Source organism: Ruegeria sp. HKCCD7303 (genome assembly GCF_013111185.1).
Lineage (GTDB): Bacteria > Pseudomonadota > Alphaproteobacteria > Rhodobacterales > Rhodobacteraceae > Ruegeria.
The window spans coordinates 518,787-634,129 of sequence record NZ_WVRE01000001.1; the positions used below are offsets into that span (position 1 = coordinate 518,787).

The 115,343-nt window shown below is 57.0% G+C and carries 99 protein-coding genes and 1 pseudogene (2 of these 100 cut by a window edge); 54 read left to right on the forward strand and 46 right to left on the reverse strand.

Translation table 11 applies throughout. The features are described 5' to 3' along the window. Window positions 1-237, forward strand: the 3' portion of a protein-coding gene (locus GS630_RS02165) for an HlyD family type I secretion periplasmic adaptor subunit (RefSeq protein ID WP_253282821.1). Its footprint begins 1,038 nt before the window's first position; 237 of the gene's 1,275 nt are visible here — the last part of the coding sequence; its start codon lies off the left edge, out of view; it ends in the stop codon at window positions 235-237. 11 nt (window positions 238-248) lie between these two features. On the opposite strand, the gene GS630_RS02170 is transcribed toward GS630_RS02165, so the two are convergent. Genes GS630_RS02170 through GS630_RS02180 form a run of 3 tightly spaced genes read right to left on the reverse strand, consistent with a single transcriptional unit; the run spans window position 249 to window position 3,260 of the window. Further along, window positions 249-1,256 (reverse strand): ABC transporter substrate-binding protein, encoded by a 1,008-nt coding sequence (locus tag GS630_RS02170; protein WP_171177053.1) that lies wholly within the window; start codon window positions 1,254-1,256, stop codon window positions 249-251. Further along, window positions 1,235-2,602 carry a sensor histidine kinase gene (locus GS630_RS02175; protein WP_171177057.1) on the reverse strand — a complete coding sequence of 456 codons (1,368 nt, stop codon included), beginning with the start codon at window positions 2,600-2,602 and terminating at the stop codon, window positions 1,235-1,237. Before GS630_RS02175 ends, GS630_RS02170 begins: the two co-directional genes overlap by 22 nt. Next, window positions 2,592-3,260 (reverse strand): response regulator transcription factor, encoded by a 669-nt coding sequence (locus GS630_RS02180; protein WP_171177058.1) that lies wholly within the window; start codon window positions 3,258-3,260, stop codon window positions 2,592-2,594. The genes GS630_RS02175 and GS630_RS02180 overlap by 11 nt, the downstream gene beginning before the upstream one ends. Window positions 3,261-3,368: 108 nt before the next feature. On the opposite strand from GS630_RS02180, the gene GS630_RS02185 reads away from it, so the two are divergent. The 5 genes from GS630_RS02185 to GS630_RS02205 all read left to right on the forward strand — a co-directional run bounded on the left by GS630_RS02185 (window position 3,369) and on the right by GS630_RS02205 (window position 8,353). Then, window positions 3,369-4,352 carry a tripartite tricarboxylate transporter substrate binding protein gene (locus tag GS630_RS02185; RefSeq protein WP_171177060.1) on the forward strand — a complete coding sequence of 328 codons (984 nt, stop codon included), beginning with the start codon at window positions 3,369-3,371 and terminating at the stop codon, window positions 4,350-4,352. 64 nt (window positions 4,353-4,416) lie between these two features. Continuing rightward, a complete protein-coding gene (locus GS630_RS02190; protein ID WP_171621062.1) occupies window positions 4,417-4,899 on the forward strand; it encodes a tripartite tricarboxylate transporter TctB family protein in 483 nt (160 codons plus the stop codon). A 1-nt stretch (window position 4,900) separates the two neighbouring features. Beyond that, window positions 4,901-6,412: a tripartite tricarboxylate transporter permease gene (locus GS630_RS02195; RefSeq protein WP_171177064.1), complete on the forward strand. Its 1,512-nt coding sequence runs from the start codon at window positions 4,901-4,903 to the stop codon at window positions 6,410-6,412. Continuing rightward, window positions 6,405-7,589, forward strand: a complete 1,185-nt coding sequence (locus tag GS630_RS02200) for a CoA transferase (RefSeq protein ID WP_171621063.1) — start codon at window positions 6,405-6,407, stop codon at window positions 7,587-7,589. Before GS630_RS02195 ends, GS630_RS02200 begins: the two co-directional genes overlap by 8 nt. After that, window positions 7,586-8,353, forward strand: a complete 768-nt coding sequence (locus tag GS630_RS02205; RefSeq protein ID WP_171621064.1) for a citryl-CoA lyase — start codon at window positions 7,586-7,588, stop codon at window positions 8,351-8,353. The genes GS630_RS02200 and GS630_RS02205 overlap by 4 nt, the downstream gene beginning before the upstream one ends. A 7-nt stretch (window positions 8,354-8,360) precedes the next feature. Here the strand turns inward: GS630_RS02205 and GS630_RS02210 are convergent, their stop codons facing one another. The 6 genes from GS630_RS02210 to GS630_RS02235 form a co-directional block, all read right to left on the reverse strand. After that, window positions 8,361-9,557: an acetate/propionate family kinase gene (locus GS630_RS02210; RefSeq protein ID WP_171177070.1), complete on the reverse strand. Its 1,197-nt coding sequence runs from the start codon at window positions 9,555-9,557 to the stop codon at window positions 8,361-8,363. Continuing rightward, window positions 9,554-10,951 (reverse strand): bifunctional enoyl-CoA hydratase/phosphate acetyltransferase, encoded by a 1,398-nt coding sequence (locus tag GS630_RS02215; RefSeq protein ID WP_171177073.1) that lies wholly within the window; start codon window positions 10,949-10,951, stop codon window positions 9,554-9,556. The genes GS630_RS02210 and GS630_RS02215 overlap by 4 nt, the downstream gene beginning before the upstream one ends. 172 nt (window positions 10,952-11,123) lie before the next feature. After that, window positions 11,124-13,301: a Tex family protein gene (locus GS630_RS02220; protein WP_171621065.1), complete on the reverse strand. Its 2,178-nt coding sequence runs from the start codon at window positions 13,299-13,301 to the stop codon at window positions 11,124-11,126. 97 nt (window positions 13,302-13,398) lie between these two features. Next, window positions 13,399-15,612, reverse strand: coding sequence for a PAS-domain containing protein (locus GS630_RS02225; RefSeq protein WP_171177077.1), 2,214 nt, complete (start codon window positions 15,610-15,612; stop codon window positions 13,399-13,401). A 3-nt stretch (window positions 15,613-15,615) separates the two neighbouring features. After that, window positions 15,616-16,785 (reverse strand): FIST N-terminal domain-containing protein, encoded by a 1,170-nt coding sequence (locus GS630_RS02230; RefSeq protein WP_171177079.1) that lies wholly within the window; start codon window positions 16,783-16,785, stop codon window positions 15,616-15,618. Window positions 16,786-16,831: 46 nt separating this feature from the next. After that, window positions 16,832-17,515 (reverse strand): response regulator transcription factor, encoded by a 684-nt coding sequence (locus GS630_RS02235; RefSeq protein WP_171177081.1) that lies wholly within the window; start codon window positions 17,513-17,515, stop codon window positions 16,832-16,834. A gap of 230 nt (window positions 17,516-17,745) precedes the next feature. On the opposite strand from GS630_RS02235, the gene GS630_RS02240 reads away from it, so the two are divergent. The 4 genes from GS630_RS02240 to GS630_RS02255 all read left to right on the forward strand — a co-directional run bounded on the left by GS630_RS02240 (window position 17,746) and on the right by GS630_RS02255 (window position 22,079). Then, window positions 17,746-18,270, forward strand: coding sequence for a CoxG family protein (locus GS630_RS02240; protein WP_171235120.1), 525 nt, complete (start codon window positions 17,746-17,748; stop codon window positions 18,268-18,270). Window positions 18,271-18,298: 28 nt separating this feature from the next. Further along, entirely contained in the window at window positions 18,299-18,781 is a 483-nt protein-coding gene (locus tag GS630_RS02245) for a (2Fe-2S)-binding protein (RefSeq protein ID WP_171177085.1), read from the forward strand. A 51-nt stretch (window positions 18,782-18,832) separates the two neighbouring features. After that, a complete protein-coding gene (locus tag GS630_RS02250) occupies window positions 18,833-21,193 on the forward strand; it encodes a xanthine dehydrogenase family protein molybdopterin-binding subunit (protein ID WP_171621066.1) in 2,361 nt (786 codons plus the stop codon). A 94-nt stretch (window positions 21,194-21,287) separates the two neighbouring features. Beyond that, window positions 21,288-22,079: a xanthine dehydrogenase family protein subunit M gene (locus GS630_RS02255; RefSeq protein ID WP_171621067.1), complete on the forward strand. Its 792-nt coding sequence runs from the start codon at window positions 21,288-21,290 to the stop codon at window positions 22,077-22,079. A 142-nt stretch (window positions 22,080-22,221) separates the two neighbouring features. On the opposite strand, the gene GS630_RS02260 is transcribed toward GS630_RS02255, so the two are convergent. From GS630_RS02260 to GS630_RS02340, 17 genes are all read right to left on the reverse strand, one after another. Further along, window positions 22,222-24,048 carry a BCCT family transporter gene (locus GS630_RS02260; RefSeq protein WP_171621068.1) on the reverse strand — a complete coding sequence of 609 codons (1,827 nt, stop codon included), beginning with the start codon at window positions 24,046-24,048 and terminating at the stop codon, window positions 22,222-22,224. A 696-nt stretch (window positions 24,049-24,744) separates the two neighbouring features. Continuing rightward, complete coding sequence (locus GS630_RS02265) at window positions 24,745-25,308, reverse strand: sarcosine oxidase subunit gamma (protein WP_171177093.1); 564 nt, start codon at window positions 25,306-25,308, stop codon at window positions 24,745-24,747. Then, on the reverse strand, window positions 25,301-28,255 hold the full coding sequence (locus GS630_RS02270) for a sarcosine oxidase subunit alpha family protein (protein ID WP_171621069.1): 2,955 nt from the start codon (window positions 28,253-28,255) through the stop codon (window positions 25,301-25,303). Before GS630_RS02270 ends, GS630_RS02265 begins: the two co-directional genes overlap by 8 nt. Continuing rightward, entirely contained in the window at window positions 28,252-28,539 is a 288-nt protein-coding gene (locus GS630_RS02275) for a sarcosine oxidase subunit delta (protein WP_171177097.1), read from the reverse strand. Before GS630_RS02275 ends, GS630_RS02270 begins: the two co-directional genes overlap by 4 nt. A gap of 12 nt (window positions 28,540-28,551) precedes the next feature. Then, entirely contained in the window at window positions 28,552-29,802 is a 1,251-nt protein-coding gene (locus tag GS630_RS02280; RefSeq protein ID WP_171177099.1) for a sarcosine oxidase subunit beta family protein, read from the reverse strand. 238 nt (window positions 29,803-30,040) lie between these two features. Further along, window positions 30,041-30,772, reverse strand: coding sequence for a response regulator (locus GS630_RS02285; RefSeq protein ID WP_171621070.1), 732 nt, complete (start codon window positions 30,770-30,772; stop codon window positions 30,041-30,043). A 107-nt stretch (window positions 30,773-30,879) separates the two neighbouring features. Further along, on the reverse strand, window positions 30,880-32,124 hold the full coding sequence (glp, locus tag GS630_RS02290; RefSeq protein ID WP_171177103.1) for a gephyrin-like molybdotransferase Glp: 1,245 nt from the start codon (window positions 32,122-32,124) through the stop codon (window positions 30,880-30,882). After that, entirely contained in the window at window positions 32,117-32,602 is a 486-nt protein-coding gene (locus tag GS630_RS02295; RefSeq protein WP_171238294.1) for a hypothetical protein, read from the reverse strand. Before GS630_RS02295 ends, glp begins: the two co-directional genes overlap by 8 nt. Before the next feature lie 14 nt (window positions 32,603-32,616). Continuing rightward, entirely contained in the window at window positions 32,617-34,827 is a 2,211-nt protein-coding gene (locus tag GS630_RS02300; protein ID WP_171621071.1) for a HEAT repeat domain-containing protein, read from the reverse strand. Between the two features lie 141 nt (window positions 34,828-34,968). Beyond that, on the reverse strand, window positions 34,969-37,650 hold the full coding sequence (locus tag GS630_RS02305; protein WP_171621072.1) for an arsenate reductase (azurin) large subunit: 2,682 nt from the start codon (window positions 37,648-37,650) through the stop codon (window positions 34,969-34,971). 14 nt (window positions 37,651-37,664) lie between these two features. Then, complete coding sequence (locus GS630_RS02310) at window positions 37,665-38,234, reverse strand: arsenate reductase (azurin) small subunit (RefSeq protein ID WP_171621073.1); 570 nt, start codon at window positions 38,232-38,234, stop codon at window positions 37,665-37,667. 5 nt (window positions 38,235-38,239) lie between these two features. Then, a complete protein-coding gene (locus tag GS630_RS02315; protein WP_171621074.1) occupies window positions 38,240-39,427 on the reverse strand; it encodes a cytochrome-c peroxidase in 1,188 nt (395 codons plus the stop codon). A gap of 11 nt (window positions 39,428-39,438) precedes the next feature. After that, on the reverse strand, window positions 39,439-40,545 hold the full coding sequence (locus tag GS630_RS02320; RefSeq protein ID WP_253285927.1) for a cytochrome-c peroxidase: 1,107 nt from the start codon (window positions 40,543-40,545) through the stop codon (window positions 39,439-39,441). 136 nt (window positions 40,546-40,681) lie between these two features. After that, a complete protein-coding gene (locus GS630_RS02325; RefSeq protein ID WP_171621075.1) occupies window positions 40,682-42,919 on the reverse strand; it encodes a PAS domain S-box protein in 2,238 nt (745 codons plus the stop codon). A gap of 115 nt (window positions 42,920-43,034) precedes the next feature. Beyond that, the gene (locus GS630_RS02330) at window positions 43,035-44,465 is read right to left on the reverse strand and encodes an NAD-dependent succinate-semialdehyde dehydrogenase (protein ID WP_171621076.1); all 1,431 of its coding nucleotides are present in this window, start codon (window positions 44,463-44,465) and stop codon (window positions 43,035-43,037) included. An 81-nt stretch (window positions 44,466-44,546) separates the two neighbouring features. After that, a complete protein-coding gene (locus GS630_RS02335; RefSeq protein ID WP_171621077.1) occupies window positions 44,547-45,512 on the reverse strand; it encodes a LysR substrate-binding domain-containing protein in 966 nt (321 codons plus the stop codon). Between the two features lie 2 nt (window positions 45,513-45,514). Beyond that, window positions 45,515-46,288: an aspartate dehydrogenase gene (locus tag GS630_RS02340; protein ID WP_171621078.1), complete on the reverse strand. Its 774-nt coding sequence runs from the start codon at window positions 46,286-46,288 to the stop codon at window positions 45,515-45,517. Between the two features lie 145 nt (window positions 46,289-46,433). Between GS630_RS02340 and GS630_RS02345 the strand changes: the two genes are divergently transcribed. From GS630_RS02345 to GS630_RS02375, 7 genes are all read left to right on the forward strand, one after another. Next, window positions 46,434-47,387 (forward strand): dihydrodipicolinate synthase family protein, encoded by a 954-nt coding sequence (locus GS630_RS02345; protein WP_171621079.1) that lies wholly within the window; start codon window positions 46,434-46,436, stop codon window positions 47,385-47,387. A gap of 106 nt (window positions 47,388-47,493) precedes the next feature. After that, window positions 47,494-48,036 (forward strand): 3-hydroxyanthranilate 3,4-dioxygenase, encoded by a 543-nt coding sequence (locus GS630_RS02350; RefSeq protein WP_171177126.1) that lies wholly within the window; start codon window positions 47,494-47,496, stop codon window positions 48,034-48,036. Between the two features lie 24 nt (window positions 48,037-48,060). Beyond that, window positions 48,061-49,035, forward strand: a complete 975-nt coding sequence (locus tag GS630_RS02355) for a TRAP transporter substrate-binding protein (RefSeq protein WP_171177128.1) — start codon at window positions 48,061-48,063, stop codon at window positions 49,033-49,035. Window positions 49,036-49,098: 63 nt separating this feature from the next. Then, window positions 49,099-49,632, forward strand: a complete 534-nt coding sequence (locus GS630_RS02360) for a TRAP transporter small permease (RefSeq protein ID WP_171177131.1) — start codon at window positions 49,099-49,101, stop codon at window positions 49,630-49,632. Further along, window positions 49,629-50,888 (forward strand): TRAP transporter large permease, encoded by a 1,260-nt coding sequence (locus GS630_RS02365; RefSeq protein WP_171621080.1) that lies wholly within the window; start codon window positions 49,629-49,631, stop codon window positions 50,886-50,888. Before GS630_RS02360 ends, GS630_RS02365 begins: the two co-directional genes overlap by 4 nt. A gap of 109 nt (window positions 50,889-50,997) precedes the next feature. Beyond that, window positions 50,998-51,552, forward strand: coding sequence for a thioredoxin family protein (locus GS630_RS02370; protein ID WP_171238289.1), 555 nt, complete (start codon window positions 50,998-51,000; stop codon window positions 51,550-51,552). 173 nt (window positions 51,553-51,725) lie between these two features. Next, window positions 51,726-55,031: an adenylate/guanylate cyclase domain-containing protein gene (locus GS630_RS02375; protein WP_171238288.1), complete on the forward strand. Its 3,306-nt coding sequence runs from the start codon at window positions 51,726-51,728 to the stop codon at window positions 55,029-55,031. Between the two features lie 175 nt (window positions 55,032-55,206). Here the strand turns inward: GS630_RS02375 and GS630_RS02380 are convergent, their stop codons facing one another. Further along, a complete protein-coding gene (locus tag GS630_RS02380; RefSeq protein WP_171177140.1) occupies window positions 55,207-55,899 on the reverse strand; it encodes a Crp/Fnr family transcriptional regulator in 693 nt (230 codons plus the stop codon). Window positions 55,900-56,083: 184 nt separating this feature from the next. Between GS630_RS02380 and hemA the strand changes: the two genes are divergently transcribed. Beyond that, entirely contained in the window at window positions 56,084-57,307 is a 1,224-nt protein-coding gene (gene hemA / locus GS630_RS02385; RefSeq protein ID WP_171621081.1) for a 5-aminolevulinate synthase, read from the forward strand. 56 nt (window positions 57,308-57,363) lie between these two features. Here the strand turns inward: hemA and GS630_RS02390 are convergent, their stop codons facing one another. The 6 genes from GS630_RS02390 to GS630_RS02415 form a co-directional block, all read right to left on the reverse strand. Continuing rightward, window positions 57,364-57,573, reverse strand: a complete 210-nt coding sequence (locus GS630_RS02390; RefSeq protein WP_245223281.1) for a nitric oxide reductase F protein — start codon at window positions 57,571-57,573, stop codon at window positions 57,364-57,366. An 83-nt stretch (window positions 57,574-57,656) separates the two neighbouring features. Continuing rightward, window positions 57,657-58,205, reverse strand: a complete 549-nt coding sequence (locus GS630_RS02395; RefSeq protein WP_171177146.1) for a cytochrome c oxidase subunit 3 — start codon at window positions 58,203-58,205, stop codon at window positions 57,657-57,659. Next, on the reverse strand, window positions 58,202-60,127 hold the full coding sequence (locus GS630_RS02400) for a nitric oxide reductase activation protein NorD (RefSeq protein WP_171177148.1): 1,926 nt from the start codon (window positions 60,125-60,127) through the stop codon (window positions 58,202-58,204). The genes GS630_RS02395 and GS630_RS02400 overlap by 4 nt, the downstream gene beginning before the upstream one ends. Window positions 60,128-60,136: 9 nt before the next feature. Beyond that, window positions 60,137-60,952: a CbbQ/NirQ/NorQ/GpvN family protein gene (locus GS630_RS02405; protein ID WP_171094613.1), complete on the reverse strand. Its 816-nt coding sequence runs from the start codon at window positions 60,950-60,952 to the stop codon at window positions 60,137-60,139. After that, the gene (locus GS630_RS02410; protein ID WP_171177150.1) at window positions 60,952-62,319 is read right to left on the reverse strand and encodes a cbb3-type cytochrome c oxidase subunit I; all 1,368 of its coding nucleotides are present in this window, start codon (window positions 62,317-62,319) and stop codon (window positions 60,952-60,954) included. Before GS630_RS02410 ends, GS630_RS02405 begins: the two co-directional genes overlap by 1 nt. A gap of 16 nt (window positions 62,320-62,335) precedes the next feature. Beyond that, complete coding sequence (locus tag GS630_RS02415; protein WP_171094608.1) at window positions 62,336-62,785, reverse strand: cytochrome c; 450 nt, start codon at window positions 62,783-62,785, stop codon at window positions 62,336-62,338. Between the two features lie 239 nt (window positions 62,786-63,024). On the opposite strand from GS630_RS02415, the gene GS630_RS22355 reads away from it, so the two are divergent. Both GS630_RS22355 and GS630_RS22360 read left to right on the forward strand, forming a co-directional pair. Then, the gene (locus tag GS630_RS22355) at window positions 63,025-63,639 is read left to right on the forward strand and encodes a Hint domain-containing protein (RefSeq protein ID WP_253285928.1); all 615 of its coding nucleotides are present in this window, start codon (window positions 63,025-63,027) and stop codon (window positions 63,637-63,639) included. Between the two features lies 1 nt (window position 63,640). Further along, window positions 63,641-64,132, forward strand: coding sequence for a Hint domain-containing protein (locus GS630_RS22360; protein ID WP_253282814.1), 492 nt, complete (start codon window positions 63,641-63,643; stop codon window positions 64,130-64,132). Window positions 64,133-64,152: 20 nt separating this feature from the next. On the opposite strand, the gene GS630_RS02425 is transcribed toward GS630_RS22360, so the two are convergent. Further along, window positions 64,153-65,349 carry an NnrS family protein gene (locus GS630_RS02425; RefSeq protein WP_171621082.1) on the reverse strand — a complete coding sequence of 399 codons (1,197 nt, stop codon included), beginning with the start codon at window positions 65,347-65,349 and terminating at the stop codon, window positions 64,153-64,155. Window positions 65,350-65,593: 244 nt separating this feature from the next. Between GS630_RS02425 and GS630_RS02430 the strand changes: the two genes are divergently transcribed. The 28 genes and pseudogenes from GS630_RS02430 (at window position 65,594) to GS630_RS02565 (ending at window position 92,696) form a co-directional block, all read left to right on the forward strand. Beyond that, window positions 65,594-67,270: a cytochrome D1 domain-containing protein gene (locus tag GS630_RS02430; protein WP_171177154.1), complete on the forward strand. Its 1,677-nt coding sequence runs from the start codon at window positions 65,594-65,596 to the stop codon at window positions 67,268-67,270. Window positions 67,271-67,393: 123 nt separating this feature from the next. Next, window positions 67,394-69,178, forward strand: a complete 1,785-nt coding sequence (locus GS630_RS02435) for a NapC/NirT family cytochrome c (RefSeq protein ID WP_171621083.1) — start codon at window positions 67,394-67,396, stop codon at window positions 69,176-69,178. Between the two features lie 54 nt (window positions 69,179-69,232). After that, window positions 69,233-69,634 (forward strand): plastocyanin/azurin family copper-binding protein, encoded by a 402-nt coding sequence (locus GS630_RS02440; RefSeq protein WP_171177158.1) that lies wholly within the window; start codon window positions 69,233-69,235, stop codon window positions 69,632-69,634. 188 nt (window positions 69,635-69,822) lie between these two features. Then, window positions 69,823-70,584: a uroporphyrinogen-III C-methyltransferase gene (gene cobA / locus GS630_RS02445; RefSeq protein ID WP_171177160.1), complete on the forward strand. Its 762-nt coding sequence runs from the start codon at window positions 69,823-69,825 to the stop codon at window positions 70,582-70,584. Then, entirely contained in the window at window positions 70,577-70,957 is a 381-nt protein-coding gene (locus GS630_RS02450) for a cytochrome c (protein ID WP_253286411.1), read from the forward strand. The genes cobA and GS630_RS02450 overlap by 8 nt, the downstream gene beginning before the upstream one ends. Beyond that, window positions 70,954-72,099 carry a cytochrome D1 domain-containing protein gene (locus GS630_RS02455; RefSeq protein WP_171621084.1) on the forward strand — a complete coding sequence of 382 codons (1,146 nt, stop codon included), beginning with the start codon at window positions 70,954-70,956 and terminating at the stop codon, window positions 72,097-72,099. Before GS630_RS02450 ends, GS630_RS02455 begins: the two co-directional genes overlap by 4 nt. 3 nt (window positions 72,100-72,102) lie before the next feature. Beyond that, entirely contained in the window at window positions 72,103-73,092 is a 990-nt protein-coding gene (locus GS630_RS02460; protein WP_171177165.1) for an AsnC family transcriptional regulator, read from the forward strand. After that, window positions 73,089-73,538, forward strand: a complete 450-nt coding sequence (locus GS630_RS02465; protein ID WP_171177167.1) for an Lrp/AsnC family transcriptional regulator — start codon at window positions 73,089-73,091, stop codon at window positions 73,536-73,538. The genes GS630_RS02460 and GS630_RS02465 overlap by 4 nt, the downstream gene beginning before the upstream one ends. Further along, window positions 73,535-74,017, forward strand: a complete 483-nt coding sequence (locus tag GS630_RS02470) for an AsnC family transcriptional regulator (RefSeq protein WP_171621085.1) — start codon at window positions 73,535-73,537, stop codon at window positions 74,015-74,017. The genes GS630_RS02465 and GS630_RS02470 overlap by 4 nt, the downstream gene beginning before the upstream one ends. A 3-nt stretch (window positions 74,018-74,020) precedes the next feature. After that, window positions 74,021-75,238: a heme d1 biosynthesis radical SAM protein NirJ gene (gene nirJ / locus GS630_RS02475; protein ID WP_171621086.1), complete on the forward strand. Its 1,218-nt coding sequence runs from the start codon at window positions 74,021-74,023 to the stop codon at window positions 75,236-75,238. Between the two features lie 73 nt (window positions 75,239-75,311). Beyond that, window positions 75,312-76,835: a nitrite reductase gene (locus GS630_RS02480; RefSeq protein ID WP_171177173.1), complete on the forward strand. Its 1,524-nt coding sequence runs from the start codon at window positions 75,312-75,314 to the stop codon at window positions 76,833-76,835. After that, on the forward strand, window positions 76,792-77,055 hold the full coding sequence (locus GS630_RS02485) for a hypothetical protein (RefSeq protein ID WP_171177174.1): 264 nt from the start codon (window positions 76,792-76,794) through the stop codon (window positions 77,053-77,055). The genes GS630_RS02480 and GS630_RS02485 overlap by 44 nt, the downstream gene beginning before the upstream one ends. 88 nt (window positions 77,056-77,143) lie before the next feature. After that, window positions 77,144-77,608, forward strand: a complete 465-nt coding sequence (locus GS630_RS02490; RefSeq protein WP_171177177.1) for a DUF2946 family protein — start codon at window positions 77,144-77,146, stop codon at window positions 77,606-77,608. A gap of 44 nt (window positions 77,609-77,652) precedes the next feature. Beyond that, a pseudogene (locus GS630_RS02495) lies at window positions 77,653-79,479 on the forward strand (4Fe-4S binding protein); the annotation flags it as partial. A 312-nt stretch (window positions 79,480-79,791) separates the two neighbouring features. After that, window positions 79,792-81,699 (forward strand): TAT-dependent nitrous-oxide reductase, encoded by a 1,908-nt coding sequence (gene nosZ / locus GS630_RS02500; RefSeq protein WP_171621110.1) that lies wholly within the window; start codon window positions 79,792-79,794, stop codon window positions 81,697-81,699. Window positions 81,700-81,702: 3 nt separating this feature from the next. After that, window positions 81,703-82,959, forward strand: coding sequence for a nitrous oxide reductase family maturation protein NosD (locus GS630_RS02505; protein WP_171621087.1), 1,257 nt, complete (start codon window positions 81,703-81,705; stop codon window positions 82,957-82,959). Further along, on the forward strand, window positions 82,949-83,842 hold the full coding sequence (locus GS630_RS02510; RefSeq protein WP_171621088.1) for an ABC transporter ATP-binding protein: 894 nt from the start codon (window positions 82,949-82,951) through the stop codon (window positions 83,840-83,842). Before GS630_RS02505 ends, GS630_RS02510 begins: the two co-directional genes overlap by 11 nt. Next, the gene (locus GS630_RS02515) at window positions 83,839-84,660 is read left to right on the forward strand and encodes an ABC transporter permease (RefSeq protein ID WP_171621089.1); all 822 of its coding nucleotides are present in this window, start codon (window positions 83,839-83,841) and stop codon (window positions 84,658-84,660) included. The genes GS630_RS02510 and GS630_RS02515 overlap by 4 nt, the downstream gene beginning before the upstream one ends. Beyond that, window positions 84,657-85,172, forward strand: coding sequence for a nitrous oxide reductase accessory protein NosL (locus GS630_RS02520; RefSeq protein ID WP_171177189.1), 516 nt, complete (start codon window positions 84,657-84,659; stop codon window positions 85,170-85,172). Before GS630_RS02515 ends, GS630_RS02520 begins: the two co-directional genes overlap by 4 nt. Next, on the forward strand, window positions 85,169-86,065 hold the full coding sequence (locus tag GS630_RS02525; protein WP_171235081.1) for an FAD:protein FMN transferase: 897 nt from the start codon (window positions 85,169-85,171) through the stop codon (window positions 86,063-86,065). Before GS630_RS02520 ends, GS630_RS02525 begins: the two co-directional genes overlap by 4 nt. A 133-nt stretch (window positions 86,066-86,198) precedes the next feature. Beyond that, on the forward strand, window positions 86,199-86,711 hold the full coding sequence (napF, locus tag GS630_RS02530; protein WP_171177307.1) for a ferredoxin-type protein NapF: 513 nt from the start codon (window positions 86,199-86,201) through the stop codon (window positions 86,709-86,711). Beyond that, window positions 86,711-87,004 carry a chaperone NapD gene (locus GS630_RS02535; RefSeq protein ID WP_171177194.1) on the forward strand — a complete coding sequence of 98 codons (294 nt, stop codon included), beginning with the start codon at window positions 86,711-86,713 and terminating at the stop codon, window positions 87,002-87,004. Before napF ends, GS630_RS02535 begins: the two co-directional genes overlap by 1 nt. Continuing rightward, entirely contained in the window at window positions 87,001-89,493 is a 2,493-nt protein-coding gene (gene napA / locus GS630_RS02540; protein WP_171621090.1) for a nitrate reductase catalytic subunit NapA, read from the forward strand. Before GS630_RS02535 ends, napA begins: the two co-directional genes overlap by 4 nt. A 27-nt stretch (window positions 89,494-89,520) precedes the next feature. Next, entirely contained in the window at window positions 89,521-90,339 is an 819-nt protein-coding gene (gene napG, locus GS630_RS02545) for a ferredoxin-type protein NapG (protein ID WP_171177198.1), read from the forward strand. After that, window positions 90,336-91,253: a quinol dehydrogenase ferredoxin subunit NapH gene (gene napH, locus GS630_RS02550; RefSeq protein WP_171177200.1), complete on the forward strand. Its 918-nt coding sequence runs from the start codon at window positions 90,336-90,338 to the stop codon at window positions 91,251-91,253. Before napG ends, napH begins: the two co-directional genes overlap by 4 nt. Before the next feature lie 12 nt (window positions 91,254-91,265). Further along, window positions 91,266-91,703, forward strand: a complete 438-nt coding sequence (locus GS630_RS02555) for a nitrate reductase cytochrome c-type subunit (RefSeq protein WP_171235076.1) — start codon at window positions 91,266-91,268, stop codon at window positions 91,701-91,703. Window positions 91,704-91,732: 29 nt separating this feature from the next. Continuing rightward, complete coding sequence (locus tag GS630_RS02560; RefSeq protein ID WP_171177204.1) at window positions 91,733-92,425, forward strand: NapC/NirT family cytochrome c; 693 nt, start codon at window positions 91,733-91,735, stop codon at window positions 92,423-92,425. Between the two features lie 13 nt (window positions 92,426-92,438). Continuing rightward, complete coding sequence (locus GS630_RS02565; RefSeq protein WP_171177206.1) at window positions 92,439-92,696, forward strand: hypothetical protein; 258 nt, start codon at window positions 92,439-92,441, stop codon at window positions 92,694-92,696. A 57-nt stretch (window positions 92,697-92,753) separates the two neighbouring features. Here the strand turns inward: GS630_RS02565 and GS630_RS02570 are convergent, their stop codons facing one another. Continuing rightward, entirely contained in the window at window positions 92,754-93,800 is a 1,047-nt protein-coding gene (locus GS630_RS02570; RefSeq protein ID WP_171621091.1) for a glycosyltransferase, read from the reverse strand. A 69-nt stretch (window positions 93,801-93,869) separates the two neighbouring features. Continuing rightward, a complete protein-coding gene (locus tag GS630_RS02575) occupies window positions 93,870-94,568 on the reverse strand; it encodes a class I SAM-dependent methyltransferase (RefSeq protein ID WP_171177210.1) in 699 nt (232 codons plus the stop codon). Between the two features lie 461 nt (window positions 94,569-95,029). On the opposite strand from GS630_RS02575, the gene GS630_RS02580 reads away from it, so the two are divergent. The 5 genes from GS630_RS02580 to GS630_RS02600 are packed head-to-tail and all read left to right on the forward strand — an operon-like array spanning window position 95,030 to window position 103,193. Then, entirely contained in the window at window positions 95,030-98,227 is a 3,198-nt protein-coding gene (locus GS630_RS02580) for an adenylate/guanylate cyclase domain-containing protein (protein WP_171621092.1), read from the forward strand. Window positions 98,228-98,279: 52 nt separating this feature from the next. Then, on the forward strand, window positions 98,280-99,164 hold the full coding sequence (locus tag GS630_RS02585; RefSeq protein WP_171177214.1) for an encapsulin: 885 nt from the start codon (window positions 98,280-98,282) through the stop codon (window positions 99,162-99,164). A gap of 14 nt (window positions 99,165-99,178) precedes the next feature. Then, on the forward strand, window positions 99,179-100,003 hold the full coding sequence (locus GS630_RS02590) for a DUF3237 domain-containing protein (protein ID WP_171177216.1): 825 nt from the start codon (window positions 99,179-99,181) through the stop codon (window positions 100,001-100,003). After that, window positions 99,996-102,119 carry an FAD-dependent oxidoreductase gene (locus GS630_RS02595; protein ID WP_171621093.1) on the forward strand — a complete coding sequence of 708 codons (2,124 nt, stop codon included), beginning with the start codon at window positions 99,996-99,998 and terminating at the stop codon, window positions 102,117-102,119. Before GS630_RS02590 ends, GS630_RS02595 begins: the two co-directional genes overlap by 8 nt. Window positions 102,120-102,122: 3 nt before the next feature. Further along, window positions 102,123-103,193, forward strand: a complete 1,071-nt coding sequence (locus GS630_RS02600; RefSeq protein ID WP_216599825.1) for a polyprenyl synthetase family protein — start codon at window positions 102,123-102,125, stop codon at window positions 103,191-103,193. Here GS630_RS02600 and GS630_RS02605 read toward each other — a convergent pair. The 4 genes from GS630_RS02605 to GS630_RS02620 form a co-directional block, all read right to left on the reverse strand. Beyond that, on the reverse strand, window positions 103,184-103,654 hold the full coding sequence (locus GS630_RS02605) for a hypothetical protein (RefSeq protein ID WP_171621094.1): 471 nt from the start codon (window positions 103,652-103,654) through the stop codon (window positions 103,184-103,186). The two genes, GS630_RS02600 and GS630_RS02605, sit on opposite strands and share 10 nt — an antisense overlap. A 66-nt stretch (window positions 103,655-103,720) precedes the next feature. Further along, complete coding sequence (locus GS630_RS02610) at window positions 103,721-104,500, reverse strand: carnitinyl-CoA dehydratase (protein ID WP_171621095.1); 780 nt, start codon at window positions 104,498-104,500, stop codon at window positions 103,721-103,723. 3 nt (window positions 104,501-104,503) lie between these two features. After that, window positions 104,504-106,519, reverse strand: a complete 2,016-nt coding sequence (locus tag GS630_RS02615) for an acetate--CoA ligase family protein (RefSeq protein WP_171177224.1) — start codon at window positions 106,517-106,519, stop codon at window positions 104,504-104,506. 2 nt (window positions 106,520-106,521) lie between these two features. After that, window positions 106,522-107,682 (reverse strand): acyl-CoA dehydrogenase family protein, encoded by a 1,161-nt coding sequence (locus GS630_RS02620; RefSeq protein ID WP_171621096.1) that lies wholly within the window; start codon window positions 107,680-107,682, stop codon window positions 106,522-106,524. An 80-nt stretch (window positions 107,683-107,762) separates the two neighbouring features. Here GS630_RS02620 and GS630_RS02625 point away from each other — a divergent pair, with 80 nt between their 5' ends. Further along, window positions 107,763-108,701 carry a GlxA family transcriptional regulator gene (locus GS630_RS02625; RefSeq protein WP_171727710.1) on the forward strand — a complete coding sequence of 313 codons (939 nt, stop codon included), beginning with the start codon at window positions 107,763-107,765 and terminating at the stop codon, window positions 108,699-108,701. Window positions 108,702-108,861: 160 nt separating this feature from the next. On the opposite strand, the gene crcB is transcribed toward GS630_RS02625, so the two are convergent. From crcB to GS630_RS02655, 6 genes are all read right to left on the reverse strand, one after another. Continuing rightward, a complete protein-coding gene (gene crcB, locus GS630_RS02630; RefSeq protein ID WP_171621098.1) occupies window positions 108,862-109,224 on the reverse strand; it encodes a fluoride efflux transporter CrcB in 363 nt (120 codons plus the stop codon). Further along, window positions 109,217-109,603: a CrcB family protein gene (locus GS630_RS02635; protein WP_253285929.1), complete on the reverse strand. Its 387-nt coding sequence runs from the start codon at window positions 109,601-109,603 to the stop codon at window positions 109,217-109,219. Before GS630_RS02635 ends, crcB begins: the two co-directional genes overlap by 8 nt. A 90-nt stretch (window positions 109,604-109,693) precedes the next feature. Further along, window positions 109,694-111,274, reverse strand: a complete 1,581-nt coding sequence (locus GS630_RS02640) for an FMN-binding glutamate synthase family protein (RefSeq protein ID WP_171177235.1) — start codon at window positions 111,272-111,274, stop codon at window positions 109,694-109,696. A gap of 40 nt (window positions 111,275-111,314) precedes the next feature. After that, window positions 111,315-113,057: a thiamine pyrophosphate-dependent enzyme gene (locus GS630_RS02645; protein ID WP_171621099.1), complete on the reverse strand. Its 1,743-nt coding sequence runs from the start codon at window positions 113,055-113,057 to the stop codon at window positions 111,315-111,317. A gap of 322 nt (window positions 113,058-113,379) precedes the next feature. Continuing rightward, window positions 113,380-114,435, reverse strand: a complete 1,056-nt coding sequence (locus GS630_RS02650; RefSeq protein ID WP_171177238.1) for an ABC transporter ATP-binding protein — start codon at window positions 114,433-114,435, stop codon at window positions 113,380-113,382. Beyond that, on the reverse strand, window positions 114,435-115,343 hold the 3' portion of the coding sequence (locus GS630_RS02655; protein ID WP_371809091.1) for a hypothetical protein. 339 nt of this gene lie beyond the right edge of the window; only the last 909 of its 1,248 coding nucleotides appear in the window; its start codon lies beyond the right edge, outside the window — the gene reads right to left on this strand; the stop codon is at window positions 114,435-114,437. Before GS630_RS02655 ends, GS630_RS02650 begins: the two co-directional genes overlap by 1 nt.

Consider the following 115,343-nt stretch of genomic DNA (forward strand, 5'->3'; position numbering starts at 1 on the left):
GAACTGGACGGGCAAGTATACAACGTCTCTGCTGATACGTTCACCGACGAACAATCAGGGTTTACGTTCTATCGCGCCGAAGTTGAGCTGAACGACGGGCAGATTGACCGGTTGAACGGGCAAGAGCTTTTGCCCGGCATGCCGGTAGAAGCGCTGATTAAAACCGACGAGCGTACACCGCTGTCTTATCTGGTCAAACCAATGGCTGACTATTTCAATCGCGCCTTCCGCGAATAAGGCAGGCGCCGCTAATTCTGGATCACTGCGCTTTCCCATTCCGCCAAAAATCTGCGGCGCTTCAATCTGTCCAAAAAAGTAAGCAGAGCGGGGTCCAAGCCAATCGTTTCACGCTCGGTCTCTGTATCATACGGTGCCAGAGGCGGCAGTGAAAAAGCGCCACGGCCTCTGTCTGACTGGCTTTCCACGAGGTGACGAACAAAAGACGAAGCCGCCTCGACCTCAGGCGTGCCTTTTAGAATCAACGCAGTTCGCATCATGGTGGTTTGGAAATCTGACGGTCGGATGATTTCCAGAACATCCTTGCTGCCCGCCCGTGCTGAAGCGTAACTGCCGAGTACGTTGTACGCTACAGCAATCTCTCCGCTGACAAGATCGTCAATCATATCGGCTGAACAACAATACAAGCGAACATCCAACCCGCCCATGACCTCCATCAGGCGCCAATAGGTCTCGGACGCGCGCGCATCCTGAGTTGCAAACAAATAACCCAGGCCGGATTGCCGGATATCATAGGTCCCTACCCTTCCCAGAAAATCGTCGGGATGCGCACGAAGTATTTCGATAAGCTGTTGGCGGGTTTCCGGAATGGGACCACCCGCAAAAGCCGCGCTATTTATCACAATCGTTGCCGGTTCGAACGTAAAGGCAAACAGACTTTGATGCCATTGCGCCCAAGCCGGTAGTTGGATGTTGTCAATCGCCTGCCCATATCCGTCATTTGCCAGTTTCAGTTGCAGGTCCATTGCACTGGAAATGACGATATCAAAATCGTCAGGGGCCGCGCGGACGACACGGTCGATATCTGCCGTGCCCGTCACCATGTAATCAATCGAGATACCTGGGTTTTCCTTGAGAAACGCGGCGATTAGCGGCTCGAAAAGAAAAGTGTCGGTGCTAGAAATCACCCGCAGGGATGTATGGCCGGCCTCTGCATTGAAAACCTGCCTGTCTTCCCAGACTTGCGCCAACCCAACCACAGGAAAGATAACCAGAATCAGAGCGATAATGTAACGCACGCGCCGCCCCCTTGCCGATTTGCCAATTCCAGCTCGCCGCCGTGGGCTGTTGCAACATCCTGCACGATGGTCAGACCCAAGCCGGAGCCGATGGTTCCGCTTGCGTTTTTGCCGCGTTCGAACCGGCGCGTCAGCGTGTCAATTTCGTTGGGCGGAAAACCGGGCCCGCGGTCTTTGACACGGATCTGAGCCGTGGGTGCCGACGTCACTTCAATGCGAACAGAACTGTCAGGCGGTGCATATTTCAAAGCATTGTCGATCATGTTTCGCACCGCATTCTGAATGAGGATCGGGTCCCCCGAATAATGAACCGTAGGGTCACCGCCCAGAGACAGCGAAAGGTCTTTCATTTCAGCAATGGGTGTCAAACGCTGAACCAAATCCCGGATCAATGTGACCAGATCGATCTCTTCCCGTTCAAGGTGATCCGCGCGGAACGTAATCATCGCGTGATCCAACAACTGTCCTGCCGCCCGCGAGCTTTCGTCAATGGCGCGCACCATCGAACGCAATGCTTCACGGTTTTCTTCCTTTTCTACCCTTTGCAATGTCGCATCGGCATAAGACCTGACTGTTGCCAATGGGGTTCGTACGCGGTGCGCCGCCTCGGCAATAAAGTCTTCGGATTGGCTCAGGGACTGATCGAGGCGCCCCATCAATGAGTTCAGCGAAGCCACCAATGGTGCCATTTCACGGGGCACGGGTTTCCTGAATGGGCTCAGATCCTGCGGACCTCGTCGGGTGACAGAGGTTGTCAGCCGGTTCAACTGCCCAATGGTCGACGATGTCGCCCAAAAGGACAAAGCGGCGGCAAGGCCAAAGAACCCTATCCCCAAGATTGCCGCATTGCGTGAGATTTGATCCAGGGTTTCCGCCAGCGCATCCTGTGTTTGCCCCAACACAATTTCGATGACGGTTTGCTTGTCCAACCCCACCAACGTTCGGTTGGCACTGACCTGACGGATGGTCTCGCCTCGAACCTGGCTTGATTCAAAGCGCCACCGGCCGTCATACTGCTCTGAGGACGGTAAAAGGTCTTCGTATCCAGACAGAAATTCTCCGTCTTGATAAATCGCATAAAAGACCCGGTCGTCGGACGGGGTACTCAGCATTGCGAAGGCGGCGTATGGAATATCAACCTCAAGCTCACCTTCGCGCAGGGCTACTGCATCAAGTATGGAGGTCACGGAGGCGCTCAGAATATTATCCTGCCCCTGTTGTGCAACCTGCGCGGCATAGTTTCGGACCGCGACAAAAAGCAGAAACGCAAGAAGTGCAGCACCCCCGATGAGTGTCAAAACCAATCGGTTCCGCAGCGACCCTGATACATTCGGGTCAAGAGGCATGATCCAGCCTGTATCCCAGACCACGAAGTGTTGTGATCTTCAATTCAGACGGCTCCAAATGCTTGCGCAAGCGACCCACATAGACCTCAATCGCGTTGTCCGAGACAGTGTCGTCATAAGAAAACAACCGATCCGTAAGTTTTTGCTTGGAAAACACCTGTCCGGGCGCGTTGATGAACAACTCCAGCAAGCGCAGTTCGCGGTTTCGCAGGGAAACGGTCTGTTCCCCGACAGTCAGGTGGCCAGCCAGTGGATCGAATACGATACCGCCCACTTCGATCCTTGTCTTCGCGTTCCCGGATTTGCGACGCAGAACGGCACGGCAACGCGCCTCAAGCTCGGCATGATCGAAGGGTTTGGTGACATAATCGTCTGCCCCCAGATCCAGCGAACCGATTCGATCCGACACCTGACTGCGGGCCGTCAGCACAATGACGGGCGTGTCCCGATTGCCTGCGCGATGCTGTTTTAAGAAGTCGCGTCCATCCCCGTCAGGCAGCATGATGTCCAGCAGGATCAGGTCATAATCCTGAGTTTCCACAAACCCCGTCGCATCATCCAAATTTGCCGCGTGATCAATTACATGCCCGTCTAACCTCATGCGGGAACAAATCGCACGTGCAAGGTCGGGACTGTCTTCAACAAGCAGGAACTTCATGGGGCTTTTGCACTATTTTTGACGCATGACAGGTTGATGTCAGGTTGATGTGTTTTTGTTCCGCCAATCTGAGCCGCGACGCGGCCGGTTGTCAAATGGGAGGACATCATGACGACATTCACACTGGGCCGCCGCGCCCTGATCGCAGCTGTGGCCGCAATTGGCCTGACAGGACCGGCTTTAGCAGATGGCCATCAGGTTGTGGACAGCATCCACTTTCTGATCCCCGGTGGCGCCGGCGGCGGCTGGGACGGCACTGCCCGTGGCACTGGCGAAGCACTGACCAATGCTGGCCTGGTCGGGACGGCATCTTACGAGAACATGTCCGGTGGCGGCGGCGGTAAAGCCATTGGCTATCTGATCGAAAACGCCGACAGTAATCACGGCACGCTGATGGTGAACTCAACTCCGATCGTAATCCGTTCACTGACCGGCGTATTTCCGCATAACTTCCGCGACCTGACTCTGGTCTCGGGCACCATCGGTGACTATGCCGCGATCGTTGTGGGCAAAGACAGCCCCATCAACTCCATGGATGACCTGCTTGCCGCTTTTGACGCCGATCCGGGCGGAACTGCGATTGGTGGCGGTTCGGTTCCCGGCGGTATGGACCATCTGGTGGCCGCGATGGTGATGGAAGCTGCGGGTAAGGACGCACTTGGGGTGAAATACATCCCTTACGATGCAGGCGGTAAAGCCATGGCGGCACTGCTGTCGGGCGAGATCGCGGCGCTGTCCACCGGTTTTTCAGAAGCCGTTGATCTGGCGAACGCGGGAGAAGTCAAAATCATCGGCGTGACGTCGGAAGAACGCGTCGATGCGGCGCCTGATGCGATGACCATGAAGGAACAAGGCATCGACACCACCTTCGTAAATTGGCGTGGCTTCTTTGCAGCCCCTGGACTGCCCGAAGACAAGCTGGCCGCCTATCAGGCCGCGATTGCCAAGATGTACGACACCCCGGAATGGGAAGAGGTTCGTGCGCGTAACGGTTGGGTGAACATCCACAACTCTGGCGACGACTTCCAGTCATTCCTGGAGCAGCAGGAACAGCAGATCGGCGATCTGATGAAAAAGCTGGGCTTCCTCTGAAACCACTACCGGCAGAGCGGGCCGCCGCTCTGCCATCCCCAACGACAAGAAAGGAGGGGGCCTCATGGCGCTGGATCGCTGGATCGCGCTCATTCTTCTGGGTGTGTGTTTAACATATGGCTACGCCGCTTGGTTCACGATGGATGGCGGCCTTCCCCCTTTCATGCAGAGAAACCCAATCTGGCCCAGCACCTTCCCAAAAGTGCTGTCGATTCTGGGTATCATCACCACCACGATCATTCTCTTGGGTTTCGAGAAGGCTGAACCAAAAGAAGCCGATATCGATTATCGGCGGTTGGGTGACTACCATCTTGATCAGGCGCTGATGCTCCTCGCTCTGATGGTGATCTACGCCCTCTGCCTGCGCCCTGTTGGGTTTCTGATCTCGACCTCGGCTTTCCTGATCCTGGGATCGTTCATTCTGGGTGAACGTAAGTGGCATATCATGCTTCCCGTCGCTTTCATCGCGACAGGTGCCGTCTGGTATCTGGTGCAGGAAGTTCTTGGCATCTACATGCGCCCCCTGCCGGGCATTTTCGGAGGCTGACATGCTTGAAGGACTTCTGATCGGCCTGCAAACGGCATTTTCACTTCAAAACCTGCTGATGGTCATCGCAGGATGTCTGATCGGTACATTCATCGGCATGCTTCCGGGCCTAGGCCCGATGTCGATTATCGCGATCATGATCCCGGTTGCGATTTCCATGGGTGACCCTTCAGCGGCGCTGATCCTGTTGGCCGGTGTCTACTATGGCGCCATCTTCGGCGGCTCAACTTCTTCGATCCTGCTCAATGCGCCGGGGGTCGCAGGCACGGTGGCCTCCAGCTTTGACGGCTATCCAATGGCCCGACAGGGCAAAGCGGGCAAAGCCCTGACCATCGCGGCCATCGCAAGTTTCGCGGGCGGCACTTTGGGCGCGGTCCTTTTGATGGTCTTCGCCCCTGCCCTGTCCTCCGTGGCCTTGCTGTTCCACTCCGCCGAGTATTTCGCGCTTATGGTGGTTGGCTTGTCGGCTATTGCAGCCTTTGCAGGTACAGGTCAGGTGGCGAAAGCTGTCATCATGACGGTTTTGGGCCTGATCATGGCCACTGTCGGCGAAGGTGCGTTGTTCAACCTACCGCGTTTCACCATGGGCATTATGGATCTGCAATCAGGCTTTGGCTTCATCACGCTTGCTATGGCCATGTTCGCTTTGCCCGAAGCACTTTTTCTAGTCCTCAAACCAAAGGACCTGAAAGGCGACGATGGTGAAATCAAGGACCTGCGGATCACCAAGGCCGAGGCCAAGGCCATAGCGCCAGTGGTCGGTCGTCAATCGGTTCAAGGGTTCTTCATCGGCGTTCTGCCCGGCGCAGGCGCAACCATTGCCAGCTTTCTGGGTTATGCGGTCGAGCGCAACATCGCGCCGAAAGAGGAGCAGGAAGAATTCGGCAAAGGGTCAATCAAAGGGCTGGCCGCACCCGAAACAGCGAACAACGCCGCGTGTACCGGTTCATTCGTGCCCCTACTGACGCTGGGCATTCCCGGCTCTGGTACGACGGCGATCCTGCTTGGCGCTTTGATCGCCTTGAACGTCACGCCCGGCCCGCGTCTGATGCTGGACGAGCCGCAGATTTTCTGGGCCGTGATCATGTCGATGTTCATCGGCAACCTCGTTCTGCTGGTGCTGAACCTGCCGCTGATCCCTTACATCGCCAAAGTTCTCTCGGTTCCACGCAACTATCTGATCCCCTTCATTTTGTTCTTCACTCTGATGGGGGCCTATATTGGCCAGAACAATGCGACTGAGCTTTTGATACTTGTTGGCTTCGGTGTCTGCGCCACAGCGTTGAAATTCGCCGATTACCCGCTGGCTCCATTGCTGATCGGTTTCATTCTCGGTGGGATGATGGAAGACAACTTTGCCCGTTCGATGCAGCTCTATGACGGCATTGCATTTATCTGGGAGCGTCCGATGACGCTGGGTCTGCTGGTTATCGCAGTGCTGCTGGTGCTTCTGCCAAGCTACCGTGCACGTCGCGCACGGGCACGGGCCGCGGGGGTCGCCGAAGGTGACTGAACCGCTGGAAGGAATACGGGTTCTAGATCTGACAAATGTCCTTGCGGGTCCGTATTGCTGCTATCAACTGGCGCTGATGGGTGCTGAAGTGATCAAGGTCGAACGCCCCGGTGGCGGCGACCTTGCCCGCGTTCTGGGCGCTGACCCCGACAGAAACAAAGCCGGCATGGGGATCAGTTTTCTGGCGCAAAACGCCGATAAGAAATCGGTAACGCTCGACATGAAATCGTCAAAAGGCAAGGCGTTGCTTAAACGGCTTGTAAAAACTGCTGATGTGCTGGTCGAAAACTTCCGGCCCGGTGTGATGGATCGGCTTGGTCTGGGCTACGACGTCTTGCGTAAGGTCAATCCAAACCTGATCTACTGCGCCATCACCGGGTTCGGTCAGGACGGCCCGCGACGGGACGATCCGGCCTATGATCAGATCGTTCAGGGCATCAGTGGCGTGATGTCCATCACCGGGGCACCGGACACTGCACCCTACCGCGTTGGCTACCCTTTGGCAGATACGGTCGGCGGGATGACGGCCGCCTTTGCCGTGTCTGCGGCGTTGAACGCGAAACCGCGTGGAACCTTTCTGGATGTTGCGATGTCCGAAGCCGTTGTTTCCACAATGGGTTGGGTCGTGTCGAATTTTTTAGTCGGCGGCGTCACACCCGCAGCGCATGGAAATGAAAACACAACGTCTGCCCCATCGGGGACGTTTGCGACGCTCGACAGCCCAATAAACATCGCTGCAAACCGAGATGAACAGTGGCAGGCCCTTACAAGACATCTGGGGCGGGACGATCTGCTAAACAACCCCGACTACGCAACCCGCGAAGACCGCAAACAAAACCGTCACGCCTTGCGCGACGCGCTGGAACAAACTCTGCGGACCAGAGCCGCAACCGACTGGGTTCGAGAACTTAATGCCATCGGCGTACCAACCGGGCAGGTTCTGACAGTGGCCGAAGCTCTTGCAGACGAACAACTTTCTGGGCGTGGCCTGATCGGGTCTGTGCGGGTTCAACGCGAAGATATGAAGCTTGCGGGCAGTCCCGTTGTCATGGACGGCGCGCGGCGCATGCCACAAAACGCACCACCTGAACTTGGAGCTGACAACAATGCGATCTGGTCTGAAATCGGATTGTCCGACGCAGAAATTGATGCGTTGAACAAGGAGGGGGTCATATGAGCGATGTTTCCGATTGGTGGACGACATCCATCATCGACATGGAGCCCGGCCGGATCGATATGCGCGGTGAGCCGATCCAGGACCTGATCGGAAATGTCAGTTTCTCGGAGATGATCTGGTTCATGGTGCGCGGGGATCGCCCCTCGGACGCGCAGGCCCGATTGTTCGAAGCAGCTTTGGTCGCGGCGGTGGACCACGGCCCTCAGGCACCATCGATTGCAACTGCACGCATGGCCGTGACTTGTGGCTCACCTCTCAACAACGCGATTGCAAGCGCCGTAAATATGTTGGGCGACATTCACGGCGGGGCTGGTGAGCAAGCCGTAACTCTCTACCATTTCGTTGCGGAACATCCCGGTCGCTTGGAACAGGCATTGGACGACTGGATTGAAAGCGAAGGAACGATACTGCCTGGTTTTGGCCACCGGTTTCACACCCCAACGGATCCGCGCGCTCCGCGTCTGATGACAATGGCTTCTCAAGCCGTAAAGGATCAAGCGTGTGATGGACGGTTTATGCGGATTGGCCAAGCGATCGAGGCAGAATTGGCACGGCGCAAAGGCAAGCCCGTTCCAATGAACATAGATGGCGCAACCGCGGTTATCTACGCCGAACTTGGTTTTGCGCCCCCGCTTGCGCGCGGTCTGTTCTGCCTATCCCGATCCGTCGGTATATTGGCCCATGCATGGGAACAGATGCAACAAGGGGGCAGGAACAAGGGACCGACACCACCCACCTATCGCTGGACCTATAAGCCGAAATGAACCGCCGCTACGCGGTTTTCAGATGTGGGCGACCGGCCAACAGGTCCGCTGCGGCGCGGGCAATCATCAGTTCTTCATTCGTCGGGATCGCCATGACCACAACGCGGGACAGATCCGTTGAGATGATCCGATCATTGTCCGCATTCGCATCCGGGTTCAGCTCGATCCCCAACCATCCCATTCCGGAACACACCCGGTCGCGCACCAGTCGCGAGTTTTCTCCGATCCCGCCGGTGAATACCAAGGCGTCTATACCGCCCAGAATGGCCGCCATCGCCCCGAGCTCCCGCCGAATACGGAATGTGAAGTAACTGATCGCCTGACGGCTTTCGGGCGTGTCCGCCTTTTCCAAGGTACGCATGTCGTTCGATAACCCCGAAAGGCCCAGCAAGCCTGACTTGCGGAACAGAAGGTCCGAGATTTCGTCGGCGCTTAACCCCTCCTGATCCATCAAGTACAGCACCACACCGGGATCAAGCTGTCCGCAACGCGACCCCATTGGCAGCCCATCCAAAGCCGAAAAACCCATGGTCGAGCCAACAGATCGCCCTCCGATCATTGCACACATTGATGCACCGTTGCCCAGATGGGCAACAACCACGCGACCTTCGTGCAACAACGGGGCCGTCTTGGCCATGTGGTCCGAGATGTATTCATAGCTCAGGCCATGAAAACCGTATCGACGAACGCCCTTCTCATAATACTCGCGTGGCAGGGCAAAAACGTCGTTCTCCCACGGGTGGTTACGGTGAAAGGCCGTGTCGAAACAGGCGATCTGGGCAGCGTTCGGAAACCGTTTCATCGCCGCCTTTGCCCCGGCCAGATTGTGCGGTTGGTGCAATGGCGCGAAGGGCGAAAGCTTGTCCAGCGCTTCAATGGAGGCTTCGGTCAGCGGCAGCGGTGCATCGATATTCGGACCACCGTGGACAACACGATGTCCAAATGCGGTCACCTCGCTGTTTGGAAATGAACGCGCCAGCAGATTCAACACCCAATCCAGGGCCGCGGCATGGTCATGGATTTCGCCCGCCGTGCCACTGGCCAAAACACTGCCATCAGATGACTTGGCTTTGACCAAAGGCTCCCCCTCGCCAATCCGCTCAACCGCCCCGGTGCAAACCATTATCGGATCGTCATTGGTCAACTCGAACAGACCAAATTTCATCGAAGACGATCCAGCGTTCAATGTCACGACATGTGTCATGCGTGTGCTCCGGTTTGCGACATAGTAAATGCATCGTGCAGCGCGGCTACAGCGCAGGACGCCAGCCGCGCCTTGTCGTCATCAGCTCGGCTGGTCAGAATGATGGGCGCTTTGGCCCCCATCACCACCCCTGCCCCTTCTGCATTCGCGATATAGGTCAGTTGCTTGGCCATCATGTTTCCGGCATCCAGATTGGGCACCACCAGAATATCTGTTTTGCCCGCAACGTCCGAGACTATTCCTTTAGATCGCGCAGCAGCGAGGCTGACGGCATTGTCCATGGCAAGGGGGCCATCAACCAACCCTCCTGTGATCTGACCGCGTTCCGCCATTTTCGACAGCAAGGCCGCATCCACCGAAGATCGAATAGCCGGATTGACAGTCTCGATAGCGGAAAGGATGCCCGCCCTGGGTTGTTCGATCCCCAGAGACAAGGCCAGATCGATCGCGTTTTGGACAATGTCTATCTTGGTTTCCAGGTCCGGTTCGATATTTATCGCCGCGTCTGTCACCAATAGCGGTCTGGGTTGCCCTGGCACGTCCATAACAAACACATGGGTAAACCGGCGTCCCGCGCGCAGGCCATTCTCGCGTCGCAGCGCGGCCTTCAACAGTTCATCCGTGTGCAGATGCCCTTTCATCAACGCCTTGGCCCGACCTGCAGCAACAAGATCAACCGCCGTATTGGCTGCGCTGAAATGGTCGCTCTGCGGTATGATCTCAAACTTATCGAGCGTAGCGCCTATTTCGGCGGCCGCGCTGGCGATTTTCTTGGGATCACCGATCAAAATAGGGGCAATGATCGTCTCGTGCGCGGCCAGCAGGGCACCACCCAAAGAATTCGGGTCCTCAGGGGCCACGACCGCCGTCGGCATGGGCGGCAGAGGGCGCACCTTATCCAACATGGCGTCAAAGTGCCGATGCCGTTTGACCACAAGCCCGGGCAATTCCAGTTCGGCAAACGCCAGCTCTTTGTCCGGTGCAACGACAACAGCTTGCCCAGTAACGATCACTGCGCTGTCGGATGGGCGTGTCACAGCTGTATCGAAAACAACTTCTCGGTTCGGTCGCTTTTCTGCAACCGTGACCCTGGACACAAGCTCATCACCCGCATGTGCCCGTTCAATAAAGTTAAAGTTCTGCGACTTGTAGAGCGTCCCTGCGCCCGGCAGAACGTTTCCCAGGACGGCAGAGATCAGAGCCCCCACAAACATGGCAGGCGCAACCGCTTCGTTGGTATGATCACCGTCGCCATCTTCACTTGCCAGATGGAGCGGATTGTGATTGCCGGAATTGTTCGCGAATACATAGAAGTCGTCGACAGAGCAGGTACGAACCAGCTCGGCAGTATCGCCGACCTGAAGCTTGTCATAAGGCTTGTTGTGATACTGCATGAACTTTCGATTCCGTTTCGGTCCGTGTCGCGGCGCTGTGAACTCTCTTGCTGATACTCAGTTTGGCGTTCAATGAAAACGATGCAACAACGCCGCCCGGTTTGGACGCCACTCTACCTTCAGAATGCAACGACTTGATGTCTGTGCGTCCTGAAACTAGGCACATCGAAGACTAAGAGCGCCTCATTCCACCGCCGCCCTGTTTTCGCATCGTCAGGCCGATCCGTTTTCGGGGCACATCCACCTCGACAACGCGGACTTTCACAACCTGCCCGGTTTTGACAACCTCATGCGGGTCTTTGACGAATCGATCTGCCAACTGGCTGACATGAACCAGCCCATCTTGATGAACACCAACATCCACAAATGCCCCGAAGGCGGCCACGTTTGTCACGGTGCCTTCCAGAACCATCCCGGGCTTCAGGTCAGTGATCTCTTCGATGCCATCCGCAAAGGAGGCCGTGACGAAACTTGGGCGAGGATCGCGTCCAGGCTTTTCCAACTCGGCAAAGATGTCCCGAACCGTCGGCAGACCGAAATCTTCTGTCACGAACTGTTCGGCCCTCATTCCTTTCAAAGCTCCGTCATGGCCCATGATGCGTCGAATATCGCGTCCGCAAGCGGCCACAACACGTCGGGCGATGTCATATGCTTCGGGGTGAACCGAAGAGGCGTCCAGCGGCTCTGCGCCATCCCGGATGCGCAGGAAGCCGGCGCATTGTTCAAATGCACGCGGGCCCAGCCGAGCAACGGACAACAGATCTTTACGCGATTGAAACGGCCCATTCAGATCACGATGGGTAACGATGGCCTCTGCCTGTGCCGGACCCAGACCCGACACACGCGACAGCAACGGGGCAGAAGCGGTATTCAGATCGACGCCAACTGCATTCACCACATCTTCAATCGCGGAATCCAGAGACTGGGAAAGCCGGTGTTGATCCACGTCATGCTGATACTGACCGACGCCAATGGATTTGGGCTCGATTTTAACCAGCTCCGCCAACGGGTCCTGCAACCGCCGGGCAATGGACACTGCCCCGCGCAGCGAAACATCCAGATCAGGAAACTCGCGCGCAGCCAGTTCAGAGGCGGAGTAGACCGAAGCCCCCGCCTCGGACACCACCACCTTTGTCGGCGCTTTCACCGTCTTCGGCAGCAGGGAAAGTGTGTCTGCAACCAACCGTTCAGTTTCGCGGCTGGCGGTCCCGTTACCGATGGCGATCAGTTCGATCTGGTGGGCCGAGATCAGATCGAGGATGGTCGCCTGCGCCCCGCGCACGTCCTTCTTAGGCTGAAATGGATAAAGCGTGTCGGTCGCCACCACCTTGCCGGTTGCATCAACAACGGCCGCCTTCACACCGGTGCGGATGCCCGGGTCAAGACCCAAAGTGGCCTTGGCCCCTGCTGGCGCTGCAAAGAGCAAATCCTTCAAATTGCGCGAAAAGACCTGAATGGCTTCGCCCTGCGCTCGGCTGCGCAGATCCGCCATGAGATCAACCATCATCGATAACGACAGTTTTACACGCCACGTCCAGCCCGCAACCTTGCGCAGCCATGCATCTCCTGGCCCCTTCCCGCGCGTTTGTAGATGTGCGGCGACAATCGTCTCGGCCCGCGCCGCGCCAAATTCGGGTTCGGGCGCGATATCCAACGTAACAATGCCTTCTTTCGAGGCGCGCAGCATCGCCAGCGCACGATGCGACGGCACATCGGCCCAAAGCTCGGAATGGTCAAAGTAATCACTAAATTTCGCGCCTTCCTTTTCCTTTCCATCGATGACCTTTGCAGTCAGTATTGCCTCGCGCTGCATGAAGGTCCGCAGTTCGCCCAAAAGTTCAGCGTTTTCCGTCAACCGTTCGGTCAAAATATCCCGCGCCCCGTTTAGCGCGTCGCGCTGGGTCGGTACCGCCTCGGAAAGATAAGCCTTGGCCAGTGTTTCCGGTTCCGCATCACGGTCGGCCAAAATGGCATCGGCCAACGACTCAAGCCCATTTTCCCGCGCAATCATCGCCTTGGTGCGCCGTTTGGGCTTGTACGGCAGGTAAATATCTTCCAGTTGCGCCTTGGTCTCGGCCCGGGCAATTGATTTGCTCAGGTCTTCGGTTAGCTTCCCCTGGTCCCGGATCGAGTTCAGGATGGTTTCACGTCGCGCTTCAAGCTCTCGTAGATAGGTCAGCCGCTCGGACAACAGACGCAACTGGCCATCGTCCAAACCGCCTGTTGCTTCTTTCCGGTAGCGGGCGACAAATGGCACGGTTGCCCCATCATCCAGCAATTTGATCGCGGCTCCGACCTGATTGGAGCCTGCATTGATCTCGGTGGCAATGGTGCGGGCGATACGGTCCAAAGGAGCCTCCTGAAACAACTGTGGAAGGGTGTCTTACCCAGCCGTTTCAACAAGTAAAAGACCCCAGCCCTGAAGCGGTCGCAAAAAATCGGGGCGGTTAATCACGCCCAGCGACAGATGTTTCCAAAGTTGCCCGCAACACTTGGGCGTCAATAGGTTTATAGAGCAACGGAAGATCAGCACGCGCACAGTAGTCAGCAAGGTCAGCGGACCGATTGGCCGAAATAATACACCCAGGCAAAGGGCCAAACGCGTGGAACAGTGCGTTTATTGCATCAATCCCGGTTTCATCGTTATTTAGCTGGTAATCGGCAACAATGACATCTGGCAGTATACCTATTTCTCGTAGTAGACGGGTTGCGTCTTCTCCGCCTTCCGCTTCCAGAACCTCAACACCCCAAGACTCGATGGTCATGCGCAACGCATTGCGCAGGTTCTCATCGTTTTCGATCAGCAAAGTGACAGTGTTGCACGGCAATACAGAGTTTGATTTTTGACGCGCCGAGGGATCGCGCACCACCGGCAGTCTTGTCTTTGCCAGAGGAATTTCAACCGAGAACCCCGAACCTTTGCCAACCTCGGACCGCAAATGGATCGGGTGCCTCAACAACCCGCAGGCCCGTTCAACAATCGCAAGCCCCAACCCCATACCTTCTGCGGCGCTAGCGTCTGAGTGCAAACGCTGAAACTCCTGAAAAACAGTATCTCTGTGATGTGGTGCGATGCCGATGCCAGTATCCCAAACCTCTAGCGACACGGTTTTCTTGCGCCGCCTGACGCCCACCAGCACCTTGCCTGCCTCGGTGTATCGGATCGCATTCGACAACAGGTTTTGTAGAATGCGCCGCAGATAACTTGCATCACTGGTGACAACCGAGCTCGTGCCCACAAAGCGCAAATCCAATCCCTTAGCCTGTGCAACCGGGCGAAATGCGTCCTCAATCTGAGAAAACAGCTGTCCAAGAGGAACTGGGGACAAGTGTACACGAGCGCGCCCTGAATCCAGTTTTGATATGTCCAGTAAAGCCTCGAGAATGTGTTCAACACTGTTCAACGCACTTTCCGCTTTTGCAGCAACAGCCTGGGCATCTTCGCCTTGTAACCCGCTGCCCAGCGACGCCACATACAGCTTTGCGGCTGACAATGGCTGAAGAAGATCGTGACTGGCGGCGGCCACAAAACGCGACTTCGACGCGTTGGCACGCTCGGCCTCATTCAGCGCGTCGGCAAGTTCCACCGTGCGTGACGCCACGCGCTGTTCCAGCAGTTCTTTTGCTTCATATAAGGCCTCGGCTGATTTGCGTTCCGCCGTCACATCCGTAAAAGAGATCACAAAACCCCGATCCGGCATTTCCTGAGCAAAAACAGACAGAATCTTTGAGCGCCCGCGATGCATTTGAAATTGCAGCGGTCGTCGCGAGGTCCTGCGACGCACCCAATTTAACAAGTCCTGTTCGGTGATCCCCTTTTGGAAAGAAATGTTTGCGCTGAGGCGGTTGGACAGAGTGTCGAAACGTGTACCCATCTGAAATTGGGTGATTGGCACAGCCAACAATTCGCTGGCACGATTGTTCCAGCCAATCAGGCGGTGTTTGTTGTCAAATATGCAGACACCCTGTTCGATATGTTCCAAAGTTGCGCGGATCAAGCGGGCTTTGTCATCGAGAATGCGGTCTCTCTCCTGCCGCTCGATACGCATAATGTCGGTTACATCCGTCTGTAGGATCACAGTGCCGCCATCTGGTGTGCGGTGCTCGGACACCTGCATCCAACGATTTCCAACAAGCCGGACATTAAAGACCACGCGATCTTCGCTGTGCCGGTCCAGGCGAGTTTGGCCCCAATCATGCGGGGTCATCCCTTCGGGTAGTGACAGGAACTTGGACTGGCTAAGTAATTCGACATAATCCGAAAACCCGAGCCCGGGGTTCATCCGGTCTTGAATGTCGGGCATATGTGAACCGAAACGGCTGTTGCACAGCACAAGTTGATCATCCCGATTGAACAGAGCAAAGCCTTCCTGAACCGTTTCGATTGCGTTGGCGAGGTCGGCCCGCGCCGCCTCGGTTTCCTGATTGGCCTGCGCCAGCCTTGCGTTTGACTCGTTCAGCAGCTCAAGTGCGCGTTCCAAATCGTCTGTTCTGGCTCGAACCTCTTGCTCCAAAACAGCTGCACGCTGGAACTGCGCATATGCAGCTCCTGAAGCATCTGTCGACTCTTCGACCCGCCGCATAAGAGCTTCGACAATTTTGCGTAGCTTCTCGTTTTGACGCTCTATCGTGTCGGAGGGGTCCGTCAGGTGCTCGATCATGAGTTACTCATCCTCCGGCTGATAAATCGCAACACCGGTGAGCGTCTGGTTCACATGGATTGAATTGTATTGTTCGCCATAGGTCGAAAACCCATACACATGATTGCGCGCCAGAATATCCGAGATGTCGCGCGTCTTCTGCTTTTCCTGCGCCTCTAACCGGCGCAGGATGCAGTCACAGCCCAAAATGGTATCCGGTTGGTGCTTTTCGTTCAGCGCACTAATTTCTGTTTGCAGATGTTCGACCATGTCACGAGGTTCAGCCAGCGTCAGAACCAAACCTTCATCAATGGCCGAGAAAAAAACCAGATCCCCATTGCCAGCCACCTGTTGGATCGCGCGGACGTGATGCTGCCCGCCAATTTGCACGACCACTGGATGGGCGGCAAAGGTGAATGTTGTCAGTTGCTCGGGGTCTTTTCCAAGAATGCGCGCATATTCGCGCGCGGCTGGTTCTGCGTTGATCTCCTGTACAATCCGCTTTGCCGGATCAGCCTTGGTGACAACCATGCGCCGTTGGGCCGGCACTAGGTGATCGGTTTTGAACACTTTGATCGGACAGCGGGTACGAACCTGAGCCAGAATGGCCGCATTGCTGAGCGCACGACCTTCATGCAACACAAAAGTTTGCCCAAATCGCGTTCCATCCCCGGCCGAGCCGCCAAACAAAGGCACCGGCCCCAAGCCAACTGCAAGTTCAGAGGTCAGTGCATCTTCTTTGGTCGACAACCCGTCGATCATCAGGAATGTGAATTCATGCGCCCAGTCAGGCGATGACTCCATCATGGCATGACGATTATTAATCATCTCGTTAATAATGCTCTGCGCATCAATGTTGTTCAGATCGGAAATAAGGACAGTGCGGGCTTCAAAGTGGCTTTGCGGCATGGCAATCGCGACGATTTTGCCTTCACAATAGCCATCATTCGCCAACTCTCCGGCGGTGGTGCAGCCGACAACAGGTGTTGGCGCAAAAATACGCTGAGCTTCGGAAATGACGGCAGACGCATTTGACTTGGAGCTTACGAAAAGAATGACAAGCGCAAAAGGCCCATCACCCAAATCGCGTTCAAGTGATTTGACCGCCTGGGTGCTGTCATAATGTACAAATGCCGTTTTAACGATGCCTGGCGCACGGGCCTGAGCTGTCGCACACCCGACTGCTTGGTCCATCGTGCGTCCTCCCTCAAAGCGCGACGGTTGAATGAGACTATGCCGCTTAGCCCTGCTCTTGCAAGACGCTGGCAAACGACGCTTTCTTGGCGATCAAAACCGCCTGCGTGCGGCTTTGCACACCCAATTTCCGCATGATTGCAGTAACATGCGCCTTTACCGTGGTCTCGGCAATTGAAAGGTCATAGGCGATTTGCTTATTCAATTTGCCTTCGCAGATCAGTTGCAGTATTCGCGATTGCTGATTTGTCAGCGTCGCCAGCCGGTTTACTGCATCGCTGTGTTCGTCGTCTTCTTCCGCCTCGATCAACACGCAGCCTTCGGGCACAAAAATGTCACCTGCTTGCACCGCTTCTATTGCTGTTCGAAACACATCCCGCTGACTGTGCTTGGGCACATAACCAGACGCTCCGGCTTGAATAACTTGATTGACAACACGGCTGTCCGTCAGGGAAGACACCACAATGACCGGCACATTGGCAGCAGCTTTAAGACGCACAAGCCCGTCCAACCCGTCCACATCCGGCAGGTTCAGATCCAGCATGACCGCATCCGGTTTTAATCCTTGCGCCAGTAGATCCATGGCACCTTCCAGCCTGTCCACGGTGTGGATGTCGCCAATCTTCGCCACCGTCTGTAAGGTCATCGACAGAGCGTCGCAAAACAAAGGATGGTCATCAACAATCAGCACATTCTTGAAATCTGTCCGTCGGGCGGAATCGGCAAGCATTTGGTATCGCCTTTTGTAATCCATTTGGTCCCACCCTAACCAATCCTAACACTCAATGAAAACCGTCCCTACTGGCCGATGGTCGTAGACGACAAATGGTTTGCTTACAGGGAAATGCAGCGTCACAGTGGTCTATATTGGCTGCGCGCAGGGCGGCGACTACACCCAAGGTCTTATAGGCAGGGCAGCCAACACCGCGTAGCGTAACAAAAAATGGTTGGAGACATTGAATGGAACTGAGTGACAGCCGCGTCATAGCTGCGCCACGATCCAAGGTCTGGGATGCGCTCTTGTCGGCGGAGGTTCTGAAAGACTGCGTTCCGGGGTGTCAGGAGATGACAGGCTCGGTTGAAGACGGGTTCGAAGCAACGGTTGTGCAAAAAGTTGGGCCTGTCAAAGCGACCTTCAAAGGGGCCGTCACTCTTTCCGATCTCGTGGCGCTTGAAAGCGTGAAGCTCTCGGGTGAAGGTAAGGGCGGAGCAGCAGGGTTCGCCAAAGGGTCTGCAGATGTGAGTCTGGCAGACGCCCCCGAAGGTACTTTGCTGACATACAGCGTCGACGCTCGTGTTGGCGGCAAGCTGGCCCAGTTGGGAGGACGGGTCATCGACGGCGTTGCCAGAAAACTGGCTGATCAGTTCTTTGAGAATTTTCAGAACGCGGTCGAACCGCAACCAGCGCCCGAGGCGGAAACTTCGGATGACGGTGAGGAAAAGGAAGAAAAGAAAGGCTGGTTCAAACGCGTATTGGGCGATTGAACCAAGGGAATTCAGGGAGGAGAAATTCATGAAGATTTCAATGACCGTGAACGGCAAGGCCGTAAGCGGAGACGTTGAGGGCCGGACATTGCTGTCCGGTTTTCTGCGTGAGCATCTGTCTTTGACGGGCACCCATGTCGGTTGTGACACTGCGCAGTGTGGCGCCTGCGTCGTGCATGTGAACGGTGAGGCGGTGAAGTCGTGCAACATGCTGGCGGCTGAGGCTGACGGGGCCGACGTTGGTACAATCGAAGGCCAGGCCAATGCGGATGGATCGCTGAACGTGATCCAACAGGCGTTTCAGGACCACCATGGCCTTCAGTGCGGCTTTTGCACGCCAGGCATGGTGATGAGTGCGGCAGCACTGCTGAAAGAGAACCCGCGCCCAACCGAGGCTGAAATCCGGAAATATCTGGAAGGCAACCTGTGCCGATGCACCGGGTATCACAACATCGTCAAAGCGATCATGGCCGCATCTGGCCAAGACGTTTCCAGCATCGCCGCCGAGTGAGGCGCACAAGAATTTTCGCCGAAAATTCTTTTCCAGGGAGGAGAACAAGCAATGCCCAAAGACAGTGGCATCGGAGCCAGTTCCAAGCGGCGCGAGGACGTGCGCTTTCTGACCGGAGCAGGTAATTACACCGACGACATAAACGTACATGGCCAAGCTTATGTGCATTTTCTGAGATCTGACATTGCGCATGGTCGGATCAAATCAATAGACACCTCTACCGCCGAAGCCATGCCCGGCGTGGTCAAGGTGTTCACCGGCAAGGATTTTGAAGGCGTCGGCGGGATGCCTTGCGGATGGGAAGTGACCGACAAGCATGGCGCTCCGATGCAGGAACCTCCGCATCCTATTCTGGCGCAGGGCAAAGTGCGCCATGTGGGCGATCCGATTGCCGCAGTTGTGGCCGACAGCCTTGAGCAGGCGCGTGACGCTGCCGAAGCCATCGATCTGGACATCGAAGAGCTGCCCGCTGTAATCGACATGAAGGCTGCAGCGCAGGATGGCGCAACGCTGGTTCATGACGATCTAAAGAACAACATCTGTTACGATTGGCAGTTGGGTGAAACTGACGACGCCAAGGTCGATGAAGTCTTTGCCAATGCCGCGCATGTGACGACGCTTGATCTGGTCAACAACCGTCTGGTCGCGAACCCAATGGAACCGCGTGTCGCCGTTGGCGAATACAAGCGTGGAACGGACGAGTATACGCTTTATACCACGTCGCAAAACCCGCACGTGATCCGCCTGTTGATGTGCGCTTTTGTTCTGGGCTTACCCGAACACAAGGTGCGCGTTGTGGCCCCAGACGTTGGCGGTGGCTTCGGCACCAAAATCTTCCACTATGCGGAAGAGGCATTCTGTACCTTCGCTGCCAAAGCTTGTGGCCGTCCGGTCAAGTGGACTTCAAGCCGGTCCGAGGCGTTCATGTCAGATGCCCATGGCCGTGACCATGTCAGCAAGATCGAACTGGCGCTGGATGCAGATAACAATTTCATCGGTCTGCGTACCAACACCTTTGCCAATCTGGGTGCGTATCTGTCGACCTTCTCAAGCTCGGTTCCAACCTGGCTGCATGGGACTCTGATGGCAGGCAACTACAAGACGCCGGTCATTCAGGTGAATGTGAAAGCGATGTTCACCAACACGGTTCCGGTGGATGCCTATCGCGGTGCGGGTCGTCCCGAAGCGACGTTCCAGTTGGAGCGCGTAGTGGATAAGGCAGCGCGCGAGTTGGGCGTCGACCCGATAGCGCTGCGCCGTCAGAACTTTGTCACTCAGTTCCCCTATGACACACCAGTAGCGCTGACCTATGACACCGGGGATTACAACGGAACGATGGACAAGCTTGAGGCCGCTGCTGATCTGGCAGGCTTTGCCGCGCGTCGTACGCAAAGCGAAGCCAAAGGCAAGCTGCGGGGCTTGGGCATCAACTGCTACATCGAAGCGTGTGGCATTGCGCCATCCAACATTGTTGGGATGCTTGGGGCCCGCGCGGGTCTTTATGATGCAGCCACTGTTCGCGTGAACGCCACCGGTTCAATCAGCGTCATGGTCGGCGCACACAGCCACGGACAAGGGCACGAGACCGCCTTCCCACAGGTTGTGGCCGACATGATCGGCATTGATGAGTCGTTGGTCGAAATCGTACATGGCGATACTTCGAAGATTCCGTTTGGAATGGGCACATACGGCTCTCGTTCGTTGGCTGTCTGCGGCTCGGCTATGGTCAAGGCAACTGAGAAGGTGATCGAAAAAGCCAAAAAGATCGCCGCGCACCTGTTGGAAGCGTCCGAGGCCGATATCGAGTTGAAAGACGGTCAGTTTAGTGTAGCAGGAACCGACAAATCGGTGGCCTGGGGCGATGTAACCCTGACGGCCTATGTTCCACACAACTTCCCGCTAGAAGTGGAGCCAGGGCTGGAAGAGACTGCGTTCTATGACCCGGCCAATTTTACCTTCCCGGCTGGTGCCTACGCCTGTGAGGTTGAGGTCGATCCGGATACCGGCCAGGTCAGCATCGAAAAGTTCACGGCGGCGGACGACTTTGGCAACATCATCAACCCGATGATCGTCGACGGTCAGGTGCATGGCGGTATTGGCCAGGGCATCGGCCAGGCTCTGCTTGAGAACTGTGCCTATGATGCGAACGGCCAATTGCTCAGCGCCTCGTACATGGACTACGCGATGCCACGCGCAGATGACGTACCGTTTTATGGTGTCGACCATTCCAGCCAGACGCCTTGTACGCACAATCCGTTGGGCGTGAAAGGCTGTGGCGAGGCCGGAGCGATCGGCTCGCCGCCTGCAGTGGTCAACGCGGTTCTGGACGCGCTGAATTCGGGTGGCAAGGCGGTGGATCACATCGACATGCCAATGAGCCCGTCTCGCGTTTGGTCTGCGATGAACAGTTGAGGTGTTGGGGTGCGAGGGGCCAGCCCCTCGCGCTCCCCGAGATATTTATAGCCAGATGAAGGGCGGATCCGCGCCTTTCGGAAAGGAAGACGAAATGTACAGTTTCGATTTTGAAAAACCCTCGACCATCGCCGATGCGGTTGCTGCGTTGGGGGCTGAGGATGCGCAGGCTCTGGGAGGCGGGCAGACACTGATCCCGACACTGAAGCAGCGACTTGCCGCACCATCCAAGCTGGTGTCGATGAGTGGGATAGCCGAGATGCAGGGCGTTTGCGCTGAGGATGACGGGTCCGTCTCGATCGGTGGCGCGACAACGCATGCCACTGTGGCGCTTGACACTGCCGCAACGTATCCAGCCCTGGCGGCGCTTGCCGGTCAGATCGGTGACCCTGCAGTGCGCAATCGGGGCACCATAGGTGGTTCTGTGGCCAACAATGATCCGGCAGCTTGCTATCCAGCGGGGGTTCTGGGGTCCGGGGCAACCATCGTGACAAATGCGCGTCAGATCGCTGCGGATGCGTTCTTTGAGGGCATGTTTACAACTGCGCTTGACGAAGGTGAAATCATCACCTCGATCCGTTTCCCCGTACCGCAGGCAGCGAGCTATCAAAAGTTCCTGCAGCCCGCGTCACGGTTTGCGTTGGTCGGCGTCTACCTGGCCCGTTTTGCGGATGGCGTGCGCGTTGCTGTGACGGGTGCAAGCGAAGATGGTGTCTTCCGTTGGTCCGAGGCCGAAGAAGCCCTGGACAAGGAATTCCGCCCAGATGCTTTGATGGGTCTTCGGATCAATCCGGCGAATATGATCGCCGATTTGCATGGCAGCAAAGAATACCGCGCGCACCTTGTATCGGTCATGACAAAGCGCGCAATTGAAGCCTGCATGTAAGCATTGTTGAAACGAGAGTCCGCTAAGCCCCGGTTCGCCCCGGGGCTTTTTGTGGAAACTCAAAGCTGGCGCAGGAACTTACGTAAAAAGTCAGGCCGCCCGTGACAGAGCGGCCTGACCAAACGATCTACAAATCGTGGGCTTACTCAGCAGCCTGTGTGCTTACAGTGCCGTGTTTGTCGCGCTGGCTGTCGCGGAACAATGCCTTGCCCAGCGAAACGCACATCAGACCCATCACCATTGTGAACGGCAGCGCGCCAATGATCATGGCATTGCGCAATGCATCCATCGGGTTGTTTTCACCCGCTGCCAGGATCAGCGCACCGATCACTGCCGTCAGGATCACGCCCCAGATAATGCGGTGCTTGACACCCGTTTCCTGGCTGCCACCGGACATAATGGTGTTCATCACCAAAATACCCGAGTCAGCAGACGTGACCAGAAAGGTCATGATCAGGATCACGCACATGACGTTCAGCATAGACAGCAAACCACCGTCGATCATGTAGGACAGCGTCACGAACAGCTTGTTGGTGTTCGATGCCCCGATGATCGCACCTTCAGCGGCGCCTGCCAGTTCCAAATCAATCGCAGTACCGCCCAATACGGTCATCCATGCAAAGCAGACCAGTGCCGGTGCGAACACGCAGCCCAGGATGAACTCACGGACAGTGCGACCTTTGGAGATACGCGCCAGGAACAGGCCCACAAAGGGCGAGAACGCGATCCACCAGGCCCAGTAGAAGGTAGTCCAACCAGCCTGCCAACCGAACTGACGGCCTTGCTCACCGGCTGCATAAGCTGCGGCCAAGGTCGCTTCGTCCAACTCGGCTGCTGCGCCTTCCAGCCCGCCCTTGAAGCCGTCAAAGCTACCCCAGGCGTTGGTTGCACCACCCATCAGGTCTGCTGCGTGAGCTTGCGCCTCGGCGGGTAGAGCCGCAGCAAATGCTTCGGCCGACAGGGGGCCGTAGGCATTAAAGCTAAGCGACAGGAAGTGAAGGATGTAGTCGATCATCGCTGAGCCATATGTGGTCATGGCAAAGACAAACGAACCGAATACGATAAATGTGCCCAGCAGGATTATCGACAGGACGAGGTTCAGGTTCGACAGGTATTTCACACCCCGGCCAACACCCGATACAGCCGAGATGATCGACAACGTCATGATGACGATCAGACCGGTGATCAGGCCAACTTTGCTGGGAGTCGGAACTTCTCCGCCCAGATCCATGACCCAGCCCATACCGGTGATGGCGTAGACGCCGTCAATAAACTGGCTGACCCCGTAACCGATAGTAACGGACACACCTAGGATCGTTGCAACAACGCCCAAAACATCGACCACATGGCCGAAAAAGCCGTTGACGAAACGACCAAACAGCGGTGTCAACGCCGAGCGGATCGTGAGCGGCATGTCGCGCGTGTATGCGTAGTAGGCCAGCGACAGACCAGTCACGACGTAGATCGCCCACGCATGGAAGCCATAGTGCAAGTAGGTGAAGCGGTAAGCCGATTGCAGGGCTTCAGGCGTGTTGCCTTCAACCGCTCCAGACACGACCACGGGGTTTGATCCCCAAAGGCCCAGCGGTTCTGCTGTGGCGAACACCATCAAGCCTACACCCAGACCGGCTCCAAACATCATGGAAAACCATGAGAAATTCGAGAATTCAGGTTTTTCTCCAGGAGTACCCATAACCCGGCGACCCGTTGCCGGAAGGATGGCCACGATGGCAAGGAAAAAGAAAAACAGGCCTACAATTACGACATAGAAACTGTTGAAAACTTCGAGCAACTGTCCGTTCAGGCTGCCCAGCGTGCTATTCGCATTTGCGGGGAAAACCAGAGCCCACAAAACCAAGCCAACCATGATCGCCTTACTGATAAGGGCAATCGGGACGCTGTAGTTTTCATAGAAACCGGCATCCGCCGTTTCTATTTCAACGTCCGTAAAAGGTTCAGGTATCGACATGTTGGGTGCTCCTCCTTGCGTATGCCGTTTTGGATTATGTAACTGAGCAGGTTGATTTCCCGGGTCACTAAGCGAAACGCTCTGCTCCACAGGCCAGATCAACTGAGAACCTTGCACAGTTCAGATTTGAGCTACGGTCAATTGACCACGCTTGGCTGCATGGCTTACCGTTTATCTTCTCCCGGTTTTTTAACCACTTGCATACGCCTCTGGATTTTCCGGCATACGTTGAAGCCGCTTGACCAAAGCGCGCAAGCACAAATATTTTTGCGTTTTTCAACTTGGAATAAATATATGCTAGGTGAGGGTAGCTCAGTCAAAAAGGCGACACTTACACCTCAGTATACGACTAACACATTCGCTCATTTTAGTGTTAGCGACACCATCAAGCGCTGCAACGCGTCACTGAGGTTTTAGACAGTTGTTGTTGGGCTCTCAGTGGCGCCTGGTATTCCTTGAAGAGCATGAGAACACTTGGACACCGGGCCTTCTTGTTTTCGCGACATAGGTTTTCAGGGTGAAATTCCTGTTTAACCCCGCATGCACAGTTATGAATTGGTATTACAGGCCGCGCGCAATGAGGCGAGTACAGCGCTGGCATGGAAACGCCTGGTTCAGTCTGATCGGGCGCAGGCGCGTTTAGGCGCGACCCAAATCCGTTTCACGCCCTTGCGAGCAAGCATCCCAGCACGCCGCCTACAAAGCCTTGGATACTTCAACCAACGCGTGGTGAACTGAGATCGCATAGCTGCGCGGCGCGTACACCGAAAAGGCCATCCCAGCCTCATTGCAACGCAGCAAGCATCCCACGTGGTGAATGGCGGTACGACTGAAAGCCCCGGCGAGCATCTGTTCAACATCCAGGACGGTCAGGCGTTGTAACAGATCGACTACGCCTTGACCCGATACGTCCATCCGCACAAAGGCATCCGTCTGATCAGTGACCGAGGCGACACCTGCCAATTCATCCACGAGCCGACGGGCCAAGACCAACGGGCCGGAAAGCGCTTCTTCACACAGGTATTGATCAGCACCCAACCAATGCAAGCTTCTGTTTTCGCCTTGTTCGCTGCGCCCCGGCTTTGGAGCGACAACGGAACACACGGTCTCTAGCCTGGCTTTTAGCGCTTCTTCCTGACCCAAACGGGCAGAGATTGAAGCCAGGGCGATATCATCTCGTTCCTGAAGGGTAAGCGATCCAATCACATCTTTGCGGGGCTCAATGCCGCCTAAGGCAGTCTTGGCAACAAAATCACGCACGGAGCCTGTCTCCTTCAGGGTCAACGAAATGGGCACTGACAAGGGTTGCTTTGATGTTCGAATTGTCTACCGGGCTCACAACCTGAACAACTTCACCCAGACGTTGCGATCCGCGTTCCACAAAGGCAAGACCGATACTGCTGGACAAGTGTGGAGAGTATCCTGCTGAAGTGACATAGCCCTGATCGTTCTGCCGCAAATGCGGTGCACCCTCGGCAAAGACATGCGCCCCTGCCAACACAGTGTCAGAGTTCTCAACGGGTTGAATGCCAACCAGCGCCAGACCCTCGGGATCAACCAAAGCCGCGCGCGCGCTGAGCGGCGCGCCGATACTGTCTTTTTTGGTCGAAACCATGCGCCCCATACCCAGATTATGGGCGCTGATGGTTCCGTTCAGTTCATTCCCCGTGACATGGCCTTTTTCGATCCGCAATACGCCCAAGGCTTCCATCCCGTATGGGGTTACACCCAAGGGTTTGCCAAGTTCCATCAGATGCCGGATCAATGCGTCGCCGTACCGGGTGGGAACCGCCAGCTCAAACGCCAACTCGCCGGAAAACGAGATGCGGAACAGTCGGGCGGGGACACCGCCTGCAATGGTGATTTCTGCACAACCCATAAATGGGAATGCCTCATTGCTGATGTCAAATGTGTCATCAACAACTTGCTGCAACAGCTCTCGAGATTTCGGGCCCGCCACGGCAAACTGAGCCCAGGCGTCTGTGGTCGAGATCAGCTGCACGTCCATGTCCGGGAACAGGCATTGATGCACAAATTCCATATGGCGATAAACACCAACGGCATTGGCCGTCGTCGTAGTCACCACAAAATGGTCCTCGGCCAAACGCGCGGCGGTACCGTCATCCATAACAAGACCATCTTCGCGTAACATCAGCCCATATCGGGTCTTGCCCACGGGCAGCTTGGCAAACCCGTTGCAATAGACCTTGTTCAGAAACGCCGCTGCATCGGTGCCCTGTACGTCGATTTTACCCAGCGTGGTCACGTCACAAACACCGACGCCGCTGCGCACGGCCAGAACCTCGCGGTCTACCGATTGACGCCAATGGGTTTCACCGGACTGCGGGAACCATTGTGCGCGCAGCCAGGGGCCAACTTCGACAAACACCGCGCCCTGTTCTTCAGCCCATTGGTGGCTGGGCGTCAGACGGGTGGGCCTGAATTCCTTGCCGACCGAGCGCCCGGCCCAAGCTCCCAGCGACACCGGAGAATACGGCGGGCGGAATATGGTAGTACCGGTTTCTGGAATACTCTTGCCGGTGATCTCGGCCATCACGGCCAAAGCACCCACATTAGCCGTCTTGCCCTGATCGGTCGCCATTCCAAGCGTGGTGTACCGTTTCAGGTGTTCAACGCTGCGAAACCCTTCCTGTTCGGCAAGTCTAACGTCCTTAACAGTCACGTCGTTCTGGAAATCCAGCCAGGCGCGGCCTTTGCCAGGCACATGCCATAGCGGCGTGATCCGAACCGCCTCGTCATTGCTCTTTGGCAGATCGATTGCGCTGGCTTTAAGCCCCAGCCCCTCCAGCGCCGTAAGCGCTGCGTTGCAGCCCGAAACTAACGCGCCAGCTGTGGTAAGATCACCGGCTGCTGCCCCTGCCACGTTCATGCCCTGTGGCAGATCAGCAGAAGGCACGAAAGCCGCAAGTTCCTCGGACCATTGGGGACGACCGCGCTGGTGGCATGTCAGCTGTACATTTGGGTTCCACCCGCCCGAGACGCCCAATCCACTTACTTCAATCGGCCGGGTTTTACCATCAGACAGCTGCACGGTGATCATTTTCAGGCCCAGTCGGCCCTGCGTATCCGTGACCTGTGCACCCGCCAGCAACTCGCATTCTGCAATGCGCGTGACATCGCGACGGGGATCAATCACGGCGACAACCTTAACACCGGCGCGGATCAGGTCTTGCGCAACAAAGTGGCCTTCGTCGTTATTTGTGAAGATTGCAACGCGCTGACCCGGCGTCACTGCCCAGCGGTTTGCGTATTCACGCATCGCGCCTGCCAGCATAATGCCCGGACGATCGTTATTCGCAAACGCGATGGGCCGCTCGGTCGCACCGGCGCACAGCAACGACCTTTTTGAGTAGATCCGCCACAGGATCTGACGCGGCTTGCCCACCTCGGGCGTAGCAAGGTGATCCGACACGCGCTCGAGCGCGCCAAAGATGCCATGGTCATACACACCAAACACGGTGGTACGCGTCAGCAGGCGGACATTGTCCATCGACGCCAGCTCGCCCAGAACCTGCGCGACCCAATCGGAATTCGAAACATCCTCGAACCTGTCGCTATCGGCTAGCAAGCGACCGCCCATCTGACTGTCTTCATCAGCCAGAATGACCCTTGCTCCAGCACGAGCCGCCGTCAAAGCGGCGATCAAGCCCGAAGGTCCCGCCCCGATCACCAGCACGTCACAATGCAGATACCCTTTATCGTAAATATCCGGGTCATCCTTTTGCGACAGGCTGCCCAGACCAGCGGCCCGGCGGATCATCGGTTCGTAGAGCTTTTCCCAGAACGCTTTGGGCCACATGAACGTTTTGTAGTAGAACCCCGCCGTCAGAAAAGGAGACAACCGGTCATTGATAGAGAGTACGTCAAACGCCAAAGAGGGCCAACGGTTTTGCGAGCGCGCCTCAAGCCCGTCAAACAACTCAACGGTCGTTGCCCGCGTATTGGGTTCCTGTCGGTCGCCCGTGCGCAATTCGACCAGCGCGTTGGGTTCTTCAGAACCCGACGCCAGAACACCCCGCGGTCGGTGATATTTGAAAGATCGGCCAACCAACCGCACATCATTGGCCAAAAGGGCCGAGGCAAGCGTGTCGCCCTGATACCCTTCGTATGACTTCCCATCGAAGGTAAAACACAGCTTTTTCGAGCGGTCGACCAAGCCCCCTTGCAAGCGATTTTTCTGAGTCATTTCCCGCGCCCCATCTTGCGGGCAACATCCCGCGCCAGTTCCGTTGCCAGAATTTCATGCGTCATTGTATTGCGGGTAACCACCAGCCAGGACCGGTCCCCCTGCTCATGAAACCAAAGCTCGCGATGCGTCCCCGCAGGGTTGTCTCGCAAGTAGACATAGTCGTGAAATTCGTCTTGCGCCGTTTCTGACTGCCAATCTGGCCGTTCGATCAACGCGGCATCGCCCAGATAGGTGAACTCGGATGCATCACGCGGGCCAAGCAGTGGGTGATTAATGATCATGTCCTGGCTTCCTCAGTGCAGATTCGGTTGCGCGCCCGCGCCTCTTTCGTCGATCATTCGACCCGTTCTGAAGCGGTCGAGACGATACGCGGTGGCGACTTCATGCGGGCGATCTGTGGCCATCAAATGCGCAAAGCAAAAGCCCGAGGCCGGCGTTGCCTTGAAGCCGCCATAGCACCAACCGCCGTTGAAATAGAGACCGTCTACACCGGTGTGGTCAATAAACGGCGACCCGTCCATCGACATGTCCATCACTCCGCCCCACATGCGCAGCAGGCGTGTTCGGCCGATCATCGGCATAAGGGACATACCCCCTTCAACGACATCTTCGACCACCGGCAGGTTGCCGCGTTGTGCATAGGTGTTGTAGCCATCGATATCGCCACCAAACACCAACCCCCCTTTGTCAGACTGGCTGATATAGAAATGCCCGGCCCCATAGGTGATCACACCGTCCAAAACTGGTTTCAGCCCCTCGGACACAAAGGCCTGCAGCACATGGCTTTCGATCGGCAGACGCAGTCCCGCATGGGCCATCACCCGGCCGGACGAACCCGCAACTGCAACGCCCACTTTCTTGGCGCCGATGTAACCCCGCGTGGTTTCAACACCCAGAACCTTGCCGTTCTCGATGCGAAATCCAGTGACCTCGCAGTTCTGAATAATATCGACACCGCGTTGGTCCGCTGCACGGGCATAGCCCCAGGCCACTCCGTCATGCCGCGCTGTACCACCGCGGCGGTGCAGCAGTCCGCCGAGGATCGGGAAACGTGCATCATCAAAATTCAGGAACGGATACATCGCACGCACACCGTCGGTGTCCAGCAATTCGGCCCCCGAGTCGGTGAACATCATCGCATTGCCCCGACGGCGATACGCATCGCGCTGTGAATCCGTGTGGCACAGGTTCAGAATGCCACGCTGACTGACCATCGCGTTGTAGTTAAGGTCCTGCTCAAGGTTCTCCCAGAGTTTCAGCGACAACTCATAGAACGGCTGATTGCCGTCCAGCAAGTAATTGGCTCGAATGATCGTGGTATTCCGGCCCACATTGCCACCACCGATCCAGCCCTTCTCCAACACTGCAACGCGGGCTGCATTATGTTCCTTCGCCAAATAGTAAGCCGTTGCCAGACCGTGACCGCCGCCACCGATGACGATAAAATCATAGTCCGATTGCGGCTCGGGATCCCGCCACGCGGGGCCCCAGCCCCTGTGTCCGTTCAGAACCTGTCGCAAAATAGCGAGCGCCGAATACCGCATGTGGAAGTGTTCCTAACTTTCTGTGCACCAACGCATCGTGACGCACTCCAATCGCCTCTGTCAGTGCATATTCCGTCATGCACTTTAACAACAGCGACAAATTTAGGATGTTCAGGGAACGTTCGCCGCAGAAATTAAAACGCAAGTCCTTCTTTTCGCCAAATAGTTCATTAGCTCAAAGAAAGAAGCAGAAGAGCTGGTGTCTTAGCACCACCTGACGCCCGGAAAGCCCTGCGCTTCACGCCCCGGACTTTTGCACATTCGCCGCAAAGCAATATCCGATACCGTGAACCGTCTTGATATATGTGGGGTCGGTCGGGTCGGGCTCGATCTTCTTGCGAAGACGCAAAACATGAACGTCTATTGTTCGGTCGCCTACGACAGTGTCCCGGCCCCGCGCCTTGTCCAGCAACTGATCACGGGAAAACACAATATGCGGGCTTAGGACAAACGCCTGCAAAACATCAAATTCCGTTGTGGTCAAAGGCGTTTGCTGACCACTGTCTTTGGATGTCAACGTCCGTTCATAAGGGTTCAGAACCCAGTCGCCGAACATGATCAGTGGAGACCCAGACCCATTTGCAGAGCTCACGTCCTCGTCCCCGCGGCTTCGACGCAACACAGTCCGGATGCGTGCCAGCACTTCACGCGCTTCGAAGGGCTTGGTGATATAATCGTCAGCACCAAATTCCAATCCTACAACGCGGTCAAAAATGTCGTCGCGGCCCGACAAAACGATGATCGGAATATTCGATTCGACCCGTAACTGGCGGGTAATGTCAAAACCACTGCGTCCCGGCAGGCCAATGTCCAACAGGATCAAATCCACGCCACCTTGCGCCAGGATCGCATCCATCGCATCGCCGTCCGCCGCACAGGTGGCCTGACAACCCTGCTTCTCCAGATACCTCTGCAAGAACGAGGTGATCTGGGGATCATCATCAACTACAAGAATATGTTCTTTGACCATAATGGCTTTCTAGCGTTTTTTACAGGCTGGCGCTGATCCGTTGTACCGGCGGCCACCTGGGTCGTGCAAGCCGCGAACGGTAACAGAATTCCTCGCAACAAACGGCATCAGAACCGCAAAAAATGCAGCCCCTGCCCCTCGGGCATGGCTTCGATCTCTGCCGGAATTATGGCTAAACCGTCGGCTTGCGCCAACAGTGCGACGCGCCCGCTGTAGGATGGGGCCATTAACCGAAGGCGGGGCGCACCTTCTACGGACACGCCTTCGATCTGGACCGGGCGATACTCCTGACGACCCGCGCGGCGCTGAAGCGGCTCGGCCAGAACCGCCTGCTCTGGCATTTGAGGCGTGCGATGCAGCCCGGCCCGCCGCGCCATCATCTGCGATCCAATGATCTGCCAGGTCACATAGGCAGACACCGGGTTACCCGGCAGCCCGATATATAAAGCACCCTCTCGCCGTCCGAACATGATCGGTTTTCCGGGTTTCATCGCAACCTTCATCACATCAGTCTGGCCGCCTATTTCCGCGAATAGGCGTGGCATATGATCTTCATCCCCGACAGATACACCACCCGTGGTAATAATCAGATCAGAGGTTTCACAGGCTTCACGCAAGACCTGTTCCAGCAAGACCGGGTTGTCTTCAACCGGGCCCTTGTCGGTCAGCTCGATCCACGGCTTGTCCAACAATGCCAACAGCATATAGCGGTTCGAATTGTAAATCTGGCCGGGGCCCAATTCTTCGCCCGGCTGCTTCAACTCGCTTCCTGTCGAGAAGATTGTAACTTTCAGTTTGCGGACCACTTTCACCGCTCCGTACCCGGCCGAGGCCAAAGCGGCTGCTTCACGCGCCGTGATCTCGCATCCCCGGCGCAAGATCGGGGCACCTGCTTTCAGGTCCTCGCCCACGCGGCGGATATGCTGCCCTGGTTTCGGGCGGCGGGTGAACCGGATGCCGGTTTCGGTCGTCTCGCAGTCCTCCTGCATCAGCACCGCGTCGAAATCATCAGGAACCGGAGCACCAGTGAAGATGCGCAGTGCACTGCCTGCCGGGGCCGAATGCGCGCCGCTGTCGCCAGCTGCAATACGTCCAGCGACGGGCAAATCGAACAGTGGGCCATCGCTCAGATCCTGAGTCCGAACCGCATAGCCGTCCATCGCCGAATTATCAAAGGCTGGCATGTCGACCTTGCTGACACAGTCCTCTGCCAGAACCCGTCCAATCGCTTGAATCAACGGCAATGTTTCCGTGTCGGTCAACGGATCAGAAACGGCCAAACCGCGGTTCTGTGCCTGATCGACAGATAGGTACATGTGAGCGTGGCGGTCACAGGCGCATCCATCAGCCATTTTTGTTCTCCAATTGTTCGAACAGCGCTTCAAATCCAGCCTGCTCAGCCTCGCCGAGTTTGGGCAGATAGGCGCGCGCTTCTTCCAGGTTCGAGTTGGGATCGCCGACAACCAGCAGCATGACCATGCCATGGCGGCCATGCACGCGGCAGCGGATGCCATACACACCCTCTTTCTCGAAGGTCAAGTCCATCTCGGGCTTGCCTCTGATCTCGAAACTACGGGCTCTGACGGGGATCATTCGGATAATCGACGTTACCGTGTGACGCCCAGTAGACCCTTTGAAACGCACGGTTGCCCCAGCGGGGACACGCAACAGGTTCGGTTCAAACCGAAAGGTATGCGCCGGGGTATCGGCGTTCAAATCGATGATCTGATGCACAACGGCAACCTCGGGAACATCCGAGGCCTTCGCGACAGGAGCAAATGCCAATACCCCTGCCAAAATCGCTGCACATGGTTTCAGCGAAAATACCATCTGTCCCTCCGGGTTCAGGCCGCCCGTGAAGGTTCCCCCAACAAATCGGCCAGCGCGCTTATCATTACCGGCCATTCGGCGCGGTGGTCTTCGTCGCGCAACTCGGTCAGCAATTGGCGACCAATGGACATCACTGCAGGGGCGTCGTCTTTGACATAGGTCAGGATTCGTTGCTCGGGGTTGGCCAGAAGGAACGGCACAATAGCAGCGCCTGCCTGATCCGGAGCAGTTACCGACAAAAGACGCATCGCTGCTTGCCGCACCGGGGCCGAAATGTCATCCAGCAGGCTACGCGCCACGTCGGGGGTGCCATCCCATTGGGTCAGGACGTGCATGGCATCGATGCGAAAGGCGGTGTCTCCGGTTTTTACCATCGCTCGCAACTTACCTCTCAGCGCGTCTTGCGGTGGCAGATCGGCCTTTTGCAGCAATTTCAATGCTTGCGGCGAAAGTGTTGAATCTGTGTGCGAAAGCCCCTGAGTGATCAGATCGATCAGTTGCGCTTCGCCCAGCTCTAGCCCGTTGCGCACAATTGAAACGCCAAGCGCTGCAAAGGCTTGTTGTGCTATATCGCTTTCGGGGTCCTTGGCGATCTGAGCAAGCATGATCTGCATCCCGCGAATTTCGCCCAACAGGCGGATGGCGGACATGCGGGTCTCTCTGTCCAGCGCTTCGGCGTCGTCGTCCAGCGCGACGCGACGGCGCTTGGGATGACGGGTTGCCTTGGCCAACAGCGCCTGCTCGCGCGGTGTCAGGGGTTGAACCGTGTCTTCCTCGGCCTCTTGTGTCATCTCAGCGGCGATAGCGTCATGGCCGAGGATTGCACCGAGGCTTGATGTTGGACCATTCTCGCCCCCTTCTGAGACGTCCAGCCCAGCATCTTCCAGCGCGGCGATATCGTTCTGCGGGGCGTCTTCCTCGGTCTCCTCTTTTTCCGAGGCCACTGGCATCGGGGCCAACGCAAAGGACAGCAGCAACTCTCGGCCCTGTTGTTGGTTCACATGCGGGCGATCCACATCAGTAACAATCAAGGCAAGTGACGCCACAGCCTTGAGCCGAACGGACCGGAAGGGTGAGCGACATGCACGCTGCAACCATTCAGCCGCTTCGCGCAGGGGAGAAGTTGCAAGAGCATCTACGATAGCCCATTGCAGGCGCTCAGCCTTGAGGTCATCGCTTTCAACAGAAAAAAGCGCATTCAGGCGATCCGCCACCAAAGTCGGCGCCAAAGCTGACAACAGGCCCAACGCCTGCGCCGATACCTCGGGCTGTTGACCGGTGGCAAGGAAGTCCAGCACTTGCCAGCGCAAGTCTTCCTGATCCGCGATAGGCTGGCTACGATCCAGTCGATCGATCAGCGCCATTTGAACCTTGGCGCCGGGGTCACGCATCATACGGTCCAGCAGTTCGGGTTCTGAAAAACCGGACTGATTGAGCGCGGCAATCCGAATTTCTTCCACTGAGTCCGTCAATGCTTGCTCGACCAAAACCGGATCGTTGGGCATCAGTGCCTCATGGGCAATCAAACGAACAGCTCCATCCTTATCATTCAAAGCCTTGCGCAGAAGACCTTCGGCTTCGGCACCACCAATCGTTGCCAGGGTACGTAGGGCGCGGTGGCGCAGGCGGCGGTTTGAAGACTGTGTGAAAACGCCCAGAGTTGGCACGGCTGGTACGCCAATCCGTCCCAAAGCCTCGCAGGCAACATCGCCCAACTCCTGCCCGTCTTCGTCCATCAAAGCAATGACAATGGGCTCAATCGCAGTCGCATCCGCCATCTGCCCCAGCGCCCTGATCGCAGCGATCTGGGTGTCGAGCCAGTCATCCCATTCGTCCTGGTGCAACTCGTCTTCATCCCATGTAATCTCATCCCCGCGTCCGGTGACGAGGGTGCGCAGGTAAGGCGCGGCATCTTCGGCCTTAAGCTCGGCCAGGGCCGTCACGCAGGCCAGTTTGACCTCGCCACAGGGATCGTGAATCAGATTCTCAAGTAGCTGCGGGGCTGCTTCTTTCACACCCAATGCCCCCAGAGCTTGGGCGGCATCCTGCCGGACGTCCTCATCGTCGTCCAGCAGCGCTTCGATCAGGGCCGGGCTGTTGCTGGCGCCTATGGTGGTCAGGGCCTGAATCGCTCGCAGACGAATGACGTCATATTCGGATTTTGCATATTCGGAAAACAGGCCGGCGGCCTCATCTCGCAGGGCGGTATTGGTCTGAATGTTCATATCAAGCTGCCATGTTTGTGTTGGGAGGGTTGGGAAGTGGAAGGCAGGTTTCCCAACCGATACCTGCCTTCCAGGTGGTCCCTTCTGCAGTGGGACCGAACCAGAGGGGCGGCATGGCGTCCGCCCCCCGGCATGCTTTCATCAGGCGATATCGCGCGGCGCAAAGGACATCGTGCGGAACGAGGTCTTGTAGGGGCTCGGCCCCAGTTTGCGCAGCTTGGCAACGCCCATCTTGTAATTGTAGTTGCCGCTGATCCAGTCGACGATCCGGCCCTCAAGCGCGTTCGCAGGCTGCTGCATGTGCAGGAAGTCCATGTAGACCACGCTTTTCTTGATGGCGGGCGTGACCATGGCCACGGCGGTGATCGCCGCTTTGGTCAACTCGATATGCCCGTTCTCCATTAGTTTCGAGAACTGAAAGTCATCGCCCTCCACACCCAGCAGCGTGTGTTTGTTGCCCGGAACGCGTTCCGAATACACCATCACATAGTCGCCGCTTTCGATGCCGCGTTCAGCCGCATCGTCGGGATGGATTTCGACCCAGTTTTCCGGCCAGCGCTGCACGATATACGGGCGGCGACGGTCGTCGAAGCCGGACTGCCAGCGTTCGTTAATACGACCCGAAGTGGCCCAAAGCTCGCCTTCGTCCTTGTTGGGTTTCAGCCATTCCCAATAATCCGAGAACAGGCCCCACGGCGATTTCTGAATGTTGCACTTGCCGGTTTGGCTGTTGAAATGCGTCAGCTTCTTGTTGAACACATCCGCGCCGGCTGCACCGGTATCGGGCAGCGTGCGGGTTGTGTCGTGCAGACGCTTGGTTTCAATCAGCGTTACGCCATCGGCATCCAGCATGACCGGGCATTGCACACCATCAGTGCCAAACTCACGGACCTTCTGGTGCAGGCCTTTGCCCTCTTTCTTGGCCAAACGATAGACAGCGTGGAAGTCCTTGCGCGACCCGCGGGTAAAGCGCACGGCTTCTTCGGCGACTTCGTTCGAGCTCTGCCAGTCGAACCCGTCAAAACCCATCCGCTGTGCCAGTTGCGCGATGATCCACCAGTCGGGTTTTGCCGCACCGGGAGCATCATAGAACTTCTGATAGAGACGCAGACGGCGTTCACCATTGGCGCGCAAGAAGTCCTCTTCACCCCAGGTCGCTGCGGGGAACACGATGTCGGCGTAGCGGTTGCCGATCGGGTCCTGCAGATAGATGTCCTGGTTGATCACCACCATGCCACCGCTGTCGGCGCGGGCCTTCAACGTGTCGATCATCTCTTGCTTGTCGAAAGAGGCGATCTGGTGCGGGTTGCGAACGGTTAGTTCCTCGAACTTGTCGGCCAGCTGTTGGCTGCCGCACATGGCCTGGATCCATGTGGTGCCGATCACGTGGGCCATACGGGTATGACCTGCGATCAGGTACCGGTCGGTATCCATGGCGCGGCGACGGCGACCCGGCAGCTTCTCGGGCGATTTGTTGCGCGGATATTTCCCGCCCTTCACGCCGCCACGCTGGTGTCCACCGGCCCGGCCAATGACCTGACCCGGACGACCACCACAGCCACAGATGATGCCTAGCGCGGAAATCGCCTGTGTGTTGCCGGTGTTGTTGGACCAGTAGAACCCTTTCTCGATCATGACCGAGGTTTTGGGCCGCGTGCCATCCGCCTTGGGTTTGGCAAGCCATTCGGCGGCAGTATAGATTTTCTGCACATCGATTTCGGCCATGGCGGCTGCGTTCTCGGGCGAGAACTCGTCTTGCGACAGCAGCCACTCTTTCCAGTCTTCAAAGCCTTTGGTCTGGAACTTGCCCCAGGTCGTGCGCCACTGCCATGGCGTGTTCCGGGTGCCCTGACCAAAGCCGGAGGAGCTTTCCCATTTGTTGTTGACCCATTTCTTGATCCAGTCGCTGTCTTCCCAGCCATTTTCCACGATGACGCGGGCGATGGCGTTGACGACCAGCAAGTCTGTACCGGGCAGAACATCGATATGCAGACCACCCATCTTGACTGCATGGGCCACACCGGCCGAGCTACGCGGGATCAGATAGATCTCTTTCTGGCCGTTCTGCATCCCCTTCATCATCCACTGGGTATAGAGGATAGTCTTGGTCTCATATGGATCAGTGCCGCAGACCAGCAGGGTTTCCGCGTCACGCCAGTCCTCATAGGAGGGGCCAAAGTTGTCAAAGCCCGCATCCCTGAAACCGGGGGTCGAGGTCACATCGGACGGCGTGTCGTGGAAAGTGAAGTTGGCGGTGTTGATATGGCGCAGCGCGTATTTCGAGATCGCATAGGTGTTCTCGATATACTGATAGCTGAAGGTTTTCACGCCATAAGCGTTGGTGCCGTGCTTGGCGATGACGTGGTTGCCCACCTCGGCCGCCACATCCAGCGCCAGATCCCACGGAACTGGCATCAATGTGCCGTAGATCCGCATCAGCGGTGTCTTCAGACGGTCGCGTGTCGGTGTCTGCGGGTTATAGCATTTCTGCGCGATACACCCGCCCCGCAAGGAACTGTCGCCGTCAGTGTTGACGTATTGCGTGTCCTTGTCAGGAATGATCACCACATGGTGCGGCTGGCCTTTGTGCAGCACGATATTGTGCTGGTTCGGCGCGACCCAGGCACCCAGAGGTGCAACAGGGAAATCCTCGCCAAACGCGTTTTCGTCCGCAGTTGGGCCACCGGGTTTGGCCGTCACGGGCCAGCGGTAGACTTTGTAACCACAGGCCACGATGCAGTAATCACAGGCGGTCGAGATGACCTCGGCGCCTTTGGGCGGCAGCGGGACGTTTGTTTCGGGTACGTAATACGGGGTTGCCATGATACCGTCTCCCCTTATGCAATCAGGTTGTCGTAACGGCCATAGATCAGGCCGAACATGCCAACGGCGTAGATGTCATCACCGTCCAGTTCCAAAAGAACCTGCGGTAAAGACTGGTAGGCTTGCCCCGAAACGAGGATGCCGTGCCGTGTCACGTCATAGGTGGACAGGTGCAGCGGGCACGGGCCCAGCACCTTATGTTCGGGCTTGTAGCTGTCATACATCGACCCGCCCTGGTGGGTGCAGGTGAGGTTGAAGGCCACAACGTCCTTTTGCGGACCGATGCCACCGCCGCTTTCCACGCCGGTCTTGACCAGGATCGAGTCCGAATAATCGCCCTCATCCGGGTAGTAAAACTCGACCGGCTCATCCTGTTTCAGTTCGGACAGTTTGCCGATCAGCTTGCGCGGATAGGTGGATACAAGGGCGGGAACCTGTTCGGCCTGGCCGTGACGGGTGGGCATGGCCACCATCACGGCAAAGGTCGTGGCACCCGAGGCGAACAGGAACTGGCGGCGGTTCACGGTGCAGGCCTTCTTGGCCTCACCCGTACAACTGCATCCGGTTGCGTTATGATCTTTCATGACGCTTACTCCTCTGCTGCAACCGCAGGAAGCGGCTGATAATCCGGCAGATCGGGTTCTTCGACCAAGATCTCGTCACCGGACAGGGATTTCAGGAAGGCCACCAGATCCGCCTTTTCCTGCTCATTCAGGCCAAGGGGTTGGATCAGCTGGGTTTTGTTGGCTGAGAACTCATTCTCGCCGCCGCCCTGGTTGTAGAATTCGACCACATCCTCAAGCGTCTCCAACATGCCATTGTGCATGTAGGGTTCGGTATAGAGTGTGTAGCGCAGGGACGGCGTGCGGAACTTGCCTTTGTCGGCCTTTTCCTTGGTGCGGAAATAGAACCCGGGATCGTCCTTGGTGTGGCGATACATCTCTTCGGTCGAACCTTTGGCATAAAGCTCATACCGGAAGGTGACTTGGGCCAAACCATCATCCTGCCAACCATCATAGGCGGGCACGCCGGTGTTGTAGTATTTCTCATCCGACAGCAGCGCACCGTTATGGCATTCGGAACATTGTGCCTTGCCGGTAAACAGCTCCAGCCCGCGTTTCTGTTCGTCGGTCAACGCCGCATCATCCCCGCGCAGATAGTTGTCGAAGGGGGTATCGGTCTGAACAATGGTCCGTTCAAACGCGGCAATCGCGCGCCATGCGTTGCTGATGCGCGGCCATTGATCACCGAAGACATCGTTAAAGCGTTCGACATATTCGGGAACAAAGGCCAGACGCGCCTCCATCATGTCGGCCTCGCCGTTGCCTGCTACCGCACCGCCTGCGGCGGATTTGGCCTGGCTTTCAAGGCTTTTGCTTGAGCCCGCCCAGAACAGTTTGCCGTAATAGGCCGAGTTCACGATGGTCTGGCTGTTGCGCCAGTGGGTCGTGCCCGGATAGCCGAACGAGATCGGGGCTTCGACATCCCAGCCCACATCCGGCAGATGGCAGGACGAACACGGGGTCGATGGGTTACTGCCCAGACGGGGATCGAAAAACAGCATCTTGCCCAGTTCGATCTTGGCCTCGGTCTGGGGGTTGTCCAACGGGATTGGGGGCTCACCCAATGCCACAAGCGGCGCATCAGGGTCGGGGTCTGCCCCACCGATGCCGGCCTCAATCTCCATGCTGGTTTCCGCGATAGTCTGCGAACCAAGGACCGCAAACAGGGCAGCGGTGGCGATTGTGCCTGAAAGGTAAGACTTAAGGTCTTTCATGGGTCCACTCCTCAGTTTGTTGCGTCTTGCCAGTTTTCGATCGGCGCATAGCCCGTATCGATCTCTTCGGCGACGAAGTCGGGGCCGTTCAGCGGATCGCCGGACAGCGCCTTGAGGAAGGCCACCAGCTGTGCTTGCTCGGTCTCGTTCAGGTTCAGCGGTTTGATGCGCGGATCCTTGTTTTCGTCGTCACCACCACCTGCGTTGTAGAAGGCCACCACATCTTCAAGCGTCGCGATCGAGCCGTTATGCATATACGGAGCTGTATAGGTCAGCTCGCGGAGCGTGGGTGTCATGAAGGTGCCGAACGTGTCGGCGGTGTGGGTACGGATATACGCACCAGGATCGGCGCGCAGGTTCATGTAGTTCTCGACGCCGAGGAACTTCATCATGGTCACGAAAGTGATGTGACGTTCCGGAGTTGCCCAGATATCGGGATTGTCGCCAACGCCGATATTGTGCGGCAGGTCATCGGTGAAGCGCTCGCCCGAGTGGCACGAATTACAGCCGCTCGCGTTGAACAACTCGTACCCCGCTTTGGCCTCATCCGACATCTCACCGGTGTCGAAGGGTGCCCCGCGCGAGATCAGCGTTTTTAAATATTCCGGAATCGCATTGCGGACACCGCCGTTCGAAGGCTCGCCAAAGCCGGCGGCTTCGAACATCTCGACATAGACGGGGTCCTGCTTGATGCGTTCTTGCATCAGACGCATGTCCATATTCATCGAGTATGTCTCAGTGATGCTTTCGCGGGTCACGTCGTTGAGGTTGGTGCCTATGCGCCCGTCATGGAACCACGCTGCCCGCTTGGCGCTGTTGATCAGCGTGGGAACATTGCGGAAATGCAAGCTGCCGGAATAGGCATCCGACAGGGCCTGCCCGTCGGTAAACCCGTTTTCCGGCTGGTGGCAGCTGGCGCAAGACAGCTCGGTGTCGCCGGACAGGCGCGGATCAAAAAACAAACGTTTGCCAAGGGCCGCCTTGGCGGGGTCGAACTCTATGGCTTCTACCGGTCCCGGCTCATCCGCCTGGGCCTGGTGAACCGGGAACGCGACGCTCATCGTCAGCAGCGAAGCTGTCGAAAGCGCCGAGAACCATGTTCTGGCTTTGGTCATCATCTAAAAGCCCCTTTATCGCTAATCCGATCTCTCCGGGTGATTGGGGATCGGTATGGCGAACACTAAGGGTCAGTTGTTTCGTGAGAATTTGACCTTTGTTAAGTTTTAAGAAGAGATGTTAAATTATGTTACAAACTCAGGTCATCTGAGACCGGATAATTCGGGCAAGTAACTGAATTTCCAGCGGCTTTTGAACCATGATTGGGGAAGCCCCGGCAACGGACACCTCGGCATCATCGAAATAGCTGCTGATCAGAATAGCAGGCAAGTCTGACCGGATTGCGCGCACGGATTCGATCAGGTCCGTCCCCCGCAGGCCGGGCATCATCAGGTCGCTGATCAGGATGTCATAGCTTTCCGGAGCTTCACGAAACGCCTCGCGCGCTTTCAACGGATCGGAATAAGCTTCGACACGATATCCGTATCGCGTCAGCAGCCGCCGCGTCACGTAAAGGATGTTCTCGTCATCGTCGACCAACAGGACATGTTCGTCCCCTGCCACTGCTTCGACCTCAGCCTGATCTTCGGGGCTGAGCGCGGGCATCAACGGATAGAACAAGCTGAAACATGTGCCCTTGCCCGGTTCTGAATGCAGTTCGACACGACCATGACATTCCTCGACGCTGTTGTGCACGATGGTCAGACCCAGACCTGTGCCTTTGCCGACGGGTTTTGTGGAAAAGAAAGGTTGGAACACTTGTTGCTGCAAATCCTCAGCAATGCCAGGGCCGGTATCGCTGACGTCTAAACGGATCACCCCAATAGCGCCGTCCGGCAAATCGTCCAACGCACCCTTGTCGACCAGGCCGATACGCAACGCAACCTCACCTGGCTGATCGCCCATAGCCTCAAACGCATTGTGACACAGGTTCAGAAGGGTCTGAAAGAACAGTGTGCCATCAAAATCGGAAAAGGCGGTTTCGACCTCGATATCAAAGCGCGTCTGAACGCTAGGCGGGGCAGATACCCGGATCAGATCCAGCGCTTCTTGCGTGGCTTTGACCATATCGCCGCGACGGGGGTTGCGCGGTCTTTGTCGGGCGAAGGTCAGCATCTTGCGAACCAATGCCTGAGCCCGGCGCGCAGCGATGCGAATATGGTTGACCGAGGTCTGGATGTCGTCAATCCCTTCCGCATCCAGTTCGATCAAATCGGCGTTTCCAGTGATACTCATCAACACGTTGTTGAAATCATGCGCGACCGAGCCTGCCAGAATACCCACAGCTTCCATCTTCTGCACTTGGGCAAATTGCTCATGCGTGCGCCGGGTTTCGGTAATGTCTTCGCCAATCCCGATATAGTGCGTGACTTTGCCGTTCTGATCGACCAGCGGGAAAATCGCAGTTGAAACCCAATAATGGCTGCCATCCTTGCTGAGATTCCGAAACACGCCATACCAGCTTTTACCACGTTGCAATTTCTGCCTTAGATCGGCGTAAACCCCCTGTCCCGAATGTCCCGATTGCAGCATTCTGGGCGTGTGCCCATAGACCTCATCCGCCTCATATCCGCTGAGGTCAAAGAACTTGCGATTGGCATATTCTATCTTCAGCTCGGTGTCTGTGATGATGATCGAAGCCGGACTTTGTTCGACAGCCCGCGCAAGCTTGCGCTCGGCCAGTTCCACTTGCTCGCGCAGTTCCAACTCAGCCTTCAAACGACGATTGGTCCGCAGGATGTTTGAGATCAGCAACGTGGTCAGGATGGCAATAACCCCAACCACCGCTATTAAACCGACCAGCAGAACCGAGAAGCGGCGCACCAGCTGTTCCCCTTCAGAGAACGCCTGAACCATGTCCGACAAGCTTTGATCGCGCTCGGTGATCCACAGTGCCTCCAGCGTAGAAAGCGCCGCAAGCGCGTCACTGTCGTCGACCCGCACCAAAGCATCTATTTCTTCGGCACGCAGGCCGGCTGCTATGCCCGCCTCAATCTTGGGAATATTCCCGATATATTCCAGCGCCACCCGTTCGATGCGTTGCAATGCATCCAATTCAGTCTGCGACGGCGCGGCGTTGCGGTAGGTTTCGATGGTTGTCAGAAGGTTCTGCGACTGGGATTTTAAGGTCGGCGAGTATTCTGCGTCGTGCCGCAGGACGTAGTTTTTGAAGTTGTGAATCAACCCGCCATAGCCGAAATATCCCCGGATTTCCGATATCCAATAGCCGCGAGGGGTGGTCTCGACTGAATAGCCCTGCCAGACCTTTCGCATTTCACCGATCCGGTCTGTCGTTTCGCGCGACATGTACAGGAACACCGACAGGATGAAGACCAACGCGACCCCCATGGCGATGGCCACTCCAAGCGGTGCGGCCATAGATCTTTCGGATGTTTCACCTGTGGCCGTCGCGGGAAGGCTGTGCCTGAAGACCATGATACCTCCGACCTGATCCTTGCAGTGTGCGTTTACCCTTGGTACCCGCTTCAAGCGAGTATTGCGAAGAGCCTATAGCGCGGCAAATCGCGCAGAAGTCGGGTTGCGGATTCTCTCAGACGATGCCAGCCGAATGCCAGACGTGTTTGACCGTCATGTAATTCTCAAGCCCCTCTGTTCCGCCTTCACGGCCAGAACCACTGGATTTCACACCGCCGAAAGGCGTTTCCGGCATCGACGCTTCAAGCGTGTTGATCGACAGATTTCCTACTTCAACCTCATCGATCAATCGGTCGATGTAATCCGCCCTGTTGGTAAAGGCATATCCGGCCAGACCGTAAGGGACAGAATTTGCCTGATCGATTGCCTCATCCAATGAGGCCACGGGGTTTATGACCGCCACGGGACCAAAAGGCTCTTCCTGCATGATCCGCGCGGTATCGGGAACGTTCAACAAGACTGTAGGTTGAAAGAAATAGCCCTGATTGCCTATCGGCGCGCCTCCCGTGGCGACAGTTGCCCCTTTGGCCCGTGCATCCTCGACCAATTCGGTCAGGGCAGGCACGCGGCGTTCATTGGCCAGCGGGCCCATCTCGACCCCTGACTCCAAGCCGTTGCCGACAACTGTGGCCGCTGCCCGTTTCACAAAGTCATTGGCGTAGAGATCAAAGATGCTTTGGTGTACGAAAAAGCGGGTCGGCGACGTGCATACTTGCCCGGCGTTGCGCATTTTTCGCACCGCACCAGATGTCGCCGCCGCCTGAACATCCGTGTCTTCACAGACAATGACCGGCGCGTGGCCGCCCAACTCCATCAGCACACGCGTATCATGCTGGGCCGCAAGGGTGGTCAAATGCCGCCCAACACCTGTTGAACCGGTAAAAGCCACCAGACGCACGGGGTCTTGTGGTATCAGATATCCGGAAACTTCTGCTGGCTCCCCAAATACCAGGTTCAGAACGCCCGGAGGCAATCCCGCATCTTCAAACGCTTTGGCAATATGCAACGCCCCAGCAGGGGTTTCTTCCGCAGCCTTAAGGATCACCGAACAGCCCGAAGCCAACGCACCAGCGATTTTCCTTGCCGGTTGGCTCATGGGGAAGTTCCACGGGGAAAATGCTGCGACAACTCCGATTGGCAGGTGATGCACCGCGAATTTGTAGCCCGGAGCCGCCGGAATGATCCGCCCATAGGTTCGCATGGCCTCACCCGCGTCCCATTCAAAAAACTCAGCGCCGCGGATCACTTCCAGCCGGGCTTGCTTCAGGGGTTTACCGTGCTCCAACGTCATTGAGTGCGCAATCGTGTCGATACGGTCCCGCATCAGGGCTGCGGCGCGCAGGATTGTATCCGCGCGTTCACGCGGAGACGTGCGGCTCCAAACGCGGAAACCTTTGACAGCCGCCTCCAACGTATCATCCAGGTCCTTTACCGATGCGCAGGGCAACCGCCCAAGCTCTTCTTCGGTTGCCGGGTTGATCACCGGGATATCGCGGTCGGTTTTTCGCCACGTGCCATCAATGAACAGTTTAAGCTCTGGATACATGAAGCTAACACCTCTTTTAGCCTTGTTTTCAGATCGCTCGATGCTTCGCATTACTTCAAGTGAATTGAACAAATACGGGTATCACTTTGGCGAATAGCTGGCTTGTTTACCCTGCGCTGCCTTGTGCAGTGCCGTTTTAAACGCCCGCCCGGCAGGTGACAGATCATCGTCAGCACGAAAAGAAACACCGATCGGCCCCTGACCGAAGGGCACGTTCCAATCAACTTTGGCAAGGTGACCATGTTCGATATCCTGCGCAACAACCTCGGCTGGCATAAGACCAATCAGGTCGCGCGACTGCAGCAAGGCGCGGTTCGTCAGATAAGACACCGACTCGATCATGACCGGTGGCACATATTGCTGCTGCCCAACAAAGAAATGATCGACCTGACGCCGCAACGTAGTCTCTTGCGGGGGCAGTATCCAGCCAAAGGGTTTGGTTTGAGCAAATGTTACGTCTTTGCGACGGACAAGCGGATGCTGAGGGCCAACAACCGCTAAGATTCGATCCTCGAACAGTTTTTCCTGCCGAATCTTGTCGCGATGCCGGTGTGACGGCAGACGGCCAACAACCATATCGATCTCACCCGACAGAAGTCGAGGCATCAGAACTTCGTTCGTGCCCTCGTTGATCTTGACCGCAACATTCGGACGGTCTTCCAGCAACAGTTCAATGGCTTCAGGCAACAGGCTGGTTGATGCAGCAAGCAATGTACCCACAACGACACGACCCGAGTTACCCTCGTTCAGATCATCCAATTCCTGCGCGGCATTCGAAACCTGCGCAAAGATCAGTTTGCCGTGACGGATCAGGGTCTCTCCGAAAACGGTTGGCACCACCCCACGATTGGTGCGAGTGAACAGTTTGACCTCAAAATCCAGTTCAAGATCTTGGATCATTTTGGTGGCCGCAGGTTGAGAAATGCCCAACTCTCGGGCCGCGTTTTGAATGTTGCCATGCGCACCCACGGCAACCAGCAGACGCAGTTGACGCAGTTTCAGGCGTGTCAAAGCACGATCAACGATGCGAGAGTGACGCCCAACCATGGTCAGAGCACAATTGGATAATTAAGCTGGTTCAGTTTGGACAGCACACTCATCGCTGCAAGCGCCGAGCTTCTTGGATTGTCAGGCAGTGCTGTGCCACTGATCCGAAACTGAAAGGTGCCAAAATCGCCTTCAGCCTCGATCTCGTGAATGTTCTTTTGGATCGTTGGGTCTGCGATCAGACGAACTTGTGTGTCATCAAATCCCAATCCTGCCAATGCCACGGCTGCCGCGACATTTGTATTCTTTGGGTAAGACAGCGCCGCCTCGCGGGCAGAACCCTGGAAATGGGTTTTTGCGTCACTCAACTTGTCGAGATCCAGGCTGTGTTCGGCAAGCGATCCTTTCCACCCTGCTGGCGGCTTACGCCCAACATAGGTAACAGATGTGAGCGAACCGACAGCCGCTGCGCTCAGGCAATCCAAAGCTCCGATCGCACCACTGGCCAGATGCAAGCGCCCCCCACCCTGCCGTGCCGCGCTTTCCAACCGATCTGCGGTCTTCCGGTCCGCCAGTGCACCGACAGAAACACTGATGATGTCGATGCCTTTAGCCAGTATGAGCGGCCCCAAACCGGCCAAGGCCTCATGCCCGGCGCAATCCAAAACCATGTCGGTGCCGTCTGGCAAGTCATCAACCGAGCCAACAAATAAAGGCGTTTTTGACTCAACACGATGTGGTCTGACGAGAAACGCCACCACTTCGTGCTCATGCTTTGGTAAGGCGCGCTGAACATATTGCGCAATTGCGCCGGTTCCAATGATTGCTATTTTCATACCTGAATCCTAGACCAGCACAGAAGAAATCTGAATTGGTAAGTTTGCGGTATAATTTTTTCAGATAACCATTTCCCCGAAATCGGGCTGGATCGACTGTCGCAGTGTGCTTTTCATGGGGCCAAAGCCACTGGGACTGCATTCTATGAAATACACCAAACACGACGCAAAAGCTTATGCCCGCGAGAACATGACAGGGATCTGGGCTGCAGCATTGAACCCGTTCAATGAAGATCTGTCTCTGGATGAACCCGGGCTGCGCGCGAATATCCGGCATTGGATAGACGATCTGGACATTCAGGGCCTGTTCGTCGCCGGCAAACAGGGCGAGTTCTTTTCGATGAGCTTCGAAGAACGCAAGCGGAACTTCGAAATTGCCGTCGATGAATGCGCGGGCAAAGCCGGGGTGATTGTCTCGGTCTCGGATCAGAACATGAATACGGCGTTGGAATTGGCCCACCATGCCCAGAACTGCGGCGCGGATTACATCGTGCTGCACGCGCCGGTTCTGAGCTTTGTGCAGGATCGCGGTGAGGTTCTGTACCAATATTACAAGCGGTTCTGTGACGAACTGGACATCGGCATCGCCATGTGGAGCCATCCGGACAGCGGTTATCTGATGCAACCCGAAGAATGCGCACGCATAGCGGACTTGCCGAATATCGTGGCCATCAAATACTCAGTCCCTCGTGAGATGTATGTGAAGCTGACACATATGGTCGGAGACAAGATCCATGTCTCAACCTCAGCCGAACATGAATGGCTGGACAATATCCTGGAACTCGACTGGAAGCTCTATCTCTGTTCCTCCCCGCCTTATCAGCTGCAAAGCAAGGTCGATCAGCGGATGAACGAATACACACATTTGGCTTTTGCCGGAAAGGCGGATGAAGCGCGACGTGTGTTTGACAGCCTCAACCCTGTCCGGGATGCCATGAAACGCACGCGCCCGGCGGGTAAACCCACGGCCTTTGGAAAATACTGGCAGGAATTATTGGGTCAGGTCGGTGGCCGCGTGCGTCCGCCGATGCTGGAACTGACCGAGGCCGAAAAAACGATCATTCACAAAGCATTCGACGAATGCGGTCTTCGCGTCTGAAACGGTTACGCGCCAAGCTGTATAAAGAAATCTGATAGCTAGATGCTGAAAATTTCTTTGCCGTTGTGGAAAAACACATCAAACTTTCGACGATAGGGAGTGGGACATGTCGAAACTGCAAGCATTTAACTTCAAGGCCTGGATCGACGAACACCGCCATCTGCTCAAGCCGCCTGTGGGCAATCGTCAGGTTTGGGAAGATGCCGATCTTATGGTCACGGTTGTTGGCGGCCCGAACAAGCGAACGGATTATCACGACGACCCGGTCGAAGAGTTCTTTTATCAGCTGGAAGGCGACATGGTGCTGAAAATCTTTGATGGAGAGGAGTTCTATGACGTTCCGATCCGCGAAGGTGAAGTGTTCCTGCTGCCACCGCATGTGCGCCATTCTCCGCAACGCCCACAAGAAGGCTCTATCGGGCTTGTTATCGAACCAAAACGCCAGACGGGTGAGCTGGACGCCATCGAATGGTACTGCTTCGAATGCGGATCACTGGTGCATCGCGCAGAAATGCAGCTAAAGTCCATCGTTGATGACCTGCCTCCGGTTTATCAGAAGTTCTATGCCTCGGAAAAAGATCGCACTTGCCCAAATTGTCAGGCGGTGCATCCGGGCAAGGAACCACCCGAGGGCTGGGTTACATTGTGAAATAAGATCAAAACAGGGGAAGTCATGAAACATATTGTAAAAATTGCCGCCTCTGCGGCTGTGCTGGCAATGTCATCCGTTGCCGCTCAGGCCGAAGAGTTCCGGTTGGGCCTGATCACGCCGCCACCGCATATCTGGACCAAAGCCGCAGAGGCCTTTGGGGCTGAGTTGAATGAGGCCAGTGGCGGCACGCATTCAGTGTCGGTTTTCCCGGCGCGCCAGCTGGGGAACGAAGCTGAAATGCTGCAGCAATTGCAAACCGGCGCGTTGGACATGGCCTTCATGACAGTCGCGGAAGTGTCGAACCGCGCGCCCGAGTTGGGGGCTTTCTACGCTCCTTATTTGGCAGATGACATTGGGCACGCAGGGCGCATTCTTCGGTCTGACACAGCCAAATCCATGCTTGAGCCGCTACCGGGTCAAGTTGGCGTCGTGGGCTTGGGATATGGTATGGCCGGGCTGCGTCAGATCGTCAGCCGAGGCGAAGTTTCATCCGCCGACGATCTGTCTGGCCTGAAGCTGCGGATCACGCCGTTTACACCTATCCTCGACTTCTACAACGCGGTAGGGGCAGCGCCTACGCCGATGCCATTGCCTGCGGTCTATGATGCTTTGGCCAACGGCCAGGTCGATGCCATCGATATGGATGCCGAGTTGATTTGGGTTCTGAAGTATTATGAGCACGCTGACACCATCGTGCAGTCGGATCATATGATGTTCCCGATGGTTGGTCTGGTATCGGCCAAGGTCTGGGCGGGTTTGTCGGAAGAAGACCGGGCGATGATTTCTGAGCTGATGGCCAAACACGTCGACAGCACCATCGACGCCTATGTCGAAAACGATTCTAAATGGCTGGAGCAGATCGAAGGCACGGGCAAAGCCTACAAAAAGGTCGATGCCTCGTTCTTTGGCGATGCGATTGAAGAGTGGAACGGGATCTGGTCCGAGAAGACCTCTTCCCTTGACGCTTTGCGGCAGACTGCGGCAGAAACAAAATAACGAAAACGGCATGACGGAAAGGGCGCAGGTCGATCCTGCGCCCTTTTTCTCGGGAGAACAGCGATGTTGTATCGGCTGTCGGCTGGCTTGGCGCGGGTCGAATTGTGGTGCGCTGCCTTTCTGGCGGTCTGCATAACCGTTTTGATTTTGCTGAATGTCGTCACCCGCACGGCGGGTAACGCCCTGTTCTGGGTCGATGAACTGGCGATTTACGCGATGGTCTGGATGACCTTTCTGGGCGCGTCCGCCGCGTTGCATCATCGCAGTTCGGTGTCGATTTCCATTCTCTCCGACAATGTGCCGGATCACGCAAAACGGGTAATCCGCAAGACGGTCGATGTCGTTGTGTTCGCCTTCTCCGTCACGATGCTGTGGTTCTGTTGGCTCTGGTTTCTGCCGCTGGACATCGCGCTCAGCGGCTTTGACACCTTGGCTTTTCAAGGACAGACGTTCAATTTCATCTATGCCGAGCCGACACTGACCCTGGGCCTGCCAAAATACCTGTTCTGGCTTGTCATGTGGCTGTTTGCGCTTGGTGCAACTTTGCATTCCACCATGCACTTGCTGAGCGCCCCTACGAAGGGAACGCTAACATGAGTCCCATCGTCTTTCTGGCGACCCTGCTTCTGTCTGTCCCAGTGGCAATCGTGCTGGCCATCACCGCCATCTGGTACATCTGGGAAAGCGGCAACACTGTTCTTTATGACAGCTTCGCGCAGAAAATGTTCGGGGGTCTTGAGAACTATGGCCTTTTAGCCATTCCGCTGTTCATGCTGACCGGCGAGCTTATGAATGAGGGCGGAATGACCCGACGCCTTGTCGCGCTAGCGCGGGTGTTTGTCGGCGGGTTTCGTGGCGGGTTGGCTTATATCAACCTGCTGGCCAATATGTTCATGGCGGCGATCATCGGCTCTGCCACAGCACAGATCGCGGTGATGTCGCGCGCTATGGTCCCAGCGATGGATGAAGAAGGCTATGACAAAGGCTTTGCCGCCGCGACCACAGCCGCTGGTGGCTTATTGGCCCCGGTCATTCCGCCATCGATGATGTTCGTGATCTTTGGTGTGCTGGCCCAGATCCCCATAGGTGATATGTTCATTGCGGGTATTTTGCCGGGCTTAATTCTGGCTGGTGCTTTCGCGCTGGTCATCACTTTGATTGGTTGGCAGCAACAGTTTCCCAAAGGCCGCTGGATGACGCGGGCCGAGGCTTTCCGGTCCCTTATCAGCGCCGCTCCGGCCTTGCTGATCCCGCTGTCGATCATCGGCGGCATCCTGTTCGGGATCGCCACCCCGACCGAGTCCGCCGCGATTGCGTCCCTGATCGCCTTTCTAGTGGGCTGGTTGGTGTATGGCGATCTGAAACCGAAAAACCTAGCCGAGACGTTCAAACGCACCGCTGCCAATGCCTCGATGATCCTGTTCATGATTGCGGCCGCCAGTGTGTTTGGTTGGGTCATTATCTACGAAGAGATACCGCAGCATCTGGCCGGTTTGATCACATCCGTCACCTCGAACCCCTTTGTATTTCTGCTGATTGTAAATCTGGCTCTGTTGCTGGTTGGAATGGTGATCGACGGCATAGCAGCGATTATCCTGATCACACCTATCCTTCTGCCCATTGCAACCGGGTCCTATGACATCAGCCCCTATCAATTCGGCATAGTTGCCTGTTTGAACCTTGTGCTTGGCCTGCTGACACCGCCTGTCGGGATCGGATTGTACATCGCCTCATCTATGAGCGGTACCACACCGGGCTCAATCCTCAAATCGCTCTGGCCCTTCCTGATCGCGGTGACATTGGTTCTGCTTTTGCTCAGCTATTTCCCCAGCCTGTCGACACTGCTGATCTGAGGGGGAACCAAACGCTCATCTTCGCGACAGGAAAAACTTGCGCTAAACTTTACAAAAGTTGTCCGCTAGATTGAACCTAACGCCGTTCTTAGCACTCGCAGGGAAGAACATGCTGCTAGACACCCCAATCTGCAATTTTGGCTGGAAGGCCCCGGACTTCACGCTGAAGGATCCCAACGGCCAACTTTTCACGATGTCCGATCATCTGCGAAACGGACTGTTGATCGCCTTTATTTGCAATCATTGCCCATATGTTAAAACGCTGGCAGATCGGCTGACGCAGGACATGGACCTGTTAATGTCAAAGGGGATTGGAGTCTTGGCGGTGATGTCGAACGACTATCGCGACTATCCTGAAGATGCACCGGATAGAATGTTGGAATTCGCGCGCGAAAACGGGTTTAACTTCCCGTATCTGGTCGACGAAGAACAAACCGTTGGCCGAGCATATGGCGCAGTCTGTACACCCGATTTCTTTGGACTGAACGCAAATGGCTTGCTGCAATACCGTGGACGTCTGGACAATCTGCGCCGCGGCGAAACCGGAGCGCGCGTGCCGGAACTTGTCGATGCGATGCTTCGAATCGCCGAAACCGGCCAAGGCCCTCAGGATCAGACACCATCGATGGGTTGTTCGATCAAATGGACCCACGGAAGCGTTTAGGAGCAACGCGATGAACGTGCAGTACCTTGTTGCCACAACACACTCTTGACCCGCGCGGCCCTGTCGTTCTTGATAAGATCAATCGTCCCGCGCGGCCCAGACGCCGATCTTAGGGATCATACGAAAACGCGAAGAGCTTGGCATCGTCGCGTCTGAGTCATTCGCGGGGTCACATGGCAGATATCTCAGACTGGCTGAGCAAGCACGGCTTATCCAAATATGCCGACGCCTTTTCCCGGCATGAGATCGAGTTGAGCGATCTCTCGGAACTCAACGATGACGACCTGATCACAATTGGATTGCCGTTGGGTCCAAGACGGCGCTTTTTGAAGGCCATCCGCGAAGGCACGCAGGGACGTTCAGTTCCCGAACGCAATATTGTCGCCGAACGCAGGCAGCTGACGGTGATGTTCATAGATCTTGTGGGCTCGACGCCGTTGTCGCAACAGCTCGACCCCGAAGATCTGGCCGAAGTTTTAAGGCTGTTCAAGGAAACCTGCGCCGCAGCCGTCGCCGCATATGACGGACATATCGCCAGCTATTATGGCGACGGCATCATGGTGTTCTTTGGGTTTCCTCACGCGCATGAGGATGATCCCGAACGCGCGATACACGCGGGCTTGCGGATCATTCGCGAAATCCCCAACTTGCAGACCCACGCACAGCTTCAGGTGCGTATCGGTATCGCCACCGGCCTGGTCGTCGTTGGCGATCTGCGTGGTGAAAAGATGTTCGAGGATGGCACAGCGATGGGCGAAACCCCAAACCTCGCCGCGCGATTGCAATCCATGGCCGACCCAGGCGCCCTAATCATTGCGCCAACGACACACGAGCTTGCGGGCGATACGTTTGAATACGAACGTCGCGGTACATTTCAGTTGAAAGGTTTCGCCAAAGAGGTTGAAGCCTGGCAGGTCACCGGTACGCGCCAAACTCTCAGCCGGTTCATGGCCTCGGATGACACAGCGATGAGCTCGCTTGTCGGTCGAACGCTTGAATACAAAACCCTGCACAGCAAATGGGATTTGGCCCGGCAAGGGCATGGTCAAGTGGCGCTAGTGTCAGGCGAAGCAGGGATCGGAAAATCCCGCCTGATCGAAGAGCTGAGCCGATCGATTCCCGAAACCAAGTTCCAGCACATCCGGTTTCAATGCTCACCTTATCACGATGCCAGCGCACTGTACCCCGTCATTCGCCAGCTTGAGGCCGCGGCAGAATTGCGAGTGGACGACAGCGCGACGGAGAAACTGGACAAGTTAAAGCGCTTGTTTGGCGCACCGTCTGACCTCACGCTGAAACTGGCTGCATTACTTCTGTCGGTTCCATTCGAGGATCAGTTGGGTCCGCTGGATCTGACGCCTGATCAGTTGATGAAACAGACGCTGGACATGCTGGTGGATCATCTGCTTGAAACAGCCGGGAAGACTCCGCTGCTTGTGCTGTTCGAAGATGCGCATTGGATCGACCCAACAACAAAATTGATGCTCGACCTTGTTGTTGAACGCCTCGCTGATGCACCTGTGCTGATGGTGATGAGTTATCGCACGGGCTTTGATCCGGGTTGGACCTTCACCTCAAATCTAACTCATGTCGACTTGAAGCAGTTGGGTTTTGAACAAATCAAAGAAATCGTGGACGGCGTCGCCAATGGCAGACCTGTTCCAAAAGCGGCTTATGATGTAATCGCGGCCCGTTCCAACGGCGTTCCACTTTATGTCGAAGAAGTCACCAAGGACCTTATTGAGACCAACTTTCTGATTGATGGCACCGACACCTTAGCGGCTGGCGGTGCGTCGGCCTCATCTTCCGTTCCCAAGACACTGCATGATGCCTTGATGGCCCGGCTAGATCGACTGAGTTCGGCCAAAGAAGTGGCCCAGATAGGGGCGGTGATCGGACCAAATTTCTCGTTTCCTCTGATCGCCCAGGTTGCGCGGTTGGACGAAAGGGCGTTGCGGGCAGGTCTGGATTTGCTGGTGGAGGCAGACATCGTGAACAGCTCGGGCACGGTTCCAGAGCAGACCTTTACCTACCGTCACGCCCTCATTCGCGACACGGCGTATAACAGCCTTCTGAAACGCGAACGGCGAGGGCTGCACGCCCGCGTGGTCGAAGCATTGAAACAGACCAAACATCAAGACGCAGCAGTCGGCCCCGAGATACTTGCCCATCACTACACGATGGCAGACATGCCGAAGGAGGCGATCGATCATTGGTATCTGGCTGGGCAACGCTCTGTCGAACGGTCGGCTGCGGTCGAAGCGGTGACACAATTGGGCCGGGCCGTCGCCTTGCTTGAAAAGATGGACGACTCTGTCGACCGGGATCGAAACGAGACCCGCATTCAGGTTCTGCGAGCAGGCGTTCTCCGTTCGACTGCAGGCATTGCGGCCGATAAAACGGGCGCCGCTTACGCGCGAATACGCGACCTGTGCAACCGGCTGGGCGAAACCGAACAGCTTTTCCCGGTTCTCAATGGCCTTTACGCTTATCATTTGGTGCGGGGTGAATACAATCTGGCCAAGGACACTGCAGCGCAATTGCTGGATCTGGCAAAACTTGACGAGGAATCGCATCACACCATGATCGCGCATCGGGCCATGGGCGCCGTGTTGCTGCATATCGGGCATCTGGAATCTGCTTGTGATCACCTAAAACAGGCGCTGAGTTTGTATGATCCGGAACAGCACAGCCGACTGGCCTATGTCTATGGCACTGATCATGCCGCCATTACGTCCTGTTTTCTGAGCATAGCGGTCTGGCTTCGCGGCGAGCCAGACCGTGCCCTTGACATTCAGCTTCAGGCTGTGTCGGCGGCACAGGATTTGAAACATGCACACAGCATGGCGCAGACATTGACCTATCTTTGCATGCTTCATTTGCTGAGGCGCGACCCCCAACAGGTCTATCCTGTTGTGGCACAGCTGGAAGCGTTGGCTGTCAAACATGCGTTCCCGTTTATGACTTTAACAGCCAATGTCTGGCGCAGTTGGGCAGACGCACAGACAAATCCCAACCCAGACACCCTCAGCGTGATGCGCGACGCAGCCGAGGCTTGGTGGGCCAGTGGGGCCGGAAACTACAAACCCTTGTTTCTGACCGCGATGGCCGAGGTTGCTTTGAACGCGCAAGATTCAAGGTCCGCGCTGGACCTGCTGAACGAAGCACGTGCGCAGCAAGATTTAACCAATGAAGGGTGGGCGCAGGCTGAAACAGATCGAATCGAAGCGCTGTTACAGTCCTCGGACAAGCCAGCCGACCACCTGTTTTCGCACGCCCTGCAATCTGCGCGCGATCAGCAAGCCAGAATGTTCGAGCTTCGCGTGGCCGTAGATTATCTGCGGACCTGTCAGCGCTGCGGGCGTGCGCCCAAGGTTCCCCCTGACATCGAAGGCATACTAGACGCGATTACCGGCAGCACGCAAAACAGAGATGTCGCAGACGCCTTGGTTCTGCTCGAAAATACGCGACCTTCATAAGATCTGGCACCTGCTTTTTGCGTGAAGATGCTTGCGAAGGAGTGGCCCCGACCGAGAATAATCAGTCACTACTGTCACCAAAAGACAGACCTGCCGCCACACGGTTGGATCACTGATCCATGCGTCCTGCATTGTTGTGAACAGAGCCGATCAATCAATCCTATCCGGGTTGGCGCTATCTTTCGCTCGGATCGTTTTCAGCATAATCACGCAGAACGTCGATGTCCGCGATATCGGCGTGGTTCCTGTTGATCTTTACGCCAACTGTTTTCAAACGCGAAAACGCGCGGCTCAGACTTTCGGGTTTCATACCCAGACGCCCGGCAATCAACATCTTGTCATAGGGCAATTCAACTTCGCAGGTGCCACTTTCGACTTCACACAAATTCAGCAGGAACTCAGCTACGCGCTGCGCGCCTGTCTGCGCCTTGAGTTGCTCAAGCTGAGCGACCAGTGAATGCAGATGCGTAAAGGTAGCCGCCAGAATTGAGACACCTATTTCCGCGTCCTCTCGCATCAACGACAGCAACACGGGGCTTGGGATGTGCATAACTTCACAGGGGGACACGGCCTCGGCGGATACAGGGTATGGCACATCACGCAGGGCCACGGCCTCACCAAAGCTGTCGCCTCTGGTGAACACGCTCACCACCGCTTCGGCACCTGTCGGAGTAACCCGGAACAGTTTGACCCAACCGGCCAGAACAACATGGACTGCCTTTGCTTCTTCTTCCTGAAGAAAAATTGTCTCACCCCGGTCGTATTGTCGCCAAACGGCCTGACGCAGCAAAGTGTCGACATGCTGCTCAGGCAGGCTGCGCAAAAGCAGTGACTGGCGCGCAATTGCCTTTTGAGCCTCATGTGGCATGCAGGCGTCCCCCTGTTTGTCCGTTCCGGGCAGCGCCCGAATGATCAACCTTGACCAATGCTATGCCAAAGCCCGTTGCGGCGTACCACCCCTATTCTTGTCTCCAAACTTGACAATTGTCATGTCACGACCAGATCAGCTGACTTAAGCTCTGCTCAAAGCCAGTTATCCCGGGAGATGTCAGATGGACTTCGAGCGATTTTTCAGCCAGAGCCTCGATACTTTGAAGAACGAAGGCAATTACCGGGTTTTTATCAACTTGCAACGGCGTTGCGGGGCTTTTCCGAACGCCCGGCAGACCGACGGGCCAGTCCAGCGGGATGTGCGGATCTGGTGTTCAAACGACTATCTGGGCATGGGCCAGCATCCGTCGGTAATCACGGCTATGCACGATGCGCTGGACCGCTGCGGTGCTGGCGCGGGCGGAACGCGCAATATCTCGGGGACCACGCATGACCACGTGCTTCTGGAAGCTGAATTGGCTGAACTGCATGGCAAAGAAGCTGCGCTGCTGTTTACCTCGGGCTATGTTTCCAATTGGGCTGCGTTGGGAACGCTGGCTGCGAAAATTCCGGATCTGATTGTTTTCTCCGACGCGTTGAACCATGCCTCGATGATCGAAGGCATTCGCCACTCACGGGCGCAGAAGGTGATCTGGAACCACAATGACCTTGAGGATCTGGAGGCTAAATTGGCCGCCGCCGACCCCAACGCGCCCAAGATGATCGCATTCGAGTCTGTCTATTCTATGGATGGCGACATTGCCCCGATCAAAGAGATTTGCGATCTGGCCGACAAATACGGCGCAATGACCTATCTCGACGAAGTCCACGCCGTCGGTCTTTATGGCCCTCGCGGAGGCGGCATTGCCGAGCGCGAAGGGCTGATGGATCGGCTGACCGTAATTGAAGGCACATTGGGCAAGGCCTTTGGTGTGGTGGGCGGCTATATCGCGGCCTCTGCCGCGCTGTGCGATTTCGTCCGCAGCTTTGCCAGCGGGTTCATCTTCACCACCGCATTGCCGCCGTCGATCGCGGCTGGGGCTGCGGCCTCGATCCAGCATCTGAAACAATCGAGCGCGGAACGAGACTTGCAAAAACAGCGGGTGGCGCAGGTTCGGGCCCGTCTGGATGCCGAAGGCATTCCTCATTTGCCCAACCCCAGCCACATCATCCCGGTGATGGTGGGCGATCCGGTGAAATGCAAGTTCATCTCGGACACGCTGCTGGAAGAATTCGGCATCTACATTCAGCCCATCAACTATCCCACGGTTCCCAAAGGCACCGAACGCCTTCGGATTACGCCGTCTCCGGTTCATACGGACGAGGATATCGACCATCTGGTCGGTGCGCTTTCAGCCCTGTGGCAGCGCTGTCAGATCGCGCGCATGCCAATGGCCGCACAATAGTTCAAAGCACCCCTTTGCTTGAAAAACTGCCGCCCTTCGGGGCGGCACATTTTTGTTCAGAGCAGATAGAGGACGAAGACGATCAACGCAAAGCCCGTCAGAACCCCGGAAAACCCACGCAGCAAGGCCGGGCTGGTCGCGAGATCCAGATACTGCGCCAGAATGATGCGGCACTTGAGCAGCGCAAGACCCAGAATACCAGCGCCGACGATTTTAGGTCCAAGCGGAAACAGCGTCAGCAGCGCCGATGTTAGGCTGAGCGCCAACAGGGTGAACCACGCGCGTGTGAGCGCGTTTGGGAGCCTCCGGCGGGAGTATTTGTGAAAAGATGAACACGCAGGCATTTTAATTACCCAAGCAGGTAGATCACGGGGAACAGCATGATCCAGACCAGATCGACCATGTGCCAGAACTGCGCGCCTGCTTCGATATTGCGTGGATCGTCGCGCCAGGCCACCACGAGAAGGATTCCGACCCCGGCCAGAACATGGGCGGCGTGGAAGCCCGTCAAAAGGTAATAGAACAGAAAGAAGGGGTGGGTTTCATAGGTGATGCCCTGTGCGGCCTTTCCTGCGTATTCCACACCTTTGATACCCAGGAATACGATCCCCAACGCAACTGCAGCCACTAGAGCAAACCGTGCCTTGAACCGTTCCGCGGCGCGACGCCAGTGCAGAGCTTGCGCGGCCAGGTAACCCGACGTGACCAGCACCGCAGTGTTGAAGGCAGCTCCGGTGCGATAGAGATGCGATTGCGCCTCGGCAAAGCCCACAGGATCGGTCAGTCGCACGCCCATAAAGGCAATGAGGCCAGCACCGAAGACCAGCAGTTCCGATATGATCAGAACCCACATCAGCAACTCGCCAGGTAATTCGTCGATCAAGGAAGCGTTGCTCATGCCCCGACCAGCTGGCGGTAGATTTGAGGCAGGGCCATGGTCAGGCGGTGCGGGTCGGGGATGACAGCGAAACCGCCCTGCCCGAACATGCGTGGGAACCAGCTTTTGCCAGTTTTGTCGATGGTGACGCCAAAAACCGATTGCCCGGCACGGCGCGCCTCACGTACCGCCATGCAGGTGTCTTCAATACCGTGGCGGCCTTCGTAATGGTCGAGGTCGTTGGGCTTGCCGTCTGTAATAACCAACAACAACCGACGCTTGCGGGATTGGCTGGCCAGATCGGCAGAGCAATGGCGGATCGCCGCGCCGAGCCGGGTGTAGTGACCCGGTCGCAGTGAGGCAATACGTTGCTCGACCTTAGCCCCCATTGGTTCATCGAACCGCTTGCAGCGCTGCACATAGACACGTTGACGTTTCAAAGAACTGAACGCGTGGATGGAAAAGTCGTCGCCACAGGCGTTTAGACCCCAGGCAAGCGCGGCCAAAGCCTCGCGTTCGATGTCGATCACGGCGCGACCTGTGACCGCGCTTTCGGTCGAGCGGCTGACATCCAACAGAATCGACACCGCCAGATCACGGGCTTCCGGGCGCGATTGCATCCAGATGCGCTCGTTTGCTTCGCCGCTCGCCATTCGCTCAGTTTCGGCCCGTACCGCAGCTTCGATGTCCAGCTGGTCTCCGTCCAGATGGCCTCGCGTCATCACCCTACCAGGGCGCAGAGCCTCGAACTGGCGTTTCACAGCACGGATACGGCGGGCAGTTGCGGGATCCTTGCCAAACTCGGCCGCGTCTTCGCGGATATCGGCATCTGAAAGCAGAACATTGACGTGATCCGGCAGATATTGCCCGGTCCGCACGTCCCATTCAGGATAGAGAATCCGACCAGATAAGCGTTCGCGATTCACATCCTCTGGCGCAAGGTCCAGATGCAGTTTCAATTTGGTTGGCGGCGCTTTTGAGATCTGACCCAAGCCGATCTCTTCCTGATCGTCAGCGGCTTTCTTGGCATTGTCAGGATCGTCGTCATCGATGCGGCGGTTGATATTCAGGAACTCGGCCCAGCTGAGGATCGCTTCGAATTTGTGCAGTATGAAACTGTCACTGCGCTCGGCCTGATCGGACTTTCGGCGGCGGGCCCGGTGAGTTTTCTCACCAGACTCTTCAGGTTCGCCCTCAGTCTCGGGGTTTTCCACCTCGTTATGTTCGGAAAACCCAACCGCCCGCAATTCGGGCCACAGGGGAACCGGGCGGAAATGTTGATAGCCCCGCGGCGCAGACAGGTCGTTATCTACTGCAGTCAAAAGCTGTTCGGCTCTTGAAGACAGAGGGGCAGGGTCGCCCAGCATATGACGGACAAGCTCTTCTACTGCTGCCTCATCGGGCGGCAGGTCGGGAACGTTACGGTGATGCAGAACGCCCTTGCACAGCTCGGTATAAAGCGGACGGAGCCCGGGGGCGTTATCTAATGTTGCATCGACCATGTGTTGAGCAGCGATCAGGGCGCGCAGGTCAGCGCGTAATGCGTCATCTTCGTCGATGCGGGTTCCGGCATGAGCCGCAGCGGCGGCCAGCCAGACATAAAGCGCGCCATTTGCTTCACGCGCAGGGAACACAGCCAGGCGATCCGGTAGCCGAAGCACTTCACCGTCAAACGATGCGCGGGGCATCAGTTCGACCTCAGTCGCCAATCGGCGCCGCCAGCTTAGGCGGTGGCGCGAAACCTCGGGTGAGACCGGGCGCAATTCAACGCCCGGACTACCCCCAAGTCCTCGAAAAAGGACAGCCAGCCGCCCCGCGACCTGAGACAGGTCAACCGCGGCTCCTTCATGCACCTGGGGTGCATCGAGGCGACTGGCTAGGGTGTGCCACAGTTTCCCGATCGTTTCTTCGGGTTCCCATGGCTCAAAGTCGATCTTGACCATCGGCCGGCCTCACCCAAAGACAGCCGTGACAAGATCGAGGAGCCCGCGTTTGATGTCCTCGTCATCTGTCAGAGGTTCAACCATAGCGGCGAGGATGGCGCGGTCGGTGGACATGCCTTGCGCAATCAGCGTCGCGGCATAAACGACCAGACGGGTGGAAACGCCTTCCTCAAGGTCCTGACCCTTGAGCCCGCGCAGCTTGTTCGCCAGTCGCACCAGCGGTTTGCACCGCTCCAGCGGCAACCCACTTTCCTGAGCGACGACCTGCGCCTCCATTTCAGGCGACGGGAAGTCGAACTCGAGCGAGATAAACCTCTGACGGGTCGAGGGTTTCAGGGTTTTCAGGATATTCTGGTATCCAGGGTTATATGAAGCCACCAGCATGAAGCCGGGCGCAGCCTCAAGCTCTTCACCTGTGCGGTCAATCGGCAGGATACGCCGGTCGTCGGTTAGCGGGTGTAGGACGACGGTGACGTCCTTACGGGCCTCGACCACCTCATCAAGATAGCAGATCGCGCCTTCGCGCACCGCCCGGGTCAGGGGGCCATCGACCCAGACGGTTTCGCCACCTTTCAGCAAATAGCGCCCGATCAGGTCGGCTGCGGCCAAATCATCGTGACAGGCCACGGTGTAAAGCGGGCGGCCGAGTTTGGCCGCCATATGAGCGACAAAGCGGGTCTTTCCGCAGCCTGTCGGACCTTTCAGCAGAACCGGCAGGTCGTTGTTATACGCGGCGCAGAACACATCGCATTCATCGCCTTGGGGCAGGTAGAAGGGGGCGTTTGCCGCCCCCTCATTCAGTTTCATGGAGCCGTCCATATCCATCACTCCGCAGGGGTTTCGGCTGCGCCGGGTTCAATGACCTCTTTCCGGGGCACCCAGATCGAGTAGATGAACAGCAGCGCACCAAGAACCACAACCACACCGGAACCAAGACGCATCCAGTAGAAGACCGCGATCTGGTCCTGCACGTCCATGAAGTAGTCACCAACCACGCGCTGCATGTGCGTTTGCACGGTTCCGCCAAAAGTCAGGACGAAGGTCATAAAGACCATACCGCTGGTCATCAGCCAGAACGAGCCCATGTTCAGCACCTGGTTATACGGATCGCGGTTTTTCAGGATCGGCATAGCATAGGTGAAGATCGCCAAGTTGAGGCAGACATAAGCACCGTAGAAGGCCAGATGGCCGTGTGCGGCAGTGATCTGCGTGCCGTGGGTATAGTAGTTCACCCCATGCAGCGTATGCAGGAAACCCCAGACACCGGCGCCGAAGAAGGCAAGCGTGGCACATCCCAACGACCAAAGCAGCGCGGCTTTGTTGGGGTGGTCACGGCGGCCCTTCCAGACCATGACAAAGGCAAAGGCCATCATTGCAAAGAACGGGATCACCTCGAGGCTCGAGAAGATCGACCCGATCCACTGCCAATAGGCTGGCGTACCGATCCAGTAGTAGTGGTGCCCGGTCCCCAGAATGCCCGAGAACAGCGCGGCGGCGACGATGACATACAGCCATTTCTCGACCACCTCACGGTCCACACCGGTCAGCTTCAGCATCAGGTAGGCCAGGATCGAAGCCATAATTAGCTCCCAGACGCCTTCCACCCACAGGTGGACAACATACCACCAGTACTGCTTGTCGAGGGACAGGTTGCCGGGGTTGTAGAAGGCAAACAGGAACAGCAAGGCCAGACCCCACAGGCCCAACAGAAGAATGTTGGAGATGGCGGTCTTTTTGCCCTTCAGGACGGTCATCGACACGTTGTAAAGGAACATGAGCGCGGCCACGACGATGCCCGCCTTGACCCATTTGGGTTGTTCAAGGAACTCGCGCCCCTCTTTGCCCAGCAACCAGTTGCCTTCGAACAGGTTGAAGACATAGGTGACGACGACACCCAAGGTGCCGACCACAAGAATGATCAGCTGAAGGTAGGCCAGCGTTGGCGAATGGATTTCGCGTTCAGTCTCTTCCGGGATCAGGAAGTACGCTGCACCGAAGAAACCGAGCAGCAGCCAGACGATCAGAGAGTTGGTGTGCAGCATCCGCACGATGTTGAATGGCAGAAGCTCACTCAGGAAGTTTGGGAATACATAGATGAAACCGGCCAGTAGGCCGCCGATCACCTGTATTGCGAACAAGGCCATGGCTACAGCGAAGTAGGCGTAGGCGATTTTTTGGGATTCGTATTTCATTGCTCCGTTCCCTTTCTCAGCCTGCCTCGTTGGGCGGCCAGTCCTGAGCGTCGATATTGTCCGTCCAGATCAGGAAGTTGGTCAGATCACGGATTTCTTCGTCGCTGAGGTTGAAATTGGGCATTTGTCGGCGGCCGGGAATGCCGGTCGGTTGTGCTTCCATCCAGCCCTTGAGCGATTCAAAGGCCGATTCCGGGTCATCCAGAACGCCCCAGCGGGTCATCACATTGCCCACTTCGGGAGCATAGTAAGCCCCTTCCCCAAGGATAGTGTGGCAGTTGATACAGGCGTGTTTTTCCCAGACATGCTTGCCGCGGATCACGCTTTCATCAAGTTTGGCGGCGTTTTCCGAGTTAACGATATACAGGTGCGAATGGGCCGACAGGGCCAGAAAGATGAGGATGAAGAACAGTGACCCGCCATAGAATATGTTGCGAGCCATGCTCTTTGTCATGACTTCTCGCATCGCGCTCTCCTTTGCGCAGATTAGCTAGTATTTGCACAATGGCGGGAGGTGCGCAGCGGTGCCTTAACGAAAGTCAAGACCACGAAACTGAGCGCGCGCAGGTGGCTGAAATTGCTGACAGGAAACCAAAATACGCCCTAAAATGACTTAAATTCATACAATGATAACAGGTACGGCGCGAAATGGCGGAAGTGTGAATCAACGCTTCTGATCAGCAGTAATAGGTGACGGGTTAATCAATGGCGAACTATTCATATATCGGCTACGATCCGGGGGTCATTTCGGTCAATTTTACCGGTTTCAGCACTGGCACTATTACGCTTTCCGGGACCTATGATGCTGCCACGGACCGTCGGGGCTTTGACGTAACTGACACGGCCGGTGGCACACTGGTCAATGGCGACCCAGACAACGGAACCGACTTTAACGGCGATCGATTCAACAACGAATTCGGCGACGACCTGACCCAATCCGGGGTCGTGACCAACCTTGATGGGTCAGTTACGATAGATTCGGGCGCTATCTATCTTGAGGAATCTTATAGCCTCGCCAAACCCGGCGGCGGCACCATCGATGTATTTCGGGTCGAAGTTGAAGGTAATCTGGTTGGATACATCACCTCAGAACCGCTGGTCCCCGGAACGAACTATTCCTTTGTCAGATCGAACGTCACCCCGACAAACGCACCGGATACGTCTGACCCTACGGCGATTGTCGATGTTCCCTGCTTCGCAGCAGGAACACAGATCACGACACAGGACGGACCTGTCTCAATCGAAAATCTAAGGGTCGGCGATCTGGTCGTAACTGCGGATAACGGATCGCAAAAAAAATCGCTGGATTGGAGCGCGTAAATTGAATGCTGCGGATCTGGCCCCGCGTCCCAAGCTGAAGCCCATTCGGATTGCGGCAGGAAGCCTTGGCAGTGGCTTGCCCAAACGAGATCTCGTGGTGTCACCACAACACCGCATGATGCTGCGTTCACCAATTGCAGTGCGTATGTTTGACAGCGCAGAGGTTCTGCTTCCGGCGCACAAACTTGTTGGCATTCCCGGCATCACGGTTGAGACAGGTGCGCAAGACGTTGTCTACTACCACATTCTTTTCGACCGGCACGAGATCGTCTTTGCCGAAGGTGCACCTTCCGAAAGCCTGTTTACCGGCACACAAGCTTTGGCCAGCATCCATCTAGATGGTCGCGCCGAGATCCTTGAACTGTTTCCGGAGCTTGCGCAACCGGGTTACGTCCCTCAACCAGCCCGTCACATTCCAGAACAAGGCAGACGCGCACGCGCGCTCGTTTTCCGCCATATCAAGAATGAACGCCCACTGATCTCTGACAATTAGGTCGGGCCGGATCGGGTTTTTCAGCTTGGCCTGGATACCCGAGGTCCTGTCAATGCAGGCCACATCGCAAAGACATACAGCCCAACAGCTGCAATCCAAAGGCCATCAGCCGCCAGCATGGCGGCCATGTAGCCGCCTGTAAGCTCTGACCCCAGCCAGCGCACCAGAGCCGCCGCCGCCATAAGACCGTATGCGACCACCATCGGAGAAGGCGCAACCAGAGGACGCCCGCTGTGACCCAAGGCGGCACGACTCATAACGGCCAAAGTCATACCGCCAACACACCCAATTCCCAGAATGTGAAGCGCGCCGATCTCGTTGCCAAACCCGACCGTTGCCAGACCCCAGAGAATCAGCCCCAATGCCAGCATACCCAGTCCCAGATGTAACGCGATAAGGATTGGCCTACGCAGAGCCCAGCCAACCCTCCAGCGCGCCATGCGCACCAGTTGAACACAGCCCAGCAGAAGGGCAACACCACCCGCCACCGGGCTTATGTTAAATGTCAGCACGAGCAGAGGCAAAAGCAAGGCCAAGATCATCACCGCCTTGTCGACTTGCGGCACGGAAACGGGCCAGGACGCCTCGGGCTGACCTTCCCGCTTCATTGCGTTGCGAGTAAAAGCAGGCGTAATCCGACCCCCTAAAATCGCAATCATCGAACATATGGCAAGCAAGCCCGCCCGAACGCCTGTGATCAAGGTGTCCGAAGTGACCCCGATCCAATCCAGATGGATCAAAAGATTGGCGGTCCAGATCAAACCGAGAAGATACAAAAAGACAATGTTCTGCGGCTTGGGACGTCGGATCAACTGGCTTGCAACCTTCAGCGCCAGAATAGGCACGAAACTCAGATCCACCAAAGCGACGGTCACGGGGGACAACGAACCGGAAAACCAAACTGCAATCCGGCCAGCAATCCAGAGTAACGCCACCACAGTGATAAAGCGTGCCCGCGCCTCGGGCGCTCCGGTCCAATTTGGGACGGCTGTCAAGAAAAACCCGCCCAATGCTGCCGTTGCATATCCAAAGATCATCTCGTGCGCGTGCCACATAACAGGTGGCATGGCATAGCTTTGGTTTACAAACGGCAACAACCCGTCCAGTGAAGCCAACCACACGCCCCAGGCAACGCCGGCGAATACACCGTAAAGGCCCGCTAATAGGAAAAAGACACGAAAACCCTCACTGAAAACGCGTGTAATTACGGAAGACATCCCTGCTCTCCATAGCCTCGCTTGCCGTTGATCAAGCTCTATCGCAGCAGCAGGTGCACGGACTTAACAGAAATCAAGACCCCCTTAAAACATGTGTGAAAATGTCAAGTTTTATTGGCGTTTCGACGCTTTAATTTTACCTGGAAGTCTCAGTTTGCGCTCTTGCCGTTGACTTTGGTCAAGGATGACATCTCCGTGATGGCTCAGTCTCTCTCCTGCCTCACCACGCAAATGGAGAGTGATCATGTCACTTGGAATCAGCTACAACAAAACTGGCCGCACATTGGGGGTCGGATTGGCAATGTTGTTGGGCAGCGTCGCTGCTCCAACCTTCGCCGAAGAGCCAACTCTCAGCAAGGAAGCCTTTGAATCATCCAAACAACTGTACTTTGAACGCTGCGCCGGCTGTCACGGCGTGCTGCGCAAAGGGGCGACAGGTAAAAGCCTTGAGCCATTGGTGGAAACCAAAAACGCCGACGGTACCGTAACCGAATCCGGCACCCTGAAGCTGGGTCAGGAACGGCTTGAAAAGATCATCGCCTGGGGGACCGAAGGCGGGATGAACAACTTTTCGGACGTTATGTCCGAAGAAGAAATCCGCGATATGGCAACCTACATCCAGATGGAACCGCCCCAGCCACCGGAAATGTCGCTTGAACAGATGATGGCGACACGCAAGGTCTATGTTGAACCCGAAGACTACCCGACCGAGCCACTACATGGCCGCAACTGGGAAAACTTCTTCGTGGTCATCGAACGTGACGTGGGCAAGGTGGCCGTGATCGACGGTGACACCAAGGAAGTTCTGGCGCACATCCCGACGGGTTACGCCGTGCACGTTCTGAAAGCCTCCGAACACCATAAACTGGAAGAACCGGAAAACCCCGGCCGCTTCTGGTACACGATGGGTCGCGACGGCAAGATGACCAAGATCGACCTGTGGCAGAACCCCGAGAACATGTTGGTGGCCGAAGTGACCATTGGCTATGACGCCCGCGACGTGGCAGTTTCGGGCGACGGTAAATACGTGATCGGTGGGGCCTACTGGCCTCCGCACTTCGCCATTGTCGACGCCGAAACCATGGAGCCGAAGAAGGTTGTCTCGACCCGCGGCTACAACGTCGATGGGGACTATGTGGAAGAGGCCCGCGTGGCTGCGATCTACACCACTCCAAACGAACCCACCTGGATCGTTGCCGTGAAAGAACTGGGTCAGTTGTGGCAGGTCGACTACACCGATCTGGAAAACCTGCGGATCGACAAGATCGACAGCGCCAAGTTCCTGCATGACGGGTTCTTTGACCCGACCGGCCGTTACTTTCAGATCGCCGCGAACGCGTCGAACAAGATGGTTGTGGTCGATACCGAAACCCACAAGCTGGAAGCTCTGATCGACACCGCGCCGCTGCCGCACCCCGGCCCGGGCGCCAACTGGGATGATCCGAATTGCGGCCCTGTTGCCGGTACAACCCACCTGGGTGAAGGCACCGTGACCGTTTGGAGCAACGACCCCGAAGGTCGCCCGGATGATGCCTGGAAGGTCTGCTACGAAGTCGAAACCGACGGACCCGGTCTGTTCATTCGGACACACCCGGAATCAGACTACATCTGGGCTGACCAGACCAAGCACCCCGAGCCTGAGATCCAGCAATCGGTGCAGGTCATCGACAAGGCAACCGGTGAAATCGTGAAAACGATCCAGATCACTGAAGAGGAAGGCAACGTCGCCGTCCACTTCGAGTTCAACCAGGATGGGTCTGAGGTCTGGGTTTCCAAGTGGAACCGCTCGACCTCGAAAGAACCAAACGGTGAGATCGTGATCTTTGACGCCAAGACGCTGGAAGAAATCGGCCGCGTGAAGGGTCTGTTTGCGCCCACCGGCAAGTTCAACGTCTACAATCGGTCAAACCACGTCACCTGACGGATTTACACATGAAACAGAAAGGGCGGGCCCCTCGCCCGCCCTTTCTTCGTTTTCCCCATCAGCTAAACGCGTCGGCCTAACACGCCGCGCCAGTCAAGACAGCCAAGACGGAGCCCGGATATGACCTCCGAACCTGATAAAAAACCACCGATCTGGCGCCGGTATTTCCTATGGGGGATGCCCGTGGCCGGCATTGCCGCAGCCTTTGCTGCCGGTATCATCTTCTGGGGTGGGTTCAACACCGCCATGGAAGCCACGAACACCAAGGAATTCTGCGTCTCGTGCCACGAGATGCGCGATTTCGTCTACGAGGAATACACCGGTACGATCCACGATGTGAACCGATCCGGCGTAGGGGCTGTATGTTCAGACTGCCACGTGCCCAAGGACTGGACCCACAAGATCATCCGCAAGATAAAGGCCTCGAAAGAGCTCTATGGCAAAATGGTCGGCACCATCAACACCCGAGAAAAGTTCGAAGCCAAGCGCGTGCATTTGGCGATGAATGAATGGGAGCGGATGAAAGCAACCGACTCTCGCGAGTGCCGAAACTGTCACGATTTTGAATCGATGATGCCAGAATTTCAAAAACCCCGCGCCCGGCAGCAGCACCTAAACGCGATGTCCGCTGGTCAAACCTGCATCGACTGCCACAAGGGCATCGCGCATTCCGACGCACGTGACCGGGCCGACGAAGAGTATCTCGAAAAACTTGAAGCTCCGAATCCTGATTTCATTCGCGAAATCCCCGCCGAATACCTGGCCAGCCTTGAGCGGGTCGAAGCCAAGGAGGCAGCCGAAGCCGAAGCTGAAAAAGCCGCACGTGTGGCGCAGCAAGAGGCCGTTCAGGCCCAGATCGCCGCGGCTGTGGATGCCGCCGTGGCCGAAGAACGCGCCAAAGCAGCAGGTGAAGAGGCCACAGCCCCCGCAGGTGGAGGCAGTGATGTCGGGACAGGCATCGATTGGGCGGCTGTTCCAGGTGCGGACATGAAACTGTTCTATCCTGGTCAGGCTTCGTTTGAATGGGTTCAGAACGGCAGGTCCCACGGTGGCGCGCGGCCGTTGACCAAGGGTGGCGATCAGTGCACCACATGTCACGCTAAGGAACTGGATGCGATCGGCAACAAGATCGTTGCGGGAGGCGAACTGGAGCCTACTCCGATCCCTGGCAAGCGCGGTGTGATCGACGCAACCGTCCAGGCAGCGCATGACGACGAGAACCTGTATATCCGCTTGCAGTGGCCGGATGCTGGTCACAACCCTGCCCCGTTTGTCGATGGTGGCAAGATGGACCCCGACAACCAGATCAAAGTCGCCATGATGATCACCGGTACAGGAATCGAGCTGGGCGATCAGGTGGGCTGTTGGGCATCGTGCCACGCGGATAACTCTTACATGCCGTTTGATCCCGGTGCCGAGGCAATTGCCGCCAATGCGGATGCGGCAGGCCGACTTAACACTCAGGACACCGTGACCAAATACATCAGCGAAAGCCGAACCGAGGTCGAAATCAAAGGCCGTCGCGGCAAGGCGCTGGGCGGTTGGGACAAGCTGCAGGCTGCGGATCAGATCGAGCAGTACTTGGCCGACGGCACCTATCTTGACCTGATGCGCGTCTATGCAGACGGCAGTGCCACCAATGGCTACTTGCTGGAGCAACGCGTGGTCAATGACGGCGAAATCACGGCCTCGGCCAGCTTGGACGCTGGTATATGGACCGTGGTTTTCACCCGCCCTCTGAATTCGGGCGCGCCAGGAGATGTGCCGCTGGAGGCAGGCCAGACCTACACTGTTGGGTTTGCCATCCACGATGACTTTGCAGCCGCAAGGTTCCACCACGTGACGCTGGATACCAGCTTGGCACTGGACGACGACAGCGCGTTCATCAACGTGGTCAAACAGTAAAGAAAAAGGGCCGGGCGATCCGGCCCCTTCCACCAAGAAGAGGAGACTTGGACGATGAAACCCCCACGCCTTCTTCCCGCGTTGCTGCTCCTGGCCGCGCCTGCTTGGGCGGGTGAGACCGCCGAGCTGTGTGCCGAGGCAGAAGAGCGTTATGTCGAGCTGTTTGGTCAGCCTTCATCTGCCGTTGAGGACGCCGAAGTGGTGCTGATGTATAAATATAACTTCTGCCCGTTTGAGCTGACCGTGAAGGCAGGCACAACTGTCCGCTGGGTGAATGTCGACAAACGAACCAGCCACTCAGTTCTTTTGAAAGATGGCAGCGAACCGGAAAGCGACCGTTTGTTCCCTGAGGAATCGGTTGATCTGACGTTTCTCACACCCGGCCCGCAGGAATATTTGTGCGGCCCGCATTGGGAAACACAGAACATGATCGGAATGATCACCGTCGAACCCTAAGGCAATAAAATACAGGCAAAAAAGACAGGAGCGTGGGCGCAAATCCCGCGCTCCTTAACTTTTGTCAAGGAGGTTGGTTTGCGATTGCGCCACCTTGCTCTCATGACACGCCCGGCAGGCCCAGCGACGTCCCTATTGCGCAAGGCAGATTCGGGTTTCGATGACATTCAGACCAAGCGAGTTTGCACATGAGCGGTAAGGTTTTTCTGATTGGCGCAGGCCCTGGCGATCCCGAGTTGATGACCCTACGTGCACTACGGATGCTGCAAGAAGCAGATGTGGTGGTCTATGATCGGCTGGTGTCTGCCGACATCCTGAACCTTCACGCGGAAGGCGCACGGCTGATCCCGGTTGGCAAAGCCCCCAAGTGCCATACGGTTCCACAAGACCGCATCAACGACATTCTGCTCGAAGAGGCCAGTGCGGGTCACACGGTTGCCCGTCTCAAAGGCGGTGACCCGATGATCTTTGGCCGCGGCTCAGAGGAGGCCGCCTATCTGATGGCCCACGGTGTTGCTGTCGAATATGCGCCTGGCATTACGGCGGCACAGGGTGCGTCCGCTTCTACCGGCGTTCCGCTGACCCATCGCGGGCTGGCGACCTCGGTGCAGTATGTCACCGGGCACCGTCAAGCTGACAAGGTGCTGGACCTCGACTGGAAACGTCTGGCCGATCCGGATTCGACGCTGGTGGTTTACATGGGGGTTGCCAATATCGGCCAGATCGCCATGGGCCTGATGACTGAAAACCTTCCCGGGTCCACACCGGTTCTGGCTGTGGGCAAAGCGACCACACCGGATGAAAGCCGCATGGTATCTCGGCTGGACCAATTGGCTACCGACGTGCGCGAGGCCGGGTTGAAAGCACCCACGCTCTTCATAATTGGCAAGGTTGTGTCGCTTTACGCAGAACGGCCTGTGGCCGAGCTTTTGGAGCAAGCCAATGGCTAAGCTGGGGTGCAGAACAGGTGCGATAAGCTGTGGCGTACAGCGCCCTGTCGCGCGGCGGCACTCGGTGCCTTCGGTGTTGCTGACAACGGCTGTTCTCATTGCGACATCCGCCTTCGCCGCTGACACCCTCGACCCCAACGCCCTGAAACACCTTGTCCACCAGGACTGCGGCTCTTGCCACGGTTTGTCGCTTAAAGGCGGTCTCGGCCCCGATCTGCGCAGCGAGACGTTGAAACATTATGATGCGGACGTCCTGACCGGCGTCATCCTTGACGGCATCCCAGACACCGCGATGCCCCCCTGGCGGCCCCTGATCAGCGAAGAAGAGGCCGAATGGATTGCCCGCTACCTGCTGGAACAGGAGGCACAATGAAACACCTCATACTCGGCCTTGCAGCCTCATTGATGTTGACCACCGCACATGCCGAACCCACAGCGACCGGCGATCTTGGTCTTGTGATCGAACGCGCCAAGGGATCGGTCCTTTTGGTCGATCAATCCGACCGTGCAGCTCTGGCCCGTATCGAAGGCTTGGGCGATTTGTCCCATGCCTCGCTGGTCTATTCGCCCGATGAACGCTTTGCCTATGTCTTTGGCCGTGACGGCGGGCTGACCAAGGTTGACATCGTCACCCGCCAGATCGTGAACCGCGTTGTTCAAGCGGGCAACGCCATTGGCGGTGCCATCTCGGACGACGGAACACTTGTTGCCGTGTCGAACTACGAACCCGGTGGTGTGCGGGTGTTTGATGCTGACACGTTGGAAATGGTTGCGGACATACCCACCGACAGCAAAACCATCGGTCTTGTGGACGCGCCAGGACGTCGGTTTGTCTTCACCATGTGGGACACGGGCGAGACATGGATTGCCGATTTCGCCAAAGGCGAGCCCGCGATCACCAAGATACCTGACATGGGCAAGAACCCCTATGACGCGCTGATCACCGCCAATGGCCGCACCTATATCACCGGCCTGTTTGGCGAAGACGGCCTGACCGCGCTTGATCTGTGGGCCGACACCCTGGAACCCATCCGTGTGCTGCCTGACTATGGGCGCGGGCAAGAGGAAATGCCCGTCTACAAGATGCCTCATCTGGAAGGCTGGGCGCTGACCGGGCGCGAATTCGTGCTGCCTGCAGTGGGTCATCACGAGGTGCTCTGGGTCGATGCCGACACTTTGTCGGAAACCGGGCGTACCAAGACACACGGCCAGCCGGTCTTTGCCATGGCCCGCCCTGATGGACGGCAAGTCTGGGTGAATTTCGCCCACCCGTTGAACGATACCATTCAAGTGATCGATAGCGTCAGCAAGGAGATCATTCACGAATTCAAACCCGGCCCCGCCGTGCTGCATATGGAATTCACGCCGCGCGGGCATGAAGTCTGGATCAGCGTGCGCGATGCCAACAAGGTGATGGTCTACGACACGCAAACGTTTGAGAAATTGCGCGAAATCGATGCCGACAGCCCTTCGGGCATCTTCTTCACGGCCCGCGCGCACAAAACGGGGCTTTGACGGATGCAGCATATCACCGACCCAATCGATTGCCGCCTGTTGGACGACTTTCAGCGCGATTTCCCGATCACAGAGCGCCCTTTTCAAGTGCTGGGAGACGCGCTGGGATTGGACGAAACCGAAGTACTTGACCGGCTGACCCGGATGCGTGCCACCGGCCGCATCACGCGGGTTGGCGCAACCATCACGCCCGGCGCGGTGACGGCCAGCACTCTGGCAGCTGTGTCCGCCCCGGAAAATCGGTTGGAAGAAGTTGCCGCCCTGATCGATGCCGAACCTGGGGTGAACCACAATTACCAGCGAGAGGATGCCTGGAACCTTTGGTTTGTCGCAACAGGCCCGGACCGGGAACATGTCAACGAGACACTGGCCCGGATCAGCCGGACCTCGGGGTTGCAGGTGCTGGATCTGCGTCTTGTCCGGCCGTTCAACGTGGACCTTGGGTTTCGCATGACTGCTGGCGCCAAGAACGTCCCTAGTGCGCGCAAAGTCGACGCATCGGCCATGCGCGACGGAGATCGTTGCTTGCTGCAGACACTCAGTTCGGGCCTGTCACTGGTCGCAGAGCCCTATGAGGCTCTGGCTCGTTCATTGAACCGGAACGTGAATGATGTGATGGCGCGGATCGTTGCCTTGCACTCCGCCGGTATCATTTCACGGCTCGGCGTTATCGTGCGCCACCGGGCACTGGGGTGGTCCGCCAACGCGATGGTCGTTTGGGATTTGCCAGCGGAACAAATTGACACGGCCGGTCCGGCGCTGGCCGCCTATCCCGGTGTCACGCTGTGCTATGAGCGAAATCCGGTTGAAGATGTCTGGCCCTATCGCCTCTATTCGATGATCCACGCCCGGACCCGGAACGAGGCTCTGGGTGTGCTGGCTGGCGCGATGGAGTTGCCCGAGTTGGCCGGCGCGCGGAACAAAGTTTTGTTTTCGACCCGCTGTTTCAAGCAGACCGGAGCCTTGATTCAAGCGCGGGAGGTTGCCGCATGACTCTGGACGACAAAGACCGCGCGATCCTGAACCGGATGCAGGACGATCTGCCGCTCACCTCTCATCCTTATGCGGCAGTGGCCGACGAGCTTGGCCTGTCCGAAACCGAGCTGCTGGAGCGTCTGACACGGCTGAAGGAAGACCGTGTCATCACACGCTTTGGTCCGTTTTTCGACGCTGCTGCTATGGGCGGGGCCTTCTGCCTTTGCGCCATGGCTGTTCCGGCTGAAAATTTCGAAACCGTCCTGACGAAAGTCAATGCACACCCGGAGGTCGCCCATAATTATGAACGTACGCACCGGCTGAACATGTGGTTCGTGCTGGCCACCGAAACACCTGCGGGGATCGAGGCCGCCGCCGATGCCATCGAACGGGAAACGGGGATCGATGTTCTCCGTTTCCCCAAACTCCAGGAATTTTTCATTGGCTTCCGGGTGGCAGCATGATCGATACAACCGACAGACAGATTATCGAGGCGTTGCAAGGGGGCTTACCCTTGTCGCCGACCCCGTATGCGCAGGTTGCCAAGGATCTTGGGCTACAGGAAACCGATCTGCTTGAACGGCTGACAGCCCTGAAAGCACGGGGTGTGATCCGTCGCATTGCTGCGGCACCCAATCACTACAAACTGGGCATGACCTCGAACGGCATGACGGTTTGGGATGTGGACGATGCCTGCATCACCAAGCTGGGTGCACAGATCGGTGCGCTGCCCTTTGTGACCCATTGTTATGAACGGCCCCGCGCCCTGCCCGACTGGCCTTACAACCTGTTTGCCATGGTGCATGGCACCAACTGCGATGAGGTTGAACAAAAGCGCGCCGAGATCGCCGCAATTCTGGGCGACGCCTGCCGGGCCAAGGATATCCTTTATTCCACGCGCATCTTGAAAAAGACCGGGCTGCGCCTGAAAAAGAAAGGCTGAGACATGTTCCGCCTGACAGAGTACATGCACCAACTGGTCAACCCGACCCCGGTGCGCAAACGCCGCCCGGGCCCAGTGAAGCCGGTGGTGATCTGGAACCTGACGCGACGCTGCAACCTGAAGTGCCGCCATTGCTATACCGTCTCAGCAGATGTGGCGTTCCCCGGTGAGCTCAGCCATGAGCAAGCCATGGTAACCCTTGAGGATCTTGGCCAGTTTCGCGTCCCGGCCTTGATCCTCTCGGGTGGGGAGCCGCTTGACCGGTTCGATTTCTTCGACATCGCCAAACGTGCCCGCAATCTGGTGCCTATGCTGGCTTTGTCGACCAACGGCACGCGGATTTACGAGGAAACCGCCGATATGATTGCCGATGTGGGGTTCAACTATGTGGGCATCTCTCTGGACGGAATTGGAGCAACGAATGACTGGTTTCGTGGCGTCGAAGGCGCTTTTGCTGACGCCTTGCGCGGTGTGCGTGAATGCAAGAAACGTGGCATCAAGGTCGGCCTTCGGTTCTGCCTGACCGAAGGCACGCAGCATCACTTGCCTGACTTGCTGAAGCTCTGTGATGAAGAAGGGGTCGACAAGTTCTACTTGTCTCACCTCGTCTATGCCGGGCGGGGCGACAAGAACCGAGGCGAAGACGCCGCACATCAACTTACTCGCAAGGGATTGGACCTGCTGTTGGAGTGCGCGTGGGAAGCCGCGTCAGGCGGGCGACCGTTGGATATCGTGACGGGCAACAATGACGCCGATGCAGGGTATTTCCTGAACTGGATCCGTGCGCACTTTGATGCCGAAAAGGCCGCGCATGTGCGTACGCATCTGGCCGCATGGGGTGGAAACTCCAGCGGGTTGGGAGTCGCCAATATCGACAATCTGGGTCGGGTTCATCCGGACACCTATTGGTCCGATTACACGGTCGGCAACGTGAAAACCAAACCGTTTTCCGAGCTTTGGACCAGCGATGACCCGATGCTGGCCATGTTACGGACCCGTCCTCGCCCACTGAAAGGTCGCTGCGGTGCGTGTGAGCTGAAGGACGTCTGCGGTGGCAACACGCGTATTCGCGCCTTGCAACTGACAGGCGATCCCTGGGCCGAAGATCCGGCCTGTTACCTGTCTAACGAAGAAATCGGCGTGGATGACACAGGAGAGCGCCTGCAGGTCACGCCGTTCCGGGGGAAAAGCCATGATCCGGCGCATCAGTTCTTTGGATAACCCCTCCCTGTTCCGGCAAATCGTGCCACCTGTGGAGCCTGTGGGAGCCTCCGGCGGGAGTATTTGGAAAAAGATGAAGATCGGACTGTTGTGTTCCGTTCTGACGGCTGGTTCGGCATGGGCCGACGCGCCAGCGGATTACGCTGAGCACTGCGCGTCATGCCATGGCGAGAACCGCTTAGGCGGCGTTGGGCCAGCTTTGATCCCCGAGACGTTAAAGCGAATGCGGGGACCGCGGGTTGCAGCGGTGATCGCCGAGGGCCGCACCGCGACACAGATGCCTGCGTTTTCACATGAGCTCGACGCTTTGCAGATCGAAGAACTGGCGGGGTGGCTAAAATCTCCGCTCGAGAGCGACCCGGAATGGGGTGAAGCTGACATCATGGCCAGCCGTATTCTGGACGAGGATTACACCCCGGTCGAAGCACCCGTGTGGGATAGTGACCCGATGAACATCACGCTGGCGGTGGAGACCGGTGATCATCACGTCAGCGTTCTGGATGGCGACACGTTTGAAGTGCTGGACCGGTTCGAGACCCCTTTTGCCGTTCATGGCGGGCCAAAATTCAGCCCAGATGGCCGATACGTTTTCATCATGTCCCGCGATGGCTGGGTTCAGAAATACGACATCTGGGCGTTGAAGCAGGTTGGACGCGTTCGCGCGGGCCTCAACAGTCGCAACATCGCCATGTCAGGCGACGGAAAATGGGTGGCCGTTGCAAATTACTTGCCCAACAGCCTGTCCCTGCTGTCGACCGCGGACCTCTCGGTTGCCACTGTCATTGAAGTCAAAAGCAAGAAAGGCGTGCCCAGCAGGGTGTCTGCCGTCTATCAGGCTCCACCGCGGGAGAGCTTTGTTTTGGCCCTGAAGGACGTGCCCGAAATTTGGGAGGTGTTCTATGGTGCCAATCCGCCGCAATTCGGAATCGGGCATGATTTCCGCATTGAAGGCCAGTTCAAGAATCCTAATCCTTTCCCCGTGCGCAAGATCACCACGCCAGACTATCTGGACGATTTCTTTTTCGATCAGAGCTATGAGTTTGTCATGGGGGCGTCCCGTGGTGGCAAAGGCGGTCAGGTGATTGATCTGGTGATCGGGCACAAGGTCGCCGATCTGGATCTACCGGGGATGCCGCATCTTGGTTCTGGGATTACATGGAAGCATGGTGATACGACCGTGATGGCAACGCCGCACCTGACCGACGGCACAGTTTCCGTGATCGATATGGAAAGCTGGGAAACCGTCAAACGGATCAAGACAGAGGGACCCGGGTTCTTCATGCGCAGTCATGAAAACTCGCCTTATGTCTGGGCCGATGTGTTTTTTGGCCCGAACAAGGACGCGATGCACGTGATCGACAAGCAGAGCCTTGAAATCGTGAAAACTCTGCGCCCCGCGCCAGGCAAAACCGTGGCTCACGTGGAGTTCACCAAAGATGGTAGCCACGCGCTGGTTTCGATCTGGGAAGATGATGGCGCAGTGATCGTCTATGACGCGCAGACGCTGGAAGAAGTCCGTCGCCTGCCGATGCGCAAACCGTCTGGAAAGTACAATGTCTGGAACAAAATCACCTTCTCGGAAGGCACCAGCCACTGACGGCAAATGGCCGGTTTGGAAACTTGCCATTCTGCTCTATCCCGCCACGGCTCTGACCGTGGCTATCAACCTGTTTTTGTTGGGTTTAATCTCACACGGCATCGGGTTCGGAGCGATTGAACCAGTTCCCGCACTTCTGTGGTCCGTCCCTTTGGGCATTCCAGCGACATGGCTGGCAGGCCGCTGGGTACGCGGTTTGATGGACGAAGCAGACGGCTGAGCAAAGAGTCCGTCTGCCTAACCAAAGTCAAGTATCGGCAAGCAGGAATCCCATACGGTTCAGGAAAGACTTCCGAGTTGGATTCTCCATGTCCGCCTATCACTTTCTCCACATCCTCCCTGACCGCGTCTTGCGTGCGGTCTGTGGAGTGGCGGGCGCCCTTCTTCTGTTGTTGCAAATGCTTGGTCCTGTGCTGGCGAGTCCCGGACAAAGCATGTGGGTAGAGATCTGCTCGGAGGCAGGCGCGGTTTGGGTTGAGGTGGACCTTGAAGAGGAAAACACCGATCCAACCGCGCCCTGCCCGAAATGCGCCGACTGTGCGCTATGCGCGGTAACAACAGCCGGACCTGTGCCAGACACTCCGCTGCTGGTCGCGGACCGCGCCCAGCAAATTGTACTCCCTGGGATTGGTGATCCGTGTAATTACCATAACTCGAAACGACTGTGGCCCGAAACCCGAGGGCCCCCGTTTACGACCCAAGAAGAATCTGAACGCGCCCTGCGCGCGTCCATGGCGTCCACCCAAATATTCGGAGGTGCGCCGTGGTCGTAAGTCGCGCAATCCATTTCCTGCTGGCTTTCTCCCTGTCCTGCCTGATGGCGATCAGCGCCCATGCCGACAGTCTGGCCAGTTTCCTGCCCGAGATTGAACCCGCCGATCTGGCCCCCGGTGCCGATTCCTTTGGCCCGGTACGTGACGACGTTCCGGTAGCGCCTGTCCTGAAGGATGGCGAAACTGTCGCCTGGGCATTCTTGACGTCTGACTTTGTGGGCACGACAGGGTATTCCGGCAAACCCATCCATGTGGTCGCCGGTATCGATGAGGATGCGGTGCTGACTGGCGTGCAACTGGTCAAGCATTCGGAACCCATCGTTCTGATCGGGATCCCCAATTCCCGCATGGTCGAGCTGACCGAAGGCTATGCCGGTCTGGACCTTAGGGTCGAGGCCGAAACCGGTGGCGAGGGGCATGACCTCGACATCATCTCGGGCGCGACGGTCACGATCATGGTCATCGACGACAGCCTTGTGCGCGGCGGCATCAAGGTGGCGCGGGCGCTGGGGCTGGGTGGGTTGTCTCCGCTGCAGGCCGATGGACCGAAGCTCGAGGTCGATCTGGCGCAGGATGCGGTTTACGACTGGACCACCCTGTCGGGCGACGGCTCGGTCCGGCGGCTGACGCTGGATATCGGGCAGGTCAACGCGGCGTTCGAGGCCACTGGCGATCAACGGGCCATCAAACGCCCGGAACCAGGCGAACCGGATGACACCTTCATCGACATGCATATGGCGCTTGTCTCGGTTCCGTCGATCGGCAAGTCGCTGCTGGGCGAGGCCGAATATCATAACCTGTTGAACTGGCTGGATGAGGGCGAGCAAGCCATTCTGGTGCTGGGACGCGGGGCTTACAGTTTCAAGGGATCGGGCTATGTGCGGGGTGGCATCTTTGACCGGATTCAGCTGATCCAAGGCGACAGCTCGGTGCGCTTTTTTGACAAACAACAGCGCCGTTTGGGCAAGGTTGCCGCGCCGGATGCACCCAGCTTTACCGAACTCGACATCTTCAGAATCCCCGCCGATGCCGAGTTTGATCCGGCTGAACCGTTCCGTTTGCAACTGCTGGTGCAACGCGCGATTGGTGCTGTCGAAAAGACATTCTTAACCTTCGATCTGGGTTACAAGCTGCCGGAACAGTACCTGCTGCCGGTCGCCGCGCCCGTGGTGGTCGATGACGCCACCGGTGAAGCCGCCGCCAAAGCGGCACTATGGCAGCGCATCTGGAAGGACCGTACTGTCGAGATCGCGGTTCTGGGTGTGATGCTGTTGGTGCTAACAGCGACGTTCTTCTTCCAGTTCCATGCCACCATGGACGCGCGTGTCTTCTACTGGTTCCGCATCGGATACCTGACCATGACTCTGTTCTTCATCGGCTGGTACGCCAATGCGCAGCTGAGCGTGGTGAACCTGATGGCGCTGGCAGGCAGCCTGCGCACCGGTTTCAGCTGGGATGCCTTCCTGCTGGATCCACTGGTGTTCATCCAATGGTTCGCCGTGGCCGCAGCGCTGCTGTTTTGGGGGCGCGGGGCCTATTGCGGCTGGCTGTGCCCGTTCGGCGCGCTGCAGGAACTGACCAACAAGATCGCGCGGGCGTTCAAGGTGCCGCAATGGACTTTGCCCTGGGGTCTGAACGAACGGCTCTGGCCTGCGAAATACATGATCTTCCTTGGCCTCTTTGGCCTAAGCTTTGTGTCAATCCCGCTGGCAGAAACCTATGCCGAGATCGAGCCGTTCAAGACCGCGATCATTCTGAAATTCATGCGCGACTGGCCATTTGTGGTCTTTGCGCTGGCTCTGCTGGGGATCGGACTGTTCATCGAACGGTTCTACTGCCGCTACCTCTGCCCGCTGGGCGGGGCGCTCGCGATCCCAGCCCGTATCCGCATGTTCGACTGGCTGCGCCGTTACAAGGATTGCGGCAGCCCCTGTCAGACCTGCGCCAACGAATGCCCCGTTCAGGCGATCCACCCCACAGGCGAGATCAATCCGAACGAGTGCGTCACCTGCCTGCATTGTCAGGTGCTCTACCAGTCCGAGGACAAATGTCCCGTCGTTATCCGCCAGTTGAAACGGCGGGCCAAGACAGGGTCGGTCACACCTAAGACCCCCCTCGGGCAACCACCGGCGAACCATCCGAACGCCAAACCGCAATCCGTTTCCAAAAAAGGAGGAACGATCATGTCGGAACATGACAAGAAACTAAACGTCACACGCCGCGGGCTGCTGGGTGCATCTGCAACTGGCGCCGTGCTGGCCGGGACCGGTCTGGGCAGCACCCTGATGACCGCCAAAGAGGCCAGCGCCGCCGCTAATGCTCATCTGGAGCCCGGCGAGTTGGACGAGTACTATGGCTTCTGGTCCTCGGGCCAGACCGGTGAGCTGCGCATTCTGGGCGTGCCCTCGATGCGTGAGCTGATGCGGGTGCCAGTATTCAATCGCTGTTCGGCCACCGGCTGGGGTCAGACCAATGAGTCGCTGAAAATTCTGACCGAAGGCCTGCTGCCCGAAACCAAAGAGTTCCTAGCCGCGAACGGCAAGGTCACCTATGACAACGGGGACCTGCACCACCCACACATGTCTTTCACCGATGGCACCTATGATGGTCGTTACCTGTTCATGAACGACAAGGCCAACACCCGTGTGGCTCGCGTACGCTGCGACGTGATGAAATGCGACAAGATCATCGAGATCCCGAACGCACACGATATTCACGGCCTGCGTCCGCAGAAATATCCACGCACCGGCTATGTCTTTGCCAATGGCGAACACGAGGCACCGCTGGTCAACGACGGCCAGATTCTCGACGATCCGTCGCAATACGTGAACATCTTCACCGCCATCGATGGTGATACGATGGAGATCGCGTGGCAGGTGATGGTCTCTGGTAACCTCGACAACACCGACTGCGACTATCAGGGCAAATACGCCTTCTCCACCTCATATAACTCGGAAATGGGCATGAATCTGGCCGAGATGACCGAGAATGAACTGGACCACGTGGTCGTATTCAACCTGAAAGGCATCGAAGAGGCCGTTGCTGCCGGCAACTATCAAGAGTTGAACGGCGTCAAGGTCGTGGACGGGCGCAAAGAGGCAGGCGGCAACCTGACCCGTTACATCCCGATCCCGAACTCGCCGCATGGTGTGAACGCCGCGCCCGACAAGAAGCATATCATGATCAACGGTAAGCTTTCGCCGACCGTGTCCGTGATTGATGTCGAAAAAGTGGACGCGCTGTTTGCAGACAACGCTGACCCGCGTTCCGCGATCGTGGCTGAACCGCAGCTGGGTCTTGGCCCGCTTCACACTGCGTTCGACGGTAAGGGCAACGCCTACACCACCCTGTTCCTGGACAGCCAGGTGGTGAAATGGGACATCGCCAAGGCCATCGAAGCCTATGGTGGTTCGGACGTAGATCCGATCCTCGACAAGGTGGATGTGCAGTATCAGCCCGGCCACAACTCGACCTCGATGGGTGAGACCGCCGAAGCCGATGGCAAGTGGCTGATTTCGATGAACAAGTTCTCGAAAGACCGCTTCCTGAACGTGGGTCCGCTGAAGCCTGAAAACGAGCAGTTGATCGACATCTCGGGCGACAAGATGAAGGTAGTTCATGATGGCCCGACCTTCGCGGAACCGCACGACTCGATCCTTGTGCACCGGTCCAAAGTGAACCCGGTCAATGTCTGGGATCGAAATGATCCGATGTGGGAAGATGCCCGCAAACAGGCCGAGTCCGATGGTGTTGATCTGGACGAAGGTGCCGAAGAGCCCATCCGGGACGGCAATAAGGTCCGCGTCTACATGACCTCGACCGCGCCAGTTTTCAGCATGGAGAAGTTCACAGTCAAACAGGGTGATGAAGTAACCATCTATGTCACCAACCTGGATGACGTGGATGACGTGACCCACGGGCTGTGCCTGTCGAACTTCGGTATCGCAATGGAAGTGGCACCACAAGCCACCGCGTCTGTCACCTTCATCGCCGACCGTCCTGGTGTACACTGGTATTATTGCCAGTGGTTCTGCCATGCGCTGCACATGGAGATGCGCGGCCGGATGTTTGTTGAGCCGCGGAGCGCATAAGCAATGCGCTGGTCCCTGCTCATACCGCTCCTGCTCGGCTCGCCCCTTTGGGCGGCGGACTGGGATGTGCCCAACCGGGCGGGGGCCATCAACGAGATACTGGCGCAGGCGGCGGATGGAGACACCCTCCGCCTGAGCCCCGGTGTTTATACTGAAACGTTGGTTCTGGACCGGCCCGTCACCCTTGACGGGCTGGGACAGGCCACCATCGACGGACAAGGCCAAGGCAGCGTTATCACCGTGACCGGGCCGGGCGTGACGGTGCGCGGGCTGACGGTGATCGGCTCAGGCTCGGACCATGACGGGATCGACAGCGGAATCCAGCTGACCAAGACGGCATTCGCACCGGTGGTCGAGGATAATGTCCTGCTAGGCAATCTCTATGGCATCGACATCCACGGTGCGAAAGACAGCATCGTGCGGCGCAACCGGATCGAAGGACGACAAGACCAGCGCATGAACGACCGCGGCAATGGCGTCTATGTCTGGAATGCGCCGGGTGCGCGGGTTGAAGACAACGACATTCGCTATGGCCGCGACGGGATCTTTGTGAATTCGTCGAAGAAGAACACCTTTACCGGCAACCTGTTCCGCGATCTGCGTTTTGCGGTGCATTACATGTACGCGGACAATTCAGTGGTCAGCGACAATGTCTCGATCGGTAACGATCTGGGCTACGCGGTGATGTTTACGACCAATGTGACCGTGGCCAACAATGTCTCGATTGGCGACCGCGAACATGGCGTGATGCTGAACTATGCCAACAAGAGCGTCATCACCGGCAACGTTGTGAAAGGTGCGAAAGAGAAATGCACCTTTCTGTATAACTCGAACAAGAACGAATTCACCGACAACTGGTTCCAGGGGTGCGGCATCGGCATCCATTTTACCGCTGGTAGCGAGCGCAATCGCATCGTTGGAAACGCCTTTGTCGGCAACCGGACACAGGTGAAATACGTCTCGACCAAGTGGGTCGAGTGGTCTGAGGACGGGCGCGGAAATTACTGGTCCGATTTCGCCGCCTTTGATGTGGACGGCAACGGCATTGCCGATGCCCCCTATCGCCCCAATGACTCGATGGACCATGTGCTGTGGACCCAACCCGCAGCCAAACTGCTGCTCGGCTCCCCTGCCGTGCAGCTGGTGCGCTGGTCGCAATCGGCCTTCCCGGCGCTGCTGCCGGGGGGTGTGATGGACAGCAATCCACTGATGCAAGCCCCTGAACCCCCAGCAATGAAAAAGGTGCCTCATGACGGATAAGGCCCTGTCAATCGACCATGTTCTCAAGGACCGAGGCAAAACCCGCGTCCTTGACGACATCACCCTGTCTCTTGCCTCTGGACAGCGCGTTGCGCTGCTGGGCCATAACGGCGCGGGCAAGTCGACGCTGATCAAATCCATCCTCGGCCTGACGCCGATCAACGGTGGAACAATCCGGATCGGAGAGGCAACCCCGGGCAGCGCGCAAGCGCGGCGCGAGACGGCCTACCTTCCCGAGGCAGTGTCGTTCCACCCTGCCCTGACCGGACGCGAGCAACTGACTCTGTTTGCGAAACTGTCCGGCGCAAAAGCTGATGTGCCCGGCCTTCTGGAACGCGTTGGCCTGAGCGACGCGCTGGACCGCCGGATTGGTGCCTATTCGAAAGGCATGCGGCAGCGATTAGGTCTGGCGCAGGTGCTGCTGGGCCAGCCAAAAGTGGCGCTGTTAGATGAGCCGACAAGCGGCTTGGACCCGATTTCCCGGCAGGATCTTTATGCCATCATCGACGAGCTGGCTGCGCAAGGCACCGCCGTACTGATCGCATCCCACGCGCTCACCGAGGTCGAGGCTCGCACCGATTTGATCGCTATCATGCGCAAGGGTCAGATGGTCGCCGACGACACGCTGAACAATCTGTCGGCTTTGGCCGGTCTACCGATCCGCTTGAAAGTACGCGCCAGCGTCAATGCTGATGCCTTGGCCGCCGAATTGGGCGGCAGCCGCATCAACGGCGCGTCGGTGGAACTACTCTGTAGCCCAGCCGACAAGATGGAAGCCCTGCGCCGCATCGCTGGCATGGGCGACGCGGTGGCGGATGTCGAGATGACACCGCCGAATCTGGAAGACCTCTATCGCCATTACGCACAGGAGGAATTGAAATGACCCGCTTCCTCGCCGTCACCCGCACCGAAATGCTGATCCTGAGCCGCAACCGCTGGCTGCTGGTTGCGACATTGATCATGGTGCTGTTCGCTTTAGCCCTTACATTTGCGGGCAGCGCACCAACCGGCACACTGGGCGTGGACATGCTGACCGTCTCGGTCGCGTCGATGACCACCTTGTCGGTCTATCTTGCGCCCTTGCTGGCCCTAATGATCTCGTTCGACGCGATTGCAGGCGACTTGGATCGGGGCAGCCTGTCGCTGCTGTTGTCCTACCCGGCGGGTCGCGGGGAAATCCTGTTGGGTAAGTTCACCGCCCATCTGGCGGCGCTGGCCTTTGCCATGGCCGTCGGCTTCGGCACCGCAGGCGCGGTGGCCGCGTTCTTTGGCGGCGCAGGGCCCGAAAGCCTAATGGCACTGGCGCGCCTCATCCTCACTTCGATCCTGTTGGGCGCCGTGTTTTTGGCGCTGGGATACCTTCTGTCTGCCCTGGCAAAGGGGGCCACGGCGGCGGCGGGTTTGTCGGCCGGGCTCTGGCTGGTTTTTGTCGTCCTCTATGATCTGGGCCTGTTGGGGGCCGTCGTCATGGACAAGGGCGGCACCTTCACCCAATCCGTCTTTCCATGGGTGATGGTGGCCAACCCGGCCGACGCATTCCGACTGTGGAACATCGCCGCGACCGAAGGCGTGGCCATGGCATCCGGCATGACCGGGGCTGCGCAAGCCCTTCCCGTCTGGGCCGCGCCTGCGTCTCTGCTGATCTGGCCCGTGGTGGCCTTCGCCCTTGCCCGGCTTGCATTCCGGAGGGTTGAACCATGAAACGTCTCGCGCTGATCGCGCTGGTCGCGCTGGCGGCTTGCAAGGAAGAGGTCGCCGAAGCCCCCGATCCGGTCGATCTGACCCCAGATGCGCTGAGTTTCTTCTGCCAGATGAACATCGCCGAGCATGGCGGACCCAAGGGACAGATTCACCTGGAAGGCTACCCAGCCCCACTGTTCTTTGCGCAAGTGCGGGACATGGTGGCATATCTCAAAAGTCCGGAACGTGACGCGAAAATCACGGCCGTTTATGTCAGCGATATGGGAATTGCGCCAAGTTGGCGCCAGCCGGGGATATCCAACTGGATCGCCGCAAATGACGCGACCTTTGTCGTCGGCGGCAATGTGGCCGGGGGCATGGGCGCGCGCGAGGTGGTGCCGTTTGCCAATCCCACTGACGCTCAGACATTTGTTGACACTTACGGCGGGACGGCGATGCCCCTTCCAGACATCCCCGATGCAGAAGTGCTCGGCCCTGTTGATCTTGATCTGTCGTTGGAGACCCCTGTATGACCGCCCTATCCCGCCGTCGATTTCTGTTTATCTCAGCCGCGTGTGCGGCGGCGAACCCGGCATGGGCCTCGGACGCGCGATGGAATGGAACGGCGTTGGGTGCTGCTGCAAGTTTGCGGCTGGTTGGTTTGTCGAACACGGATGCCGCACCGATCATTGCTGCTGTTGAAGCGGAAATTTCCCGACTGGAAGACATCTTTAGCTTGTACCGCCCAGACTCGCAGCTGAGCCGGTTGAACCGGGACGGTGTACTTACTGCTCCGGCTCAGGAATTGTTGAATGTGTTGAGCTTGTGCACAGCCCTGCACCAAGCTTCGAAAGGTGCGTTCGATCCAAGTATTCAACCGATGTGGTTGGGTTTGGCGAACGGGGCTCGCCCCAAAGACTTGATTGAGGCTCAACGCCTGGTTGGTTGGGAAAAAGTGTCTTTTGACGCGTCTAATGTGCGCCTTCCGGATCCGGGCCAATCGGCCTTGACGTTGAACGGCATCGCGCAGGGTGCCATCACCGATCGCATCGCTGCTCTGCTACGCGACTTTGGCTTGCGAGATGTTCTGGTAAACATGGGAGAGGTCGCCGCTTTGGGCACGCGAGGCGATGGAACGCCTTGGAAAGTTGGGTTGGCCAAACCGGATCAAAGGGTGTTGAAACGCATTGCGTTGCGGAACCGCGCCGTTGCTACGTCGTCATCCTTGGGCACACAGCTAGGTCACGGGCTTGGACATATCCTCACCTCTGCAGGGCCAGTGCGCCGCAACAGAACAGTTTCGGTTTCAGCACCGAACGCAAGCCTAGCAGATGGGCTTTCAACCGCCATATGCGCCGCCCCAGACAGTCACGCAGAGGAAATTGTTCAACGGTTTCCCGGCACCCGGATTGAATTGAACGCCTAAGAAAGCCGCCAAAGTGTCAAAGTGATCAATAAAATTTCTGAACGAATATGACTTGGATCAAGTCAGATTCGCGACTTGGCGGTTACCAAAACAAACACGCGAACAAAAAATGTCCACATTCGAGTCACCAGCCATGAGCCAGATGACGAGTAGACGCGCTTTTCTCAGCGCGCGCATACTTAGGGAAGATCGCGATGCGATCCGCCCGCCGGGCGCGGCCGTTTCGGACTTTGCAGATCTGTGCACACGCTGCGAGGATTGCGCCTCGGCTTGCCCCGAAAACGTCATCACATTCGATGACGGTGGTTTTCCCACTCTCGACTTTTCCGCAGATGGTTGCACCCTATGTGGAGACTGCGCCCAAGCGTGCCCAACACTTGCGCTGTTGCCCGAACGTGTGGCCCAATGGCCGTGGCGTGCACAAGTTGATGCGGCAAGCTGCCTGTCAATGAACGGGGTCAGCTGCCGCGTATGCCAGGACAATTGCGAGCAAGACGCCATCCGCTTTCGTCTGCAACTGGGCGGACGGGCGGAGCCTGCGCTTGATACCGAAGTCTGTATCGGTTGCGGAAGCTGCTCTGCTGCCTGCCCCGCCGGGGCCATCTCGATGCACCGCCCCACCCCACAACACCCGGAGGTGACCTAATGAATATCTGTGGCTGTCTCGTCCACATCGCCCCAGATCACACCGACGCCGCGCGTGCGGCAATGACTGGAACCCAAGGCGTCGAGCTTCATGCCGAAGCCGAGGATGGCCGGTTTGTAGTGGTTGTCGAGGATACCGCTGAAAAGCTGGCCTCGGACACCATTATGGATCTGCACCAGATCCCCGGCGTGATCTCTTTGTCGCTGACATATCACCATTTCGAAGATCCGGCGGAGACATCTCCGCAATCAAATGCCCAAAGCCAACCGACCAGCAGGAGGCCCATGCAATGACTGTTTCTGAATCCCGTCGTACTTTTCTAAAGGCATCCGCCGCTGCCGCAACGGCCTCGGCCGCTGGCATTCCGATGGCCGCCGGTCAGGCCAATGCGCAGGCCGATGCGCCCGATATTCGCTGGGACAAGGCCGCTTGCCGTTTCTGCGGCACTGGATGCTCGGTTCTGGTTGGCACCAAGGATGGCCGCGTTGTCGCCACACAAGGCGACCCCGACGCACCCGTGAACCGGGGTCTGAACTGCATCAAAGGCTATTTCCTGTCCAAGATCATGTACGGCGAGGATCGCCTGACCACCCCACTGCTGCGCAAAACCAACGGCGAATACGACAAGAACGGTGAATTTGAGCCCGTCAGCTGGGATGAAGCCTTTGATGTCATGGCCGCCAAATGGAAAGAGGCCCTGGCCAAGAAAGGCCCGACCAGCGTCGGCATGTTCGGCTCGGGCCAATGGACCGTCTGGGAAGGTTACGCTGCGGCCAAAATGATGAAAGCAGGCTTCCGGTCAAATAATATCGACCCCAATGCACGCCATTGCATGGCCTCGGCTGTTGTGGGTTTCATGCGTACCTTTGGCATCGACGAGCCGATGGGGTGCTATGACGATCTGGAACACGCCGATACCTTCGTGCTGTGGGGTTCGAACATGGCCGAGATGCACCCGATCCTGTGGTCGCGCCTGACGGATACGCGCCTGACAAAACCGGGATGCGAAGTGCATGTACTGTCGACCTTCGAGCATCGCTCGTTCGAACTGGCCGACAACGGAATGGTGTTCGAACCACAGACAGACCTGGCAATCCTGAATTATATCGCCAACTACATCATCCAGAATGGCGCGGTGAACGAGTATTTCGTGCGTAACCACGTCAATATCACTAAGACCGCAACCGATATCGGTTATGGCCTGCGTGAAACCAATGCGTTGCAGCAGGAAGCCGCGAACCCGAACTCGGGCAAGCTGGAAACCATCAGTTTCGAGGAATACGCCGAGGCTGTCGCACCCTACACGCTGGAGTACACTTCCGAGCTGTCCGGCGTCCCTGCGGATAAGCTGGAAAAACTGGCGCAGCAATATGCAGACCCAACACGCAAGGTCATGAGCCTGTGGACCATGGGCTTCAACCAGCACACACGCGGGTCTTGGGTGAACTCTCTGATGTACAACGTGCACCTGCTGGTGGGTAAGATATCGGAACCCGGCAACTCGCCCTTCTCGCTGACCGGTCAGCCCTCGGCCTGTGGCACCGCGCGTGAGGTCGGCACCTTTGCCCATCGCCTGCCCGCCGACATGGTCGTCGCGAATGATGAGCACAGGGAAATTTGCGAAACCGCTTGGAACATTCCGGCTGGCACCATCCCGCCAAAGCCCGGCTTCCACGCCGTGTTGCAGCACCGCAAACTGAAAGATGGTGAGCTGAACGCTTACTGGGTTCAGTGCAACAACAACATGCAGGCTGCGCCCAACATCAACGAAGAAGGCTATCCCGGTTACCGCAATCCGGAAAACTTCATCACCGTATCTGATCCTTATCCGACAGTTACGGCGGTGTCTGCCGACCTGATCTTGCCCACCGCGATGTGGGTCGAGAAGGAAGGTGCATATGGCAACGCGGAACGCCGCACCCAATTCTGGCGTCAACAAGTCAAGGCGCCGGGCGAAGCGAAATCCGACCTGTGGCAGTTGATGGAGTTTTCGAAACGCTTCACCGTCGAAGAGGTCTGGGGCGAAGAGCTGCTGGCCAAGATGCCCGAACATCGCGGCAAGACCATGTATGACGTGCTGTTCGCCAACGGCAAGGTTGACCAATTCCCGCTGTCCGAAACTGCGGAAGGCTTCGACAACGACGATGCCGAGCATTTCGGTTACTACGTCCAGAAAGGTTTGTTCGAGGAATATGCCGATTTCGGGCGTGGTCATGCGCATGACCTTGCTCCGTTCGACATGTATCATCAGGCACGCGGCATGCGTTGGCCGGTCGTGGATGGCAAGGAAACGCTCTATCGCTTCCGCGAAGGATATGACCCCTACGTGCCCGAAGGCGCGGATGTGAAGTTCTACGGTCACAAAGACGGTAAAGCCAAGATCATCTTTGCGCCGTACGAACCTGCCGCCGAAGTGCCCGATGAGGAGTACGATCTGTGGCTGTCAACGGGCCGCGTTCTGGAGCACTGGCACTCGGGCTCGATGACTCGCCGGGTTCCGGAACTGCACCGCGCTTATCCGTCGGCTGTGGTGTACATGCACCCAGAAGACGCGCGTGATCGCGGCTTGCGGCGCGGGCAAGAGATTGTCCTGTCCACCCGTCGCGGGGAAGTCACCAGCCGAGTGGAGACCCGAGGCCGGAACAAGGTGCCGCGTGGTTTGGTCTTCATGCCCTGGTTCGACGAGCATCAGTTAACCAACAAACTGACGCTGGACGCGACCTGCCCGCTTTCGAAAGAGACCGACTTCAAGAAGTGCGCCTGCAAGGTCGAGCGCGCGTAACCAGCAAGGATTGTACGGGTAATTCCCATGCCTCTTGTCGACACACCCCTTTCGCCGCAACGGCGCCGGTTCCTGCAGGACTCGGCCCGCGCGGCGGGCGGCTGCGTTGTCGCCGGGTCGGTGCTGGCCTATCTGGCCCGCGACGCCCGCGCGCTGCCAGCCGAGGCTTTGCGCCCGCCCGGCGCATTGCCGGAAAAGGAGTTTCTGTCGGCCTGCATCCGCTGCGGTCTGTGTGTGCGGGATTGCCCCTACGACACCCTGAAGCTGGCCGAACTTGGATCGGATGCGGTAGCAACCGGAACGCCGTTTTTCACCGCGCGGGATATTCCCTGCGAAATGTGCGACGACATTCCTTGTGTGGCCGCATGTCCAACAGGGGCATTGGACCCCGGGTTGGACAATATCGACGATGCCAAAATGGGCGTCGCGGTGCTGGTCGATCAAGAGAACTGCCTGAACTTCCTCGGCCTGCGTTGCGATGTCTGTTACCGCGTTTGTCCGGTGATTGATGAAGCGATCACGCTCGAGACCGAGCATAATACTCGATCCGGTCATCACGCGCTGTTCATTCCGACCGTCCATTCCGATCGCTGCACTGGCTGCGGCATGTGCGAAAAAAGCTGTGTTCTACCAGAAGCAGCCATCAAGGTTCTGCCTACGCGGCTGGCGCGTGGTAGTTCGGCAGAACACTACCGGAAAGGCTGGGAAGAAAAGGCTGCCAAGGGCGCGCCGGTTGTCGAAGGGATCATTGATTTGCCCGACCGTTTGCCAGGACCTGGCACCGACAACTTGGTTTCTCCGGGCGGGTTTGCCCCCGGATATGAACTACCCGGAGTCGGACAATGAGCGCCCGCACGCATATGCCTGTAGGTCACGAGGCAGTCGAAAGCAAAGGTTGGATCGGCGCACATCGCTATCTGTTATTGCGCCGCGTAAGTCAGCTGTTCTTTCTGGTTCTGTTTCTGCTGGGTCCGTGGTTCGGCATATGGATCGTGGAAGGAAACCTGGCGGGGTCGCTGACGCTGGGCGTGTTGCCCCTGACAGACCCTTTCATCCTGTTGCAAAGCTTCGTTGCGGGTCATTTGCCTGAGGTGACGGCACTGATCGGCGGGCTGATCGTTTTGGCGGTTTATGCGCTGATCGGCGGTCGGGTCTATTGTTCCTGGGTTTGCCCTATCAACCCGGTGACGGATGCCGCGAACTGGCTGCATCGCAAGCTGGATCTGCCCAAAGGTTGGCAGCCCAAGCGCAGTTCGCGCCTGTGGGTTCTGGCAACTGTCTTGCTTGTGTCGGGCCTGAGCGGTGTGATCGCGTGGGAGCTGGTAAATCCGATCACCATGCTCCATCGCGGACTGGTTTTCGGCATGGGTTTTGTTTGGGCCATGATTGCCGCGATCTTTATCTTTGACGTGATTGTCTCACGTCATGGCTGGTGTGGTCATCTGTGTCCAGTCGGTGCGTTCTATGGCCTGATCGGGTCAAAAAGCCTGCTACGTGTAAGCGCCACCAATCGCGCCGCCTGTGACGACTGCATGGATTGCTATGCGGTCTGTCCGGAAAATCAGGTGATCTCACCCGCGCTGAAAGGCAAGTCGGGACACACGCCACTGATCCTGTCACCCGACTGCACAAACTGCGGACGTTGCATCGATGTCTGCGCAGTCGACGTTTTTAACTTTACTCACCGGTTTGACGACCACGTCGTTCAACCTTCCGATCCAGTTGCCGCGCCTGAACCGCGCGCTGCCAGACCTATCTAGGGGAGTGCCAAGATGAAAAGATCAATCGTTACAGGCGGAATTGCCCTTCTACCCGTATTGTTGCTGAGCGGATGGGCCCTCGCGCAATCCGCACAAGTTGAAACCCTGCGAGGCGCGGACGTGGACGAACCGATCCCGCTGGATCAAATCCACAAAAATGTAGAAGGACGGATGCAGCGCAATTATCGCCAGCAGCCGCCGCTGATCCCGCACTCGATCGAACAATATCAGATCGATGTGCGCACCAATCAGTGCCTGTCCTGCCATGACTGGTCCAAAGCTGGCGAGAGAAATGCACCGACCCTTTCGATGACCCACTATCTGGACCGCGAAGGCCGCGAGTTGGATCGCATCGCAGGAACCCGGTATTTCTGCAATCAGTGCCACGTTCCGCAAGCGGACGCGCCGCCGCTGGTCGATAACGTGTTCCAGCCCTCAACTGGCAACTGATTCAACTCAAGACTGAAAGGAGCAGCGACATGGCAGACTCCCCCGAAAAACGCGGCTTTTTAGGTCGACTGTGGAACGCGATCTGGACACCGGCGGTAATGTTCAGCTCGGGCTTTCTGATCCTTGCAGGATTTCTGGCCGGTATCCTGTTCTGGGGTGGGTTTCACTGGACCCTGGAATTGACCAATACAGAAGAGTTTTGTGTTTCGTGCCACACCATGGAAACGAATCTGGGCGAATACCGCGAGACGATCCACTACAACAACCATTCCGGTGTGCGTGCGATCTGTTCCGATTGCCACGTTCCGGATGAGTGGAACCACAAGATCAAAGCCAAGATCATGGCCGTGAAAGACGTCTATCACGAGCTTGCCGGAACCATCAGCACGCCCGAGAAATACGAGGATCACCGGCTGGCAATGGCCTCGGCGGTGTGGAAAAAGATGAAAGCGTCCGACAGCCGCGAATGCCGCAACTGTCACAACTTCGACTATATGGACTTTACCATTCAGGAAACCCGCGCCGCGTCGGAACACCAGCGCGCTATCGACACAGGCATGACCTGTATCGATTGCCACCAGGGTATCGCGCACAGCCTGCCGCCGAACTACCTGGAAACATATGAGAATGTGACCGCGGGACTTGAAGGCGAAGTTCTGGAAGAACATGCGACCGCATCTGGCGACGATATCCGTGACTTCCTGAACAACAGCTCGAATTGAAGGGGGAGCGGAGATGCTAGAGATACTGGGAACGATAGGCGGCAACATCCTAAGCCTGCCCGGCATTCTGGGGCTGGCCCTTGGCATGATGACCCGCAAGCTGTGGCTGGGCGCGGCATTGGGTGGCGCAGTCGGTATATTCGAAACGCTGGTGTTTGCTGGCTTTCAATTCGCGCAAGTCGAAGGTTTAGAGCTTGTCATCGCCGTCGTGGTCGGTGTCTGCGCAGGCAGCTTGGGCACGGCCATTCGACTCAAGGGTTCTACGGCCTGACATAGATCCGGTTCCGCCACCCCGGCGGGACCGACACACGCCAACAGACCTTAGGGCTCAATCTGGATTCAATCCAAGGAAGTTAAACAGGTCAGGAAACGGGTAGTCCTGCCTGTCGGCATCCGCCCCAAAAGCAAGAATGCCGGATTGGCGGTCTGCAAATGTGCCGTCTGAAAAGTAGGGCAAGCTTTTGTCGTATCTGGACAACGTTTTCTCCGAAATGCCATGCGTTCTTTTCATGTAGTGCGTCAGACGTTTCTTCGGAAAATTCTCAGCCGCGATTTCATTATGCACATCATCAAGTCCGAAGTGCTTTAGAAAAGCCAAAAGGGACAGGGTATAGATCTCTTCTATTTCGCGGGTCGTGTTGGCCCAGGGTTTGACTGGTCCTGTAAAGTGAACGTAACGGGGGTTCAGCAAAGCTATGATCTTGCCCGGCAGGTATGAGTGCTGCCAATTCCACGATGGCGACAACTCTAGCCAGTTTCCGTCCACAGCAATGTTAAGTGCGCTTTGGTCGGCCAAGGGCAGAGGATCACTCGCACCAGTCAACGCGCCAAGCGCCTTTTCAAAGATGTTTTCCGCAATCAAAGCCCTGCTGTTGACGAACAGCATACCGGCATTGAAGTACTTTTGCTGCGCGCCTGCAGGTAATAAATTGAAGTCTGCGTTTTTCCAGAACCGGCCCTGCGTCCAGCGGGTGTTATCGGCCACGGCCGCAATGGGCTGTTCAAAACCCTGCAACTGCATCAGGTCTGACGGCGACCCCCAACGTTGCACGATGTCATTATCAAGATACAGTACAAATTCGTGCAAATGAGACAGATCGCCTAGTGCTTTTAGCCTGAGCAAAGTCGCCTGGGACACGTAACCATGCGACTTGAATTTTTCGGGCGGGACAATATCGTCCAAACAATAGACGATCCTGAAATATCTTGAAAACAGAGTTTCCAACCGCGGATCTACCTGAGCCGAGACATAAAGGTAATGCTGAATCTCGTTGGTCGTGTCGAGCAAGAATGATCGCACCAACGCATAGGCCGCCTGCCAAATCTGGTTTTCGTCCGTGCACAGCACGACAGCCATTTTTTTGTCGCTGGTCATCCGACACAATCCTGCGGGTCATAACTTGAACGCAAAAATGGGCCGAAAGGTATCGAGAGCGATAGGCTATCAATCATATTGACCAAGTACTTTTTGCATCGCTAGGATTTTGGGTGCGCCGCGTCGCTTGAACTTGTCGGGGAAGACGAAGGCGAACCCGATTTCATCCGCAAGAGCGTTCAGATCGCGCTCGATCTCCTGATCAGAGTGCGCAAACCTACGGGTACGTTGGAAGTCATGGAATAGATCTCCCGTCTTGGGAAAATCCGGGTTCTCAAACGTGCCCGGTTGCCAGTGGAGGTCCTCGATAATGTAAATCCCACCATCCTTGAGTTTTGGCCACATCTCCAAAAGCGCGAATTGCTGATGATGCGAGGCGTGCGAAGCGTCGTCGATGATCACATCAAAGGGCTGTTCAAACTGGGCCGCTGCAGCTTTGATGTTCTCACGCTTTTCCATATCGCATTGGACGAAATCAAACCTAGGCCCCTTGCGCCAAGAAAAGTCCGAGATATCCAGACCCGTGACATGAGCATGTTCGAAATATTCCAGCCACATATCAACCGATGGAACGCGATCCGTTTCACGGTCTGCCCGACGCCCCCGCACCTCGGGGCCACCGCGCAACAACCCCATTTCAAGCAACCGAATAGGCTTGTCCCGAAGCGGGTGAAACAGAAGCTCGTACAGCCGCGTGTAACCATGAGCCAGATCCGTCAGTCCCTTGTCGGTACCGTGTTTTTTGGCCAGCTGGGTGAGATTGGGCATTTTTGGGGCCGCGCTCCGTGAATTCAGACTTGTGATCATCCCTACTGCATTGAGCGAGGGCCGGGTATTTGTCAATCAGCGATCCTGTTGGCCTTGAACGCTGTTTGGGTCGAGTACCTCGTAGCGTTCTAATTCAACACGCGGCCTCGTTCTTTGTCATTGGGTTGCCGCAATTCATTTCTTAACCGATTTCAATTGGCAAGCTGAGCAGCAAAAACGAACCTGTGGAACGGGATTCCCCCTTTCCAATATCGCTTTGATACCCTGACTCACTATTCCCAACTGAAGGCAGCAAAGGCGGGTTGAAATTTCAACAGGATTTCTTCAAACAAGATAACTCGTTAACGAAGTTGCCCTTGCGTCAAGCGCCTTCTAAAAAATCCTCTCTATTTTTGCCTATGCAAATACAATATAAACTGTGGGGACTATGAGGGGAAAAATATGGGCGGGATCGCAAGACTATGACGCGGGTCCTTGAGGCAAAACGTATTTCCAAAGTTCTAAATCTGGCCGGTCTGACGGATCATTTATCGATGTTCCGGCAAGAAGGCGTGGACGACCAGCTTTTGGACGATCTGACCGACCCGGAACTGCGCGACCTTGGGTTGAGCGTTGGGGAAAGAAAAAGGTTTCGCAAAGCTCAGGCGGAACTCAAAAGCAAAGACGCGTCAAGCCGAGATGGAGTAAAGTCCGAGGCCGAACGAAGGCAACTGACTCTGGTCTTTTGCGACCTCGTCGGATCCACGCAGCTTGCACAGCGCTATGATCCCGAAGACCTGATGCAGATCATGAATCTGTACTTGGATACAGCCATCGGCACCTTGAAACAGCATGGCTGTCATCTGGCCTATCGTCAGGGCGATGGCATCATGGTGTATTTTGGGTATCCCAAAGCAATGGAAGACGACGCTGAGCGGGCTGTAAGGGCAGTTTTGGAAACCATCGAGGCTGTTCAAAACCTGGACAACAAATTCGGCGAAAAGCTTAATCTGCGTGCAGGAATCGCAACCGGAATGGTCGTTGTTGGCATCGTGTCCTCGAAAAGCCTTGGGTCTGAGGAATTTTTGGTTGGCGAGACGGCGAACCTTGCGTCCCGGTTGCAAGGGCTGGCCAAGCCTGGTGAGGTGATCGTCTCATCAGAAACAATGCGGCTGACACAGGGAACGTTCGAATTCGAGCCGCGCGGTAGCCATGATTTGAAAGGGTTCGAAGACCAGCGCAAAGTCTTTTGCGTGCTCAAGGAAACCGTATCTGCCAGTCGATTTGAGGCCCGGACCGGACAATCTGCAGTCAAACTGGTGGCACGGCAAGACGACCTGTCGACTTTGACTCAGCTTTGGTCGGCAGCACAGGAAGGGGCCGGCAGAATGGCGCTTGTCGGCGGCGCGGCAGGTATAGGCAAGTCGAGACTGATCAAGTCGCTGTCTGAAACGATCGGGGTCAAACCGCTTACCCTACAATGTACGCCACACCTGACCAGTCTACCTCTACACCCTATAATAAACGAGTTACGACGTGTGTCAGGCGACCAATCCGACGAAAATATCCAGGCTGCGGTAACAGGTTTTGTTCAATCCGCCTCGCGTGTGAACGAAACGGACTTGCCCGTCCTGCTGGATTTGGCAGGTGTCGACTCGGGCGCGCCCGCCGAACCTGATCCGCTGAAAAAGGCGCGGAAATCCATGGATGTGCTTCTGCGCAGCCTTGCCAGCATATGCGACAGGCGCGGCACGTTGCTGTTGGTTATAGAAGATGTTCACTGGGCAGATGCCACCACATTGGATTTTCTGGACACACTTGCTGCCAATCTGGCAGGTTTCCCGGTACTTATGGTTCTGTCACACCGGCCTGAATACGAGCCGCCAGAGCATTACCTGGACAAGGCGGCAACCGTCGATCTGTCACCGCTTGCAAGGACAGAGGCATCCGAGTTGGTACGCCGTGTGGCCGAGCCCTTTAGTCTGCCAGTTATTCTGATCCGTCAGATCATTGAAAAAGCGGATGGGGTTCCTCTGTTCATTGAGGAAATAACAAAGGCGGTTCTGGATCAGCTACCCGCCGACGCGCCGATCAATGCCGAGGTGCTGGATGCGCTGAGCGTTCCATCCACGCTGCAGGATTCGTTGATGTCACGCCTTGACAGAATGGAAAACGCCAAACCTGTTGCGCAGTTGGGATCAGTCATCGGGCGCAGCTTTTCAGCACGCATGATCGACGCGGTCGCCCAGGACAGCATGGATGTCGACAAAGCCTTGCTGGAATTGATGGCGGCCGGTGTACTGTTGGCGACCAGCGACGAAGGGTCCGCCACCTATACGTTCAGCCACGCGCTTGTTCAGGATACCGCCTATAACTCTCTGCTACGCGACGATCGTCAAAAACTGCATCTGAAAATTGGCAAAGCCCTACTTGAAAAGCACAAGGCCTTTGGCAACCCAGCCCCTGACACCATCGCGCATCACTGCGATTTGGGTGGTTTAAAGGACGAAGCTGTCGCCCACTGGTTCACCGCAGGCGAGCAAGCCCTGTCCCGACTCGCGAACTTGCCCGCGATCTCAGCCTTTCGGGCGGCGCTGCGCAATCTCGGGTCCATGCCCGCAACTGCCGAACGTGACGGGTTCGAATTGCGCGTTCAGATGAACATTCTGCCCGCTTACATGGCGATCTATGGCTGGTCTGCTGATCAGGTCGGAGAGACAGCCGCGCGCGCCATGGAGCTTGCTCAGTCTCTGGGTGATGGAGAGACGCTTTTCGCTGCAACCTTCTGCCGTTGGACCAATTTCTTTGTTGGTGGCCAAATGAATCACGCAATGGAGATGGGACAGGCGCTGGATGCGATGGCTGGAATGACCGGGGATCCGGTTGCCAACGTTCTCACCGCCCGCGCGCTGAGCTTCACCCATTACTTCCGTGGTGAGTTCGCCGAATGTGAGCGTCAGCTTGACCGGGCCTTTGCCCTGATATCGCCAGAACTTGATATGGCGATGATGCCGATGACGCAGTCTTCGACCATGGCTTCGCTGTTGGCGATTCAAGGATGCCTGCTATGGCAGCAAGGTAAGTTCGACAAAGCTGAAACTGCGCGTCTTAAGTCCATTGAAGTCAGCAGGGCGCTGAACCACGCGCCCAATCTGGTCTATATCATGGGTGCCTGCTGCATGTTCCTGCCTTACGCTGGTGAGTGGGACAGGATGGACGTAACGATGAAGGAAGCCCGCAAGATCGCAGATGAGGAAGGGTTCCTGTATCTGCACGCCATGCAGGACATCTATATGGGTCTTGCACAGGCCGGGAAAGGCGACCTTGCTGATGTGCCCGAACAGATCGAAGCGCGCATGAACCTGATTTCGAAATCAGGCGGCAACTTCACTTTCCCGCAGAATCAGATCGTATTGTCGGAAATAATGATCGATCATGGTGACCTCGATAGGGCGCTGGACCGGCTCGAGGCGGTCTGCGCACCCGGCTGGGAACGCGGAGAAACGCTAAACAAGCCTGAATATCACCGCGTGCGAGCCAAGGCCTTCGCGGCAAGCGGGAAAATAGATGCAGCCAGGGCTGAAGCCGTGCAGGCACTAACGCTGGCGCGCAGCATTGGGGCTATTGTGCAGGAAGATCGGGCCAGACAATTTCTGGACCAACTGACCGAAAAAAATTGAACAAAACCAAGTGAACCGCCAAATATGGCGGCAAAACCAAGAGGGATTTGACATGACCGATGCATTGGACTGGGGCGACGCCCAGTGGAACGCCGTGAACAAAGCCGTCCATGATGAGGCGCTCCGCGCGCGGGTGGCCGCAAGTTTTCTGCCACTATACGGGCCGCTCCCCGCTGATACACAATCGGTCCCGCTGAACCGGCTTGAACTGGTCGACAACGAAAACGGCACTGCAAAACGCCTTGGTGTCAACGACTTTGACACCACGCGCCTGACCACTGTGTCTGTGAACGTCTATCTGAAAAGCGCGCAGATGGCCGACCCCGAGCTGTCCGCGGCGTTGATCATGTTCCGCCGTGCGGCTGCGATTGTGGCACGGGTCGAAGACGACATCATCTTCAACGGCCAACCGGGCACCGGGCAAGGTCCCAAACCCAACTCTAGCGCGCCCACCTCTTTGCCACCGATCTATACCGTCAGCGGCGGCGGCAAATACGAAGGCTTGCTGGAAGCGGGTGAGACATCTTCTGGTTCGTCGTCAGCAAAGAAGACAACCTACACCGGCACCAAAGTGTTCGAAGCGGTGGTTGCGGGTATCAATGAACTGGAATCGCGCGGGTATCTGGGCCCCTATGCCTGTGTGATGGGCAATGGCCTGTTCCAGGCCGTGACGACGCCGCTGGAAAACTCGATGGTGCTGCCGCGGGACAGCATTCTGCCGTTTCTGGATGGTCCGTTGCTGCGCTCGGGCACCCTGCCCGCGAATAACGCAGCGCTTGTGTCGCTACAAGGCGCACCTGTTGAAATCGTGGTGCCATCTGAAATCGCGGTCAAGTACTTGCAGACTTCGTCGGAAGGTGAGCATGTCTTCCGTGTGCAACAGAAATTCCGCCTGCGGATCAAGGAAGAACAGGCCATCTGCACCCTCACCTGCTGACCGGAGGCTTGGCTGTGCGCGAGTTTACAGACCGGGGTGTAACCCTGCGCTGGTCAGAAACGATCAGTGCAACCGGTGACAAGCGAGCTTTGATAGAAGCTGGACCATCCGTTTCGCCTCATGACACAATGCGGCTGATCTGTTCACCGGATGGCGGCCCCGAGCGGGCCATTCGCGGCTGGCCTTTGAGCTATGATAAGAAAACCGGGCTTCAGCGCTTTGCGGCAACCCTTCCCTCGGTAGCACAGGACAAGACACTTTGCTGGCGTCCGGTATTGACGTCTGGCGGCCATGAGTATGACCCAGGACCGGACACTGCCCCCAAGACAGCACCGGTGCAAAAGCCAAACCCCGCGCCACAACCACCGGTTTTGGACCATATCGCCAAGTTCGTTGTCCCCTTCGCCAGCGATTTCCACCCTTCGGGCGAGACGCCGGACGGGGTTTGGTTGCATTTCGCCATCAAGGAAGGCGGTACGGTCGAAGGCCCTCATTTGAATGGGGTGATTGAACCGGTTGGAGGCGACTGGATGCGTGTGCGTCCTGACGGCGTGGGGCTTCTCCATGCCAAAGCGCTGATCAAGCCAGCGGACGGCGGCGCTCCGATCCTGTTTGAAGATACCGGCATGTGTGAGTTTGGCCCCGATGGTTATGCCGCACTGTTGAAGGGGAACCTGCCTGCGTCGGCCCCTGTGCGGGTGGCGTCGCGCTACCTGACCTCGAACCTGCATTACAGCTGGATGAATCGGGTGCAGGGGTTTGGCATTGGCGAAGCCAGCCTGTCGGACATAACCCTGCGCTTTGACGTCTATTCCGCGAAAGGAACATCAGATGGCTGAAAAGGTTGTCATTCTTGGGGGTGGCGTGGCCGGCATGAGCGCCGCGCACGAACTGATCGAACGCGGTTTCGAGGTTGAGATCCACGAACGCCAAATGATCCCCGGCGGCAAGGCACGCAGTATCCCTGTGATGAAGGGTGAAGGCGATCACGGCTCGAAGGCAAAGCATATCAAAGCGCTGGAGAATTGGGCCGAGATGGACGGGGCCAGCTATCCGCCCGGAGTGAAACGCCCATGGTTGCCAGGCGAGCATGGGTTCCGGTTCTTCCCGAACTTCTATCGACATATTACCGACACGATGGCCCGTACGCCTTATTACGACAAAGGCACGTGCTTTGATAATCTGGTGCCGACCACTCAGGTTCTGGTCAGTCAGTTCGACAAGCCCGGCATCATTGTACCCGAGCGATTTCCTCGCACCCTCAAAGACGTGGCGGATGCGTTCAAGACAATTGCCTTCGCGCTCTCGCCAAGAGACCAGATAGCATATGAGGATGTCGAGCATTTCGTTGCCTGCATGTGGCGGATAGCGACGTCCTGCAAGGAACGCCGGTTCGACGAATATGAACGGATCGGATGGTGGGATTTCATCGGGGCGGAAGACCGCTCGGAAGCCTATCAGAAATTTCTTGCCATCGGCCTGACACGGTCTCTGGTGGCCGCTAAAGCCACGACTGCCAGCACCAAGACCGTTGGCGACATTGCCGTGCAGCTGCAGTTGGGCATTGCCACGCCTGAACCGCATTGCAACAGGTTGCTGAACGGACCGACCAACTTAGTATGGATTCAGCCTTGGCTGGATTACCTCAAAAGCAAGGGGGTCGTTTACAAGTTCGAGTCCAAGGTAACAGGCATCGAATGCCGAAACGGGCGGATTACCGGTGCGACGGTTGAACAGGATGGCAAAGAACAGAACGTAACAGGCGACTGGTTCATCAGTGCCATGCCGATCGAGCGCATCGCGCCACTTCTCACGCCCGAGATGATGGCAGCCGATCCGGCGCTTGCCAAACTGCCACTGCTAGCAAACGACGTTCAGTGGATGAACGGTATTCAGTTCTATCTGACCAAAGAGGTCACACTTACAAACGGGCATGTGATCTTCATCGATAGCCCGTGGGCTCTGACCGCCGTGTCGCAAAAACAGTTTTGGCCGGGGATCAACTTTGACAACTGGGCTGAAGGCAAAACCAAAGGCCTGCTTTCAATTGATATTTCGGAATGGGACAAGCCGGGCTTGAACGGAAAGACCGCGCGCAATTGCACCCGGGAAGAGATTGCAAAAGAAGTTTGGGAGCAGCTCAAACGCAGTCTCAACGTGGATGGCGAGACTCTGCTGCGGGATGAGGATATGCACTACTGGTTCCTTGATCCCGACATCGTGCAGGACCCCGAAGATCCCAAACGCCAAAGCAATGTGGAACCTCTGCTGGTCAACCGCATCAACAGTTGGCGACTGCGGCCAGATGCGGCCACGCTGATCCCGAATTTCTTTCTGGCCTCCGATTATGTGCGCACCTTTACTGACCTTGCCACAATGGAAGGGGCGAATGAGGCCGCGCGCCGAGCAGTCAACGCGATCCTGCAACGCAGCGGATCGGATGCCGAGCCCTGCCAGATCTGGGACCTGCACGAGCCTGATATCCTGAAACCGCTGCGCGCCTATGACTACGCGCGTTATCAAGCGGGTCTGCCGTGGGACAACAGGTTTGCTGTCGCGGTCGAAGCTGCACTGAAAATGGGCCAAGACACCGCAGGGATTGATCGCGGTGGTGACGGGCCATTGGCAGCCATCGGTGAACCGGCTGCAGAGTATTCAAAACCCGGCGGTATCATCGAAGACCCGGCCATTGCCGAAGCGCTGCGCATGATTTGCCCGCCAAAAGAACTGTTTGATCTGATGGCCAGCTATGAACCAACGGCAGATCTTCCGATACCCGGAGATGAGGTTGCCGAAGATGTGGCCTATGATCTGGGCCGGGACAGCGGTCAGTCTGATGTGCTGTCCAGAGCCCTGCCGATAACGGATGCACCCTTTGCCTCTGCTGGAACCGGGTTTGCCCCCGCCAGCGCGCAGAGCAGCAAACCTCGCGTGATCATCACGCAGAAGGGTTAACCTTTGAAACCCGGAACCGCGCATCTGGACCCTGCGGCACAGCAGGAGTTTCTGAAACAGCTGACCTCTTACGGGGATCGCGCGCGCGAAACTCTGTTGGGGCTTTTGCCAACGGGTGAACCCCAGGCTTACCTGTATGGTCCGATACGGGATTACATCGAAACATCAGGCAAAGGACTACGGCCCGCGCTATTGCTGGCCACATGCGAAGCCTTTGGCGGCAACACCGAGGAAGCACGAGTGTCCGCAGCTGTGCTGGAGCTTTTGCACAATGCCTTTCTGATCCACGATGATATCGAAGACCAAAGCGATTTCAGGCGTGGGCGTGCATGTATGCACCAGCGGCTTGGGGTCCCTTTGGCCATAAATACAGGCGACGGGATGCAGGCGCTGGCCCTGCGGCTGTTGCGGCAAAATCTGGGGTCGCTTGGACTGGAAACCGGGATGCGTGTCGTGGACGAGTTCGACCATCTGCTACAGCAGTCCATCGAAGGTCAGGCGTTGGAGCTGGGTTGGATACGGGACAATCGGCTGAACGTGGGCGCCTCGGACTATCTGCGGATGTGTCTCAAAAAGACCTGCTGGTACAGTTTCATTCACCCCATGCGGATCGGCGCATTGATTGCACGGCCGCAGGATGTCGCCTCGGGCACACTGAATTTGGATGACTTCAACGCGTTCGGTTTCTTTCTGGGCGCGGCGTTTCAAATTCAGGATGACGTTCTCAACCTTGTTGGTTCGCAAGATAAATACGGCAAGGAAATTGGCGGCGACATCTATGAGGGCAAGCGTACGCTGATGTTGGGGCAACTTGGTCTGCACGCAGATGAGCCGGAACAGAAGCGATTGGCCGAACTGCTATCAAACCCGCGCGAAAATCGCTCAAGTCAAGATGTTGAATGGGTGCTTGAGCGTATGGATCACTATGGCAGCATCCGATTTGCGCAAGATGCGGCCAACGATCTGCTTGCTTCCGCCCGTCAGGAATTTGCGCAGGTATTTGCAGGCACCCAAGACGCACCGCGTGCATTTCTCGCGCAGTTCATGGATTACCTCGTGACACGTCAGGTCTGAGCACCTGCAACCTCAAACACCACAACGATCGAAGTCTGCTCGGTCCCGGTGCAGGCGATCCGACCATGATAAGCGCCCGGTTCCGTCAGGTCCGGTACAGTGACAACTACCGCTACATCTGTGGCCTCACCTGAGGCCAATCGAATCTGGGGCGGAATAACGTTGACGCGGTTCGCAGGCAGAATATCCCCATTCGGATTGGTCAGATCACCGGGTTCGAACTGCATTTCAACCGGCTCGTCACCTTCAGCCGCAGCAAAAGACAACAATATTGTGGCCGTATCGCCGGGATGGCAGATTTTGCGACAGGTAAAAGGCCCTTCGAGGTGTTTTTGGTTGCCGCGCTCTGTCTCAAGCACGCGGCGCGCAATATTCGAAATCGATTGCGTGTCCGGCTGCGATGCAACAGAGCTAATTACGCGCGACGGGTTTTCGTAGGGTTTACGCTCGAAATAAGGCATAACTTAATGTGCACCCGCAGCGTGGATCAGTAAATGGCAAATCCACCTACTGATCGCCGGGTTTGTTTATTTCCCTTTCCAAACCGGATCACGTTTTTCGGCAAAGGCGCGGGCACCTTCCAGTTGATCTTCACTGGCATAGAGTACGTCCACAGTGCGCAGCTGACGTTTGGTGATGTGGTTCATCGCATCCTGGAACTTGGAATCTTCCGCATCGCGCACGATCTCTTTGATTGCGGCGTAAACCAGGGGCGGTCCCGACGCCAACAAACGCGCCAGTTCCCACGCGCGGTCCATAAGTTGATCTGCGGTGACAATCTCGTTCGCCAAACCCCAGCGATTAGCTTCTTCAGCATCGAACCAGCGCCCGGTCAAAAGCAGTTCCATGGCGATGTGATAGGGAATGCGTTTTGGCAGCTTGACACTGGCTGCATCAGCCACAGTGCCTGATCGGATTTCCGGCAAAGCAAAAGTGGCGTGATCAGCGGCAAGGATCATGTCCGCTGACAGGGCCAGCTCTAGCCCGCCCCCGCACGCGATGCCGTTTACGGCTGCGATCACAGGCTTGTTCAGGTCGCGCAACTCTTGCAGACCTCCAAACCCGCCAACGCCATAATCTCCGTCCACCGCGTCACCATCAGCAGCAGCTTTCAGATCCCAGCCGGGGCAAAAGAATTTCTCGCCCGCGCCGGTCAGAATGGCCACGCGCAGGTCCGGGTCATCGCGGAACTCGGCAAAAACCTCACCCATTCTGCGGCTGGTGGCCAGATCGATGGCATTGGCCTTGGGTCGGTCTAGCGTCACTTCAAGGATCGTTCCATCACGTCGGGTTTTGATCGGGTCCAATTCTCAGGCCTTTCTTATCAAAGCATCCACAGCAACCGCCTTTTCAGGCGTGCACAGAAGCGGGTTAATCTCGACCTCGCCAAGCGCGTCGGCATTTTGTGTGACATAGGCCTGTACGGCCTGGACTGCGGCAATGATCGCATCCATATCAGCCGCAGGTTGACCGCGATAGCCTTCTAGCAAGGGTGCGATCTTCAATGTGCCAAGGGCGCTGCGGATCTCCGCAGGAGAGCTGGGCACCAACAACGAAACCGTATCGCGCAGCAGTTCGGTCAACACGCCCCCTGCCCCCAATGTCAGCACAAATCCATGCGCTGGGTCCCGAAAGACGCCAATTAAAAGTTCGGCGACAGTGCCGGTGATCATCTCTTCTATCAGAATGATTTCCGTGCCGATTTCAGCGGCAACAGCGGCAACATCTTCCGCCTGAATGCCCAACCGAACGGCGGCGTGTTCTGATTTGTGAGCAAGCCCCACGCCTTTTACAGCAAAGGGGCCGTTCATGTCCTGAGCCGCCGCGCGGGCCTCTTCCCTACCTCTGACCGAACGGTTTTGCGGGATACGTAAACCAAACTTGGCCAGCGCCTGTTTCGACTCACCTTCGGTCAGGGTTCGGGACACCTCGGCACAGCCCGGCAGCAAAACAGGCTGTACACAAGGCGCACAGATCTGACCCGCTGCGCGTGTTGCGGCCAGCGCTTCGCGCAAGCCCATAAATGGCACCACTCCGCCAGCCATCAAGTCTTGCGCGACATCCTCCGGCAGCAGTTCTGGCAATGTAGCGACAACAGCAAAACGCGCTCCAGTGTCAGCGCGCACCTTCAAAGCCGCTCGGGTCGCGCTGGCCCAGTCAGTTGGATCGGTGGTCGGGTAGTCGACAATAGAAAACGTCAAATCGATATCCGCGCCAGTCATACCTGACCATGCCCGGGCCATCGCCTCTTCATCGCGCCAGATATAGGTGTGATAGTCCAGCGGGTTATTCAACGCGACCATCGGACCGAGCGCGTCTCGCAAGCGAACCTTTTTATCATCGCTTAACATTGGGAAAGTCAGGTCAGTGCCAACCGTCATGTCTGCAATCAGGCTTGCTTCCCCGCCGGAACAGCTGATCGAAGCGATACGGCCGCCGGGAAGCGGCCCGTAGCAATGCAGAAGTTTGAGCGTTTCGAGGAAATCCGGAAGCGCAGTCAGGCGCGGGATGCCAAGCCGGTCCAACAGCGCCTGCGCGCCTGCATCACTGCCCGCCAAAGATGCCGTATGAGAGACAGTCGCTGCCTGCGCCTGTTCCGATGCACCGACCTTGAGGGCAACAAGCGGGATGCCCTTTTCATGCCCCTTGACGGCCAGCGCCTCCCACTCGCGGATGTCCTTGAAGCCTTCGATATGCAGGCCCACGGCTGTCACGCGTGGATCATCTAGCAGGGCCGCAGCAATCTGCGCCTGGCTGGTCTGAGCCATATTTCCGCAGGCCACCATATAGGCAATCGGCAAACCGCGTTTCTGCATGGTCAGATTGATCGAGATGTTCGAACTTTGCGTCAGGATCGCCACGCCTTTGTCCACCGGCGTCGCCCCGTGCTGGTCAGGCCACAGCAGGGCTCCGTCTAGCGCGTTGATGTAGCCATAGCAGTTAGGGCCAAGAATGGGCATTTCACCGGCTGCGGCGATCAGCTGCGCCTGCAAGTCCCCGCCGCTATCATCTTCAGCGACGGCTTCGGAAAAACCCGAGGCGAAGCAGACCGCCCCGCCCGCGCCCATGCTGGAGAGGACCTGAACCGCCTCAATCGTGGCGTGGCGGTTGATGCCAATGAACACCGCATCCGGGGCTTCAGGCAGGTCTTCGATGTGGCCATAAACCTTGTGTCCCGCGATCTCGTTGGCTTTGGGATGCACTGGCCAAATCTGCCCGGCATAGCCCATACGTTCGGATTGCAGAATGACCTGCTGGCACCAGGCACCACCGCCAATGACAGCGATGGTTTTGGGGCGCAGCAGCCGAGTTAGGTCTTTGTTCATGGTCAGGCGCCCAGTGGACGCAGAAGATCACGACTGATGATATGGCGCTGAATCTCACTGGTGCCGTCCCAGATGCGTTCAACGCGCGCATCGCGCCAGAACCGTTCGATCGGGAAGTCGTCCATAAGGCCCATACCACCATAGATTTGCAGCGTCGCATCCGTCACCCGCGCCAACGTTTCAGAAGCATAAAGCTTGGCCGAGGCAATTTCACGGTTCGATGGCAGGTTCTGATCCAGCCGCCAGGCGGCGGCGAGGGTCAGCCAGTCGGCGGCGTCGATCTCGGTGATCATGTCTGCGATCTGGAAGCCGATGCCCTGAAACTTTCCGATAGGCTGGCCGAACTGCTTGCGCTCGGCCGCATAGTTCAGCGCATAATCAAAGCAGCGCCGCGCGCGCCCAACCGAGAACGCCGCAACCGTCAGGCGGGTTGCGTAGAGCCATTCGTTCATCACGGCAAAACCGCCATCGACTTCGCCCAGAACCTGCGCATCCGGCAGACGGCAATTATCGAAATACAGGATATAGTTCTTGTAGCCCTTATGGCTGACCGAGTTGTACCCTTCGCGCACTTCAAAGCCCGGGGTGCCGCGATCCACCAGGAAAGTAGTGATGCGCTTTTTGGGGCCCTTGGGGGTCTCGTCCACGCCTGTTGCGATAAAGACGATGAAGAAATCCGCGTGTTCCGCGCCCGAGATGAAGTGTTTCGAACCGTTTACAACCCAGTCACCACCATCGCGCGCCGCCTGACATTTCATACCGCGCACATCCGACCCGGCATCCGGTTCGGTCATCGCCAAAGCATCCATCTTTTCGCCGCGCACGGCGGGCAGCAGATAGCGTTCGCGTTGCTCTTCGTTGCAGGCCATCAGGATGTTTTGAGGGCGTCCAAAGAAATGCGTCAGTGCCATCGAGCCTCGGCCAAGCTCGCGCTCAACAAGGGTGAAATCCAGATGGGATAAGCCCGCGCCACCGACCTCTTCAGGGAAGTTACAGGCATAAAAACCCAGATCGATGCATTTTTGTTTGATTTCGTTGCCCAGCTCCAGCGGGACCGTACCGCTGCGTTCGACGGCCTCTTCATGCGGGTAGATTTCGTTTTCAACAAAGCTGCGGACGGTCGAAACGATCATCTCTTGTTCTTCGGACAAACCAAACTGCATAGCGCGCATCCCTTGGATCAGTTGTTGACCCAAAGAACGTCATCCTCCAAGTATTCGGCATGCAGAATTGGTCGCATTTCATGCAGGATTCGAAATTTTTGCCACAGCACTACAATATTCTGCTTTTCAATGGGTTCTCGAACCATTGTCTTGCGAACATGGTCGAACCATTGCGGGCGGCGAACAACATGTCACGGCAAACGCTCTATGCATGGAGGTTCTGTTCGCTTGATGGGGCGCCCGTACGCAGTTCCAGCGGCCTAAGCGTAACCCCGGATTGCGCCCTCGAAGGTCAGAGCGGAGATGTTTTGGTGGTTATGCCATCTTACGGCTTTCTGAAACTCGATACCAGGTCGACTGCGCGGGCAATTCTGGCCGCATCAAAACGGCACCAGCAGATCGCAGGATTGGACACCGGAAGCTGGCTTCTGGCACGAGCCGGTTTGCTCGATGAATGCCAAGCGACCATTCATTGGGACGAGCTTTCGCGGTTCGAAGAAAGCTTCCCGGCCGTCGATACCGTGCGGGAGCGATTTGTGATTGATGGCAATCTGCTGACCTGTTCCGGGGCAATGGCGGCGTTCGATTTGGCCTCTGCCCTCATTCAGCGGGATCATGGCCCGCTTTTGTCCATGGAGGTAGCGCACCTGCTGATGGGCCGTAAGGGGCGCGACGCTTATGCTCTTCCGTTGAAATCCAAAGATACACTGGTCAATCGGGTACTGGACGTGATGCAGGCGCATATTGAAACGCCGCTTTCAATCGCTCAGGTTGCACGACGCATTGGATGTTCGCAAAGACGGATCGAGGCTCGCGTCCGGGCGGACCTGAAAACAACGCCGCAAGCATTGTACCGACGTCTACGCCTAACGCTTGCGCGTAATCTGGCGGAGGATACGGAACAGTCCATTGCGGAAATCGCCGGGCGTTGCGGGTATGATAACGCCAGTGCGATGACACGGGCATTCAAGGCGGAATTCGGCCAGACCCCGACCGCGTTTCGAAAAATGAACGCCTAATACGCGTTTCAATCTGCCTAGGCAGATCATGTTGGCGAGGCTGCCAATTTCGTCATCGCAAAAAGGCACCATTATCTAGGGCGACAGACGCTGGCCTGGCATACTCGTGCTGCGTTCAGCCAAGGGCAACGAAATTTCAAGCCTCCGGTTTCGGCAAGGCTCAGAGCATCGCACGAAGGCCCAACCAGAATGCAATCCAGCATAGACCCACGCTGAGAAGGATATTTCCTGCCGCCATAAGGATGGTGCGCTCGCGGTGCAGTTGCAGAGACTGGTAGGCAAAGCTGGAAAAAGTGGTGAACCCTCCGCAAAAGCCGAACACCAGGCGGCGTTCCTCGTCCGGCAGAACCTGGGGATCGCCCAGATAACCGACCCACAACCCGAGCAGCAAACAACCTGCCACATTCACGATCAGCGTCGACAGCGGTAGTTCGTGCGTGATCATGCGGTTGAGCATGTGCCGTGCGACTGCGCCCAGACCGCCGCCAAGAGCAAATGCTGCGTGTAAATAGAGATCACTCATCCGGGTGCTCTCCGGCGTGGTACTTGCGCCCGATCGCCTCACCCAAGATAGCGGCGGCAAGGCCCAAAACAACCTCAAGGGTCAGAGCTGCGACCATATAGGTGACATCTGCTTGGTGCAGCCGGTCAAGCTCGGCCACGAACGAGGAAAAAGTCGACAACCCGCCGCAAAAGCCAACCGCGCCCAGGTGGATGACATGGGCATGAACCCTGTGCCGCACCGCATAAAGCCAGCCGATGAACAGACAGGCCGCGATGTTGATTCCGAAGGTCGCAGTCACGAAGGGCACACCGGGTATCTCAAGCGACAGCACTTCGCGCAGCAAGGACCCAAGCGCGCCGCCGACAAAGACGGCGAGGTACATGAGTGTTCTCTGCAAGCCCTTGGCCCCCTGATCAGAATCGTATTCTTCGATCTATTTCCATACAGGCTTGGGTGGTAAAACGCCAATGATCGAGCCGTCGGTACTTCAGAACCGTTGGGCCGATGCACGCTCCCAATCGCTTGCAAATCCCGCAGGGACACTGTCTGCCAGCAACCCACCTTCCGGAAGCCGTTCATAAAGGTCCGCGTATGTAAGCTCTTTTTCGTCCGTTGAGCGGCGCAGAATGTCCGAAGGGTGCAACTCCGTGACCTTTTCATAGCCCATTGCACCCAGAATTTCGCGGAAGCTTTCCAGCGTCGCATCATGATAGCGATGCACCCTCTGACGTTTTTGAGGTACATTCACAGCCTTGGCGCGTTCCTGATCCTGAGTGGCGATGCCCGTAGGACAGCGGTTGGTGTTGCAATGCAGCGACTGGATGCAGCCCACGGCAAACAACATAGCGCGGGCTGAGTTGCACATATCAGCGCCCAAGGCGAGTTTCTCGATAACGTCATAGCCCGTCGCCACCTTGCCCGAACAAATGATGCGGACCTTGTCGCGCACGCCGATGCCACGCAAGCAATTGTCGACAAAGATCAACCCTTCGTTCAGGGGCATCCCCAGCCTGTTGGAGTATTCCACTGGTGCAGCACCGGTACCACCCTCAGCTCCATCCACGGTAATGAAATCGGGCAAAATCCCGGTATCCAGCATTGCCTTGCAGATACTCATGAACTCGGACCGTTTACCGATGCACAGCTTGAAACCCACTGGCTTGCCGTCCGACATCTCACGCAGATGTTGCACAAACTCCATCAGCCCGGTGGGGGTCTCAAAGGCCGCATGTGCAGGAGGTGAGATCACGTCTCTATGGGGTTCAACACCGCGAATTTCAGCGATTTCTTCATCAACCTTAACCGCAGGCAGCACGCCGCCATGAGCGGGTTTTGCGCCCTGGCTCAGCTTGATCTCAATGGCCTTGACCACGTCCTTTCCGGCTCTTTCGGCAAACTTGTCCTTGTCGAACCCACCTTCGGGGGTGCGACAGCCGAAATAGCCGGTACCGATCTGCCAAATGAGATCACCGCCTTCCGCCAGATGATGCGGGCTTATCCCTCCTTCACCGGTGTTGTGGGCAAAGCCACCGTCCTTGGCCCCACCATTCAAAGCCCGGATCGCGGTATGGCTCAACGCTCCGAAGCTCATCGCTGAAACGTTCAGGCGCGACGCATCGTAAGGCTGAGAGCATAGAGGACCACCCAGCGTAACACGCTTCTCGCTTTCCCCCACCTCTTTCGGCACCAACGAATGATTGGTGCGGTGATAGCCCACCTGCGTGATGTCGTACTGGGTGCCAAACGCCTGTGTATCCTGTTGACCCTTGGCACGGGCATAGACCAGACTGCGCGTAATCCGGTTGAAGGGCCGTCCGCTTTCGTTTGTTTCAACAAAATACTGGCGTATTTCTGGGCTGACGAATTCCAGCATGTAACGAAAATGGCCCAGAACCGGATAGTTATTAAGCACATTGTGTTTGGTCGTCATCAGGTCATAAGCCCCGATCGCGATATAGGGCAGCACGATCACCAACAGCCACAGCGCTGGGGTCCAGAACCAGCCAAGCAACAAGGTCAATGGTAGACCAAAAAAGGCCACCGCGTAGTAAATATTGCGTACAATCATGCGTCCGATCTCCGGTTACTAGCTTGGATTGGCACCTGCACTAAAGCTGCGCCTTGAGTTCTTTGACCCAGTTGTCCCACTGCGCGTGGTCGCCCTTGGCCAGAAGGATGCCCTCTTTCAGTTTGGATATGCCAAATCCCCAGGCCATCTTTGTGTCCACATGAGGTGGCATGACCAACTCACCCGGCGTGACCATGGCGTCGATGATGAACGGCTTGGTGCTGGCTTTGGCCTGTGCCACGGCTTCTTTGATGTCAGCGGCATGTTCCACGCGCACGCCATCACCACCGCAGACCTTGGCGTATTCGGCAAAATCCGGGTTCACCAGATCCGTTGCCATAGGGTTCACAGCATAGCCCGCGACCTCCATCTCCATCTTCACGAAACCCAGTGTCTGGTTGTTGAACACAATCACCTTGATCGGCCAGTGGTAGCGCACGGCGGTCACGAAATCCTGCATGGACATACCAAAGCCGCCGTCGCCACAGAACGTCCAGACCTCACGCGAGGGATCCAGCGCAGCCGCGCCGAGCGCCGAAGGCAAGCCAGAGCCCAGAGAGGAATGGTTGAATGATCCCACCATACGCCGCCCACCCTTCATTCGGGTCTGCCGCGCCACCCAGACAGTGCATTCACCTATGTCCATCGCAAAAACCGCATCTTCTGCGGCCTGATTGGATATCTCGCGGGCGAATAACTGCGGGTGCAGCGGTTCGCTGGCACGTTCAAGGCTGGCCTCTTTGTCCTGTTGCGCCAGCCACTTGTTGCACAGTTTGACCTGATGATCAGCGAAGCTTCGGTCTTCTTTTTCGGCTATTTGAGGCAGCAGCCGGTCCAGCGTTGCACCGACATCCCCCAACAAGCCCGATGCGATAGGCGCACGGCGACCCAGATTTTCAACGCTGCGGTCGATCTGCACGATCTTGGCCGCTTCTGGCAGGAACCATTCATAGGGAAAGTCGGTGCCCAGCATCACAAGCACATCGCAATCGCGTACCGCATGATAACCACCGGGGTTGCCGATGAGACCAGTCATACCAACCACATTCGGGTCATCGTAGTCGAAGATGTCCTTGCCCTTCAACGTATGCGCAAGCGGAGCGTTGAGCTTTTGCGAAAGGGCCAAAACCTGATCTTTGGCCTCGCGGCAACCTACACCGGCAAAAAGCGCCACCTTCTTGCCTGCGTTTATGATCTGCGCAGCACGGGCAATCTCAGCTTCGGGTGGGATCAGGGTAGAGGGCTGTTTCAAAAGCGGGTGGAACTGGTGCAGGCTGGGCACCTTTTGTTCGGATACATCGATGGGCAGTTCAATCCGCACCACCTCGCGGTTGATGAGCGCACGTTGCACGGCGATCTGGGCAAGACGCGGCATCTGATCCGGCGTGTGGATCACCGCCTGATAGTCGCACACATCATCAAATGCCTTTTCCAGGTTCACTTCCTGATGATAGCCAGTGCCGCGCTCGCGATGGGCGACTTGGCCAGTGATCGCCACCACGCCCGCGCCTTCGCGTTTGGCATTGTAGAGCCCGTTGATCAGATGCAAAGCACCGGGACCAACCGTGCCGGCACAAATGCCGATACCACCGGTCAGATGCGACTGCGCATAAGCCGCGTAGGCTGCGTTTTCTTCATGCCGCAAACCCTTCCATTCAAAACGGTCGTCCCCGCGCATGGCTTCGAGAAACGGGTTGAGCGCATCGCCAACCACGCCAAAGATCTGGCAACCACCTGCATCCGACAAAATGTCCAGCAGGACCTCACACACGTTTTTCGCCATGTCTCTCTTCTCTCGTTTCGAGCAAATTCAACAAGATGTAGCCAACATCCTGTCCGCCTTTAATTCAATAGCCATCCTAAAAATCAAAGTCGCTTCACCGACTTTTCAAATCACACAAGGGTCAATTGGATGTGACGGACACAAACACAGTATGATCCTATAGGCTTGTGGATTGCCACAGGTTCCAAGTGTTTTTGACAATAAACCAGCCGGGGCAGGCGAATGCAGTTACTAAGCTGCACATAACCTCAAACAAAACACGTTGCGGTTCAGGAGTTGAAACCGCAACGCGTGCTTGAAAAGCTATCGGCAGTGTATTGGGTTATTCCCGACCCACAGCTTGACCATCTTCATCAAAAAAATGCAGCTTGCTGGTCGGAAAATGCAAACCGATATGTGCGCCCGGTTTGAGGTCCGTGTCTCCATTCAAACGCACAGTGACGTTTTCTTCAGCACCGACATCGACGATCAGGAACGTATCAGCACCCAGGTATTCGATCACCTCGATCACACCGTCCGTCTGGCCCTCGCCCGCTGCAACCACTTCAATGTGTTCAGGACGAACACCCAATCGGTTGGCTTCGCCGGAAAACGCAAATTGGCCCCCTCTGCCGTGTGCCAGCGTATAACTGCCGCCTTGAGCGGAACAGGTCAACACGTTCATTTTCGGGCTTCCAATGAACTGCGCCACAAACAGATTGGCCGGACGTTCATAGAGCTCGCGGGGCGTACCGACCTGCGCGATCTTGCCGTATTCCAGAACCACGATCCGGTCGGCCAGCGTCATGGCTTCGACCTGATCATGGGTCACATAGATCATCGTGCGCTTGAGGCTTTGGTGCAGCTTGGCGATCTCGTATCGCATCTCAACGCGCAGCGCCGCATCAAGGTTCGAAAGCGGCTCGTCGAACAAAAAGGCCGTCGGGTCGCGCACGATGGATCGGCCGATGGCCACACGCTGGCGCTGCCCGCCTGACAAGTCTTTGGGTCGGCGTTCCAGAAACGGCCCGAGTTTCAGAACCTCAGCCGCTTTGTTGACCTGTTCTGCGATTTCAGCCTTTGGCACCCCGGCCACTTTCAGCGAGAACCCCATATTTTCAGCAACAGTCAGATGCGGATACAGCGCATAAGACTGAAACACCATCGTCAGGCCGCGTTTCGAAGGCGGATGATCGGTGACGTCATTGTCGTTTATCAGAAGCGATCCGCGCGAAATATCCTCAAGCCCGCCGATCATGCGAAGCAGAGTGGATTTTCCGCAGCCCGACGGACCGACAAAGACAATGAACTCGCCTTCTTCAATCTTGAGGTCCACACCTTTGATGACCTGGGCGGACCCAAACCATTTTTCGACGGACTTCAGTTCGATGCTGCCCATTAGCTCCTCCCTGCCCAGTGTAGCCAGACCGCGGCTGTCCAGGTGAAGGCAGTGCCGCCAGCAGCGCTGCCTGTGTTGGGGTCAAAATACTCGGCGAAGCCGTAGGTCGAAATCAGCTTTGCTGTTTTCAGGCGCAGGTCTTCTGCCTGCCGCGTGTGTCCCATATCAGCCAGACCGAACCCAATCATCATGTTCATGATCGCCCAGGTCGGACCACGCCAATAGCGGCGCGCATCAAAATTCGGCATCGACGTATCATAGCTTGGAACCGGATAAGGAACGGTGTCCAACACAGCATTCAAACGCTTAAGCATCTGTTCCGACTCGATGCCTGCGTACCAGCACATATATGAAGCGTTCGAGATGCTGCCGGCCCATTCATCTGTACGAACGTCACGGGAATCGAAACTACCCAGATCCTCATTCCACAAGGATCGCGCACCATTTTCGAGCCTCTCAACATCCGAATGCAACCCTTCGGCGTCGACGCCTAGCTGGTCGCTGATCGCCAGCAGATCCCGCGCAGCGCGCAAGGTCGTGAATGTCATTGTCGGGTCGGCAACCCGAAACGGGTTTTTCTCCAACAGAGCCTGTTGGTTCCATCCGGCCTCTCGGCCAATCTGGACCAGTTTGATGTAACGATCATAGTCAAACTTGGTAGGGCGATCGTCGCTGTTCACATGCGCGATGTCCCTGCGCTGGTATTCCCCCACGTCAGAGGCGTCCATGCGCGCCATGGATTTATCCCAGTCAGGGGCATTGTCGCGACCTGCCTCCCAAGGGTGCGTCGTACAGACAGCGTCCTTTTCATCAAGCCGCCATTTCATGATCCAACGATGCCAGGCCAAAAGCTTTGGAAAGAGGACACGCAGGCGCTGGTCGCCCACCTTTTTGTCCTGCTCCCAAAT

What these genes read in the sequence shown, in the direction of transcription:
- GS630_RS02520 (WP_171177189.1), top strand. Translation starts at nt 84,657, where the DNA reads ATGAAACGTCTCGCGCTGATCGCGCTGGTCGCGCTGGCGGCTTGCAAG.
- GS630_RS02395 (WP_171177146.1), bottom strand. Translation starts at nt 58,205, where the DNA reads ATGAGCAACGCTTCCTTGATCGACGAATTACCTGGCGAGTTGCTGATG.
- GS630_RS02625 (WP_171727710.1), top strand. Translation starts at nt 107,763, where the DNA reads ATGCAGGATTCGAAATTTTTGCCACAGCACTACAATATTCTGCTTTTC.
- GS630_RS02260 (WP_171621068.1), bottom strand. Translation starts at nt 24,048, where the DNA reads ATGTCGATACCTGAACCTTTTACGGACGTTGAAATAGAAACGGCGGAT.
- GS630_RS02275 (WP_171177097.1), bottom strand. Translation starts at nt 28,539, where the DNA reads ATGATCATTAATCACCCACTGCTTGGCCCGCGTGATGCATCCGAGTTC.
- GS630_RS02340 (WP_171621078.1), bottom strand. Translation starts at nt 46,288, where the DNA reads ATGAAAATAGCAATCATTGGAACCGGCGCAATTGCGCAATATGTTCAG.
- GS630_RS02515 (WP_171621089.1), top strand. Translation starts at nt 83,839, where the DNA reads ATGACCCGCTTCCTCGCCGTCACCCGCACCGAAATGCTGATCCTGAGC.
- GS630_RS02570 (WP_171621091.1), bottom strand. Translation starts at nt 93,800, where the DNA reads ATGACCAGCGACAAAAAAATGGCTGTCGTGCTGTGCACGGACGAAAAC.
- hemA (WP_171621081.1), top strand. Translation starts at nt 56,084, where the DNA reads ATGGACTTCGAGCGATTTTTCAGCCAGAGCCTCGATACTTTGAAGAAC.
- GS630_RS02485 (WP_171177174.1), top strand. Translation starts at nt 76,792, where the DNA reads ATGTCTGGAACAAAATCACCTTCTCGGAAGGCACCAGCCACTGACGGC.
- GS630_RS02465 (WP_171177167.1), top strand. Translation starts at nt 73,089, where the DNA reads ATGACTCTGGACGACAAAGACCGCGCGATCCTGAACCGGATGCAGGAC.
- GS630_RS02450 (WP_253286411.1), top strand. Translation starts at nt 70,577, where the DNA reads ATGGCTAAGCTGGGGTGCAGAACAGGTGCGATAAGCTGTGGCGTACAG.
- GS630_RS02280 (WP_171177099.1), bottom strand. Translation starts at nt 29,802, where the DNA reads ATGCGGTATTCGGCGCTCGCTATTTTGCGACAGGTTCTGAACGGACAC.
- GS630_RS02580 (WP_171621092.1), top strand. Translation starts at nt 95,030, where the DNA reads ATGACGCGGGTCCTTGAGGCAAAACGTATTTCCAAAGTTCTAAATCTG.
- GS630_RS02585 (WP_171177214.1), top strand. Translation starts at nt 98,280, where the DNA reads ATGACCGATGCATTGGACTGGGGCGACGCCCAGTGGAACGCCGTGAAC.
- GS630_RS02190 (WP_171621062.1), top strand. Translation starts at nt 4,417, where the DNA reads ATGGCGCTGGATCGCTGGATCGCGCTCATTCTTCTGGGTGTGTGTTTA.
- GS630_RS02535 (WP_171177194.1), top strand. Translation starts at nt 86,711, where the DNA reads ATGAATATCTGTGGCTGTCTCGTCCACATCGCCCCAGATCACACCGAC.
- napA (WP_171621090.1), top strand. Translation starts at nt 87,001, where the DNA reads ATGACTGTTTCTGAATCCCGTCGTACTTTTCTAAAGGCATCCGCCGCT.
- GS630_RS02210 (WP_171177070.1), bottom strand. Translation starts at nt 9,557, where the DNA reads ATGACACATGTCGTGACATTGAACGCTGGATCGTCTTCGATGAAATTT.
- GS630_RS02345 (WP_171621079.1), top strand. Translation starts at nt 46,434, where the DNA reads ATGAAATACACCAAACACGACGCAAAAGCTTATGCCCGCGAGAACATG.
- GS630_RS02430 (WP_171177154.1), top strand. Translation starts at nt 65,594, where the DNA reads ATGTCACTTGGAATCAGCTACAACAAAACTGGCCGCACATTGGGGGTC.
- GS630_RS02245 (WP_171177085.1), top strand. Translation starts at nt 18,299, where the DNA reads ATGAAGATTTCAATGACCGTGAACGGCAAGGCCGTAAGCGGAGACGTT.
- GS630_RS02355 (WP_171177128.1), top strand. Translation starts at nt 48,061, where the DNA reads ATGAAACATATTGTAAAAATTGCCGCCTCTGCGGCTGTGCTGGCAATG.
- GS630_RS02180 (WP_171177058.1), bottom strand. Translation starts at nt 3,260, where the DNA reads ATGAAGTTCCTGCTTGTTGAAGACAGTCCCGACCTTGCACGTGCGATT.
- GS630_RS02620 (WP_171621096.1), bottom strand. Translation starts at nt 107,682, where the DNA reads ATGCAGTTTGGTTTGTCCGAAGAACAAGAGATGATCGTTTCGACCGTC.
- GS630_RS02440 (WP_171177158.1), top strand. Translation starts at nt 69,233, where the DNA reads ATGAAACCCCCACGCCTTCTTCCCGCGTTGCTGCTCCTGGCCGCGCCT.
- GS630_RS02645 (WP_171621099.1), bottom strand. Translation starts at nt 113,057, where the DNA reads ATGGCGAAAAACGTGTGTGAGGTCCTGCTGGACATTTTGTCGGATGCA.
- GS630_RS02455 (WP_171621084.1), top strand. Translation starts at nt 70,954, where the DNA reads ATGAAACACCTCATACTCGGCCTTGCAGCCTCATTGATGTTGACCACC.
- GS630_RS02305 (WP_171621072.1), bottom strand. Translation starts at nt 37,650, where the DNA reads ATGGCAACCCCGTATTACGTACCCGAAACAAACGTCCCGCTGCCGCCC.
- GS630_RS02490 (WP_171177177.1), top strand. Translation starts at nt 77,144, where the DNA reads ATGTCCGCCTATCACTTTCTCCACATCCTCCCTGACCGCGTCTTGCGT.
- GS630_RS02240 (WP_171235120.1), top strand. Translation starts at nt 17,746, where the DNA reads ATGGAACTGAGTGACAGCCGCGTCATAGCTGCGCCACGATCCAAGGTC.
- GS630_RS02575 (WP_171177210.1), bottom strand. Translation starts at nt 94,568, where the DNA reads ATGCCCAATCTCACCCAGCTGGCCAAAAAACACGGTACCGACAAGGGA.
- GS630_RS02185 (WP_171177060.1), top strand. Translation starts at nt 3,369, where the DNA reads ATGACGACATTCACACTGGGCCGCCGCGCCCTGATCGCAGCTGTGGCC.
- GS630_RS02525 (WP_171235081.1), top strand. Translation starts at nt 85,169, where the DNA reads ATGACCGCCCTATCCCGCCGTCGATTTCTGTTTATCTCAGCCGCGTGT.
- napH (WP_171177200.1), top strand. Translation starts at nt 90,336, where the DNA reads ATGAGCGCCCGCACGCATATGCCTGTAGGTCACGAGGCAGTCGAAAGC.
- GS630_RS02615 (WP_171177224.1), bottom strand. Translation starts at nt 106,519, where the DNA reads ATGAACAAAGACCTAACTCGGCTGCTGCGCCCCAAAACCATCGCTGTC.
- GS630_RS02195 (WP_171177064.1), top strand. Translation starts at nt 4,901, where the DNA reads ATGCTTGAAGGACTTCTGATCGGCCTGCAAACGGCATTTTCACTTCAA.
- GS630_RS02370 (WP_171238289.1), top strand. Translation starts at nt 50,998, where the DNA reads ATGCTGCTAGACACCCCAATCTGCAATTTTGGCTGGAAGGCCCCGGAC.
- GS630_RS02360 (WP_171177131.1), top strand. Translation starts at nt 49,099, where the DNA reads ATGTTGTATCGGCTGTCGGCTGGCTTGGCGCGGGTCGAATTGTGGTGC.
- GS630_RS02300 (WP_171621071.1), bottom strand. Translation starts at nt 34,827, where the DNA reads ATGAACATTCAGACCAATACCGCCCTGCGAGATGAGGCCGCCGGCCTG.
- GS630_RS02285 (WP_171621070.1), bottom strand. Translation starts at nt 30,772, where the DNA reads ATGGTCAAAGAACATATTCTTGTAGTTGATGATGATCCCCAGATCACC.
- GS630_RS02380 (WP_171177140.1), bottom strand. Translation starts at nt 55,899, where the DNA reads ATGCCACATGAGGCTCAAAAGGCAATTGCGCGCCAGTCACTGCTTTTG.
- GS630_RS02235 (WP_171177081.1), bottom strand. Translation starts at nt 17,515, where the DNA reads ATGCTTGCCGATTCCGCCCGACGGACAGATTTCAAGAATGTGCTGATT.
- crcB (WP_171621098.1), bottom strand. Translation starts at nt 109,224, where the DNA reads ATGAGTGATCTCTATTTACACGCAGCATTTGCTCTTGGCGGCGGTCTG.
- GS630_RS02315 (WP_171621074.1), bottom strand. Translation starts at nt 39,427, where the DNA reads ATGAAAGACCTTAAGTCTTACCTTTCAGGCACAATCGCCACCGCTGCC.
- napG (WP_171177198.1), top strand. Translation starts at nt 89,521, where the DNA reads ATGCCTCTTGTCGACACACCCCTTTCGCCGCAACGGCGCCGGTTCCTG.
- GS630_RS02270 (WP_171621069.1), bottom strand. Translation starts at nt 28,255, where the DNA reads ATGACTCAGAAAAATCGCTTGCAAGGGGGCTTGGTCGACCGCTCGAAA.
- GS630_RS02310 (WP_171621073.1), bottom strand. Translation starts at nt 38,234, where the DNA reads ATGAAAGATCATAACGCAACCGGATGCAGTTGTACGGGTGAGGCCAAG.
- GS630_RS02325 (WP_171621075.1), bottom strand. Translation starts at nt 42,919, where the DNA reads ATGGTCTTCAGGCACAGCCTTCCCGCGACGGCCACAGGTGAAACATCC.
- GS630_RS02505 (WP_171621087.1), top strand. Translation starts at nt 81,703, where the DNA reads ATGCGCTGGTCCCTGCTCATACCGCTCCTGCTCGGCTCGCCCCTTTGG.
- GS630_RS02425 (WP_171621082.1), bottom strand. Translation starts at nt 65,349, where the DNA reads ATGTCTTCCGTAATTACACGCGTTTTCAGTGAGGGTTTTCGTGTCTTT.
- GS630_RS02650 (WP_171177238.1), bottom strand. Translation starts at nt 114,435, where the DNA reads ATGGGCAGCATCGAACTGAAGTCCGTCGAAAAATGGTTTGGGTCCGCC.
- GS630_RS02605 (WP_171621094.1), bottom strand. Translation starts at nt 103,654, where the DNA reads ATGCCTTATTTCGAGCGTAAACCCTACGAAAACCCGTCGCGCGTAATT.
- GS630_RS02335 (WP_171621077.1), bottom strand. Translation starts at nt 45,512, where the DNA reads ATGGTTGGGCGTCACTCTCGCATCGTTGATCGTGCTTTGACACGCCTG.
- GS630_RS02230 (WP_171177079.1), bottom strand. Translation starts at nt 16,785, where the DNA reads ATGGACCAAGCAGTCGGGTGTGCGACAGCTCAGGCCCGTGCGCCAGGC.
- GS630_RS02640 (WP_171177235.1), bottom strand. Translation starts at nt 111,274, where the DNA reads ATGATTGTACGCAATATTTACTACGCGGTGGCCTTTTTTGGTCTACCA.
- GS630_RS02415 (WP_171094608.1), bottom strand. Translation starts at nt 62,785, where the DNA reads ATGCGAGAAGTCATGACAAAGAGCATGGCTCGCAACATATTCTATGGC.
- GS630_RS02560 (WP_171177204.1), top strand. Translation starts at nt 91,733, where the DNA reads ATGGCAGACTCCCCCGAAAAACGCGGCTTTTTAGGTCGACTGTGGAAC.
- GS630_RS02460 (WP_171177165.1), top strand. Translation starts at nt 72,103, where the DNA reads ATGCAGCATATCACCGACCCAATCGATTGCCGCCTGTTGGACGACTTT.
- GS630_RS02480 (WP_171177173.1), top strand. Translation starts at nt 75,312, where the DNA reads ATGAAGATCGGACTGTTGTGTTCCGTTCTGACGGCTGGTTCGGCATGG.
- cobA (WP_171177160.1), top strand. Translation starts at nt 69,823, where the DNA reads ATGAGCGGTAAGGTTTTTCTGATTGGCGCAGGCCCTGGCGATCCCGAG.
- GS630_RS02410 (WP_171177150.1), bottom strand. Translation starts at nt 62,319, where the DNA reads ATGAAATACGAATCCCAAAAAATCGCCTACGCCTACTTCGCTGTAGCC.
- GS630_RS02565 (WP_171177206.1), top strand. Translation starts at nt 92,439, where the DNA reads ATGCTAGAGATACTGGGAACGATAGGCGGCAACATCCTAAGCCTGCCC.
- nirJ (WP_171621086.1), top strand. Translation starts at nt 74,021, where the DNA reads ATGTTCCGCCTGACAGAGTACATGCACCAACTGGTCAACCCGACCCCG.
- GS630_RS02375 (WP_171238288.1), top strand. Translation starts at nt 51,726, where the DNA reads ATGGCAGATATCTCAGACTGGCTGAGCAAGCACGGCTTATCCAAATAT.
- GS630_RS02295 (WP_171238294.1), bottom strand. Translation starts at nt 32,602, where the DNA reads ATGGTATTTTCGCTGAAACCATGTGCAGCGATTTTGGCAGGGGTATTG.
- GS630_RS02405 (WP_171094613.1), bottom strand. Translation starts at nt 60,952, where the DNA reads ATGGATATGGACGGCTCCATGAAACTGAATGAGGGGGCGGCAAACGCC.
- GS630_RS22355 (WP_253285928.1), top strand. Translation starts at nt 63,025, where the DNA reads ATGGCGAACTATTCATATATCGGCTACGATCCGGGGGTCATTTCGGTC.
- GS630_RS02205 (WP_171621064.1), top strand. Translation starts at nt 7,586, where the DNA reads ATGAGCGATGTTTCCGATTGGTGGACGACATCCATCATCGACATGGAG.
- GS630_RS02250 (WP_171621066.1), top strand. Translation starts at nt 18,833, where the DNA reads ATGCCCAAAGACAGTGGCATCGGAGCCAGTTCCAAGCGGCGCGAGGAC.
- GS630_RS02255 (WP_171621067.1), top strand. Translation starts at nt 21,288, where the DNA reads ATGTACAGTTTCGATTTTGAAAAACCCTCGACCATCGCCGATGCGGTT.
- GS630_RS02215 (WP_171177073.1), bottom strand. Translation starts at nt 10,951, where the DNA reads ATGCAGTATCACAACAAGCCTTATGACAAGCTTCAGGTCGGCGATACT.
- GS630_RS02555 (WP_171235076.1), top strand. Translation starts at nt 91,266, where the DNA reads ATGAAAAGATCAATCGTTACAGGCGGAATTGCCCTTCTACCCGTATTG.
- GS630_RS02400 (WP_171177148.1), bottom strand. Translation starts at nt 60,127, where the DNA reads ATGGTCAAGATCGACTTTGAGCCATGGGAACCCGAAGAAACGATCGGG.
- napF (WP_171177307.1), top strand. Translation starts at nt 86,199, where the DNA reads ATGAGCCAGATGACGAGTAGACGCGCTTTTCTCAGCGCGCGCATACTT.
- GS630_RS02175 (WP_171177057.1), bottom strand. Translation starts at nt 2,602, where the DNA reads ATGCCTCTTGACCCGAATGTATCAGGGTCGCTGCGGAACCGATTGGTT.
- GS630_RS02225 (WP_171177077.1), bottom strand. Translation starts at nt 15,612, where the DNA reads ATGATCGAGCACCTGACGGACCCCTCCGACACGATAGAGCGTCAAAAC.
- GS630_RS02330 (WP_171621076.1), bottom strand. Translation starts at nt 44,465, where the DNA reads ATGTATCCAGAGCTTAAACTGTTCATTGATGGCACGTGGCGAAAAACC.
- GS630_RS02595 (WP_171621093.1), top strand. Translation starts at nt 99,996, where the DNA reads ATGGCTGAAAAGGTTGTCATTCTTGGGGGTGGCGTGGCCGGCATGAGC.
- nosZ (WP_171621110.1), top strand. Translation starts at nt 79,792, where the DNA reads ATGTCGGAACATGACAAGAAACTAAACGTCACACGCCGCGGGCTGCTG.
- GS630_RS02320 (WP_253285927.1), bottom strand. Translation starts at nt 40,545, where the DNA reads ATGATGACCAAAGCCAGAACATGGTTCTCGGCGCTTTCGACAGCTTCG.
- GS630_RS02470 (WP_171621085.1), top strand. Translation starts at nt 73,535, where the DNA reads ATGATCGATACAACCGACAGACAGATTATCGAGGCGTTGCAAGGGGGC.
- GS630_RS02510 (WP_171621088.1), top strand. Translation starts at nt 82,949, where the DNA reads ATGACGGATAAGGCCCTGTCAATCGACCATGTTCTCAAGGACCGAGGC.
- GS630_RS02365 (WP_171621080.1), top strand. Translation starts at nt 49,629, where the DNA reads ATGAGTCCCATCGTCTTTCTGGCGACCCTGCTTCTGTCTGTCCCAGTG.
- GS630_RS02435 (WP_171621083.1), top strand. Translation starts at nt 67,394, where the DNA reads ATGACCTCCGAACCTGATAAAAAACCACCGATCTGGCGCCGGTATTTC.
- GS630_RS02350 (WP_171177126.1), top strand. Translation starts at nt 47,494, where the DNA reads ATGTCGAAACTGCAAGCATTTAACTTCAAGGCCTGGATCGACGAACAC.
- glp (WP_171177103.1), bottom strand. Translation starts at nt 32,124, where the DNA reads ATGGCTGATGGATGCGCCTGTGACCGCCACGCTCACATGTACCTATCT.